This window comes from Amycolatopsis tolypomycina, assembly GCF_900105945.1.
GTDB classification, from domain to species: Bacteria; Actinomycetota; Actinomycetes; order Mycobacteriales; family Pseudonocardiaceae; genus Amycolatopsis; species Amycolatopsis tolypomycina.
Window position 1 is genome coordinate 2,387,689 of the sequence record NZ_FNSO01000004.1, and the last position, 115,343, is coordinate 2,503,031.

Below are 115,343 nucleotides of genomic sequence, written 5' to 3' on the forward strand. Positions count from 1 at the left end.
TACGTACGCGAGCACCTGTTCGACAAGCCGACGGCGGCATTCGACGCGGCTTTCAGCAACCAGAAATGAGGGAGTTCCATGTGCGGTGACCTGCCAGAAGACTACTCCCGACGGAAGTTTCTGAACGTGGCGACGGTGGCTCTGACCGCCGGGGCCGCGGCGGTGGCCCTGCCCGGCGCCGCCGCCGCGTCCCCGGCGCGCCGCCGCGTCCCGCTCGAGAAGATCAGCATCCAGCTCTACTCCCTGCGGTCGCTGCTGCAGAACGACCCGGAAGGCACGCTCTCCGCACTGGCCGACATCGGCTACCGGAAGGTCGAGCTGGCCGGGACGTACGGCCGCAGCGCGACCGAGTTCCGCGCCATCCTCGACCGCTGCCGCCTCAAGGCGTCCTCGACGCACGTCGGCATCGACGGCGACCTGAACCAGACCATCGCCGACGCGAAGATCCTGGGCAACTCGCTCGCCAACGTCCCGTACGCGAACTTCGCCACCATCGCGGAGTGGGAGGCCTTCGCCGGGCGGCTCGACACCGCCGCGGCCGCCTTCAAGAAGGCCGGGATCCCGCTCGGCTACCACAACCACGCCCACGAGTTCGCCCCGATCGGGGGAGTGCGGCCCTACGACGTCCTGACCGCGAAGACCGACAAGCGGACCGTGCACCTGGAGATCGACCTGTTCTGGGCGGTGACCGGCGGCGCGGACCCCGTCCAGCTGTTCCGGCAGCACTTCCCGCGCGTGCAGCAGTACCACGTCAAGGACCGGACCGCGGACGGGCAGATGACCGACCCCGGCACCGGCGTCATCGACTTCCGGCGCATCTTCGCCGCGTCCTGCCACACCATCCGCGAGTTCATCGTCGAGCACGACCAGCCCACCGACCCGCTGAACACGGCGAAGGTCGGCTTCGAATACCTCCGCACCGTCCGGTTCTGAGAGCCCCGGGGGACTCGACATGCGAGTATCACGTCGGTCGATGCTGGCCGGAACCGCCGCGGGCGTGCTCGCGCCCGCGGTCGGGGTGGCCGGAACAGCGTCGGCCGCGGGCCTGACCCGCCAGATCACCATCTACGCCGAAGCCCTGCCCGGCGGCCTCTACGGCTACGGCCTCGAACCGGGCAAAGCCACGATCCCGGGGCCGCTGCTGGAGGTCTACGAGGGCGACACCCTCGAGATCGAACTGGTCAACCGGACCGACAAGCGGCTGTCGATCCACCCGCACGGCGTCACCTACGACACCGCGTCGGACGGCGCCCCGCTCAACGCGTCCTTCAACAAGCCGGGCGAGACACGCACGTACACCTGGCGCACGCGGACCCGGTACGACGCCGGCGGCGGGTTCTGGATGCCCGGCAGCGCCGGCTACTGGCACTACCACGACCACGCCATGGGCACCGACCACGGCACCGCCGGCCTCGCGCGCGGGCTGTACGGCGGGCTGATCGTCCGCAAGCGCGGCGACCTGCTGCCCAGCAAGCAGTACACCGTCGTGTTCAACGAAATGATGATCAACCACGCGATGGCGCCGGACACGCCGATCCTCGAGGCGCGCCTCGGCGAGCGCGTCGAGTGGGTCTGCATCGGGTACGGCAGCCTGCCGCACACGTTCCACCTGCACGGCCACCGCTGGGCCGATACCCGTACCGGGATGCTCAGCAGCGCCGCTGACAACGTTGCCATCGTCGACAACAAGAACCTGGACCCCGGCAGCTCGTTCGGGTTCCAGGTGCTCGCGGGCGAAGGCGCCGGGCCGGGGGTGTGGATGTACCACTGCCACGTCCAGACCCACTCCGACGGCGGCATGGTGGGGCTCTTCCTGGTCCGCAACCCCGACGGCAGCCTGCCCGACGGCGCGCAGGACGCGATCGACCGGTTCAAGGAGCACGGCCACACCGGGCACGACACGAACCCCGATTCCCGTACGCACGCAGGAGGGGAGCTATGAAACGACGATGGTTCGGCAGGCGCGGCGCGGTCGTGCTCGCCATCGGCTCGGTCCTGGCGGCCGGAGCTCCGCTGATGGCGATGCCCGTGGCCGCAGCGGCCCCGGCGGCGAACGTGCCGGTGAACGTCCTCGTCTTCCACGGCGCGGCGGCCGGCCAGAAGGACCCGGTCCTGCGCGCGGCCGACGCGATCGCCCGGCTGGGCGGGGACAACGGCATCACCGTCACGGCGTCGCAGGATCCCGCCGTGTTCAACACCGCCAACCTGGCCCGCTACCGCGGTGTCGTGTTCCTGTCCGCGCAGGGCGTCACGCTGAGCCGGGAGCAGGAAGGCGCGCTGCAGGCGTACATGAAGGCCGGCGGCGGGTTCCTCGGCATCTCCGACGCCGCCCGCGCGCAGGACTCGTCGCAGTGGTTCACCGGCCTGATCGGGGCGCGCCCGGTCGGCGCCCGGCCCACGCCCGAGGCGGTGGCGTCGGTGACCGCGAGCGGGGAGAACCCGCCGAACGAAACCAAGGAGAAACTGGCCGACAACAACGAAAACACGAAGTGGCTGACGTTCGCGACCACCGGCTGGGCCGCCTACAAGATGGCCACCCCGGTCGCGGTCAGCAGCTACGCGCTGGTGTCGGCGAACGACTTCCCGGGCCGCAACCCGAAGAACTGGACCCTGCAGGGGTCCGCGGACGGCAGCACCTGGACCGACCTGGACACGCGCACGAACGAGACGTTCACCGACCCGTTCCAGACCCGGACGTTCACCTTCGCCAACACCACGGTCTACCCGAACTACCGGCTGAACATCACCGCGAACGCGGGTGAGCCGATCATCCAGCTCGCGGACCTCAAGCTGTTCAAGGACACCTCGACGACCCCGCCGCCGCCGGAGCCGGCACCGCAGCAGGCCGTCGTCGACGTCCTCGACGCCAAACACCCGGCCACCGCCGGGCTGCCGCAGAACTGGACGCGCACCGACCGCTGGCTCAACTGGGAAACCAACCCGGTCGGCACGGTCCACACCGTCGCCCAGGTCGAGGAGAAGGGCTACCAGCCGGGCGTCGGCGCGAACGGCCCGTTCCACCCGATCTCGTGGTGCCGCGACTACGACGGCGGCCGCTCCTTCTACACCGGCATGGGCCGCACCGAAGCTTCCTACGGCGAAGGGCAGTTCCGCGACCACCTGCTCGGCGCCCTGCGCTGGACCACCGGCATGGTCCGCGGCGACTGCCAGGCCGGGATCGCCGCGAACTACAAGGTCGAGCGGCTCACCGGCAAGAACGCCGCCGGGCAGCTCGACCAGATCGGCGAGCCGCACGGGCTCACCATCGCACCGGACGGCAAGGTCTTCTACATCGGCAAGGCGGCCTGCCCGACCGGGCCGGTGGTCAGCTGGGACGACCCGAACGTCGGCCTCGGCTGCGGCACGATCCACCAGTGGGACCCGGCCACCAAGAAGGTCAAGCTGCTCACGACGTTGCGCGTGATGGGCAACCGCGGCAGCGGCGACGAGCTGGTCAAGAACGAAGAAGGCCTGCTCGGCATGGTGCTGGACCCGAAGTTCACCGAGAACGGCTGGTTCTACGCCTACTGGATGCCGCACGACTCGATCGACCGCGACAAGCGGATCGGCAAGCGCACGATCTCGCGGTTCACCTACAACGCGACCGCGCAGACGATCGACCAGGCCACCCGCAAGGACCTGATGTCCTGGGACGTGCAGATCCACAGCTGCTGCCACGCCGGCGGCGGGATGGCGTTCGACAAGGACGGCAACCTCTACGTCGGGTCCGGGGACAACAACTCCTCGGGCGGCTCGAACGGCTACTCCGGCAACAACTGGACGCTCGAGTACAAGGGCCTGTCGTTCCAGGACGCGCGCCGCACGGCGGGCAACACGAACGACTACGGCGGCAAGATCCTGCGGATCCACCCGGAGCCGAACGGCACCTACACGATCCCGCCGGGGAACCTGTTCCCGAACGGGCCGTCGGACAAGACGCGCCCGGAGATCTACGTGATGGGCGTCCGCAACATCTCGCGGCTGCAGATCGACCCGGTGCACAACTGGCTGACCGCGGGCTGGGTCGGCCCGGACGCGCCCGCGCCGAGCCCCGAGCTCGGGCCGGCGAAGTACGAGACGGCCACGATTATCACCGAGGCGGGCAACCACGGCTGGCCGTACTGCATGGGCAACCGGCAGCCCTACCGCGACCGCAGCAGCACCAACGCCGCGGAACTCACCGGCTGGTACGACTGCAACAACCCGATCAACACCTCGCCGCGCAACACCGGGCTGGTCAACCTGCCGCCGATCAAGGACAACATGATCTGGTACTCGCCGGACGGCGGCGGCCCGGTCTTCCCGAAGCGGCCGGGCAGCTCCATCCCGACGTACAACGCGGCGGACGCCACCTACACCCAGCCGTACCTGCGGGGCGGCGGCCAGGCGGTCATGTCCGGGCCGACGTACCACCGCTCGCTGGTCAACCCGAACAGCGGTGTCGCGTGGCCGGAGTACTGGGACAACAAGTGGTTCATCGCCGACGAGGCCAACTCGCAGAACCGGGTCGCGGTGACCGTCGACCCGGCCGAGGTGCCCACGCACCAGCCGCCGGTGTTCGCCGAGACGTTCCGGCAGATCATCCCGGGCGGCGCGGGTGACACGCGGGTGCAGAGCTGGATGGACGCCAAGTTCGGGCCGGACGGCGCGTTGTACGTGCTCGACTACGGCAACGGCTTCTTCTCCCTGGACGCCAACCAGAAGCTGCTGAAGATCAGCTACACCGGTGGCGCGCCGACGCCCGCCCCGGCGGCGTCGTCGACCATGGTGCAGAACAAGGCGCTGACGGCGGCGTTCACCGGGTCGAAGTCCGGCGGCGTGTCCTACCGGTGGGAGTTCGGCGACGGCTCGGTGTCCACCCAGGCCGACCCGCGGCACACCTACCCGCGCACCGGGATCTTCACCGCCAAGCTGACCGTGACCTACGCGAACGGTGAAGCGGTGACGACCCGGGCGTCGGTGAACGTCGGCTGTGCGGTGGCCGATCCGGGCCCGGCGGTGACCTTGGGCGACACGCTCACGAAGGTGGTCAACCGCAACGCCGGCGGTGGTTGCACGGTGGACGACTTCCTCGACGACGAAAGCACGTGGAGCACCCACGCCGCCTTCGTCAACCACGTCGAGCAGGCCACCGAAACGCTCTCCGACCTCGGGGTGCTGTCCGACGCCGAGGTGGCGGAACTGAACGCGGCCGCCGCGGCGTCACCGATCGGGAAACCGGGCACGACCGGCTACGACGCGCTGTTCGACGGCACGGCGGAGTCGTTGCGGGCCTGGGCACAGGCGCCGTCGGGGCAGTTCACGCTGCAACCCGACGGGTCCATCCGGGCCGGCGGCGGGCTGGGCATGCTGTGGTACGCGCAACGGCAGTTCGGCGACTTCTCGGTGAAGGTGCAGTTCAAGGACATCGCGCCGGATCCCGGCCGGGCCAACAGCGGCGTGTTCGTCCGGTTCCCGGACCCGCGGACACCCCTCGAACAGCGGCCGCCGGGCAGCTGCGGGACGGTCGGGTCGGCGCGGACGTCGCAGGCCTGGGTGGCCATCTACTGCGGCCACGAGATCCAGATCTACGACGGCGACACCGGCGAGCCGCAGAAGACCGGGTCGGTCTACAACTTCGACCCCCGCCCGCTCGACCAGGCGGGCGCGCGGCCGAAGGGCACGTGGAACGAGTACGAGATCAAGGTCGTCGGGCAGCACTACACGATGATCCGCAACGGCGTGGTGATCAACGAGTTCGACAACACGCCCGGGCAGCAGTCGTCGCGCGCGGGTGACCCGCCGACCGACCTGCGGCAGTTCGTCAGCGGGTTCATCGGGTTGCAGAACCACAGCGACAACGACCTGATCGAGTTCCGCAACATCCGGGTGCGGCAGCTGTAGGCCTGCCGCGGCCGTCGTGGGTGGTAAGGCGGGTTCCAACGCGCCTTACCACTCACGAGCCCCACTCGAGGAAGGGTTCCCCGCGATGTCCCCACGACTGATCGCCCTGCTGCTGACCGCGTTCCTGGCGGTGCTCGGGCTGGCGACGCCCGCGGCGGCGGCCCCGGTCCAGACGCTGACCTGGACCGGGAACAACAGCACCACCGAGTACGCGTCCGCGCCGACCGGCGCCCGGCCCGGCGAGACCACGATCGTCTTCGAGAACAGCGAAGCCACCGGCAACACCACCGGGATGTCGCACACCCTGACGTTCGACACGACGACACCGGGCTACAACCACGACGTCACCCTGAACATCCTGGCCAACCCGTTCGACCCGCAGGACGGCCGGCACGAGGCCGTCGTGATGCTGACACCGGGCAAGTACCGCTACTACTGCACCATTCCCGGCCACACCGCGATGGCGGGCGAGTTCGTCGTCTCCGACGGCACCGGCGACACGATCCCGCCGACCGTGACCGCCGCGGTGACGGGCGATCGCGATCCCGCCGGCAACTACGTCGAATCGGCCACGGTCACGCTTTCGGCCGAGGATGCGGGATCCGGCGTGGCGTCGGTCGAGTACCAGCTCGACGGCGGCACGTGGACCGCGTACGCCGCACCGGTGGTGGTGACCGCGGTGGGCATGCACATGCTGCACTACCGCGCGACCGACGTCGCCGGGAACACGTCCGAAGAAGGCATGGCGCACTTCACGGTCGTCGACGGTCCGGGCGACACCACGCCGCCGACGGTGACCGCCTCGGTCGCGGGAGACCGGGACGCGGCGGGCAACTACCTCGACGTGGCCACGGTTTCCCTGACGGCCACCGATGCGGACTCCGCCGTCCGGTCGGTCGAGTACCAGCTGGACGGCGGCGCCTGGACGCCGTACGCCGCACCCGTCGCGGTGACCGGTGCGGGCGCGCACATGGTCCACTTCCGGGCGACCGATGCCGCCGGGAACACGTCACCGGAGGGCATGGCGAGCTTCACGGTGGTCAAGCGCGACACGACCGCTCCGGCCGTGTCGGCTTCGGTGGCCGGCACGCAGGACGGCGACGGCAACTACGTCGGCAAGGCGACGGTCACGGTGACGGCGTCGGACACCGGTTCCGGCGTCGCCGCGGTGGAGTACAAAGTGGACGGTGGAGTGTGGACCGCTTACAGCGCACCGGTTCCGGTGTCCGCGGTGGGCGCGCACACGGTGGCCTACCGCGCTCGCGACGTCGCCGGCAACGCGTCCGCGGAGGGCTCGGTGGCGTTCACGGTGGTCGCCGGCGGGGACACCACGGCACCGGCCGTGGCGCTGCAGCTGCGCGGCAACCAGGACGGCGGCTGGAACTACGTGGGCTCGGCGACCGTGACGGTGACCGCGACCGACGCGGAGTCCGGAGTGGGCTTCGTCGAGTACAAAGTGGACGCTTCGGCGTGGACCAGGTACACGGCGCCGGTGGTGGTCTCGGCGCTCGGGGCGCACACCGTGCGGGCCCGGGCCACCGACGTCGCCGGCAACGTCTCGGCCGAGCTGACGGGTTCGTTCACGGTGGTCGCGGCCCCACCGCCGCCGGACGCCTGCCCGTCGTCGGACACCCGGGAGACGGTGGTGATCGGCGGGGTCGACAGCCAGGTGGCGAACACCGACACCGGCAACGGCTGCACGATCAACGACGTCATCGACGAGAACGCGGAGTACGCCTCCCACGAGCGGTTCGTCAAGCACGTGAAGGCGGTGACGCAGGAGCTCGTGGCCAACGGCGTGCTGTCCTCCGGCGACCGCAACCGGATCGTGACGGCGGCGATCGAGTCCGGCGTCGGCGGTGGTTTGGCACCGGCGGACGGGGGTAAGCGGAAGGCCTGAGCCCGCGACCGAAGGAAGTGCCGGATGCCCGCGTTGACCCGCGTCCTCGGAGCGGTGACCGCCGCCTACAGCGCCACGATCATCGTCGCGCCGCGCGTGCTGGCCAAACCGTGCGGCCTGACCACGCCGGCGGGCGGGGTCACCGCGGACGTCCGCACCCTGATCGCCGGCATCGGCGCCCGCGACGCGGCCATTGGCCTGGCGATGGTGTTTGCGCCCGAGGGCAGGCCGCTGCGGGTGGCACTGGCGGCCCGGGTGGCCTCCGACGCGGCGGACGCGGTGGTGTTCGGCACCGGCCTGCCCGACCGGTCGGCGCGGGCGAAGGTGGCGGCGTTCGCGGCAGGCTGGGCGGCCCTGTGCGCGGCGTCGGCGCTGGTGAAGTGACGAAACGGCCCGGCCGGGATCTCCCGGCCGGGCCGTCCTGCACCCTAGTGGTCGTTGAGGTAGTAGTGCTGGCTCGAGTGCTGGTAGTTCGGGCCGAGGTAGATCCCGACGCCGATGTTCCAGTGTTCCGGGAGGTCGTGCGTGCCGCCGTCGGAAGCCCTGGCCGTGGCGCACGAGCCCAGTCCACCGGAGGCGGTGAGCGTGTAGCGGGTGTCGTAGGCGCCCGGAACGGAGCTCTCCTCGACGGAGATGTTGGCCCGCGGGGCGAGCCCGTCGGCCGCCGTGTCGCAGAGGGAGACGACGTCGCCGTTCTCCTCGATGTAGATCGTGCCACCCTTGGCGCCGTCCGTGGTGGTCCACGTGTGGTCCCAGCTGCCGCCGGGCGGGTCCACGGCGGCCGACGCCGAGGTGGCGCCCAGCAGTGTCCCGCCGGCGACGAAAGCCGTCGTCGCGGCCAAGGCCGCGATCTTGTTGCGCATCATTTGACTCCGTTCTGACCCCAGTGGCCGAGAGCGCCGAAATCGTCGCTCTCGCCGGGCCGACGGTTCCAGCCGCGCCGGGACAGCGTCAAGCGGCCTCGAAACGTTTTACCTCTGCCCGAAGGGTGTTCGGCTGCGGCAACCTCCGTGGGCGTTGTCGCAACCTGCGGAATCGGTATTCACAGGGTGGACAATGGCGTTGAAAAGGGGAGCATTCGGTCAGGGTGTGTCGGCGCTCGGCAGCACGACCGTCGCGCTGGTGCCGGGCGGAAGCAATGCGCTGCCGGGGGCGGAATCCGCAGCGTCGGAGGCAACCGAACCGGAGGCACCACCATGACCGCAACACCCGTCCACGATCATCCCGCCGACGTCCGCCCCCACGACGAAAACCGCGCCGCCGGGCCCGCCGCCCGGCTCAGACTTCCGAGGCCGACGAATGCTCGGCGGCGAACCGGGCCAGTTCGTTGCGGTCGCGGACCGAGGTCTTCATCAGCAGGGCCGCCACGTGCTTCTCCACCGTGCGTGGGGAGATGTGCAGGCGTGCGGCCAGTGCCTTGTTGCTGAGCCGGAAGGCCAGCAGTTCGAAGACCTCGAACTCGCGCAGTGTCACGCCGATCGCGCGCAGGCTTTCGGGCACCCGTTCGGTTCCGGTGCGGCGTTGCTGCACCGACGCACCGGCTCGGCGCAGCAGGGCGCGGCACGCGCTGGCCACCGGGATCACGTCCGCGTCGTGGAAGTGGCTTTCGGCTTCGCGCAGCCATTCCGCGGGCTCGCCCCAGCCGTCGTCGACGGCGGGCTCCGCGGCCAGGCGCAGGCCCAGCGGGCGGGCGACGCCGAACGGGGTGGCCGCCTGTGCCGCGCGCCGCATCGCCGCGGCGGCGGCCTCGGGCGCGTGGTCGCGGCCGTGCAGCACCGCCTCGGCCAGCAGCACGAACTGGCGGTTCCAGCGCATCCCGCCCGCGGCACCGGCGGCGACCCGCCGGTGGTCGGCCCAGGCCGCGTCGCCGGCGATGACGTCCAGCAGCAGCTTCAGGCCGTGGGTCCCGGCGAGGTGGAACGTGCTCTGCTGCCGCGCCTGGTCGGCGGCGAGGGTCTCCAGCTCGGCGCGGGCGGTGTCGCGGTCCTCCTCCAGCAGCGAACAGAAGACCTGGGCCAGCCCGCGCGCGAGCGGCGCCTCCGGGCCGGAATCGCCGCCCCCGCGCCGGAAGTCGCCGAGTGCGGTCTCCATCGCGCGGCGGTCGCCGCGGTGGCCCGCCAGCACCGCCTGTGCCATTTGGACGTAGCGGCTGACGGCGAACAGCTTGATCCGGGAGGCCTCCGCGTAGCACGCGTCGAGCCGCGGGCCGGCCTCGGCGAACCGGCCGCACAGCACGGAATGCAGGCCCAGCACGGCTTCCGCGTTGTAGGCCAGGCTGATCCCGCCGGTGCGCAGCGCCTCGGCGCGCGCGGTCTCGAGGCCGGACGGGTCCGCCTCCGTGAGCCAGGCGTTGCCGCCGAGCCCGACCAGCGCGTAGTTGCGCCAGTTCGTCAGCCGGTGCTCGGCGGCGGCGTCGAGCATCCGCCGGAAGCACTCGTCGGACTCGGTCATGTCCCGCTCGCGCACGACGAACCCGACCGCGTAGAGCGCCTGGCACGCCGTCGACGGCGAGCCGATCCGCTCGGCACCCTCGACCGCGCGGCGGCCCAGCTCCTCGCTGCGGCGCACCCGGTCGGGGGCAGGCCCGGACATCGAGAGGTAGGCGTCGACGGCGTCCACCGCCACGGACTCCTCGTCGAGCCCCGTCCCCGGCAGCAGCGCCCGCGCCGCGGCGACCTGCTCGAAGCCCTCCGCCCAGCGGCCGGCGACCTGCGCCGCCCACGCCAGGCGGACGTGCACGCGGATCTGGCGCGCGGGATCGCGGCCGTCGGCGGGCCGCAGCGAGCGGGCGACCTTGACCGCGCGGTCGAACTGCCCGGCCTCGGCCAGCGCGAACAGCAGCAGCTCCAGCAGGTCCCGGTAGCGGCCGGACTGCTCGGCACCGCGGTCCGCGTCGTCGCCGAGCAGGTTCACCGCGTGGTCCAGCACCGCGATCGCCGACCCCGGCGCGCCTTCGGCCAGCGCGCGCTGGGCGGCCTCGCGGTACAGGTCGGCGGCGGCCCAGCGGTCACCGGCGCCCAGCCGCAGCGACGCGGCCAGGCTGCACAGCTCGCCCGGCAGATCGGGGTGCAGCTCCACCACGGCGTCAGCCGCCTTCGCCGACAGCGCCACGCGTTCGGCCGGGTTGAGCAGGGTCAGCAGCGCTTCGGCGGTGAGCGGGTGGCGGAAGGCGTACCAGTCTTCGCCGCGCTCGTCGGTGGTGAGCAGCTGGGCGGCGACGGCGGACTGCAGGTGGCCGAACAGGCTGCGGTCGTCCAGCTCGCTCACCCGCTGCACCACCGAAAGCGGGAACCGGCGGCCGAGCACCGCGGCGATGGCGAGCAGCTGCTTGCCGCGTTCGCCGAGGCGGTCGGCGCGGCGGGTGATGATCGTGACGAGCGTCGAGGGCACGGCGCTGCGGCCGTGCCCGGTGAACCGCCAGCCCGCGGCGCCGTTCACCAGCTCGCCCGCCGCCACCATGCTGTGCAGGAGTTCCTCGACGACCAGGGGGTTGCCGGCGCTGTCGGCGAACAGGCGCTCGGCCACGTCCGCGGACACCTGGTCGGGTTCGGCGCCGAGCGAGGACGCCACCACGTCCCGCACCTCGGCCGGGCCGAGACTGTCCAGCGGCATGAGGAAACCCTCGCCGCGCCGGGTGGCGGCGTAGGCCGCGTCCAGCGCGGGCGAGGGTTCGGCGCGCAGGGTGGCCAGCACGACCACCGGTTGCGTGCGGACGTTGGCGGCCAGGTACTCCACCACCGCCAGGGTTTCCACGTCGGCGTCCTGGAGGTCGTCGACGACGAACAGGCAGCCGCGGCCCGCGCCGGCCAGCCCGGTGAGCCGCAGCGTCGCCTCGGCGAGCACGACGAGCGAGGAGTCGCCCGCGGTGTCGGCGCCGGCGGCCCAGTCCGGGATCAGCCTGCCGAGCACCGACCGGTACGGCCCGAGCTGTTCGACCAGCTCGCGGCCGCCGCCGGTGCGGGCGAGGGAGAGCAGTGCCTCGGTGAGCGCCCGGAAGGGCACGGCGGGACCGGTGGTGCTGCCGCGGCCCCGCAGCACCACCAGTCCCGCGTCCAGGGCGTGGCCCACCGCTTCGGCGGCGAGCCGGGTCTTGCCGATACCGGGTTCCCCCGTGACGAACAGGGCCGATCCGGAAGAGCGGCGAGCGTCGTGCAACACCCGCCCGATCTCTTCGATCTCCGTTCCTCGGCCGACGAGAGCGGGGGCACGGGTGCGCATGCGCCAACCTTAGAGACCGGACTCACGAATTCGGTGGTCTTGCGGTGGAGATTCCACTGTTCGGACGGCAGGATTGGCGATGTTGTCACGCTTTGTGCCGTAGTGAGCACGTCACGCGTGCGTGTGGTTGCTCACCACGGTGCTGATGTCCATCGTGACGACGGCGGCGCCGGCCACACCGAGGGTCAGCCCGGCCAGAATCCCCGCCCGGACACCGATCTTCTTTCTGGCACCAGGCGTGGCGTCGCCGAGCGGGCTGTCCGCCGCCGGGGTGGCGGGGGTCGCGTCGAATTCGCCGGCGTTGGTGTCGTTGCGCATCTTCACTCCCGTGATGAGGTGTTTCGCGGTTATTTCCCAGTAAGGCCCGAAGGTTCCAGCAGCAGAACCGACGGAACCCGTTCGGCAAAACCGACCCGCAACAACCCGAAACCGATACCCCCGGTTCCGGTCAGCAGACCGGGACTTGCTACTCCGTGCGGAGTACCGCACTGGAGCCCGTGCCCTTCCACTGCGCCCACGAGGCGCGAGGTCGCCCTCCGCAAGGCGGAGACGGCCGGTTCGTGACCCTGCCCGGCCAGCACCACAAGTGCTTCGAGGGTGCCGAGCTCACCGTGACAGAGAGATTGATCGGACGACGGCGGCCGGGCGGCCACCGCGGTCGAGAAGGCATCCGCCCTGCGCGCGGCGGCGGTGCCGGGTTGCAGGCCGGCGGAACCCGGGGCGGCGGCTGTGGCGAGGACCTGACCGGCCAGGCCCGAGCACCAGCCCAGGTTGGCGTCCAGGGGGATGGCTGCGGTGGCGCCGGCTTGGCCGACCCCCGCGGTGGCGCCGGCTTGGCCCGAGCGCTCGCCCGGGTTGCCGGTCAGCGGGTTCGCCGTGGTCGCGGCGGCCCAGTCGCCCCGCGCGGTGGCGCCGGCCTCGCCCGGGTTGCCGGTCAGCGAGTTCGCTGCGGCCGCGCCGGCTCGACCCGGGTCACCGGCCACCGAGTCGGCCGCGGTGGCGCCGGCCCAGCCGAGCCCCGCGCCGGCTCGGCCCAGGCCGCCGCCCGCCGAGTCCGCCGTCGTGCCGGCTCGGCCGAGGGCCCAGTCCACGCCCGCCGTGCCCCAGAGAAAACCCGGGGCCGTGGGGCGCGGCGCTCCGGCGAGCCGCCGGGAGAGCGTGGCGGCCAGCGCGGCCGCTTCGGGCAGCCCGCTTTCCGCGTACACGGCGTGCATCGCCGCCAGGGCGCCCGCGGTGCCTTCGCCGACCCCGGCGGGCGCGGCCGCGTCGGCGGCGGCCGTCGCGGCGATCGCGGCGGGCAGGCAGGCGGTGAGCGCGCTGTCGCCCAGGAGGGAAGCCAGCCGGGCCAGTGCGTAGCAGATTCCGCCCAGTCCGAAGAACCCGCCGGAGCCGACTTCGCGTGCCAGCTCGGGGTGTTCGGCGAGGACCTCGACCAGCACCGGCAGCGTGCGCACGGCCTTCGCGGCCAGCTCGGAGTACCGGGCCGTGCCGGTCAGGTCGCCGAGCTGGGCGAGGAACAGGGCCGTGCCGCAGTAGCCCTCGGCGAGGCCCGCGCCCATCGGCAGCACCAGCCAGTGCCTGCCTTCCAGCAGCTCGAGGCCGACCCAGTTGGCCCGGCCGTCGTCGTGGGCGGCGCGGGCGACCAGGTCGTCGCCGATCGCGGAGGCCAGCGCGAGCAGGTGCTGGCTGTCGGGCACCACGGCGGCGACCGCGCCGGGCAGTGGCGTGCCGGCGCTGTGGCGGACCTCCGGGCGGCGGGTGGCGAGGGTGGCTTCGACGAACCACTCCTGCTCGCGCAGGTCCTCCGCACTCAGCTGCGCGATCTTCGCGCGGGCCTGGTCGAGGCCGCTCGCGGCCAGCAGGCCGGGCAGCACGGTGCCGGTCCCGGTGGTGACGTCGACCGAGTCCGCGGCGGCGGTGAACACCGGCACGTCGCCGGCGCACAGCTCGGCGATCTCGTGGGGCACCAGCGCGGGCAGGTGGGCCTTCCCCTGGTCCTCGGCGAGGGCGGCGAACGCCTCGGGCCGGGCGGCTCCATCGGCCAGGTGCGCCGGGTGCGTCGCGGCGGTCAGCAGCGTCGCGTAGACCTGCGTCGGCCGCATGACGAGCCGGATCTCCTCGCCCGCGAACCGGGCCAGCGCGCCCTCGAGCAGCTCGGCGCGGCGGTCCACCAGGGACTCGTAGGCCGCGCGGAAGCCGCTCAGCAGGCTCTGCCGGTACATCCCGGCGTCGACTTCGGCCCCGGCGAGCACCGGGCGGTTCGCGCCGCCCGCGTAGGGCCGCGGGCCGTGGGCCAGGCGCATGTCGTCGGTGCCGGCGCCGGTCCAGTGCGGCACTTCCCCGGGGCTCTGCTCGCCGTTGCCGCCGCCGAACGCCGACACGTCGAGGGCGCCGTGTTCGCCGAGCATCAGCGTGGGCAGCAGGGCGGTGCGCGCCACCGAACGGTGCAGCGCGGCGGCGGCCGGGTCCGGCCCGTTGCGGGTGAGCGAGGTGAACGCGGGGTGGAACAGCGTCTCGACGTCCACGAGCATCGGCTGGTCGCCGCACGCGACGAGGTTCTCGCAGTGCATGTCCGTGGCGTCGAGGGCGTAGAGCAGGGCCAGCAGCGCGCCTTGGCGGCGGTAGAAGAGTTCGACACCGGCCTGGTCGGCGCACGGCCGCGCGGGGACGTACTCGGCCCAGCCGTAGCCGTCGCGGGCCAGCACGCCCAAGGGCCGCGGCGCCAGCCCTGGCCGCTCTTCGGCGAACCAGCGCAGCAGCTCGCCCCACCGGGCGAGCAGCCCGAGCGGCCGCGGCTTGTAGACGAGCCGCCGCCCGTCGGCGAAACCGAGCAGGGCGACCGCGCGGCCGCCGGAGTGCACGTCGCCGGCGCCGAGCGTCAGTTCGCTCAGCTCGGCCGCGCTGCCCGCCAGCAGGCCGTCACGCAGGGCGGCCCGATCGGCGGCGAACCGGGTGAGCAGTTCGGCGACGGCCTCGACGGTCCGCAGGCAGGTCTGGGCGAGCAGCCGGGCGAGCAGCGGGTGACGGCCCAGCACCTCGGTGAGGTAGCCGCGGCCGCCGAGCAGGCGCAGGAAGTCGACAAAGCGGTCGCGCCCGGTGGTCCCGCGCAGCAGGCCGGCTTTCCCGGCCGAGTGCAGTTCCACCACGAAGGTCCGGGCCGCGAGCGCGGTGAGCTGCCCGCAGAGCCAGGTCTCGACACCGGCCCACACCCCTTCGGCGGCGGGCACGCGCTCCACCAGCAGCTCTCGGGCGGCGGCGGCGAAGGGCAGCACGGCGTGCCGGAAGACGCGATCCCCGTCGGCCTCGACGGGGGCGGGCCAGTCGCCGTCGACGGGCAGCGAAGCCAGCACCGAGTCGGCGAGCCGCGCCCAGCCGGGCCGGCCGCCACCGGCCGTCTCGGCCGCCCCGGCCTCGCCGGGGAGCCGAGCGGCGGTCCACCAGGCCGGTGCCTCGTGGGGGGCCTGCTCGGGGCGCTCTACTGTCTGGCTCACGCCGAGAAGATTCGCACTCCGGGAGATGCGCGTACATGGGTACTCGCTACCCAGATTGGGGCCCCTGCGCCGGGTGGCGGAAGGGCTACGGCCGCCCCGCGGTCACCGGTGCGTCGAGTAAGGCCAGGTCACGCCGGTGCACGGCCCGCACCGGCACGGTCGTGGCCAGCGCGGCGACGTGACCACCCGGAACGGCGAGCGAGCGCAGGTGCACGGGTTCGCGCGGCCAGCCCGGTACGTCCGAACGGGCGAGCCGCCCCCGCACGTCCACCCGCGCGGGGGCGGCGGCCAGGCCGAGGCCGGCCAGCTTCATCGCCGCCTCCTTGCGGGTCCACGCCGTCAGCAGCCGTCCGGTCCGCTCGGCCGGGTCCGCCGCCGAGAACTCCCGGTGCTCCGCGGCCGACAACACCACGCCCGCCAGCCCGGCCGGGTCGGCCGCCGCGGCCGGGGTTTCGATGTCGGCGCCGATCAGGCCCTCCGTCGCGGTGGCCAACAGCAGCCACTTCTCCGTGTGGGACACCGAAAACTCGGGCGCTCCGGCCAGCCGGGGACGGCCGTGGGCCGGGTCGCCGCAGAACGTGCACGTCCGGTCGATCTCCACCGCCGCGGGCGGGACACCCAGCGTGCAGGCGCCCCACAGGCGTTGCACCGCGCGGGACGTCGTGTACACGTCCGCCGCCGCCAGGCGGGCGGCCCGGGCGCGCTCCGCCTCGGACAGCAGCCCGAGCCACGACGGCCGGGGCCGGACCGGCACCAGCCACACGTCGACGTCGCCGGTCATGGCGCCTGCGGCAGCAGCAGGGCCGCGCGGGGCGCGGGCAGCACGTCCGCCGGCGGGTCCAGCGGCGAACCCAGTTCCGTCAGCAGGTGCGCGACCGCCGCCGCGAGCTGGTCGTCCTCGCCCGGCAGCAGCCGGTCGGGGGCCGGGACCACCGCCAGGTCCGGCTCCACGCCGTGGTTCTCCAGCGAACCACCCGCGTCGCCGAAGCGGTAGCGGAACTCCGGCTGCGTCGTGACCGTGCCGTCCACCAGCCGGTGGCGTGGCCAGGTCGCGATCACGCCGCCCCAGCTGCGCCTGCCGATGAGCGGACCCAGTCCCAGCGCGCGGAACACGTGCGCGAAGATCTCGCCGTCGGACCCGGTGTGCTCGTTGAGCACCGTCGCCATCGGGCCGCGCGGGGACTCCGTGGGGTACGGCGCCGTCCCGCTCCAGCGGCCGTGCTCGGTGCCGGTGCGGCGGCGGGCCAGCCGGTCGAGCAGCAGCGGTGACACGTGCCCGCCCGTGTTGAACCGGACGTCGACGATCAGGCCGTCGCGGTCGAGCTCGGTGAGGAACCCGCGGACGAAGTCGGCGTACCCGGCGCGCGTCATGTCCGGCACGTGCAGGTAGCCCAGCCTGCCGCCCGACACCGTCCGCACGTACGCGCGGTTGCCCTCGGTCCAGTCCAGGTACCGGGCCCGCGCCTCGCCGGCGCAGGCCCGCACCACCACGCGGTGCTCGGCGCCGGCCCGGCGCACGGTCAGCTCCACCTCGCGGTCGGCCTGGCCGACCAGCAGCTCGCCGGGACCCGACGGGCCGACGCGGCGGCCGTTGACCGCGACCACGGCGTCGCCCGCCCGGATGTCGGCGCCGAGCCGGGCGCACGGCGAACCCGCCTTCGGGTTCCACGGGTCGCCCCGCAGGATCCGCGCGATCCGCCACGAAGAGCCGTCGGGCGGGGTGTCCCAGTCGACGCCGAGGAAGCCCTGCGCCTCGTCCGGCCCGGCGCGGTACTCGCCGCCGCGCTCGAACGCGTGGGACGTGCCGAGCTCGCCGTGCAGCTCCCAGATCAGGTCCGACAGCTCCGCGCGGCACGACACCAGTTCCGCGAGCGGTGCGTACCGGTCGTACACCGCGTCCCAGTCGAGACCGGACATCCGCGCGTCCCAGTACCCCTCGCGCTGCAGGCGCCACGCCTCGCGGAACATCTGCCGCCACTCCGCCGACGGGTCGAACGGCACCTTGACGCGCCCGAGGTCGACCCAGCCGGTGGCCGGGCCCGGTTCTTCGCCGTCGGGCGGGTCGCCGGCGACGTCGGCGCGCAGCACGCGCAGGCGGCTGTCGGTGCGGTGCAGCACGACGTCGCCCCGGACCTCCAGCTCGTCGACCGCGCCGAGACAGTCAGTGGTGACCTGGCCGGTGCCGAGGTCCACCAGCGACACCGTGCCCTCGCCGCCGGAGCCCGGGTGCGCCGGGTCGGGTGCGGCCAGCGGCACGGCCAGCAGCAGCACCCGGCCGGGCAGCGCCGCGATGTCGCTGTAGCGGCCTTCGGGCGCCGGGAACGCCGCCACCCGCCGGGAGATCCCGTCGAGGTCGATCTCCACCCGGCCGTCGCCGCGCGGGGCGGGCAGCGGCGGCCCGGGCGCGGTGGCCCGCGTCTCGAACGGCGACGGCTCGTCCGCCCGCAGCGTGATCAGGTACGGCCGGGAGCCGAACGGGAACCCGACGTCGAACTGCACCTGGTCCAGCTCCGGCGTGAGGTCGCGCTGGCCGAGGAAGTACAGGTACCGCCCGGAGGGGTCGAACGCCGGGCGCGCGTCCCGCACCACCGGATCGGTGACCCGGTGGGTGCGCCCGGACGCGGTGTCGGCGAGCTTGATCGACGACGTGCGCGGCGACTCCGGGAACGTGTAGGCCAGCCACCGGCCGTCGGGCGACCAGGCGAGGTCCTCGATGCGCTCGTGCTTGCTCGCGTCGAGCAGCCGCGGCCGGGGGAGCACGTCGGCGGTGTCCACGAGCCACACGCGCTGCCGGCTGGTCGCGAACGCGACGAGCCCCGACGCGGGGGAGGCGGTCAGCTCGGTGATGTGCCCGACGCCGCCGGCCACGAGCACCGGGGCGTCCTCGCCGCCCTCGGCGTCCATCAGCACGATCCGCTCGTCCGGGCTTTCGTCGGCGGCCACCGCGACGAGCTGCCGCCCGCCGGCCAGCCAGCGCAGCAGCCGGTAGCGCACGCCGTCGGCGCTGCCGTGGCCGCGGACCGGCCCGGACCAGTGCGCGAAGGTGAAGGCCTTGCCGCGGGCGGTCACCGCGAGCCGGGTGCCGTCGGGGGACAGGCGCGCGCCGTCGAGGTACTCGCCCGCGGGGGCGAACCGGCGGCCGCGCTGCGGGGCCGCGCCGCCGAGGTCGACCTCCACCGGCCGCGCGCCGCGGTCGTCGAGCAGGTGCAGCCGGGCGCCCGCGGTGTAGACCAGCCGGGTGCCGTCGGTGGTGAGCCCGCGCGCGTAGTGGTCGTGGTGGTCGGTGTGGCGGCGCAGGTCGGTACCGTCGGGCAGGCACGAGTAGACGTTGCCGATGCCTTCGTGGTCGCTGATGAAGTGGACGCGGCCGCCGGCCCAGCACGGGTCGGCGACGTTCCCGGGCAGCGCCACCAGCGGCGTGAACGGACCGGCCTCGTGCCCGGCGTACCACAGTTCGCCGGTGCCGCCGCCGCGGTACCGCTTCCAGCGCGCGGGGTCCGCGGTGTTGCGGCCCACGACCACGCCGCCGTCGCCGAAGGCGATCGTGTCGGCCGGGCCGAGCCGCAGCGGCCGGGCGGGCCCGCCGTCCGGCGCCACCGAGAACAGGCGCGCCCCGAAGCCCGACGGCTGCTCCGCGTCGGTCGCGTAGAGCACTTCGCCGGTGTGCGGGTGCCAGCCGACGGTGACGCAGCGGCCGGCCTGGTACGTCAGCCGCCGCGGCGGCCCGCCCTCGGCCGCCATGACGTACACCTCGGCCGGGCCGTCGTAGGTGCCGACGAACGCGATTTCCGTGCCGTCCGGGGAGATCCGCGGCCGCCGGGCTTCGCCGGGGCCCGCGGTCAGCCGGTGCGCCCGCCCGCCGTCGGCGGGGACGGACCACAGGTCGTCCTCGCACGCGAAGTACAGGGTGTCGCCGGCGACCGCGGCGGTGCGCAGGTACCCGGCCCGCCCGGTCACGACCGGGCCTCGATCCGCTCGCGGATCCGCTCGGCCAGCTCCCGGCGGCGGCGCTCTTCGGACGCCTGGTGCCGCTGGACGTCCTCGTCGGACAGCGTCCAGTAGCACGCCGTCCGCCACTCCCCGACCGTGTAGGAGTCCCGTTCGCACCGGACCTGGTGCTGGGCCTCCAGTGCTTCGGCGGACAGGAACATGGTGTTGTGCGTGAGGACCTGGTTGACGATCACGCGCATGTTGAGCTCGTCACGCAGGTGCTTGTGCACCGCGTAGACGGCGAACGCGCCGAGCCCCCGGTCGCGCGGCAGCACGCCGAAGGACAGCTCGCAGCACTGGGCGCGCCAGTCGATCGAGGTGATCCACGCGAACCCCATGACGCGGCCGTGCGCGCCGCACACGGTGAAGATGCGCTTCGTGCGCTGCTCGTCGGTGATGGTGCGCAGCTGCCGGGCCGAGAGGCCGTCGTCGTCCGAGCCGACGGCGAAGTCGGTGAGGTTGGCCGTGAACCGCGCCTCGCGCAGCAGTTCCGTGCGCAGCGGGACGTCCGCTTCGGTGAAGTGCCGGACGGTCACGATCGGCATGACGCCTCCTTCACCAGGACCAGCACGTCGTGGAACGCGTGGCCGGCGTAGTGGTGGCCGGGCAGCACCCCGGTGCGGGTGAACCCGGCACCGAGGAACGCGGCGGCGCCCTGTTCGGGGACCAGGGCGACGAACGACGTCCGCCGCTGGTAGGCGGTGAGGTGCCCGAGCAGCGCGCGCACCGGCTCCGGGCCGGCGGACGTGCTCGAGACGTACGCCTGGCGCGGCTGCGCCCGGTTCGGCACGCAGCCGACCACCGCGCCGCCCGCGGCGTACACCTGGGCGCCGCGGGCGGTCAGCTCGCGCACGAGCAGCGCGTCGTTCTGGGTCACCGGGTCGGTGCCGAGGAACCCGCGCGCGGCATCGCCGGCGCGCCGCAGCCCCTCGGCGGCCTCGGCTGGCGAAAGCGGCCTCAGCTCAGTCATGGCGGATCGTCCCCCAGATCTCCCGTGCGGCGGGTGCACCGTCGAACCAGGTGGCGGCCGGGACGACCGCCTCGCGCCGGAACCCGGCCGCGGCCAGCGCTGCGGTGCGGGGCGTGGTGACCCAGCCGTACAGGCGCCGCAGGTTCAGCCCGGTGAAGCCGTGCGCGACGGCGGCGGTCACCAGCGAGTCCACATCGGACAGTCCGCTGTGGACGCCGATCTCGACGCGGGCCCGCCGGTGCACCCAGTCGATGGCCGTGTAGCGGACGAAGGCGCCGTCGGTGACGCACAGTTCCTCGTCGTCCCCGGCGGGCGGGGGCACCTCGGTGGGCTCGGCGAGCGCGGGCCAGTCTTCGAGGGGCAGCCCGAGCAGCTCGCCGGCGAGCCACGGCCCGCTCAGCAGCGCGCGGTCGGTGCCGCGGTATCCACGCAGTTTCATGACTCCGCCCAGACCTGCGAGAAGAAGACCGTGCCGCGGCGACGGCCTTCGTGGGTGGTCACGCCGGCGAGCGTGCCCTCTTCGGTGAGACCCGCGGAGCGCGCGAAGGCGAGACCGGCGGGGTCGAACTCGGGGAACCGGACCGACAGCCGCACCAGCTCGTGCCGCCACCGCAGGGCGTGCACGATCTCGCGGTAGGCGTCGTGCCACCAGTGCAGGGGGACGTCGGAGCGCAGGCGCAGGTGCAGGACGTAGTGGCAGCCGTGCTCGCTGCCCTCGTGCTCGAGGGCGTACAGGCCGACGGGCTCGCCGTCGGCGTGGAGCACGCGCGTGTCGTCGCCGAGGAGCTGGTCGATCTCCTGCTCGGACCGCGTGTCGGGCCGGTCGGTGCGGAAGAAGAAGCCGGGGTCGGTGAACAGCGCGAGCACGGCCGCCCGGTCGGCGGCCGTGCCGGCGCGGGCCGACCAGCGCGGCAGCGCGCGCTCCGCCGGATCGGCGGGCGGCGCGACGGGCGCGATCGAGGTCATGGCCCCTCCCGGGCTGGTGGAATACGGGTAAAGCCCGCGGGCACGGCACTTTCACGCGAAAGCGCCGCGCCCGCGGTGGCGACAAGCCGGGCACTTTCACGTGAAAGTGCCCGGGTCGGGCGGCGGCGCCTTCACGGGAAAGTGCCGCCGTCCCGCCGGGGCGTCACGCCTCCTTGGCGGCGACCTTCGAGGCCTCCTTGGACGCCTCCTTGGCGGCCTCCTTGGCGGCGACCTTCGACGCGACCTTGCTGGCGACCTTCGAAGCTTCCTTCGACATGAGTTCTCCTCGGTTTCGTTTGGTGGGATTTCCCCGCGGATCCGGTCCGCGATTCCTGCGGTCCGGCGGGGCCAACCCAGATTCACCGACGAACCGTTGCCGGTCAAGGAAAACTCCGACCCACACGGTGTCATGTTCGTGCCACGGAGAAGGTGCCATCGCCGGGGGCTAACCATTTCCGGCGGAAACGCCCACCATCGGCGTACGACGATTTTGGAGGCCCCCGGATGCCTGTGGTGAAAAGCGCGAACCTCTGCTGGGGACAGCACCACCACCTGCTGCGGTACCTGCGGGTGCCGGCGCCGTCCCGGCACGAGGCGCACATCGGCACCAGCTACCCGCTGCCCGCGGGCTGCACGGTCGCGGCCGTCCGCGCCGCGCTGACGCACCTGGTGCGCCGGCACGAGGTCCTGCGCACGGTCTACGACCTGACGGGCACCGCGGCGGACGGGCGTGCCTGGCCGCGTCAGCTCGTGCAGCCGCCGGCCCCGCAGCCGGTCGTCGAGGCCACCACGGAGGACGCCGTGGCCGTCATCGCGCGCCTCACCCGCACCCCGTTCGACCTGGCCCGCGAGTGGCCGCTGCGCGCCTGCGTGGTCACCTCCGGCGGCCGCCTGGTCCGGCTGCACCTGGTCTTCAACCACCTGGCCTTCGACGACGTCGCCCTCGACCGCCTGGCCGCCGAGCTCGACGAGCTGCTGGCCGCGCGCACCGAGGGCCGTCCCGCGGTGCTGGACCCGGTCGACCACCAGCCGGTGGACCTCGCCCGCTTCGAGGAGAGCCGCACCGACGCCGACGTCGAACCCGCGCTGAGTCACTGGCGCGACATCGTCGAGAAGCTTCCGGCGGACGTCTTCTCGAAGCGCCGCAAGGCATCGGACGCCGCGCACAGCGCCTCCTACACCGTGCCGACGCTGCTGTCGGCCGCCCGGGCGATCGCCGCGCGCGAGCACGTGTGGCCCTCGGCCGTGCACCTGGCCGCCTATGCCGTCACGCTCGCCGCGTACACCGGGGAAACGCTGGTGGCGCACCGGATGTACACCAGCCAGCGGGACGCCAGCGGCTTCGGCGGCGCCGTCACGTGCCTGTCCTACCCGACGCCGGTGCTCGCCGACCTCGACGGCGATCCGCTGTTCTCCACCGTGGTCAAGGAGTCCGCCGTCCGCGTGAGCCAGGCGATGACCCACGCGCACGTGCCCTACGACCGCGTCTACGAGCTCGTCGCCGAGGCAGGCGTGCGCGTGGCCGCCGAGCTGAACTTCCTCGACAACGCGCCACGCTCGTGCCGCACGAAACGCGACCGGTACGCGGTCAACGCCGCTCCCGCCGACTGGGCACACGCCGGCTCCGACAGTTACCTGCGCGTCTACGAATGGGCCGACGGCATCACCCTCGCCCTGCAGGCCTTGGACGCGGTGATGGACGCCGACGCCGTCGAACAGTTCCTGCGCGGCTACGCCCGGCTCGTCGAGGCGCACCGCGACCCCGGCGCCGACCTGCGGGTCAGCGAGGCCGCCGCGCTCATCGGCTTCGCCCCGCCGGAGCCACCGCGGATCGGCGCCCGGGCGCCCGAGCGAACCGGTGCCGCACCCGCCGAGCGGGTGCTCGCCGACGTCGTCGCCGAGGTCAACGGCCTCGAGGACGTCGACCCGGCCCGCAGCTACCTCGGCGCCGGCGGGCGCGTGCTGCGCCTGCCGCGCGTGGTCGAAGCCCTGCACGAACGCGGGTGGAGCGTCGCGCTCGTCCCGTTCACCACCACCCGCCCCTTGTCCGCGCTCGCGCACGACCTCGTGCCGGCCCGCGGCTGAGCCGGACGAAGAGGAGGAAACCATGTCCCTGCTCGAAGCACCCCGGCTGGAACGGGTGGCGTCGTTCGTGCCGGAGACGAGCCTGCCGGTCGCCGAGCTGGCCGGCCCGCTCGGCCTCGACGCGACGCAGCTGCGCTTCTTCACCCGCTTCCTGGGCCTCGACCGCGTCGCCGTCGCGGACGGCCTCGACCTGGCCGACCTGCTGGCCGGCGCGGGGGAGCGCGTGCTGGCCGGGACCGACCGCGGCTCGGTCCGCTTCCTGGTCCACGCGCACACCATGCAGCACGTCGCCGTCGCCACGCCCGGCATCCTCGAGGACGTGCGCACGCGGCTGCGGCTGCACCGCGCCACCGCGTTCAGCCTTTCGCACCTCAACTGCGTGGTCGGGATCCACGCCCTGCACGTGGCCCGGTCGCTGCTGGCCACCGCGGCGCCGGGCGACCGCGTGCTCGTGCTGACCGGCGACAAGGTGCTGATGCACGAGGCCCGGCTCATCCGCGACACGACGATCCAGGGCGACGGCGCCGCCGCGGTGCTGCTCGGCCCGGACCCGCGCGGCGACCGCGTCCTCGGGCGCGCGCTCACCGTGCTCGGCGAGTTCTACCGCGGCATCGACTGCGACGAGGCCCTGCAGCTGCAGTACAAGCACGTCTACCCGGACGCGCTCGCCCAGGTCATGCAGGACGCCCTCGACGACGCCCGGGTCGCTCCCGCGGACATCGCCGCCATCCTGCCGCACAACGTCAACAAGCTGTCGTGGAAACGCATCACCGGCGCGCTCGGCGTGCCGCGGGACCGCGTGTTCCTCGACAACGTCGGGAAGTACGCCCACTGCTACAGCTCCGACCCGTTCATCAACCTGGCGGCGGCGCGCGCGGACGGGCGGGTCGACCCGGGGGACCTCGTGCTGCTGGCTTCGGCCGGCCTCGGGGCGACCTTCGCGGCGGCCGTCGTCGAGATCGGAGAAGGGAACCAGGGATGAATTTCGTGGCACGGCTGAAGAAGGACCTCACCGGCGACGCCGGTGCACGGTTCGTCTTCGTCAACAACTTCGAGGTGGAACGCAGCTGGGCGGTGGGCGAGCCGAAGCTGCCCGGTGCCGGCATCTCGTTCGCGGGGGCCACGGTCAACCGCATGGAGGAGATGGGCGCGCTGCTCGCCGGCGAGGGCGACTTCGTGGTGCTGAAGGCCCCCATGGACGCCGCGTTCGCCGGCTACCTCGCCCGGATCGGCGCGGCCGACGGCACGACGCTGATCGCCGAGCGCAACGACCCGGACGCGATGGTGACCGAGGATGCCCTCAACTCGCCGGAGCTCCTGGCAAGGCTGCGGGAGCTCGCCGACGGCAACACCTACCTGATGCCCTTGGGTATCTCGGCGTCGGAGGAGGTCCTGGCCAAGGAGTCCGGGCTGCCGCTGGCCGGCTCGACCGCGCAGATCTGCAAGGCGGTCAACGGCAAGGTGTTCAGCCGCGGCCTGGTCGACACGCTCGGCCTGCGCCAGGTGCCCGGCCGGGTGGTGCACACCGTCGGCGAGCTGCGGGAGGCCCTCACCGCCCAGCTGGCGCTGGGCGGCCGGGTCGTGGTGAAGGAGTCGCTCGGCGTCTCCGGCCGCGGCATGGTCGTCGTCGAGGACGAGCGCGGTGCGAACCGCCTGCTGCGCCTGATCGAGCGCCGCGGTGCCGACGCGCCCGCGAACCTCGTGATCGAGTCCTGGATCGAGCACGCCCAGGACCTCAACTACCAGTTCGTCGTCTCCCGCACCGGCGGGGTCCGGTTCGAGACGGTCAAGGCCGCCGTGCTCAAGAACGGCGTCCACCAGGGCCACCGCTTCCCGGTGGAGCTGCCGCCGGTCGCGGCGCGGGAACTCGCCGAAGCCGTCGAGAAGATCGGTCGGGCGCTGCACGACGAGGGCTTCTTCGGGATGGTCGGCGTCGACGCGATGCTCGCCGCCGACGGCACGCTCTACCCGTGCCTGGAGATCAACGCCCGGTTCAACATGTCGACCTACCAGAGCCGGATCGCCGAGAAGTTCATCCCCGAGGGCAGGCACGCCATCGCGGCCACCTTCTCGCTGAAGCTGCAGCGCGAACACACCTTCGCCGAGGTCGAGACCGCGCTCGGCGACCTGTTCTTCACCGGCGCCGGCGACACCGGCGTGCTCGTCAACAACTTCGCGACGCTCAACGCCGCGAACACCGGCGAGGGCTCCTTCCACGGCCGGCTCTACGCGATCTGCGTCGGGGACTCGCCCGAGGAGGCCCTCGCCGTCCGGACCGAGGCCGAGCGCCGTCTCGCCGCCATGGCAGGAGAGGACGCATGACCGAGATCGACTACCAGGACCTGGCCGCGCGCTTCGGCACGCCGCTCTACGTCTACGACGGCGACGTCCTGCACGCCACCATCACCGGCCTGCGGGCGGTGCTGCACCCGGCGATCGAGGTGTTTTACTCCCTCAAGGCGAACCCGAACATCAGCGTCTTCGCCGCCCTGCACCACGGCGGCGCGCGGGCCGAGGTTTCGTCCATTGTGGAGCTGCAGACGGTGCTCACGGCCGGGGCGCGGCCCGACGACATCATCTTCCTCGGCCCCGGCAAGAGCGAGCAGGAACTGCGCGCGTGCCTGGAAACCGGCGTGTACGCGATCGTCTGCGAATCCTTCGACGAGCTGGACGACATCGAACGCCTCGGCGCCGAGCTCGGCAAGGTCCAGCGGGTGCTGCTGCGGATCAACCCGACCTGCGCGATCAGCGGCTCCCGGCTGACCATGGGCGGCAAGCCCCGCCAGTTCGGCATCGACGAGGCCCAGGTCCTCGCCGCCGGGCCGCGGCTGGCGGAGTACCGCCACGCCGACGTCGCCGGCATCCAGGTCTACATGGGCACGCGCATCCTCGACGCCGACGTCATCGGCAAGAACACGCGCTACGCCCTCGACCTGGCCGAGCGGGTGGCCGCGGAGACCGGGATCCGGCTGGAAGCCGTCGACATCGGCGGCGGCCTCGGCGTCGCGTACTTCGAGGGCGAGGACGACCTCGACGCCGCCGACGTCGCCGCCGAGATCAACCCGATGCTGGAGGCGTTCCACCGGGCGCACCCGGCGACGCGGCTGATCATGGAGTCCGGCCGGTTCCTGGCCGGGCGCGCCGGGGTCTACGTGCTCGGCGTGCGGTACGTCAAGGAGTCGATGGGGGAGCGGTTCGCGATCGCGGACGGCGGCACCCACCACCACATGGCGGCCGTCGGCATCGGCTCGTTCGTCAAGCGCAACTTCCCGGCCGTGCTGCTCACCCCGCGCGCGGCGGGCGAGGACACCGACGACACCGTCGAGCCGGGGCCGTGGACCGTCACCGGCCCGCTGTGCACGCCCAACGACACCCTGCTCAAGCAGGTGAAGCTGCCCGACCTGCGCGCCGGCGACCTGGTCGGCGTCCTGAACTCCGGCGCCTACGGGCCGTCGGCCTCGCCCGGGCTGTTCCTCAGCCACGGGTTCCCCGCCGAGGTGCTCGTGCGCGGGGGTGCGGCCTTCCTGGTCCGCGACCGCGACGAGCCCGAAGACCTGCTGCGCAAGCAGCACCTGCACCAGCCCCTCACCGACAGCAAGGAAAGCGAGCCGAGATGAACCGCACCGAGATCGTCGCCCACCTGGAGATCGCCCTGTCCGCCGTGCTCAACAAGGAGATCGGCGGCGTCACCCCGGAGCTGCGCCTGTTCGAGGACCTGGCGCTCGACTCCACCAGCGTCATCGAGCTGCTGATGAGCCTCGAGGACACGATCGGCCTCGAGATCGACCCGGACGAGCTGGGCCCGGAGGTCTTCCGCACCGTCGGCAGCCTGACCGACTACATCGAGTCGGCCTTCGCCAGGTCCGCCGCGGCGGTCTGAGCCATGTCCCTGCAGACGCTCGCGCCGCCGGGCCGGGCCGCGGTACCCCCGCGCCCGGCCGGGGTGCACCTGAGCGGCGTGACGCACCGGGTGTTCACCGAACGGGCCAAGCCGGTGTTCGGGATGCGCCCGGAGCTCGCGCGGCTCATGGTCGAGACCTTCGGCGCCGCGGCGGACCAGGAGGACTTCCTGGCCCGCACCGGCAACGGGTTCATCGAGATGACCGAGGCCCTCCTGGCCGACGCGGGCGGCCCGCTGCCGCCGCTGGACGCGGTGGTGCTCGCCTACCACTCGCCCGACCTCTACCACTCGGAAGTCGCCGGCTGCTACCTGGCCGGACGCCTGCCGGGCAACCCGGAACCGTGCTCGGTCGCCGGGCCGGGGCCGGGCCCGGCGTTCACCGCGCTGCGCCTGCTGGACGGCATGTGCCGGCTCGGCGAGGCAACTTCGGCGGCGCTGCTGGTGTACGACCAGAACGCGGTGCTGTGGGACAGCGGCCACCCGGCCACCCACCGCCCGGACGCGGCGGTGCTGCTGCAGGCCGGCGCGACCGGCGACGTCGCCGTGACGGAGCTGGAGGAGGTGCGGCTCGGCGGGAATGGGCCGCACACGGCGACCCTGGCACTGGCGGACGTGCTCTACCGGCACCCGGGCGTCCGCGTCCTGGCGGGCGCGGGCCTGGCCAAGCGGCTCGCGGGCACGCCGTATGCCGGACGCGTCGAAGCGGTGCCGGACCTGTGGTGCACGGGCGTGTGGGCCGGGCTCGCGCGCCTGTGGCCGCTGGCGGAACCGGTGCTGCTGGCCGATTTCGAGCCCGCGGGTGGCACGTTCTGCAGCTGCCTGCTCGTGCCGGGGAGGGAGCACTGATGGGCGCCCGTGCGCGAAGGGTCGACACGCGTGATTGGGGAGCCGACACGCGTGATTGGGGAGCCGACACGGGTGGGCCGGGGAGGGAGCACTGATGGACACGGGGCTGTCCCGGGTCGCCGTGCGGCTGCCCGGCCGCGTCGAGGCCGTCGACGACGTGCTCGTGCGGTCGGGCGCCAAACCGCTGGAGCGGCGCATGTTCGGCCGCATCTACGGCCTGCGCGACAGCCCGGTGCTCGCGCCGGGCGAGCGGATGGCGGACCACCTGGCCGAGGCCGGGCGGACCGCGCTCGGCGGCGGGCCGGCGAGCCTCGTGCTCTACGGCCACACGCTGCTCATCGCCGAACTCGACCTCTGCGGCACCTTCCCGGACCGGCTGCGCGACGCGCTCGGCCTGCCCGGCGTCCCGTTCTTCGGGGTGTCGCACGTCAACTGCACGTCGGTGCTGCGCTCGGTCGAACTGGCCCGCCGCTACCTGGCCCGCCCCGGCGCGGCCCCGGACGACCGCGTGCTCGTGCTCGGCGGCGACCAGGGCAGCGCGAGCGACCGCGGCCGCTACATCCCGGGCACGACCGTCGCGGGCGACACCGCGGCGGCGCTCGTGGTGTCGCGCGGCCCGGCGCGCTACCGCTACCTCGGCGGCGCGAGCGCCCGCGACACGCGGTTCCACCGCAGCCTGCGGATGACCAAGGAGGAGTTCGCGCTCTTCGGCAAGGTCTGCTGCGAGCAGGCCGTGTCGGTCGTCGGTGCCGCGGCCCGGGACGCCGGCCTCACCCTGTCCGATGTGGACTGGGTGCTGCCGGACCTGTCCAACCGCATGTTCTGGCGCACCTTCAGCGGGCTGTCCGGCTTCCCCGTCGACCGGATCCCCCTGGACCTGGTCGCCGAGCGGGGGCACAACTTCGGGATCGACTCCCTGCTCGCCCTGCAGCACGCCGACGCGGCCGGACGGCTGCGTCCCGGGCAGCGCTGCGCCCTGGTCTCCGTGGGCCAGGGCGCCTACTTCCAGTCGGTGATCGTCGAGGTCGTGGAGGAGAAGTGACCACCAGCCTGCTCGAATGCGAGCGAACCGCGCGCAGCGACGGCCTCGCCGCCGGTCTCGCGCGGGCCCTGCCCGCCACCCCGGCCGACCGGCTGGCCCCCGGCCGGTACGCGGCCGTGCCGGCCGCCGCCGTGCCCGAAGGCGCCGAAGTGCGCACGCACAGCCTGGCCGACCGCGAGGACATCGTTTTCCTCGCCACCCCGGGCCGTCCCCGCGAAGAGCGGGACGCCCTCGAACTGGCCGACCTCGGCCGGCACCTGGCCGCGGTGCGGCTCGGGGTGCTGCGCTCGGTGCTCGACCACGTCGTCGAGCACCTGTCGAACCGCACCAGCGGCGACGAACCGCTGATCCGCAAGCAGCTGATCGTCGGCGCGCTCGGCGACGTGATGGCCGCGGTGGAACGGCTGCGCGCCCAGGTGCGCTCGCAGCGGCACCCGGCCGCCGTGGCCGACGTCCACCGCGAGCTGGACGAGCTGGGCTGGCGGGTGGCCCAGCACCTCGGCGCCTCGGGCTTCCTGGCCACCTCGCCCGCACGGTCGCTCTACGTCTCGGCCCTGGTGGCCGGCACCTGGGTCGACCGGGAACCGGAAGGAGAACCGGCATGATCGAGCTGAGCGACCGCGTCCGCGCGGTCCGCGACCTGAGCCGCGAGGCGGCCGCCGACCTGCGGACGCGGGCCCTGGCCATCGACGTCGACCCGGACGCGATGGAGGAGCACTACGACTCGCCGGTGTTCGAGATGGTGCGGCAGGCCGACACGCCGCCGCAGTACCGCGAGTCGCTGCCGTCGACGCCGTTGCTGCGCGCGATGGAACGCGGCTCGTGCCTGGAGAACGTGGCCGGGCTGATCGAGCTGGCCCGCGGCGACGTCGGCGCGATCCTGGCCTGCCCGTCACCCGGCCTGGCCGGGGTGTTCGTCGAGCTGCTCGGCACGCCCGAGCAGCAGGAGTGGTTCTTCACCCGGATGCACGGCGGCCGGCGCTGGTCGTTCTTCGCGATGACCGAAGAGGGCCGCGGCAACGACGCGACGGCGATGGAGACCCGCTTCGAGCGCGACGGCGACGGCTGGCGGCTCCACGGCGGCAAGTGCTACGTCGGCAACGCCGCCCGCGGCAGCGTCGGCGTGGTGTTCGGTCGCACCGGCCGCGGCGCGCTGTCGATCCGCGCGGCACTGGTCGAGGTCCCGGCGCCCGGCTGGCACGGCGAAAAGCTCGACATGATCGGCCTGCGCGGCGCCTACATCAGCCGGCTGTCCTTTTCGGACGTGGCCATCCCCGCCGGCCGGATGCTCGGCGACCACCTGCCGGCGACGCGGCGCGGGATCTTCGCCGCGATCACGACGTTCAACCACATGCGGGTCCGGATCGCCGCGTCCGCCGTGGGCACCGCGCTGGCGATGGTCGAGTACGTGCTGGAGCACCGCAAGAACGCCCCCGGCGGCCAGCTAGCCCTGGCTCGCGCCGAAGCGGGCCGCGAGCTGGTGTACGAAGCGGCGGCGCGGATCGACGGCGACCCCGAGCGCGGCTACCTCTCCAGCGCGGCGAAACTCGGCGCGGTCGGCCTCGCGGTGGGCACGGCGCACTGGGCGTCGGCCGCGCTCGGCCCGGCCGGCCTGATCGAGCACCCGCTGCTGGAGAAGTGGACGCGGGACGTGCACGCGTTCGAGTTCATGGAGGGCACGAGCAACATCCACCGCCTCCACGTGGCGCGCGGGTACCAGGCGGGAGACGCCGATGCCTGACCTGGGGATCGACACGATCGCCTTCGCCGCGGCCCGCCGCGAGGAGTACGTGCCGCTGTCGTCGTTGCCGGGAGCCGCCGACCTGGTGCCGCCGGAACGGCTGGCCGCCGCCGGGATCCCGTTGTCCCGCTTGATGGTCCGGATCCCGGAGGACGACGACGTCGACGTCACCGCGCAGGTGCTGGCCGCCCTCGGGCCGCCGGTCGTGCCGCAGCCGCTGTTCTTCGTGCGGTCGGGGCCGCTGCGTGACCCGAACGTGGCCGCGCTGGCCGGGCTGGTGCACCGCAGCGGCTGGGCGGGCGAGGACGTCGGCCTCTCGCACCTCGACGAGCTCGGCGGCACGGCGGTGTTCGGCCTGCTGGAGTGGGCGGTCGAGAGCGAGGCGACGGCGGTGATCTGCGACGAGCCGCTGTTCGCCGACGCGGCGGCCGGCCACCCGCGCTTCGCGGCGGTCGGCTTGCGGGTGCGTCGCGGCGCCTCGGCGTTGACGGTTTCCGGCTGCGGAGAAGGAAAACCCGCGCTGACGGGCGGCCACCGGTTCACCGGCCGCGGCCCGTGCGACGCGTGGCTGGCGTTCTGCGCGGCACTGGCCGAAGGAGTGGTCGCCGATGGCGACCGGGTGCTGCTGCACACGCGCGGCCCCCTGCGCGAGGGCTGGTTGTCGCTGCGCGCGGTGGACGTCACCGCCCTGCGGCTGGTGCCCGCCGCGACGGCGAGTCTGCTCGGGGGGCGGAGTGGATGAGAATCGGCGTGGACCTGATGTCGATCCCGCGGTTCGCGGAGGTCGCGGCGCACCACCGGTACCGGACGCTGGTCTTCACCCCGGTGGAGCTGGAGCAGGCCGCCCGGATGGGTGCCGAACGGTCGCTGGAACGGCTGGCCGGGCGGTTTTCCGTCAAGGAGGCCACGTGCAAGATGCTGGGCCGTGGCTTCGGCCAGGGCCTGCGCTGGCGTGACATCGAGGTCACCAACGACGACTGGGGAGCGCCGTTGGTGACGCTGGGCGGCGGCGCGGCGGAGATCGCGGAGGAAGCGGGCCTGGCGGAGATCGTGGTGACGCTGAGCCACCAGGCCGACCTCGTGGTCGCGGTCGCGGCGGCCGGCTGTGCCCGCCCCCCGCGCCCGTTCCGCCGCGCGGCGGAGCCGGCGGTGTCCCGTGTCCCGGCCCGGTTCGACGAACTGGCGGCACTGGCCGCCGACCTGTTCTCGGTTCCCCCCACCGAGGTGGCCACGGCGACGTCGTTCGCAGGCGATCTGGGGGTCACGTCGGTGGTGGTGATCGAGCTGCTCGCCCGGATCGAGCACCGGTACGGCATCCGCATCCCGGAGGCCGGCATCTACCGGATGACCGATCTGCAGCGAACCTACGGAGTGGTCGCCGAGGCGGCCGGCTGGTAGGGCGGGCAGAGAGAAGGGGCCTTCCGCGTGCGGAAGGCCCCTTCTCGTGAGCCGGCAGTGTGGCGACCGCGGGCCCGGACCCAAGCACCCCAATGTGGCGTTGGTTGCGTCAGACGCACCGAACGCCACATTGGGTGCGTTGGATGCAACCAACGCCACATTGGGGGCTTGAGCGGAGCGCCGGCGGAGCGAGCGTTCAAGCCAGCGTGAACCGCGCAGCGGCCTGTACCCCGGCCTGGAAGCGCGACACCGCGTCCAGATTCTGCAGCATCGCCGCGATGTGACGGCGGCACGTCCGCACCGACATCCCCAGCCGGCGGGCCACGACCTCGTCCGTCAGGCCCTGGGCCATCAGGCGCGCGATCGTCTGCTGCAGGTCGTGGGCAATCTCGCCGCTGTAGCCCTGGTCCTCGGCCGAAAACGGGGTTGCGCCGTCCCACAGCTGGTCGAACAGGCCCAGCAGGAACCGGACCATGCCCTGGTCGCGGACGCGGCGGGCCGACAGCTCGGTGACGTCCAGTGTCACCGCCAGCGAACGGTCGAAGACCACCGCCGCCTCCGGGACTCGGCTGAGGGTGCGGATCTGCGCGCCGCGGCCGGCGAGTTGCGTCAACCGCGCGCGGGCCGCGTAGCCCGCGCGGCTGCGGTGGGGGCACACCACCCGGACGCCGACGCCGTCGCCCAGTACCGAACAGCACGCGTCCAGCAGCTCGTCGACCAGGTCGTCGGCCGCCTCGCCCGGGTGCAGGACCACCAGCTCGTCGCGGCAGATCTCGGCCGCCAGCTTGACCAGGCCGCGGATCTCGGCGACGCCCTCCAGGCGGTCGAGCGTGCCCGCGGCGCCCGCCGGGGCGCGGGTGATGCCGTCGATGCGCTCGCGCAGGCGGTCGGCCAGCTCGCGCCGCTCGTACATCGCGCGTTCCAGCGGCGTCACGACGAGCTCCGCGGCCGCCGCCGGCTCACGCGGGATGAAGCTTTCCCCTGCCGCGCGCAGCAGCTGCAGCTCGACCAGCCGGGCGGCGGCCGCCCGGACCGTGTCGGCGGGCAGGCCGAGGTGCGCCGCGGCGGTGTCCACGGACGAGATCCGGCCACACCGCGCCGCGTAGCGGTACAGCTCGGCTTCGGGGTCGGGCTCGGGCACGGAGAACGCCCCGAGCGGCGGAAGAGTGGCCGTCGACATCGTGCCTCCCAAGAAGATCCGGCTTGTGCTTTTCCACCGTCGCAGCCGGTCTTCTCGGCCGGCTCTCACGCCGCTCTCGCCCGGCGGTGGCCGGATGAGAGCGCGGTGATGGCCCGGTGATTCCGGCCGGTGGTGTCCTCGGGAGGACCACGGTTGACCGCCGAAAGCGAAACAGGGTGACGCCATGCCTGACACACCTCCCCTCCCGCACGGGTTCCTCGAGATCCTGATCGCGCACCTGCCCTACGCGCTCGGGGACCGGATCGACGGGGACGACGACCTCGCCGCGCTCGGGCTCGACTCGATGGGCGTCGTGCAGCTCGTCACCGACCTGGAGGAGACCTTCGGCTTCGAGCTGCCCGACGAGCTGCTCACCGAGGACACCTTCGCCACCGCGGGCAGCCTGTGGGCCGCCGTCGCGGAGTTCGTCGCCCCGGAGCCCGCCGATGTCTGAGGCCGCCGCCCCGGTGCGGCTCGATGCGCTCCTCACCCGCGGCGCGCCCGGCGATCCGGCCGTCACCCACAAGGACCGGACGCTGACCTACGCCGAGCTCGGCGACCAGGTGACGCGCGTGGCCCGCGGCCTGTACCGCCTCGGCGTGCGTCGCGGCGACCGCGTGGCGGTGTACGCCGAGAAGCGCCTGGAAACCGTCGTCGCGCTGTTCGCCGCCGCGGCCGCCGGCGCGGTCCTGGTGCCGCTGAACCCGCTGTTCAAGGCCCGGCACATCGCCCACGTCACCACCGACTGCACGCCGAAGGTGGTGTTCACGACCGCCGAGCGGCTGGCGACGGTCCGCGAGGCGGTGCCCGGCCCCACCCCGGTCGTGGTGTTCGGCGAACCCGCGTGGGACGCGCTGACCGCGGCCGAGCCGGACGCGGTCCCGAGCGCGGTGATCGACCAGGACCCGGCCGCCATCCTGTACACCTCCGGCAGCACGGGCGGCCCCAAGGGGGTCGTGCTGTCCCACCGCAACCTGCTCGCCGGCGCCGCGAGCGTCGCGGAATACCTCGGCCACACGCGCGAGGACGTCGTGCTCGCCGCCCTGCCGCTGAGCTTCGACGCCGGCTTCAGCCAGCTCACCACCGCGTTCGCCGCCGGCGCGCACGTCGTGCTCGTGAACTACCTGCTGCCCAAGGAAATCGTCCGGCTCTGCACCCGCCACGGCGTCACGGCGCTCACCTGCGTGCCGCCGCTGTGGCTGCAGCTGGCGGCCCAGCAGTGGCCCGCCGAGGCGACCGCGCGGCTGCGGTACTTCGCCAACACCGGCGGCCGCATGCCCCGCGCCACCCTGGCGCGCCTGCGCGAGCTTTTCCCGCAGGCGCAACCGTTCCTGATGTACGGCCTCACCGAGGCGTTCCGCTCCACCTACCTCGACCCGGCGGAGGCGGACCGCCGTCCCGGCTCGATCGGGAAGGCGATCCCCAACGCCGAAGTCCTCGTGCTGCGCCCCGACGGCTCGCCCTGCCGTCCCGGCGAGCACGGCGAGCTGGTGCACCGCGGCGCGCTTGTGGCCCTCGGCTACTGGAACGACCCCGCGCGCACGGCCGAGCGCTTCCGCCCGGTGCCGGGCCCGGACGGCCTGGTGCGGCCGGAAATCGCCGTGTGGTCGGGCGACACCGTCTACCGCGACGAAGAGGGGTTCCTCTACTTCGTCGGCCGCACCGACGAGATGATCAAGACGTCGGGCTACCGCGTCAGCCCCGCCGAGGTCGAAGAAGCCGCCTACGCCACCGGCCTGGTGGGGGAGGCGGCCGCGTTCGGCGTGCCGGACCCCGCGCTGGGCCACCGGATCGTGCTGGCGGTCGCGCCCGAGGGGGACGCCGAGGCGATTTCCCGCGCGCTGGCGAAGGAACTGCCCGCGTACATGCTGCCGCGGCGGATCGAGGTGCTGCCGAAGCTGCCGCGGTCGGTCAACGGCAAGTTCGACCGCGTCGCGCTGAGCAAGGCGCTGACCGCGGAGCACGCCGTCACCGAATGACGGCAGGTTCCTGTCACCGCGCGAATCCGCCACCCCCGCTGTCCTCGTGCGACAGTCCAAGAGCCGTGAACCCCCAGGGAGCGACCCTCATGTTGCAAGCAATCGACCTCCGGAAACGCTACGACGAAGTGCAGGCCCTCGACGGCTTCAGCCTCGAGGTCGCCGCGGGCGAGATCGTCGGGCTCGTCGGCCACAACGGTGCCGGCAAGACCACCTTCGTCGAAATGGTGTCCGGGCTGCTGCGCCCGGACAGCGGCACGGTGCTCGTCGACGGCGAGTCGCCGACGCGTGCCCGCGACCGCATCGGCATCTCCCCGCAGCACATCGCGCTCTACCGCCCGCTGACCGTGCGCGAGCACCTGGAGCTGTACGGCCGCCTGGCCGGCCTGCGCCGCGCCGCGCTGCGCTCGGCCATCGACGACCTCACGGCCGCGCTGCGGCTGGAGACGTTCCTGAACCGCACCTGCGGCCTGCTCTCGGGCGGCCAGCAGCGGCGGGCGCAGGCCGCGACCGCGCTGGTGCACCGGCCGTCGCTGCTGCTGCTCGACGAGCCGACCGCCGGTGCCGACCCCGAGACCCGTCAGGCGCTGCTCGACGTGGTCAAGCAACGAGCAGGCGAGGGAGCCGCAGTGGTCTACACCACCCACTACCTGACCGAACTGACCGACCTGCAGGCCACGATCGCGGTGGCCGCCGACGGCCGGGTGATCGCGCGCGGCGGCGCGGACGAGCTGCTCTCCGGCCTGCCCGGCGAGGTCCGCGTGCGCACGGCCGACGACGAGCTGACCGTCTCGACCACCGATCCCACCGGCACGCTGCTGGAGCTGCTGCCCACCGTGACGCGGCCGGTCGAGGCCGTCGAGCTGCGCAACCCCAGCCTGGACGACCTCTACCACTCCCTGGCGGTGACCGATGTCGACGCGCACTGACTCCCTCCACCGGGCCGGCGCCCTGATCCGCTACAACGCGACCCTCCGCCTGCGCGACCCGTCGCAGCTGATCAGCTACCTGATCACGCCGATGATCTTCATGGTGCTCTTCCAGCCGCTGTACGTGAAGGCGCTGGGCAGCGGCGCGGTCGAGGCCGTCACCGGGCAGCTGGTGATGTTCTCGGTGTTCGCCATGGCGATCGTGGGCAACGCGATCTTCGTCGAACGCGAGTGGCGCACCTGGGACCGGCTGCGCGCCAGCCGCGCCGCCCGCGCGGAACTGCTGGTCGGCAAGGCGGTGCCGGTGTTCGTGGTGCTGCTCGTCCAGCAGGGCGTGCTCGTCATCTACGGCTGGCTCGTCGTCGGGATGCCGTTCCCGGCGTCGCCGGGCCTGGTGTTCGCGGCGATGTGCCTGTGGGGCTTCATGCTGCTGGCCATGGGCGCCGCACTGTCCACTGTGGTCCGCAGCCGCGGCGACCTGATCGTCGCGGTCGACCTCGGCGCGATCACCATCAGCTCGCTCGGCGGCTCGCTGCTGCCGGTGTCGCTGATGCCGCCCTGGGCGCAGGCGATCGCGCCGTTCTCCCCGGGGTACTGGGGGCTGTCGCTGATCCGCTCGGCCATGGCGGGCGACGCCGAGGCGATGCTGCGCCCGGGGCTGATCGTGCTCGGCATCGGCCTCGCCACGGGCGCGTTCGCCACCTACCGGCTGGCCCACGGCTGGGGCCGCAGCCACCTGCTCTGACCGACCGGAGAAAGGACCTGCCGTGACGGAGGCACCCGAATCGGCCGTGGCGCTCGTCGGGATGGCGGGCCGGTTCCCCGGCGCTGCCGACGTCGAGCAGCTGCGGCGCAACCTCGCGGCCGGGGTGCCCGGCCTGCGGGAACTGACCGACGCCGAACTCGCCGCCGCGGGTGCCGACCCGGCGGCCCCTGGCCACGTCCGCGTCGGCGGGCCGGTGGCCGGGGGCGTCGAGACGTTCGACGCCACCGCCTTCGGGCTCGGCGCGCGGGAGGCGGAAACCCTGGAGCCGCACCACCGGCTGCTGCTCGAATGCTCGTGGGAGGCCCTGGAGCGGGCCGGCTACCGGCCGACCGACCCGGGCGTGCCGGTCGGGCTGTTCGCCGGCTGCGCGTTCCCCGACTACCTCACCCGCAACCTCGCCGGCCTCGCCGCCGAACCGGACGGCAAGCCGCTGCTGTCGGCGGGGGTGGAGCGCGACTCGCTGACGTCGCTCGTGTCGTACAAGCTGGGGCTGCGCGGCCCGGCGATCACCGTGCAGACGTACTGCTCGACGTCGCTGGTCGCGGTGCACCTGGCGTGCCAGAGCCTGCTGACGTACGAGTGCGACCTGGCATTGGCCGGCGGCGCGGCGCTGCCGCTGCCGCAGACCGGCGGCCACGTGCACGCCGAAGGGGACATCCTCTCGCCGGACGGCCGGGTCCGCGCCCTCGACGCCGCGGCGAACGGCACGGTGATGGGCTCCGGCGCGGCGGTCGTCGCGCTGAAACGCCTGGAGGACGCCCTCGCCGACGGCGACGTCGTGCACGCGGTGATCCTCGGGTCCGCGGTCAACAACGACGGCCGCGACCGCGCCGGCTACCCCGCGCCTGGGGTGGCCGGGCAGGCGGCGGTGGTGGACACGGCGCTGGCCGTGGCCGGGGTGAAGCCCGAGACGGTGGGGTACGTCGAGTGCCACGCCGTCGGCACGCCCCTGGGCGATTCGATCGAGCTGGCGGCGCTGAACCGGGTGTTCGGGCCCGGGCGGGCGGTGCCGTGCGTGCTCAGCTCGGTCAAGCCGAGCATCGGGCACCTCGACCGGGCGTCCGGGGTCACGTCGCTGATCCGCGCGGCGCTGAACCTGCGCGACGGCGTCCTGCCGGGCACGTGGGGCTTCAGCACGCCGAATCCCGCGCTCGGCGACCGGTTCACCGTGCTGCCCGCCGACGCCCCGTGGCCCGCGGACGGCACGCCACGGCGGGCGGGGGTCAGCTCGTTCGGCGTGGGCGGGACGAACGCGCACGTCGTCCTCGAAGAGCCGCCGGTGCGGGAGCCCCGGTCGTCGAGCGGCCCGCAGTTGCTGACTTTTTCCGCCGCGGACCCCGCCGCGCTCGACGAGGTGACCTCACGCCTGCGAGCCCACCTGGCTTCGCACCCTGCGCTGGATCTCGGGGACGTGGCTTTCACGCTGCAGGTCTCGCGCGGCCACTTCGCGCTGCGGCGGGCGGTGGTGGTCCGGGACCGGGCCGACGCCCTGGCCGCGCTGGCCGACCCCGGCCGGTGGATCGACGGCGAGACCCGCCGCCGTGACCCGCGGATCCGCCTGGCCGCGGGCCCCGGCCCGGACTGGGCCGCGACGGCGGCGGCCGTCCACAGCCTGCTGGCCGGGGCCGAGGTACCCGCGCCGCCGGCCACACGCGAGGGCGCGCTGTCGGCGTTGGCGGCCGGCCTGACCCGGCTGGGCGTCCGGCTGGACGAAAGCGCTTCGGACACGGTCGTCGTCGAGGGCGGGTCTTCGGCCGAGGAGCTGCTCTCGACGCTGGCCCGGCTGTGGCTCGCGGGCTGCACGCTGGACTGGCCGGCCCTGCACCGCGGCGAGGGACGGCGGGTGGAGCTGCCGCCGTACCCGTTCCAGCGCAAGCAGTTCTGGGTCGAGTCCGCGCCTGCGCGTCCGGCCGCGCACGTACCGACGTGGCGGCTCGACCCGCAGCCGGTCACCGGGCTGGCGGGTCGGCTGCGGGCGGCGGGACCGTGGCTGGTGTTCGCCGGCTCACCGGTGGGTGAAGCGCTGGCTTCGCGCATCACCCTGGCCGGGGGCGAAGTGACGACCGTGCGGCCGGGTGCGGCGTTCGCCTTTCTCGATTCCGGCGATTTCGTCGTGGGCCCGGGCGACCTGCCGGAGTTGCGGCGTTCGCTGGTGGTCGTCCCGCGGACGGTGGTGCACGCCTTCGCCCTGGGCGGCTCACCGGGGGAGATCGAGGAGGCGGCCGAGCTGTGGCCGGGGATGGTGACGGTGACCTCCGGCGCGGTCGGGGTGCTCGGGCCCGACTTGACCACACCGTCGCAGGCAGGGCTGACGGGCTTGACCGCACGGCACGTCGACGTGGGGGCCGACGCGTCGATCGACCAGGTGCTGGCGGCGGTGCTGAACACGGAAACCCCGCTCGCGGTGCGCGGCGATCAGTCTTGGCGGCCGCACCACGAGCCGTGGGAGCCGCCGGCCCCTGGCGGCGTGGCGGGACTGGCGGGGTTTGGGGAGGTGGTGGTGCATCGCGGTACCGGCGTGGCGGGACTGGCGGGGTTTGGGGAGGTGGTGGTGCATCGCGGTACCGGCGTGGCGGGACTGGCGGGGTTTGGGGAGGTGGTGGTGCATCGCGGTACCGGTGTGCCGGCCCCGCGGGAGTCCTCGCTGGACCCCGGCCCCGGCCTGCCGGACCTGGACGACCGGCGGGGCCTGCTCCTCGTCCGGCCGGATCCCGCCGGCCGTGTGCTCGCCGCCCAGGCCCGCGTGGCCCGGCTGGCCGGGCGCGGGCGGTGGACCACCGTTGTGTCCACTTCGGACCCCGCTGCGGAAGTCCTTGCCGCCGTCGCCGCTGCCGACCAGCTGACCGAGGTCGTGCTTTCCGGGGTTCCGCTCGTTCGCCCGGCCCGGGTCGGTGAGCCGGTTCAAGCGCAGGCCCAGGCCCGGCCGCGGCCCGCGCTGAGCACCCCGTTCGTCGAGCCGGAGCCGGGTCTCGAACAGGAAGTGGCGCAACGCTGGGCCGCCGCGCTGGGTTACGCGGAGATCGGTGCCGACGACAACTTCTTCGAGCTGGGTGGCCGGTCCGCCGGTGCGGTCCGGATCGCCGCGCACTGGGACCTGCCGGCCACGGCGGTCGTGGAGCTGCCGACGGTCCGGCTGCTCGCCGCCCGCCTCGCCGAGCCCCGGTCCTGATCCGAGCCGCGGTCCCGACCCGGGCTCCGGTCCTGACCTGAGCGAGGGTCCTGCCCCGAGCCGCGGCCCCGACCCGTCAGGGCCGGATCCACAGGTCACGGCGGCTCGCCAGGAGCACCCGGCCGTCCGGGAGGCGTAGTGCGGCGCTGACCGGGTCCTCCGGACAGCCGAGTTCGCCGCGCTGCCAGCCGGTGGCGTCGAGCGTCCAGACGACCGAGCAGGTCCGGCTCGAGCCGAGCCGGTCCCGCTCGGCGTATTCCCCCACCAGCACCGGCTTGCCCGCCTTGTCGAGCGTGCCGCCGCTGATGCGGCCGTCGCCCAGCGTTGCGTGGTCCTGGAGCTGCCAGTTGCCGGGTTCGCCGGTCACGATCAGGGGGCCGGCTGCGGACAGCCCGGCCAGCAGCCACTTTCCGCCGGTCCTCAGCACCGTGGTGACGACGACGTCACTCGCCCGCACCGGGACCTCCGACACCGTCCACGTCTCGCCCGCGTCCTCGGAGGCCCACACCCGCGCGCCCGAGCCTGCGGAGCCGGCCACGAGGACCCGGTCACCCTCGGCCGCGATGGCGCGGGGCTCCCAGTAGGCCGGCCGGTCCCGTGGCAGCTCGATCTCGTGCGCGGTGCGGCCCTCGTCCCCGGACACCCACGCGACCGGTTGGGCCTTACCACCGGGATTGTCGCGGACGCCGACGCCGACCAGGTTCCGGCCCGCGCGGACCAGCGCCCGCGCCCACCAGCCGGAGCCGGGCTGGAAGAGCCGGACGACCGCGCCGGAGCGGTCCCGCCGGGAGAACCACGGGCCGAGCCCGATCAGGGACCCGTCCGGGCCCGGTACGGCCGCGACGACGGCGAAGGCGGCCTGCTCGGGGACCTGGTTCGGCACCTGGTCGAGCACGAGCCGGGTGCAGCCGTCCGTGCCCAGCCAGGTCGGCGGGACGTGGCCGCCGTTGCCGTCCGGATACCGGAGGAAGCCGAGCACGCAGCCGCCGGCCGGGACCAGCGTCAGCCGGCCGCCGTAGGCCGAGCTCGAGGCCTGCGGCGCCGGGTGCTGGACCGCGCCGGGGCGCACGGCGAAACCCAGCGCGCCGACCGGGTCACCGGGTGGCAGGTGTCCGGGGTAGCAAGCCGCGAGCGCGGCCAGCGACAGCGCCAGGATTCCCCCGAGTCTTCTCATGAGCGGGAACCCTGCCAGCGGAAGGTCACGTTCCAGCCGCGCGCGGGTGCGGGTTCGGCATGGGTGATGGGCCCGCCGCCAGGGGTATTGGCAGCGGACCCACCACGTTCGGAGACCCTACGCTTAAGTGCCCCAATGATGTGGCAGTTAGGCGTAGGGTCGCAGAGTGGCCGCCAAGTGGGCCAGGGTGACGTCCTCCTGCTCCAGCACCGCGAAGTGCCCGCCGTCCAGGACGTGCCCGCGGAACGGCCGCACCGTCTGCTCCCGCCACGCCAGCACCGACTCCACGCTCGCGCGCACGTCCGACGTGCTCGCCAGCGCCGTCACCGGCACCTCCAGCGGCGGCCCGGCCACGTACCCGTAGGTGTTCTTCACCGTCAGGTCCGCCCGGATCGGCGGCAGGATGAGCCGCAACACCCGCGGGTCGTTGAGGAACACCTCCGGCGTCCCACCCAACGTGCGCAGCAGGGAGACGATCTCCGCGTCGCCCATGCCGGCCACGATCGGGTCGTCCGGCGTCAGCCACTGCGGGGCCGGGCAGCCCGAGACCACCAGGTGCACCGGCAGCGAAGCACCGCGGCGGGCGATCTCGCGCACCAGCTCGAACCCGACCAGCGCCCCCAGGCTGTGGCCGTACACCGCGTACGGCGCCCCGTCGGACGACAGCACGAAGTCCGCCAGATCGGCGACGTACGAAGACATCGACGTGTGCGGCGTGTCCCGCTGGCGCGTCTCCCGGCCGGGCGGCTGGAGCGGGCACACCGTCACCCCGGGCAGCCGGCCGATCCACGACCGGAACGCCGACGCCGAGCCGCCCGCGTGCGGCAGGCAGTAGAGCCGCACGTTCCCCGCGGTCGCGGGGAACGGCAGCCAGCGGCTCGCGACGGCCGTCGTCACGACTCCACCTCGAGCGTCACGTACCCCGGCGGCTCCTGGATCTCGGCGAGGTCCGCCGCCAGCACCACGTGCGCGCCCTCGCGCGAAACCTCGCGGAACCCGCTGAACGCGTAGGTGATCTGCATCATCCGGTTGCGGCCGGTCTCGACGAAGTCCGCGCGCAGTCCCGCGCCCGCCGCGCGGGCCAGGCCCATGACGTGGCCCAGCAGCACCGTCCCGACCCCGCGTGACATCACCCGGCACGACATCAGCATCATGTTCAGGCGCCAGTCCGGCGAGCCCTTTTCCAGCAGCGCCAGGCCGATCTTGCCGTAGGAACCGAACTTGTCGGTCAGCGACGCCACCAGCAGCACGTGGTCGGAAGACGAGCGCAACGCGTCCAGCTCGTCGTAGGAGTACGTCCGCCCGGTCGAGTTGAGCTGGTTGGTGCGGACCGTCAGCTCCTCCGCCCGCTGCAGGTCCTCCCGCCGGGCCGGCGCGATGGTGAACCGCAGGTCCAGGCTCGCCAGGAAGTCCTCGCCGGTGCCGGCGAAGTCCGCCTCGACGTCGTCGCGGGCGAGCTGGCTGAAGTACATCCCGCGCCGCTGCGCCGACTCGTCGGTGACGAACCGCGGCGCGAACTCCGGGCGCCGCAGCACCTCGTCGGCTTCGAGAATGTCCACAGTGGTCACCTGTGGCAGCGCGAAGGACACCTCGGCACGCTCGAACTCCTGGTCGTCGACGAACGCGAACGCGTCCGGCCCCAGGTTGAGCTTCTGGGCGATCTGCCCGATCGACACCGACTTCGCGTTCCACGAGATGCGCGGGAACAGGAAGTACTCGTCGAGCCCGAACTCGCGCAGCTTCGCCATCGCGGCTTCGTGATCGTTCTTGCTGGCGACCGAGTGCAGCACGCCCATCGCGTCGAGGCGCTTGACGTGCTCGACCACCCACGGCCGCAGCCGGACGTCGCCGTCCTCCAGGAGAACCCCGTCCCAGACGGTGTTGTCGAGGTCCCACACCACGCACTTGATCTTGCCCTGGACCGGCTTGACGGGTGCCGGGGAAAGGAGACTGGTCACGGTACCTGCTTCCGGTAGGCCTCGGCGGCGATGGTCATCCGCTGGATCTCGGTGCTGCCCTCGATGATCTCCATGACCTTCGAGTCCCGGTAGAACCGGGCCACGGGGTAGTCCGTGCTGCAGCCGTTGGCGCCGTGCACCTGCACGGCCTCCGACGCGTGGCGAGCGGCCGCGACCGACGCGAAGTACTTCGCCACCCAGGTGGCCATGATCGTGGCCGAGTCGCCGCGGTCCTTGAGCCGGCCGGCCTCGGCCAGCAGCAGCCGGGCCGCGCGGACGTCGGTGACCATGTCCGACAGCTTCGCCTGGATCAGCGGCAGGTCCTTGAGCGGCGTGCCGCCGACCGTGCGCCGGCTCGTGTAGTCCGCGCACGCGTCGGCGCAGGCCTGGATGATGCCCACCGACCCGGCCGCGACGCTGTAGCGGCCGAGGTCGAGCGTGCCGGTGAGGACCATGCCGGAGGCGAACCCGCTCGGCCCGAGCAGGGCGTCCGGACCCAGCCGGACGCCGTCGAAGGAGATCGACGCCAGCATCGACGACCGCGTCCCGAGGATGTCGTCGATCGGGGTGACCGTGACGCCGGGTGCGTCGCGCGGCACGAGCAGCGCGATCGTGCTGGCCGGGCCCTTCGCGAAGACCAGGAAGAGATCCGCGCGCTGCCCGTTGGTGGTCCACTTCTTGAGGCCGTCGAGCCGCCAGCCGTCGCCTTCGGGGGTGGCCGTGGTGGTGATCGCGGCCGTGTCGCTGCCCGCCCCGGGCTCGGACAGGCAGAACGCGCCGAGGACGCGTCCGCTCGCCAGCTCCGGCCCCCACCGGTGTTGCTGCGCCTCGGTGCCGAAGCGCAGCAACGCCCAGGAGAGCATGGTGTGCACGGTCAGCAGGCTGCGCACCGACGAGCAGCCGCGGCCGACCTCCTCGTGGATCTCCCCGAGGGTGACCATGTCGAGGCCGAACCCGCCGAGCGCGGGCGGCAGGAACGGCGCCCACAACCCAGCGCGCGCCAACCCATCTAAGAGGTCTTCGGGGATCTGCCCGGCTTTGTCCCACGCGTCGGCGAAGGGGACGATGTGCTCGTCCACGAAGGCCCGCGCGGCCTCGCGGCCGGGCGCGCGGACCGCGGTGAGTACCTCCGGCACGGCTCAGCCCACCGTCGCGGCCGGGCGCAGGCGGCCGACCAGCTCGGTCATCGCCGCCGCGGTGCGGAAGTTGTCGATCCGCAGCTCCTCGTTGGGGATGGTGACGGCGAACGTCTTCTCCAGGTGCATCACCAGCTCCATGGCGAACAGGGAGTTGATGTAGCCGAGGGAGAAGATGTCCTCGGTCGCGGTGATCTCGGCCTGCGGGAAGCGGCCGGTGATGAAGGCGAGGATGTCGCCGGTGGTCTCGGACATGGTGGTTCTCCTTCTGTGTCTGGAAAAATCAGCTGTAGGTGTAGAAGCCGCGGCCGGACTTGCGGCCGTGCAGGCCGGCGTCGGTCATCTGCTTGAGCAGGGGGCAGGGGCGGTACTTGGAGTCGGCGTAGTGCTCGTAGAGCACCTCGACGCTGTAGAGGATCGTGTCGACGCCGATCAGGTCGGCGGTCTCCAGCGGGCCCATCGGGTGGCCGAAGCAGCCGCGGAACACCTCGTCGACGGACTCGGCGGTGGCGACGCCCTCGTGCACCAGGTAGGCGGCCTCGTTGACGGTCAGCATGAGCACGCGGTTGGACACGAAGCCCGAGGCGTCCTTCACGTCGACCCAGCGCTTGCCGATGCTGGTCAGCAGCTCGCGGGTGCGCAGGATCGTCTCCGGCGTCGTGTGGAAGCCCGGGATCAGCTCGACGACAGGCTTCTGGGGCACCGGGTTCATGAAGTGCACGCCGATGACGCGTCCGGGATTGCGACCGACCGACGCGATCCGGGTGATCGGCACGGCCGAGGTGTTGGCGATGATCACCGTGTCCGGGCCGCAGACCTCGTCGAGCTCGGCGTGCACGGCGGCCTTGATGTCCCAGTCCTCGGTCACGTTCTCGACGAGGATCTCGGTCTTGTCCAGCGCGGCCAGGCCGACCGCGGTGGTGATCCGGGCGAGGATCTCGTCCGCGTCGAGCGCGGGGCCGCCCATGAGCCGGCTGAGCCGGCAGTTGCGCGTGATCGCGGCCCGCGCCTCCTCGAGGATGCGCTCGTCCTTGTCGACGAGCACGACCTCGTGGCCGGCGGCGGCGAAGTCCTGGGCGACGCCGATGCCCATGACGCCGGCGCCCACCACTCCCGTGACTGCCATGACTGTTCCCTTTCTGCTGTGCGGAGGTTGTCGTTCAGGCCCGGCGCCGTCGGGCGGCCGCGGCCTTGATGCCGGAGCGGCGCAGCTGTCCCTGCGCCTGGCTGTCCGGTGCGGGTTCGGGGGTCTCCGGGCCGCCGGCGGCGATCTTCGCGAGCGCGGCGACGGTCGGGGCCTCGTGGATGATGTGCGGCGGCAGTTCCGCGTCCGGGAACGCCGTGCGCAGCGTGGCCAGCAGCGAGATGCCGAGCAGGGACGTGCCGCCGAGCTCGAAGAAGTTGTCGGCCGCGCCGACGCGGTCCAGGCGCAGCGCGTCGCACCACGCCTCGGCCACGGCGCGTTCGGCGTCGCCCTCGGGCTCCTGGAACGGTGTGACGAGGTCCGGCCGCGGGTGCCGGTCGGCGGTCGAGCCGCCGTGCGCGGCCGACGTCACGGCGTCGACGCTGAACCGGGCCGCCACGTTGGTCACGGCCGGGAGGTCCTGGGTGGAGACGACGACGTGCGGTTCGCCCGAGGCCAGTGCCCGCAGCAGCGTGCGCCAGCCCTGCTCGAAGTCGATGCCGAACTTGGCGCGGTGCTCCCGGAAGTAGGTCTGGATGTCCTCCTCGTACCCGGAAAGCCCTTCGTCCCAGGCGTTCCAGGTCCACTCGCCCCAGGAGATCGACACCGTGCGGCCGCCGTGGTGCGCGGCGTAGGCGTCGAGCCACGCGTTGCCGGCGCAGTAGTCGACCTGGCCGGGACCACCGCCGGTGACCGACGTGATCGAGGAGAACAGCGCGAGGAAGTCGAGGTCCAGCCCTTCGGTGGCCGCGCTGAGCGCCCGCGACCCGGGCAGCTTGGGCGCGAGGACCTGGTCGGCGTCGCCGGGCTCCTTGAACTGCATGAGCCCGGTGCCCGGCACGCCCGCGGTGTGCAGGATGCCGTGCAGGCCCCCGAACCGCTCGACGGCCACGGCGACCGCGCGCCGGACGTCTGCCTCCTCGGCGACGTCGCCTTCGACGACCACCACTTCACCGCCGAGGGCCTCGATCTCCTGCACGCGGGCGACGCGGTCGCGGATCGTGCCGGGCACCTCGTCGGTGCCGTCGGCGATCCCGGCCCAGCGCTCGCGCGGCGGGAGACCGCGGCGGCCGAACAGCACCAGCTTCGCGTGGCTGTCGCGGGCCAGCCGCCCGGCCATCGCCAGCCCGATCCCGCCGAGGCCGCCGGTGATCAGGTAGACGCCCTGGTCGCGCAGGACGCCCGCCGCCTGCTCGATCGGGTGCGGCGCCAGGACCTCGTAGCCGGGCAGCCAGCGCCGCGACCCGCGGAGCGCGACCGTGCGGCCGGGCGCGGGGCGGTGCAGTTCGGCGACCACCGCGGCGGCGCCGGCGGCCGCGTCGACGTCGATCAGTCGCGTTTGGACACCGGGGTACTCCATCGGGATCACGAGGTTCGGCCCGGTGAGCGTGGCCGCGTCGGGCCGCAGCTCACCGTCGTGCAGGACGCGCTGGGTGCCCGTGGCGGCCAGGTCCAGGGTCCAGCCGCCGAGGCCCAGCTCGCCGGCGGCGCGGGCCAGCGCGACGAGCGTGTGCAGGCCGAGCAGCAGGGAGTCGTCGTCGAGGTTCCACAGGTGGACGACGCGGTCGAGGCGGGTGCCGCCGCGTTTGAGGTCGCGCAGCAACGCCAGCAGGTCGTCGACGTCGCCGGGGCGGACGGTGGCGTCCGGGCCCGGCCGGTACCCCGCGCCCGGCCGGACCACGGTCACCGGGTCGCCGGTGCGGCGGATCCCGTCGAGGACGTCTTCGGCGCGGCCGGGCCGGGCGAAGACGAGCCAGGACGCGGGCCGCGGCGTGGCGGGCGCGGCCGAGGTCTGGCGCCAGGTGGGCAGGCTGATCCACTGCTCCTCCGGCAGCAGCGGGATCCGGTCGAACTCCTCCAGCGGGCCGTCCGCGGGCGTCTCGACCCGGGCCGTCCCGGTGGCCGGCTTCGCCTCGATCCAGTAGCGCTGCCGCTGGAAGGGGTAGGTCGGCAGCGGCACCCGGCCGGGGGCGGTGCCGCGGTAGACCGGGGTTGCCGTGCCGCGGCCGTGGTAGGCGGACCAGTCGAGGCCGGCGCCGAGCAGCCAGAGCCGGGCCAGGCCGTCGGTGAGCACCTCGTCGGCCGGCCGCGGGTCGTCCGCGGCCGGGAGCGTGGCGGTGATCAGCGGCCAGCGGCTCGCCGGGCTCAGCCCGCGCAGCAGCGCGCCCAGTGACGGCCCGGGGCCGATCTCCACGACGGCCAGGTGCTCGTCGGCGAGGAGTTCGGTGGCCGCGTCGGCGAACCGGACCGTCTCGCACATGTGCCGCGCCCAGTACGCCGGGTCGGTGACCAGCTCGGCGGTCGCCTGGCCGCCGGTGACGTTGGACAGGTAGGGCAGCTCGGGCGCGCTGAGCGTGATGTTCGCGGTGATCCACGCGGTCAGCTCCGCCGCGGCCGGCGCCAGCATCCGCGAGTGGAACGCGTGGCTGGTGCGCAGCGGGCGGCACGGGACATCTTCGTTCCGCAGGTCCTGGGCAAGCCGCTCGACGGCCGTTGTTTCCCCGGCCACCACGACCAGGTCCGGGCCGTTCACCGCGGCGATGTCGAGGCCCGCGAGGTCGAAGCGCGTCTCCAGCTCGGTGACCGGCAGCGGCACCGCGGCCATCGCCCCGCCCGGCAGCGCGGCGATCAGCTCCGCGCGCTTGGCGACCAGCGCGAGGGCGTCGTCGAGGGAGAGGACCCCGGCCAGGCACGCGGCGACGTACTCGCCGAGGCTGTAGCCGAGCATCGCGGCGGGCCGCAGCCCCCAGTCCATGAGGGTCCGGGCCAGGGCGTAGTCCACGGCGAACATCAGCGGCTGCGCGAGTTCGGTGCGCTGCAGCTGCTCGGCGCGCGGGTCGGCGTCCCCGCCACGGCCGAGCAGCGCGGCCAGGCTCGGCCCGCCGCCGCGTTCGCCGGTGACGAGGTCGCCGTCGACGTGCCCGAGGCAGTCGTCGAGGTGGGCGCGGAACACCGGCTCGCGCCGGTACAGCTCGCCGACCAGGCCGGGGTACTGCTCGCCGACGCCGGCGAACAGGAACGCCACCGGCCGGTCCTGCACCGGTTCCACCCGGGTCGCGGGGGCCGCCAGTGCGGCGACCGCACTGTCCACATCGGACGCCACGACGGCGCGCCGGTGTTCGAACGTCTTGCGCCCCTCTTGGAGGGTGAAGGCGACGTCGGCCAGCCGCGCGTCCGGCGTACCGGCGAGGTGCTCGCCGAGCCGGCGGGCGGCCGCGTCCGCGGCGTCGGCGGTGCGGGCCGAGACCGGCAGGACCTGGTAACGGCGTTCGGTGTCCGGGTCGCCCGGGATCGTGGCGGGCCGGTCGGGCGGCTGTTCGACGACGACGTGCACGTTGGTGCCTCCCATGCCCAGCGAGTTCAGCCCGGCGATCCGGGGACGGCCGACGTCGGTGTGCCACGGCGCGAGTTCGGCGGCCACCCGGAACGGGCTGTGCGCGAAGTCGATCTCCGGGTTCGGCGCGGTGTAGTGCAGCGTCGGCGGGATCAGGCCCTCGCGGACCACCAGCGACGCCTTGATCAGCCCGGCCGTGCCCGCGGCGCGGTCGAGGTGCCCGACGTTGGGCTTCACCGAGCCCAGGGCGCAGTACTGTTTTTCGGCGGTGTCCCCGAACGCCCGGGTCAGCGCGGCGACCTCGATCGGGTCGCCGAGCTCGGTCGCGGTGCCGTGGGCCTCGACGTACCCGACGTCCTCGGCGGCGACCCGCGCGTCGGCCATGGCGTCGGCGATCACCCGCGACTGCCCGCCCACGCTCGGCGCGGTGTAGCCGACCTTGAGCGCGCCGTCGTTGTTCATCGCCGAACCGCGGATCACCGACCAGATGTGGTCGCCGTCGCGCAGGGCAGCGCCGAGCTTCTTGAGGACGACGACGGTGGCGCCGTCGCCGAACATGCTGCCGTGGGCCTGGGCGTCGAAGGTGCGCACGTGCCCGTCCGGCGACTCCTGGCCGCCGGGGGAGTGCAGGTGCCCGATCCGGTCGGGCACGCGGACCGAGACCCCGCCGGCCAGCGCCATCTCGCAGTCGCCCGCCCGCAGGCTGCGCATCGCCGTGTGCACCGCGACCAGCGACGTCGAGCAGAACGTCTGCACCGCCATGCTCGGGCCGCGCAGGTCGAACAGGTAGGACACGGTGGTGGTGAGGGCGTCCTTGTCGTTGCCCATGACCAGCTCGTAGATGCTGGCGTCGGCGTCGGAGGTGAACTGCCCGGCGATGCCCAGCAGGTACGTCGAGAGGTTGCAGCCGCCGAAGACGCCGACCCGGCCGCGCTCACCGGGCTTCGCGTACCCGGCCTGTTCGAGGGCTTCCCAGCAGACCTCCAGGAACAGCCGCTGCTGCGGGTCGGTCAGCGCGGCCATGCGCGGGCTGAGGCCGAAGAACCCGGCGTCGAAGCCGGTGACGTCGTCGAGCACGGGCCGCGCCGGCACGTACGCCGGGTCCCGGACCTGCGCCGGGTCGACGCCCGCGGCGATGAGCTCGTCCGGGGTGAAGAAGGTGATCGACTCGACGCCGTCGCAGAGGTTGCGCCAGAACTCGTCGATCGTCCCGGCGCCGGGGAACCGGCCGGCCATGCCGACGATGGCGATGTGCCGGTCGAGTTCGTCGTCGTCGGCGATGGTGGCGACGGGCGCGGTGACCTGGGCCGGTGCCTGGTCGTCGAGGGTGGTGGCGAGGGCTTGGACGGTCGGCAGTTCGAACAGGGTGACGGTGGGGATGGCGACGCCGAAGCGCTCCTTGACCAGGGCGAGCATCTGGAGGGCGAGCAGCGAGTTGCCGTTGAGGTCGAAGAAGTTGTCCCGGGTGCCGACGGGTTCGACGCCCAGCACGGACGACCACACCTCGGCCAGCCCGCGTTCGGTGGCGGTCATCGGCGGGGTGTAGGGCTGGGGCAGGTCGGGGCGCGGGAACCGGTCGGCGGTGGTGGTCGGGGTGGGCTTCGCCGCGCCGGGCAGCCGTTCGCCGAGCCCGCCGGCGGCGACGATCACGGCCGGGCCGGTGAGGCGGTCGAACGCTCCCAGCGCCTGGGCTCGGGTCATCGCGTGCTTGGCCATGGACGCGCCGAGCCGGGCATCGAGCCGTTCGAGGGTGCCGGGCCAGGTGTCCCAGGCGGCGGCGATCCAGCCGGGGCGGCCGTGGGCCTCGGCGAGCAGCGCGGCGTTGGCGGCGGCGTAGCTGCCGAAGGTGACACCGCCGAGCAGCGCCGAGGTGGAGGAGAAGAGCACTGTCCACTCGGGACGCTCGGGCAGCTCGTCCAGGACCGCGGCCAGCACGCGGGCCCCACCGACCTTGGCGCCGAAGTGCCGGGCGACGGCCGCTTCGTCCACTTCGGACAGCGGCCGGAACCCGGCGGGGCCGGAGTCGGCGGCGGCGTGCACGATGCCGTCGAACCGGTGTTCGGCGAACAGCGCGCGGACGGCGGCGGGGTCGGTGACGTCCACGCGCGGGGTGTGGACCTCGGCGCCCAGGGCGCGGAGCCGGGCCACGGCCGCGTCGGTGCCTCCGCCGCGGCTGGCCAGGACGAGCTTGCCCGCCCCGCGGGTGGCGAGGTGTTCGGCGACGGTGAGGCCGACACCGCCGAGGCCACCGGTGACGAGGTAGCTGCCGCCGGCGCGGATTCCGGGCGCGGCGGCGGGTTCGGCGGGCCGATAGCCGGGAACGAGCCGCTGATCCCCCCGGTAGGCGACGAGCGGAGTGCCGGGAACCCGCAGTTCGGCGGCGAGCACGGCGGCGGCTTCGGCGGGACTGTGGGCGGCGTCGAGGTCGACGGTGCCGGCGTCCAGGTTCAGGTACTCCTGGTTCGCGACAACGGGAAGCACGCCAACGGCGGCCTGCGCGGGGCGCACCGGGCCGGGAGAGGAGAAGCCCGCCGGAGCCGTACGCCCCAAGCGCCCCAATGTGGCGTTCGGTGCGTTGGACGCACCCAATGTGGCGTTCGGTGCGTTGGACGCACCCAATGTGGCGTTCGGTGCGTCTGACGCAACCAACGCCACATTGGGGCGCATTGCCGGGCCGCGGTCGACGGACTCCGGACGCGCGACACCCGCCGCCTGTCCTGCCCGGGTCGCCACCAGCACCCGCACCGCGCGTGAGCCGTCGCCCGCCGCCGCGGCCAGGGTGCGGGAGACCGCGTGCACCGCCGCCACGTCGTCGTCCACGTCCAGGACCGACAGGTCCACCACCGTGTCCGCCTCGGCCACGTCCACCACGTCGTCGAGCAGCGCCGTCAGTGCCGCGGCCACCCCGCCCGAGTCCGGCAGGATCGCCACGCGGCCCGTCGTCCCGGTCGCCGCCGCGGGGGCGGGCCGCCACGCCGGCGTCAGGAGCTGGACGTGCTCGTCCGGCTCCGCAGCGAGCTGCGGAACCGAAGGCGTCACCGTGCCCGGCGCGTCGATCCAGTACCGCGACCGCTGGAACGGGTACCCCGGCAACCCGACCCGCCGCGCGGCACGCCCGCCGCGGACGCCCGGCCAGTCGAGCTCCACCCCCGCCAGCCACAGCCGGCCGGCCGCTTCGGTCAGGGCCACCGACGCCGAAGCCGGGTCGTCGGCGCCCGGCAGCGTCGGGATCACCGACGCCCAGCGCGACGGCGCGCACGCCCGGTGTCCCCGCACCATCGCACCCAGCGACCGGCCAGGGCCCAGCTCCAGCAGCACCGTGTCTTCGTCGGCCAGCACCGTGGCCAGGACGTCGTCGAACCGGACCGGCGCGCACAGGTGCTCGGCCCAGTACCCGGGTTCGGGCGCCTCGGTGACCAGCTCGCCGGTCACGTTCGACACGTACGGGATCGCGGGCGCGGACAGCGTGACGTTCTCGGACACCCACGCCGTCAGCTCGTCGCGCAGCGAGGCGAGCTGCCGCGAGTGGAAGGCGTGCGTGGTGGCCAGCGGCCGGCACGGGATGTCACCCAGCGACGCCCGCAGCGCCTCGACGGCGGACGCCGTGCCGGACACGACGGTCAGCTGCGGCCCGTTCAGCGCGGCGACGTCGAGGTCCAGGCCCTCGATCCGGGCCCGCACGTCCTCGACGGGCAGCGGCACGGCCGCCATCGCCCCACCCGGCAGCCCCGCGATCAGCTCGGCCCGGTACGTCACCAGCGCGAGCGCGTCCTCGAGCGAGAGCACCCCGGCCAGGCACGCGGCGACGTACTCGCCGAGGCTGTAGCCGGCCAGCACCGCCGGCTCGACGCCCCACGAGCGCACCAGCTGCGCCAGCGCGTACTCGACGGCGAACAACGCCGGGTGCAGCACCTCGGTGCGGTCGCCCGCGCGGTCACCGCGCCCGCCGCGGCCCAGCAACGCGGCCAGCCCGCCCGAGCCTTCCCGCGCGCCGAGCATCTCGTCCAGGACGGACGTCCCCAGCAGCGCGCGGCAGCGGTCCAGCTCGGCCCGGAACACCGGCGCGGTCTCGTAGAGCTCCGCGGCCAGGCCCGGGTACTGCTCGCCCGTGCCCGCGATGAGGAACCCGACGCGACGGCCGGTGCCCGCGTCGCTCGAAGCCGACGCCGCCCCCGAAGCCAGCAGCCGGGCCGCTTCGCCTGCCGAATCCGCGACCAGCATCCGCCGGTGGCCGAACGTCGTGCGTCCACTTTGGAGCGTGTGGGCGACGTCGGCGAGCGCGTCGCCCGAGTCCGAGAGGTGGGCGGCGAGGTTCGCGGTCGCCGCGTCGGCGGCGGCGGCCGAGCGCGCCGACCACACGAGCAGCTCGGGGCCGGTCGCCGTCGTGGGGGAGAGCAGCGGCGCCTCCTCCAGCACGACGTGGGCGTTGGTGCCGCCGATGCCGAACGCGCTGACGCCGGCGCGGCGCGGGGTGTCCGTGCGCGGCCACGGCGTGCGCTCGGTGACCACGGTCAGCTCGGCGCCGCCCGCGGTGAGCTGCGGGTTGGGCGTGCCGAGGTTGCGCGTCGGCGGGATCTCCTCGTGGTGCAGGGACAGGGCCGCCTTGATCAGGTTCGTGACCCCGGCGGCGCGGTCGAGGTGCCCCACGTTCGTCTTCACCGAGCCGATCCGCAGCGACTGGCCCGCGAACACCTGCTGCAAGGCGGCGATCTCGGCCGCGTCGCCCAGGGCGGTGCCGGTGCCGTGCGCCTCGACGTACCCGATGTCCGCCGGCTCCAGCCCGGCCGCCGCGAGCGCCTCGGCGATCACGGTGGCCTGGCCTTCGACGCCGGGCGCGGTGAAGCCGACCTTGCGGCCGGCGTCGTTGTTGACCGCCCAGCCGCGCAGCACCGCGAACACCCGGTCGCCGTCGGCGAGCGCGTCCTCCAGGCGGCGCAGCGCCACCACGCCGACGCCGCCGCCGAGCGGGGCACCGAGGCCCGCGGCGTCGAACGCGCGGCACTCGCCGTCCGGCGGCGCGATGCCGCCCTGCTGGTAGAGGTAGCCGACGCGGTGCGGCACGCCGATCGACACGCCGCCGGCCAACGCGACGTCGCATTCGAAGTTCGCCAGGCTGCTCGCCGCGACGCACACCGCGACCAGCGACGTCGAGCACGCGCTCTGGACGGCGAACGCGGGGCCGGACAGGCCGAGCGTGTGCGAAACGCGGGTGGCGAGGGTGTCCTTGTCGTTGCCGAGGGCGATGGCGATCTCGCCCATCTCGCGGGCGGCGTTCGCCGGGGTGAGGTTGTGGGTCAGGTAGGTGCTCCACGCGCAGCCGGCGAACACGCCGATCGCGCCGTCGAACCGCGCCGGGTCGCACGCCGCGTCTTCCAGCGCGTGCTGGCTGTGCTCGAGGAACAGCCGGTGCTGCGGGTCGAGGATCTGGGCCTCCTTCGGGTTGATCCCGAAGAAGCCCGCGTCGAACTCCTCGACGCCGGTGACGACGGCGCCCGCCTTGACGTAGGCCGGGTCGCCGAGCCGGTCGGCGGGGACGCCCGCCTTCAGGAGCTCGTCGTCGGTGAAGCGGGTGATGCCGGAGCGGCCGGCGCGGACGGTCTCCCAGAGCGCGCCGACGTCGTCGGCGCCCGGGAAGCGGCCGGCCATGCCGACCACGGCGATGTCCGCGGGCGAGATGCTGCTGTCGGTCACGGTGTCCCTCATTTCCGGGTGCCGGCCAGGCGGCGGCGCTGGCCCCGCGCGGATCCGGTGGTGGCCGCCCGCGGGGCGGGGGCGTCGGTGTCGGTCAGTGCGGCGGCGAAGGCGGCCACGGTGGGGTGGCCGAAGAGGACGGCGGGCGCGATCGGGCGGCCGAGGCGCTTCTCCAGCGCCGCCACCATGGCCATGCCGACCAGCGAGTTGCCGCCGAGGTCGAAGAACGGGTCGTGCACGCCGACGGCGTCGATGCCCAGGAACTCGCCCCAGACACCGGCGATGTCGGTTTCCAGCTCGCCGCGCGGGGCGGCGTACTCGGTGCGCAACGGCGGCCTCGGGTACCGCGCCTGCGGCGCCGGTGCCGCTTCGAGGAGCCCGCCGAGGTCGTTGAGCGCGGCCAGCTCGCGGCGCGCCGCCGGCAGGTCCTGGCGCAGCGCGACGACCGTGCCGCGGACGCCGTTCCCGGCCAGCTTGTCGAGGATCGCGCAGCCGGCTTCGGCGGTGAAGCCGTAGCGGCGGCGGTAGGCGAGCCGGGCTTCGCCGGTGGCCGCGTCGGCCCAGGCGTCGTGCTGCCAGTGTCCCCACGCGACGGTGACGACCTGGGTGTCCGCAGTGGACAGTGCGGCGCCGTGGGCGTCGAGGACGCTGTTGGCGGCGCAGTAGTCGGCTTCGCCGATGCCGCCGACGACCGTGACGATCGAGGAGAACAGGACCAGCCGCCGCGGCCGGGCGGCGAGGAGCGGGCCGACCGCCTCGACCTTCGGGGCGAGGGTCCGGTGCATGTCCTCGGCGGTGCGGCGCTGGGCGAGCCCGCCACCGGGCAGGCCCGCGGCGTGCACGATCGAGTCGAACGGTCCTCCGGCTTCGTTCAGTGCCTTTCGCAGCTGATCGGGGTCGCCCACGTCGGCTTTGAGCACCAGCACCTCGGTGTTCAGTTCCGCGAGATCGCTCTTGTCCGCCTCGCCGCTGCGGCTGATCAGGATGAGCCGGCGGGCGCCGTGGCGGGCGAGGTGCTTCGCGACGATCATGCCGAGCCCGCGGGTGCCGCCGGTGATCACGTGCGTGCCGCCCCAGTCCGGGGTGACGTCGTCGAGCGTGATCTCGGTGTACTCCTGGAGCCGGCGGCGGCCGCCGCGCCAGCCGGTGAGCACCGGTTCTCCCGCGGCGTCGTCGGTCCACGGGCGGGCCAGCTCCTCCAGGAGGCACCCGGCCGGGGTGCCGGGTTCGACGTCGACGCCGCGCCACCGCAGGCCCGGGTACTCGGCGCGGACACCGCGGCCGAGGCCGTGCACTCCGGCCGCGTCCGGATCGGTCAGGTCGCCGCCGGTGATCTCGGCCGCGCCGGTGGTGACGGTCAGCAGGCGGACGTCGTGGCCGTCGAGGGCCTGGACGGTCCGGAGGAGGTCGTCGAAGCCGCCGTCGTGGACGACGTGGACCGGCTGCGGGAGCCGGGCCGGGTCGGTGCCGACGGTCAGGCCCGCCCGCGTGGCCAGCGCGGCGAGCTCGGGGTTCGTGGTGATCAGCGAGCCGTGCGGGGCGGCCGTGGGCCGGGTCGGGTCGAGCCGCCAGACGGGGGCGTAGAGCCGGCCCGACTCGGCGGCCGGCTCGGTCCGGGTGCGGGTCGCCGGGGGCCAGAACTTCGTGCGCTGGAAGGGATAGCCGGGCAGGCTCACGGTGCGGCCGCCGTTTCGCGGGATCTCGACGTCGACGCCGAGTTCCCACAGCCGCGCGAGGGTCTCCAGGAGCGCGATTCCCTCGGCGGGGCGGTCCTCGGCGGGCCAGGGTGCGGGGAGGGTGCCGAGCACGGCCGGGCGAGCGGCGGGGAGGTTCTGGCGGACGAGGCCGCCGAGCGTCTGGCCGGGGCCGAGCTCGACGTAGGCGTCGACGTCCTGGGCGGCGCAGTACCGGACGCCGTCGGCGAACCGGACGGGCCGGCACAGGTGCGCGGCCCAGTACTGCGGGTCGACGGCTTCGGCGTCGGTGAGCAGGGTGCCGGTCGCGTTCGAGACGATCGGGATCTCGGGTGCCTGCCGCGGCACGGAGGCGACCAGGCGCGCGAGCTCCTCGCGGGCGGGTTCCAGCAGGCTGGAGTGGAACGGGTGCGCCGAGCGCAGGACCCGGGCGGCGAGCCCGGCGTCCCTGAGGTGCCGGGCCGCGGCTTCGACGTCGTGCGGCGCTCCACTGAGGACGGTCATCTGCGGGCCGTTCAAGGCGGCGATGTCCGTCGCGGACGTCGTCGAGGCGGCAACCTGGTCGGCCCCGGCGGCGACGGCGAGCATCCGCCCGGCGGGTGCCTGCCCGATCAGCCGGGCCCGTCCGGTGACGACGTACAAGGCATCGGCGAGGGTGAAGACCCCGGCGAGGCAGGCGGCGACGTACTCGCCGAGGCTGTACCCGACGAGCAGGCCGGGCCGGACACCGCGGGCGGCGAGCAGCTGCGCGAGCGCGAACTCGACGGTGAAGAGCAGCGGGTGGGCGACCTCGGCGCGGTCGAGGAGTTCGTCTTCCGGGCTGTCGCCGAAGAACGACGAGCCGGTGGCCCGGGGCGCGGCGAAGAAGGCGCCCCGCAGGTCGACCCCACACCGTTCGGCGGCGATGGCACAGCACTCGTCGACGGCGGCGGCGAACACGGGTTCGTCACGGTAGAGCTGGGTGGCCAGGCCGCGGTACTGGTCGCCGACGCCGGGCAGGAGGAAGGCGACCTTCGGGGTGCCGGGCGCGCGGTGGACGCCGGGGGCCTGCGCCGCGGAGGTGAGCTGCCGGGCGGCATCGTCGAGGCTGGTGGCGACGACGGCCCGGCGGTGGTCGAGGTGGGCCCGCCCTTCGCGGAGAGTGTGCGCGAGGTCGGCGAGGGTCACCTCGGTGCGCTCGCTGAGCCGCGTGAGCTGCGCGCTCAGCGCGGCCGCCGACGCGGCCGAGACCGGGAGCAGCTCGGCAACCGGTCGTGAGTGGGAAGGCGGGTTGGAACGCGCGTTTTCACTCACGACCGGCTGCGGCAGGTCGGAAGCCGGCGCCGCCGCCAACACCAGGTGGGCGTTCGTGCCCGACCAGCCGAACGAACTCACCCCCGCCACCGCCGGGCGTCCCCGGTCCGGCAGCGGCGCCGGTGCCGCCGCCGGGCGCACCGCCGGGTTCGCCAGCACCTGCTCCGCCGGGTCGGTCATGTGCAGGTTCGCCGGCACTTCACCGTTCTCCAGCACCAGCACCGTCTTGATCAGCCCGGCGATCCCGGCCGCCGTGTGGGTGTGGCCGATGTTCGTCTTCACCGCCCCGACCGCGAGCGGCCGGGAAGCCGGCCGCTCGCCGAACACGTCGCCCAGCGCACCCAGCTCGATCTCGTCGCCCAGCGGTGTTCCCGAGCCGTGCGCCTCCAGGAAGTCGACGTCGCCCGGTTCGGCCGAGGCGTCGGCCAGCGCGCGGCGGATCACGTCGACCTGCGCGCCGCGGTTGGGTGCCGTCAGGCCGTTGCTGCGCCCGTCCTGGTTGACCGCCGAGCCGCGGATCACCGCGCGGATGCGGTGGCCGTCGCGCAGGGCGTCGGACAGGCGGGCCAGCAGCACCATCCCGCCGCCCTCGCCCATCATGTAGCCGTCGGCGCTCGTGTCGAACGTGTGGCAGCGGTCGGTCGGCGACAGCAGCGCGTTGCGGCTGCTGTAGACGTACAGGAACGGGTGCAACGCCAGGAACCCGCCACCGGCGAGTGCGTAGTCGCACTCGCCCGCCCGCAGCGCGCGGGCCGCCAGGTGCGCCGCGACCAGCGTCGACGAACAGGCCGTGTCCAGGGAGAACGCCGGTCCGCGCAGGTCGAAGTGGTAGGCCAGCCGCCCGGCGACGACGCTGGCGAGGCTGCCCTGCCCCATGTACGGGTCCGCGTACACGCCGGTGCCTTCGCGCTCCGCCTCGACCTGGCCGTACTGGAACGCGTCGGAGAACCCGAGCAGCACGCCGGTGCGGCTGCCCCGCAGCCGCGGCGCCGGCGTGCCCGCGTCGTCCATCGCCTCCCACGCCAGCTCCATCAGCAGCCGCTGCTGGGGGTCCATCCGCAGCGCCTCCTGCGGGGCGTAGCCGAAGAACCCGGCGTCCCAGCCGTCCACTTCGGACAGGAAGGCGCCGCGGCGGCCGGTGCCGGGCGCGTGGTCGAACCGGCCGTCGGGCACGTCGCCGACTTCGGCGGCGCGGCCCTCGCGCAGCAGCCGCCAGTACGCGTCGACGTCGGGCGCGCCGGGGAACCGGCACGCCATGCCGAGCACGGCGATGGGCTCGCTCTCGCGGGCCTCGTACTCGGCCAGCCGGCGGCGCGCGCCCGCGAGCTCGACCGTCGCCCGCTTCAGGTAGTCGCGAAGCTTGTCTTCGCCGGTCATAACCGAACTCCTGTCCGTTCGCAAAAGGTCAGCGCTTGTCGATGAAGGCGAAGAGCTCGTCGTCGGTGGCGAGGTCGAGCGCCGGCTCGCCGCCGAGTTCGGCCAGTGCCGCCCGCAGCACCTCCGCCAGCCGCGCGCGCTCGTCGCCGTCCGCGCCGGGCAGGACCTCGCCGAGGGCGTCACGCAGCCGCTGCGCCGGGTCCGGCGGCGGCGGGAGCAGCTCGCCGAGCAGGTGCGCGGCCAGCAGCTCGACGGTCGGGTGGTTGAACAGCAGCGACGCGGGCAGCCGCAGCCCGGTCCCGGCCGCGATGCGGTTGCGCAGCTCCACCGACGTCAGCGAGTCGATCCCCAGTTCGCTGAACGGCTTCGCCACCTCGACCGACGCCGGCGACCGGTGCCCCAGCGCGGTGGCGACCTCCGTCCGGACGAAGCCGGTCACCGTCGCGGCCGCGGTTTCCCGGTCCAGCCCGGCGAGCTGCCCGGCCAACCCGGCCGCCACCGGCGCGGCCGCGACCGCGCGGCGCGCCGGCACGAGACCCCGCAGCACGGCGGGGACGTCGTCGGCCGCCCGCAGCGCCGTGGTGTCCCAAGTGGACACCACGACCGTGCCGGACAGCCCGAGCGCGGCGTCGAACCCGGCCAGCCCCTGTGCCTCGGTGATCGGCCGGACGCCGGTGAGCCGCGCGCGGTCGGCGCCGGTCATCGCGGCGGTCATGCCGGTGGCCGTGTCCCACAGGCCCCACGCGATCGACACGCCGGGCAGGCCGCGCGCCGCCCGGTGCTCGGCCAGCGCGTCGAGGGACGCGTTCGCGGCGGCGTAGTTCGCCTGGCCGCGGTTGCCCAGGACCCCGGCGATCGAAGAGAACAGCACGAACGCGGCGAGGGGCTGGTCCGCGGTGAGCTCGTGCAGCAGCCAGGCGGCGTCGCGCTTGGGGCGCAGCACGGTCGCCAGCTGCGCCTTCGTGAGCCCGGTGACGGTCGAGTCGGCCAGGACGCCGGCGGCGTGCACCACGCCGGTGAGCTTTTCGCCGGCCAGGACCGCGCTCAGCGCGGCGCGGTCGGCGACGTCGGCCGCCACCACCCGGACGCGGGCGTCGAGGCCGGCCAGCCGGGCCGGGACGTCGCCGCCGCGGCGCGAGACCAGCAGCAGGTCGCGGACGCCGTGCGTGGTCACCAGCCGCTCGGCGACCAGGGCGCCGAGCCCGCCCGTGCCGCCGGTCACCAGCACGGTGCCGTCGCCGAAGTCCACTGTGGAGGGTTCGGCGCCGTACCGCGCCAGGCGGGGCACGAGCACCGCGCCGTCGCGGACGGCGAACTGCGGCTCGCCGGCGTCCAGCGCGGCGGCGAGCGGGGCACCGGGGCGGGCACCGGCGAGGGCGAAGCGGCCGGGGTGCTCGGCGATCGCCGACCGCACCAGGCCCCACACCGGCGCACCGTCCGGCGAGCCCGGGTCCTGCAGGAACACCAGTTTCGCGTCGTCGCAGCGCTCGTCGAGCAGCCAGCGCTGCACGAGGTCCAGCACGGCGGGCAGCTCGTGCGCGGTGGTGAGCACGACCGGCGGGACGACCTCCGGCAGCTCCGTGCCGATCACCGTCCACTCGCGGTCGGCGCCGTTGCCCACCGAGGCGGGCGTCCACTCGACGCGGTGGAGCTCGGCGGCGGCTTTCGTTTCGGTGGCGGGCCGCAGCAGCAGCGACTCGATGCCGCCGAGCGGGGTGCCGGCGGTGTCGTACAGGGTGATCTCGACGCCGGTCGTCGGCGAGCCGGACAGCCGGGCCCGCACCGCACCGGGCAGCGGCGAGGTGATCCGCAAGCCGCCGAAGGAGAACGGGAGCAGCAGGTCGGTGCCGTCGAGGACGAGCGCGTGCAGCACCGCGTCGAGCACCGCGGGGTGGGCGGTGAACTCGCCTTCGGCGGGCAGCGCCACCTCGACGTACCGGTCGTCGCCGTCGCGCCACAGCGCGGTCAGGCCCTGGAACGACGGCCCGTACTCGTAGCCGCGTCCGGCGAGCCGCGCGTAGGCGTCGTCGAGGTCGACCGGCTCCGCGCCGATCGGCGGCCAGACCGGCAGGGGAGTGGCGGCCGGGTGCGCCGGCCCGGCCGTGCCGGTCGCGTGGCGCGTCCACGGCCCGTCGCCGAGTCGCGAATGGACGGTCAGGGGACGGCGGCCGCGGTCGTCCAGGCCGCCGAGGCCGACCTGGACTTCGACGACGCCCGAAGCGGGCAGCACCAGCGGCGCCTCCAGCGTCAGGTCCTCGACGCTCCCGCCGTCGGCGGCTTCGAGGGCCAGCTCGGCGAAGCCCGTGCCGGGGAACAGGACCGTGCCGCGGACCGCGTGCCCGGCCAGCCAGGACTGTGAGGTGAGCGAGAGCCGGCCTGTGGCGACCAGGCCGTCGCCGTCGGCGACCGGGGTGGGCGCGCCGAGCAGGCCGCGTCCGCCGTCGGTGAGCCAGTAGCGCTGCCGGTCGAACGCCGAGGTCGGGACGTCCGGGTGGCGGGTGACCGGGCCGAGCAGCCGCGGCCAGTCGACGGTCGCGCCGCGCACGTGGGCTGCGGCGAGGGCGAGCAGGAACCGCCGCCGGCCGCCTTCCCCGCGGCGCAGCGTGCCCACGGCGGTGCCGTCGATGCCGGCGTCGGCCAGGATCTCCTGCACCGCGCCCGCGAGGATGGGGTGCGGGCTGACCTCGACGAACAGCGGACGCCGGTAGCCGGCGAAGGCGCGGACGGCGGCGTCGAACTCGACCGGCTCGGCCAGGTTGCGGTACCAGTAGGCCGCGGTCAGCTCCGAGCCCGGCAGGAAACCGCCGGTGCAGGAGGAGCAGATCGTGGTCGCGGTGTCGGCGGGAGCCGGCTCGCCGATCTCCCGGAGCAGGGCGTCGCGGACCGCTTCGACGTGCGGCGTGTGCGCGGCGTACGCGACCGGGGTGCGACGGATCTGCACGTCGGCGCAGGCGGCGGCGAACTCCTCGATGGCGGCCAGTTCGCCGCCGACGACGGTGCCGGCCGGGCCGTTGTCGACGGCCACCCACAGCCGCCCGGCCCACGGCGCCAGGCGCTCCCGCACCTGCGCGACGGGCAGGCCGACCGCGAGGATGCCGCCGGTACCGTCGAGTTCGGCGGTGAGCAGCCGGCTCCGCACGGCGATGATCCGCGCGGCATCGGCCAGCGGCAGCGCCCCGGCCACGACGGCCGCGGCGAGTTCCCCTTGGGAGTGGCCGACCACCGCGGCCGGAGCGACCCCGGCGGCCTGCCACAGTCCGGCGAGGGCGACCATGACGGCGAACAGCACGGGCTGCACGACATCGGTCCCCTCCAGTCCCGGCGCCCCCTCGGCGCCGGTGAGCACATCGAGCACGGACCAGCCGGTGTACGGCCGCAGCGCCTCGGCGGCTTCGGTGAGCAGCCGCGCGAAGTCAGCGTCGCCGGCGAGCAGGTCGGCGGCCATCCCGGGCCATTGGGCACCCTGGCCGGGAAAGACGAAGACGGGCCGCGTGTCGCCGGCCGCGGTCCCGGTGACGAGCGCGGGGTGCGGCGCATCGTCGCCGAGCGCGGCCAGTGCGGCGACCAGTTCGGTTCGGTCCTCGGCGACGACGACGGCGCGGAAGGTGCCGGGACGGCGCCGGGCGAGGAGGGGTGCGGTGGCGGCGAGGTCGCGGGGGGTGGCGGTTTCGGCGTAGGCCCGGAGGCGCGCGGCCTGGGTGCGGAGGGCGGTTTCGGTGTGGGCGTGGAGGGTCCAGACCAGCGGCGCGGCGGGTGCGGGCGCGGCGGTGGTGGGGGTTGCGGCGTGCGGTGGTCCGGCGGGTGCGGGCGCGGGGGTTGCGGCGTGCGGCGGCCCGGCGGGCGCGATGGCGGCTGCGGCATCCTCGACCGGCGCCGCTTCCAGCACTACGTGTGCGTTGGTTCCGCTGATCCCGAAGCTCGACACCGCAGCCCGTCGTGGCCGCCCGTGCTCCGGCCATGCCTGGGGCGCCGACAGCACCTCCACCCGGCCGCTCGCCCAGTCCACCTTCGGGCTCGGCACCTCGGCGTGCAGCGTGCGCGGGATCGTCTCGTGCCGCAGGGCCTCGACCATCTTGATCACGCCCGCCACGCCCGCCGCGGCCTGGGTGTGGCCGATGTTGGACTTCAGGGAGCCCAGCCACAACGGTGTCTCGCGGTCCTGCCCGTACGTCGCCAGCAGGGCGTGGGCCTCGATCGGGTCGCCCAGTGCCGTTCCGGTTCCGTGGGCCTCGACCACATCGACGTCCTTTGTGGACAAGGCACAAGACCGCAGCGCGCGGCGGATCACCTGCTGCTGTGCCTGGCCGTTCGGCGCCGTGAGGCCGTTGCTGGCGCCGTCGGAGCCGGTGGCGCCGCCGCGCAGCAACGCCAGGACCGGGTGGCCGTGGCGGCGGGCGTCCGACAGGCGCTCCAGCACCAGCATGCCCGCGCCCTCGGCGAAGGCCGTGCCGTCGGCGTCCGCCGAGAACGCCTTCGCGCGGCCGTCGGCGGAAAGGCCGTTCTGGCGCGTGAAGTCCACCAGGTTGCCCGGCTCGGCCATCACCGTGACGCCGCCCGCTAGAGCCAGCGAGCAGTCGCCGCGGTGCAGGGCGTCGGCGGCCAGCTGGATCGCGACCAGCGACGACGAACACGCCGTGTCGATCGTCAGCGCGGGACCGCGTAGCCCGTACGTGTAGGCGATCCGGCCCGATGCCACGCTCGGTGACGTCCCGGTGAGGCGGTGGCCGTCGACGAGGCCGGTCGGCTCGTGCAGGCGCGGTCCGTAGTCCATCGCCATCGCGCCGACGAACACGCCCGTGTCGGTTCCCTCGAGGGAACCGAGGCCGGCGCGCTCGATCGCCTCGTGGCTGATCTCCAGCAGCACCCGCTGCTGCGGGTCCATGGCCAGCGCCTCGCGGGGGCTGAGGCCGAAGAACGCCGGGTCGAACCGGTCGGCGTCGTGCAGGAAACCGCCGAAGCGGGTGGCGCACGAGCCGGGGCCCGCCTCGCCGAGGAGCGTGTCGAGGTCCCAGCCGCGGTTCGACGGCAGCTCGGTGACGGCCTCGCCGCCGGCGGCCACCAGGTCCCACAGCTCGGCCGGGGAGGTGATGCCGCCGGGGAAGCGGCAGCCCATCGCGACGATCGCGATCGGGTCGTCCTGCCGCGGCGCGATCTCCGCCGCCGGAGGAGCGGCGTCGCCCGTGGCGCGCAGGTGCGTGATGAGGTGGGCAGGCGTCGGGAAGTCGAACAGCAGCGTGGTCGGCAGCTTCAGCCCGGTGGCCGCCTGCAGCCGGGTGCGCAGCTCCACCACGCTCACCGAGTCGAACCCGAGGTCCTTGAACGTGCTCGCCGGGTCGACGGCGGCCGCGTCGGCGTGGCCCAGAACGGCCGCGGCCGTGGCCAGCACCAGGTCCGCCACCCGCGTGGGGTCGACGGCGACCGGGGCGGCGGCCGCCTCTTCTCCGAGCCAGTACCGGGTCCGCTGGAACGCATACGTCGGCAGGTCCACCAGCCGCTCGCCCGGGACCGCCCACCGGACGCCCGCTCCGGCGACGAACGCCTCGGCGAAGCTGCGCCGCAGCCGGTCGCCGCCCCCGTCGTCGCGGCGGAGCGTGCCGACGACGGCCACCGTGCGGCCGGCCGCTTCGGCCGTCTCCTCGATGCTGCCCAGCAGCACCGGGTGCGGGCTGCACTCGACGAACCGCGCGCCGCCGGCGGCCAGCGCGCCCGCGGTCGCGTCGGCGAACCGGACCGGGCGGCGCAGGCTCTCGAACCAGTACCCGGCGTCGAGCCCGGCGGTGTCGAACGGCTCGCCGGTGAGCGCCGAGACGAACGTCACCGAAGTGGACACCGGACGCACCGGCGCCAGCAGCCGCAGGATCTCCGCCCGCAGCGGGTCCACCGCCGCCGAGTGGGACGCGTAGTCGACCGGCAGGATCTTCGCGCGGTACCCGGCGCCGGTGAGCGTGGCGTGCAGGGCCGCCAGCGCGTCGGCGGGCCCGGACAGCACCACCGAACGGGTGCCGTTCACCGCGGCCACCGACACCCCGGCGGGCAGCAGCGGCCGGACGACGTCCTCGGCCGCGCCGACCGACAGCATCCCGCCGCCGCGCGGCATCCCGGCGATCGCCCGGCTGCGCAGCGCGACCACGCGGGCGCCGTCGGCCAGCGACAGCGCGCCGATCGCGGTGGCCGCGGCGATCTCGCCCTGGGAGTGCCCGACGACGACCGACGGCGTGAGCCCGGCGTCGCGCCAGACTTCCGCCAGCGACACCATCACCGCCCACAGCGCGGGCTGGACGACGTCGACGCGGCCAAGGTCGGCGGTGCCGTCCCGCAGGCCGTCGAGGAGTTCGCCGCCGAGGAAGGGAACCAGCGCGGCCGAGCACTCCGCCAGCCGGCGGGCGAACACGGGCGAGTCGCGCAGCAGCGCCCGCGCCATCTCCGGCCACTGCGAACCCTGGCCGGGGAACACGAGCACGTCGGTGCCGTCGACGGTCCGCCCGGTCACGACACCCTCCGAGGGCGTGCCCTCGGCCAGGGACGTGAGGTCGTCGAACACGACCGCGCGGTGCTCGAACAGCTCCCGGGTGCGCAGCAGCGACCGGGCGACGTCGCCGTGGGCATGGTCGGCGAGGTGGTCCGCCAGCGCTCGGGCCTGGGCGGGCAGGGCAGTGGCCGACCGCGCCGAGAGCACCAGCGGGACGTCGTCGGCCGCGACGTCCTCGGGCGGGACGACCGGCGGCGCTTCGGCGACGACGAGGTGGCAGTTGGTCCCGCCGACGCCGAACGAGCTGACCCCGGCGACGAGCCGCTCCTGCGGCCGCGGCCAGTCCCGGGCCTCGCGCACGACTTCGAGGTTCAGCGTCTCGAACGGGATGGCCGGGTTCGGCGTGACGAAGTTGAGGCTCGGGCCGAGCCGGCGCTCGGCCAGGCACACCAGCACCTTGAGCAGCCCGGCGATGCCGGCGGCGCCTTCGAGGTGGCCGACCACGGTCTTCACCGACCCGACCTGCAGTGGCTCCGGGCGGTCGCCGGCGAACGCGGCCCCGAGGGCCTCGGCCTCGATCGGGTCCCCGACCGGTGTGCCGGTGCCGTGCAGCTCGACGTACTGGACGTCGGCCGGCGCGACCCCGGCGTCGGCGCACGCCAGCCGGATCACCTCGGTCTGCGCCTCGGCCCGCGGCACGGTGAGACCCGCGCCGCCGCCGTCGTTGTTCACCGCGCCGCCCAGCAGGACGGCGTGGACGCGGTCGCCGTCCTGCTGGGCGGCGCTCAGCGGCTTGAGCACGACCAGGCCGCCGCCCTCGCCGCGGACGTACCCGTCGGCGCGGCTGTCGAAGGTGTGGCACCGGCCCTGCGGCGAGAGCGCGCCGAAGCGGTCCACGGTCTCGGTGCTCGCGGCCAGGAGGTTGAGGTTGACCCCGCCGGCGAGCGCGACGGCCGCGGTGCCGCGGCGCAGCTGCTCGGCCGCCAGGTGCACCGCGACCAGCGACGACGACTGGCCGGAGTCGACGGTCAGGCTCGGGCCGCGCAGCCCGAGCACGTAGGAGACGCGGTTGGCGATCAGGCTGCGGTGGGTGCCGGTGAGCGTGTGCGGCCCGGCGCCGAGGCGGTCGTGCAGCAGCGCGTAGTCGCCGTTGATCGCGCCGACCACGACGGCGGTGCCGCTGCCGCGCAGCGTGCCGGGCGCGATCCGGGCGTCCTCGCAGGCTTCCCAGGCCAGCTCCAGCACCAGCCGCTGCTGCGGGTCCATCGCCGCGGCCTCGCGCGGGGAGACGCCGAAGAAGGGCGCGTCGAAACCGTCCACATCGGACACGAAGCCGCCGCGCCCGGTGCGGTCGCCGTCGGGCAGGCGGCCCGGCGGGACTTCGCCGACGGCCTCGCGGCCCTCGGCCAGCAGCCGGCGCAGCCGCGCCGGACCGGCGGCGCCGGGCAGCCGGCAGGACATGCCGACCACCGCGATCGGCTCACCGGGAGCAGGCAGGGAAGACATAGTTCACCCATCGTCGGAAGGGATCGCGGAAATCGGGGAATGCGTGCCGCTGACCGAATTGCACCGGTTCCGGAGAATTCCCGGTGGCGCCGGTGGATTCCGATCGTGCGGGCTGCGCACCCCGTTCGTCAAGGGGTGTTTCCCGGCCCGGCGGTGGCAGGCAGGCGACGGCAGGAAGCTGCCACCGCGACGGGCCACCCGGCTGGAGCAGCGAGGGTGGGTGACTGCGCCGAACGGTGTGGTCAATTGCTCTGACCTGCGAAAACGACTGTCCGATCGGGACCGGGTGATGTCACTGGCGTGACCGGGCGGACACAGCAGGTACACCTGGGTACCGCGTCCCCCGCCTGGGTGCCGAATCTGGGTGAGGACTACCCATGTCCGGGTGGGTGGGTAGTTGCTTCAGTGGTGCCCGTACCGCCGGGGAACTGCCGGTGGTGTTTTTCCGGTTGCTATTTCCCCGTGCTCGAAGAACCGTGCTCGAAGAAAAGGAAAGCGATGGCGAACACGACGGAAGCCGCGGCGGCGCCGTATCGCCGCGCCGGCGGTGTGCTCACCGTGGGCGGCGTGCCCGTGGACCGGCTCGCGGCGCGGGTCGGCACCACCCCCTTCTTCGCCTACGACCGCTCGCTGGTCACCACCCGCGTCGAGCGGGTGCGGGCCGCGCTGCCCGACGGCGTCGAGCTGAGCTACGCGGTCAAGGCCAACCCGATGCCCGCGCTGCTGCACCACCTCAGCGGCCTCGTCGACGGCCTCGACGTCGCCTCCGCCGGCGAACTGCGGCAGGCACTCGACACGACCGTCCCGCCCGAGCGGATCAGCTTCGCCGGGCCCGGCAAGACCGCCGCCGAGCTGGCCCGCGCGGTCGCCGCCGGCGTCACCGTCGAGCTGGAGTCCACCACCGAGCTGGCCCGCGTGCGGGACGCCGGTGACCGCCTCGGCCTCACCCCGCGGGTGGCGCTGCGGGTCAACCCGGACTTCGCCGTGCGCGGGTCCGGCATGCGGTTGGGCGGCGGCCCGCAGCAGTTCGGCATCGACGCCGAGCGCGTCCCCGCCGTGCTGGCCGACGTCGGCGCCGCGGGACTCGACTTCCAGGGCTTCCACGTCTTCGCCGGCTCCCAGAACCTGCGCGCGGAAAGCCTGTGCGAGGCCCAGCGCGCCACGGTCGACCTCGTGCTGCAGCTCGCGGAAGCCGCGCCCGGCCCGGTGCGGTCGGTGAACCTCGGCGGCGGCTTCGGCATCCCCTACACCGCCCGCGACACCGCGCTGGACCTCGACGAGGTCGGCGAGAACCTGGCGAAGCTGCTCGACGTCTCGCTGCGGCCCGCGCTGCCCGAGGCCCGCGTGGTGATCGAGCTCGGCCGCTACCTCGTCGGCGAGGCCGGGGTCTACCTCACCCGCGTGGTCGACCGGAAGGTCTCGCGCGGCACGACGTTCCTCGTCGTCGACGGCGGCCTGCACCACCAGCTGGCCGCGTCCGGCAACTTCGGCCAGGCCATCCGCCGCAACTACCCGCTGGCCCTGGCGTCCGCGCCCGGCGGTCCCGAAGAGACGGTGACGGTGGTCGGCTGCCTGTGCACCCCGCTCGACCTCCTCGGCGACCGCGTTTCCCTGCCCGGCGCGGGAATCGGCGACCTGATCGCGATCTTCCAGGCCGGCGCCTACGGCCTGACCGCCAGCCCGACCGCCTTCCTCGGGCACCCGGCGCCGCCCGAAGTCCTCGTCTGACCCCGGAGGGAACACCGTGCAGACCACCGTGCCGACACCCCGAGCCACCACCCCCGGTTTCCGCGTGCTGGGCCTGCTGCAGGTCCGCGGCCGCGAGCCCGTCGTCGTCACCGCCCGCCGTCAGCAGGTGGTGCTCGCCCTGCTGCTGCTCAACGGCAACCGCGTGGTGCCACTGGCGGCGCTGCTCGACGCGCTGTGGGGCGCCGAGCCGCCCGCCACGGCACGGGCACAGGTCCAGACCTGCGTGTCGGCCCTGCGCCGCGCGCTGGCGAAAGCCGGCCTGGGCGAGCGGATTTCCGCGCGCGGCAGCGGCTACTGCCTCGACCTCGCGCCCGGCGAGCTGGACCTGCACGAGTTCGAGGCACTGGTGGCCCGCGGCCGGGCCGCGCGGCGGCCGGAGGAGGCGCGGGCCGCGTTCCGCGAGGCTTTGGCGCTGTGGCGCGGGGAACCGCTCACCGGGATCGACAGTGCCGTCGTGCGCGCCCACCAGGTCCGGATCGCGCAGCGGCGCGTGGAGGTGCTCGAGGACTGCCTCGACGCCGAGCTCGAGCTGGGGTTGCACCGCGAGGTCGTCGGCGAGATCTCGGTGCTGACCGAGGAACACCCGCTGCGCGAACGGTTCGTGCTGCAGCTGATGACGGCGTTGCACCGGTGCGGCCGCCGGGTCGAGGCGCTCGCCGCCTACCGGGCCGTGCGCCGCCGCTTCGTCGAAGAGCTGGGCCTGGAGCCCGGCGCGGCGCTGCGCGAGCTGCACCAGGACATCCTCGCCGGCTCGAGCGAGGCGCCGCCGCACGGCCGCGCGGTCCCGCGGATGCTGCCCGCGCGCCTGCCGTACTTCACCGGGCACGAGCGGCTGCTGGCCGCGCTGCGCCGGGGCCTGACCGACGACGGTCCCGGCGCGGCCGTGGTCACGGTCCTCACCGGACGCGGCGGGGTCGGCAAGTCCGCCGTCGCGGCGGAGGCCGCGCACCGGGCCGCGCCGGCGTTCCCGGACGGGGTGCTCTACGCGCGGCTCGCCGAGGAGGACGCGGCCGAGGTGCTGGCCCGGTTCCTGCACGCCCTCGGCGTGCCCGCGGCGGAGATCCCCGACGACCTGGACGGCCGCGCGGCGCTGTACCGCAGCGTGCTGGCCGGGCGCCGGGTGCTGACCGTGCTGGAGGACGCGGCCGGCCTGGCGCGCGTCACGCCGTTCGTCGCGGACGCCCGGGGCTGCCGGCTGCTGGTGACCACCCACGCCCGCGTGGCGTCCCGGCCCGGGCTGGCGGTGGCCGAGCTGGACGTGCTGGACGGCGCGGAGGGCGTCGAGCTGCTGTCGGCGCTGGTCGGCGAAGATCGCGTGACGGCCGAGCTGTCCGATGCGGTGGAGCTGGTGGAGCTGTGCGGCGGGTTGCCGCTGGCGGTGACGGCGGCGGCCACGCACGTCGCGGCCCGCCCGGGCCGCACGCTGGCCCAGGAGGTGGCGCGGCTGCGGGCCGAGGACGACCGCCTCGGCCGGCTCGGCGCGGGCGTCCGGGCGGCGGTCGGCCGGGGGCTGGACGAGCTGCCGGCACCGGCGCGGGAGCTGTTCGCGCGGCTGGCCCTGTTGCCGCCGGGCAGCTGGGCGGGCTGGGCCGCCGCGGCGCTCGGCTCGGCGGACGCACTGGAGTCGCTGGTCGACGCGCGCCTGGTCGACGTCGCCGGAGCCCGCTACCGGCTGCCGTCGCTGACCCGGCTGCTGGCGGCGGAAATGCTGGCCGGACAACCACTTCGGGCGCCGTCCCGGCGGCTGTTCGGGGCGTGGCTGCAGGTGACGGACGAGGTCAGGGGCGTCGCGGCGGGCAGCGCGCCGCGGACGCCGGTTTCGGCCGAGCTCGGTGACGTGAGCACGTGGTACGATCGGGAGTCGGCCGGGCTGCTGGCCGCGGTGCGCCAAGCCGCGGCGGCGGGGGAGCCGGAGTACTGCGCGGAACTGGCACTGGCGGTGGCCGACCTGGCGGGGGCGCGCGGCCGGTACGCGGACTGGCGCGAGAGCGGCGAGACGGCGTTGCGCGCGGTGGTCTCGGCAGGCGACCGGCGCGTGGAGGCGGCGCTCGAACGGTCACTGGGCGAGCTGGCGGTCCGCGAGAGCCGGTTCGCCGACGCGGCGGGCCGCATCACGCGGGCGCTCACGGCGGGCGAGCAGGCGGGCGGGATGAGCTGGGACGAGCTGGTCCGCCAGGTGCTGGCGGGAGTCGACCGCGCCCGCGCGGCGGTGGTGGCGGGGTCGGGGGTGCCGGGGTTTTCGCCGCGGGAGCCGGGACCGGGCAACCACGCGGCGGCGCCGAGGATCGCGGTGGGACGCAACCAGTACGAGCTGGCGGCGGACCGCGCACCGGGGGACGCTGCGCGGTCGACGGGCCGCGCCGGGCACCGCCGGCTGCCGCGCCCGCGCCCGATTTCGTGGCGGCGGGAGTCGGAGTACCCGGAGGAAGCCTGAGCCGCTCGCCTCCCGCCGACCCGCGGCCGCTCCGTTCCGCAGCAAGCCTGATCCGTCCCCACCCGGAGGAATCCCATGACCATCGGTGCCGCCCTCCCCGCCGGCGACCTGGCCGGCGCAACCAACAGCGTCGACGCCCTCCTCGCCCAAACCCGCGAAGCGGCCGACGCCGGCCTCGGATCCGTCTGGTTCTCCCAGCTCTTCGACCACGACGCCCTCACCCTCGCCGCGCTGGCCGGGCGGGAGGTTCCCGGCGTCGCCGTCGGGACCGCCGTTGTTCCGCTCTACCCGCGGCACCCGCTCCACCTCGCCTCCCAGGCACAGACCGCGCAGGCCGCGACCGGGGGGCGGTTCACGCTCGGGCTGGGGCTCGGTGTGCCGAGCCTGCTCGAACCCGCCTTCGGCTTCGAATACCCGCCGCCCATCAGCTCCCTGCGCGAGTCGCTCACCGTGCTGCGCGAGATCTTCGACGGCGGGCGCCCCGCCTTCGACGGCGAAACCCTCACGGCCTGCCCGCCGCTGCCCACCGCCGTCCCCGGTGGTGGGGACGTCCCCATCGTGGTCGCCGCCATGGGGCCGCAGGCGCTGCGGGTCGCCGGGGAACTCGCCGATGGCACCCTGCCCTTCCTCGCCGGGCCGCGGGCGCTCGCCGAGCACGTCGTGCCCGTCCTCACCAAGGCCGCCGCCGAGGCCGGGCGGCCCGATCCGCGGGTGATCGCCGCCGTGCCCGCCGTCGTCACCGGTGACGCCGACACCGTGCGGCAGGTCGCCGCCGTGCACCTCGGCTACTACGGCGACATCCCGTCCTACCGCCGCATCCTCGACGTCGAAGGCGTCACGCACCCGGCCGACCTCGCCCTGATCGGCGACGAGCGCACCGTCGAGGCCGGCCTGCGCCGGTACTTCGACGCCGGGGCGACCGAGGTCGTCCTCATCCAGTCCGGCATGCGGTCGGCCCAGGAACGGCTGCGCACCTGGCGGCTGGCGGGATCACTGGCGTAACTGCCCACGAACCGGACACTGCCGGGAAGTATCGGTCCACATCGTGAGACGGTGGATCGATCACGGCCCGGACTGCCTAAGGTCCCTGATCGTCACTCGATCGGCTGAACCTTGAAGGTGTTGTGTCCGCCCCTGCCCTGCCGTCGCCGCTTGCGGCGCGCTCCCTGCCCGCCGCGGTCTGGCGTGCCGTCCGGTCCGGGCGGTGGACGTCCACCTGCGCCGTCCTGATCGTCGTCATCGTGCTGCTCGCTGCCGGGGCCGACCTGTGGGTCCTGGCCGAAGGGCAGAGCCTCGTCCCTGACATCTCGACGCTCGGCCCGACCGGCCTCCCCGCCGGGACGCTCGGCGGCGTGAGCGGCGCGCACTGGTTCGGGGTCGAGCCGCTGACCGGCGTCGACCTCTTCGCGCTCGTCGCCCACGGCGCGCGGACGTCGCTGCTCGTCGGGCTCGGCGCCACCGTCCTGGGCACCGCGCTCGGCGTCGTGATCGGCGTCAGCGCCGGCTACCTCGGCGGCTGGTGGGACCGCCTGGTGACCTGGACCGCCGACGTCATCCTCGGCTTCCCGTACCTGATCTTCATGATCGCCCTCGGCGCCGTCCTGCCGGTCGACTTCCCGCGGCAGGTCACGCTGATCGTCGTCCTCGGGCTCTTCGGCTGGCCGCGCGTGGCCCGCATCGTCCGGGCCCAGACCCTGACGCTGGCCAAGCGCGACTTCGTCGCCGCGGCCAAGGTCATCGGCGGCGGCCCGTGGCACGTCTTCACCAAGGAACTGCTGCCCAACCTCTGGGCGCCGGTCATCGTCGTCGCCAGCCTGTCCATCCCGTCGATGATCGGCAGCGAGGCCGCGCTGTCGTTCCTCGGCGTCGGCGTCCTGCCCCCGACCCCCAGTTGGGGCCGCACCATCAGCACCGCCATCGACTTCTTCGAGACCGACCCGATGTACCTGGTCTTCCCCGGGCTCCTGCTGTTCCTGATCACGCTGGCGTTCAACGTCGTCGGCGACGCGATCCGCGACGCGCTCGACCCGCGTTCGGGAGGCGCGGCCTGATGCGCACCGCCCGTTTCGTCGCCACCCGGTTCGCCGGGATGCTCCTGGTCCTGCTCGTCGTCGCGTTCGTGACGTTCGTCGTGTTCTACATCCTGCCCGCCGACCCGGCCCGGATGGCCTGCGGCCGTCCGTGCACCCCCGAAGGCCTCCAGGTGGCGCGGGAGTTCATGGGCTACGACATCCCCTGGTACGGGCAGTTCTTCGAGTTCCTCGGCGGGATCGTCGGCGGCCGCACGTTCGGCACCGGCGCCGCGGCGATCCACTGCACGGCACCGTGCTTCGGCTGGGACTTCCAGAACAACGTCGACGTGCTCAGCGAGATCGGCGACCGGATCGAGGTCAGCTTCTCGGTCGCGCTGGGCGCCGCGGCGATCTGGATCGTCCTCGGCGTCGGCCTCGGCGTGCTTTCCGCGCTGCGCCGCGGGACCGCCGTCGACCGGATCACCATGGCCACCGCGATGGCCGGGGTGTCCATGCCCGCCTACCTGGCCGGGATGGTCGGCATCACGATCTTCGCCTTCGGTCTCGACGTCGTCCCGAAGTCCGGGTACGTGCCGCTGAGCGAAAATCCCGCCCAGTGGGCGTGGCACCTCGTGCTGCCGTGGTGCGTCCTGGCCTTCCTGCACGCGGCCATCTACGCGCGGCTCACCCGCGGCCAGATGCTGGAGACCCTCGGTGAGGACTACATCCGCACCGCGCGGGCCAAGGGCCTGACCGAACGCAAGGTCGTGGGACGGCACGCGCTGCGCAACGTCCTGCTGCCGGTGATCACCGTGTTCGGCGTCGACCTCGGTGCGCTGCTGGCCGGGACCGTGATCACCGAGCGGATCTTCGGCATGGCCGGGGTCGGGCGGCTGCTCGTCGACGCGATCGCGTCGCTGAACCTGCCGGTGCTGCTCGGCGTGACGCTGTTCTCGGCCCTGCTCGTCACGGTCCTGAACTTCCTGGTCGATCTCTGCTACGGCGCGCTCGATCCGCGAGCCCGCCTTGTCTGAAGGGGACACGATGAAAAAGCTGCGGTTCGCCGCGGGGGTGCTGGCCGCCGTCACGCTGCTGACGGCGTGCGGCGCCAACGACACACCGGCGGGGCAGGGCGGCACCGTCAAGCCGGGCGGCAACCTCGTCCTGCTCAACGACGCGCCCTCGATCACGTGGGACCCGGCGAAGAGCTCGAACCTGGTCGTCACCACGCTCGGGCTGATCCACCGGCGGCTGACGTCGTGGGACGTCGCGCCCGGCAAGGACACCACGATCGTGCCCGACCTGGCCACCGACACCGGACGGCCGAGCGACGGCGGCAAGACGTGGACGTTCACCCTCAAGGACGGCCTCAAGTACGCCGACGGCACGCCGATCAAGAGCGAAGACGTCAAGTGGGGCCTCGAGCGCTCGTTCGCGCCCGCGTTCTCCGGCGGTCTGGCCTACCACAAGGACCTGCTCTCGCCGGGCCTGGCGTACAAGGGCCCGTTCGAGGGCAAGGAGCTCGACTCCATCCAGACGCCGGACCCGAAGACGATCGTCTTCCACCTGGCCCGCCCCTACGGCGACTTCAACTGGGTGGCCAGCACCCCGGCCTTCTCGCCGGTGCCGAAGGGCAAGGGTGCCGAGGCGAACTACGGTGACCACCCGGTCGCGTCCGGCCCGTACCAGCTGGCGAGCTACGAGCGCGGCAAGTCGGCGAAGCTGACGCGCAACCCGAACTGGAGCCGCGACGAGGACAAGACGCGGCTGGCCAACCCGGACACCATCGAGTTCGAGCTCGGCCAGGACACCAGCGTCATCTCCAAGCGCCTGATCGACGACACGGGCACCGACCGCAACGCCTTCGGCATGTCGTTCGCCTCGCCCGCGCAGCTGGCCCAGATCCAGGGCAGCGCCTCGGCCAAGTCGCGGCTGGTGACGTCGGAATCCGGGGCGCTGGCCTACCTTTCGCTGAACACCCAGCGCGGCAACCTGACGAACCCGAAGGTGCGCCAGGCCTTCCAGTACGCCGTCGACAAGGCCGCCTACCAGGTCGCCAGCGCGGGCAGCGCCCAGCTGGCCGGCGACGTCGCCACGACGCTGATCACGCCGGGCCTGCAGGGCCGCGAGCAGTACGACCTGTACCCGGCGCCGCCGTCCGGTGACGTGGCCAAAGCCAAGCAGCTGCTGGCCGAAGCGGGCTTCCCGAACGGCATCGACGGCCTGGTCCTGGCCACCCACAACGAAAACGGCTACCCGGAGAAGGCAGCGTCGATCCAGGCGTCGCTGGCCCGGGCGGGCATCAAGATCACCATCAAGCCGCTCGACGAGGACACCTACACGTCCGAAGTGGACACCAAGGGCCTCTCGGACTACGACCTGACGCTGACCTCGTGGCAGCCGGACATCCCGTCGGCCAACGCGAACATCCAGCCCCTGTTCCAGTCCACCGAGATCGGCAACGGCGGGTACAACGAATCCCGCTACAACAACCCCGAGGTCGACAAGCTGATCGCCGAAGCACAGGCCACCGTGGACCCGGCCGAGGCCGGGAAGAAGTGGGCGGCGCTGGACAAGAAGATCCTCGCCGACTCGCCCGTGGTGCCGCTGATCTACACCCGCAACTCGTTCCTGCACGGTTCGCAGGTCGGTGACGTCCAGATCGGGCGCTTCCCGGCCTACGTCGACTACCGCAAGTTCGGGATCATCCAATGAGCGGAGCCGGGCTCCTGCGGCTGCACGACGTCGCGGTCTCGTTCGGGGACGTCGAAGCCGTCCGCGGGGTCGGCTACGAGGTCCACGCGGGCGAAGTCGTCGCCGTGGTCGGGGAGTCCGGCTCCGGCAAGACGGTCACCGCGATGTCCCTGCTCGGCCTGCTCCCGCCCACGGCCCGCGTCACGGGCCGGGCGGAGCTGGCCGGGCGGGACCTCTACGCGCTGACCCCGGCCGAGCTGCGGGAGGTCCGCGGCGGCGACGTCGGGATGGTGTTCCAGGAGCCGATGAGCGCGCTGAACCCGGTGTTCACCATCGGGGACCAGCTCGTCGAGGCCATCCGGACGCACCAGCCGCTCGCGGCACCGGCCGCCCGGGAGCGGGCGATCGAGCTGCTCACCCTGGTCGGGCTGTCGGACCCGCGGCAGCGGTTCCGGTCCTACCCGCACGAGCTGTCCGGCGGGCAGCTGCAGCGCGTCGTCATCGCGATGGCGGTGGCGAACGAGCCGAAGCTGCTCATCGCCGACGAGCCGACCACGGCGCTGGACGTCACCGTGCAGGCGGAGATCCTCGAGCTGCTGCGCGACCTGCGCGAGCGGCTGGGCACGGCGATCCTGCTGATCACGCACGACATGGGCGTGGTCGCCGACCTGGCCGACCGGGTGGTCGTGATGCACGACGGCCGCGTGGTCGAGCAGGGCCCGGTCGAGACGATCTTCGCCGCGCCGGCCGAGGAGTACACGCGGGAGCTGCTCGGCTCGGTCGTCTCGCTCGGCAGCGCGGTCACCACGCACCCGGTGGCGTCGATCCCGGACGTCCCCGCCGTGGCACCGCTGCTGCGCGTGGAGAACCTGTCGGTCACCTACCGCGGCCGGTTCCGCACCCTGTCCGTGCACGCCGCCGCGGGCGTGAACCTGCACGTCGAGCCGGGTGAGGTGCTCGGCCTGGTCGGCGAGTCCGGCTCGGGCAAGAGCACGGTGGCCCGCGCGGTCGCGGGCCTCCTCGCGCCGTCTGCCGGTTCGGTCCGCATCGGCGACGCGGACATCACCCGGGTCCGCGGCCGGGCGGCGAAGGCGCTGCGCCGCCGCGTCGGCGTGGTGTTCCAGGACCCGCTGTCGTCGTTGAACCCGCGTACGACGGTGGGGGAGAGCGTCGCGACGCCGCTGCGGCTGCACGGCGCAGTCCGGTCGTCCGAAGTGGACAAACGAGTCGCGGAACTGCTGTCCGCGGTCCAGCTGTCGCCGTCACTGGCGGGCCGGTACCCGCACGAGCTCTCGGGCGGCCAGCGGCAGCGGGCGTGCATCGCGCGGGCCCTGGCGTTGCGCCCGGACCTCCTGGTGGCCGACGAGCCGACGAGCGCACTCGACGTGACGATCCAGGCCCGGATCCTGGATCTGCTGCGGGAACTGCGGCAGGAGTTCGGGTTCGCGTGCCTGTTCATCAGCCACGACCTGGCGGTGATCGAGCAGCTCGCGGACCGGGTCGCGGTGATGCACCAGGGCCGGGTGGTGGAGCAGGGGCCGGCGAAGGAGGTGCTGACGGCACCGGCGCACCCGTACACGCAGCGGTTGCTGTCGGCGGCGCCGGTCGCGGACCCGCAGGCCCAGCGCCGGCGCCGCGAAGCCTGGCGGCAGCTGCGCTAAGCCACCACGCTTTCCGGACGCGGGAGACCGAGCGACGCCCGCAGCGTGGCTCCCGGCGCGGGTGGTGTGAGCAGGCCTTCGGCGCGCAGCGCCGGCAGCACCTCGCCGGCCGGCGCCGGCAGCTCGGCGGCCGGGTCCGCGAAGTGCAGGCGGACGCCGTCGACGCTCGTGGCGAGCCAGCCCAGCAGCTCGGTCAGGCCGGGCGCGGACCCGGTGTAGCGCAACCGGTCCCCGGATGGCCGGCGGCCTGCCTCGCCGAGCCGGACCTCGACCTCGGCGAAGACCAGCGGGGCCCCGGTGTCGCGGGCGCGCCGGGCGCGGGTGCGGACGTCGTCGAGTCCGGTGCCGCCCACCAGCACGATGTCCGGGCGCACGGCCCCGGCCAGTGCGTCGGACGCGCACACCACCAGCCGGCCTTGCGGTGGCCGCCGGGTGATCGGCGGGTCCTGGTTCTCGATCACGGCGTCGTCGTCCCAGGAGTCCCACAGCCGGCGCACGACTTCGACGACCTCGGCCGCTTCGTGGTGCAGTGCGCCGGGGCCGACCACCCAGGCCGCGCGCCCGTGCGAGGCGTGGTCCAGGCTCGCCAGCCGCGCGGCCAGGTGCAGCGGCTCGGCCGTGGTGACGTTCACCGCGAGTCCGAGCCGGTCGGTCCGCGTGGCGACGTAGGCGGCGCGGGTGACCGCGTCGAGCCGCGGGGAGTCGTCGAAGGTGGCGAAGGTGAACCCGGCCCGTTCGGCGGTCATGGCGGTGCCTGCCGGCGCGCCGGGGGACAGCTCCACGGCGACGTGCAGGCTGCGAGAAGTCATGGCTCCACAGCTATCCGGTGCGCCGCCGCGGCGCACGCACGTTCAGGATGTGGACCGGCGGACGGTGGACACAGCACAAAATCCTTGCGTGTCAAGGGTGTCTCGCCGCGGTGCCAGAAGCTGGGACGCCGGTTCGCGGAGTGGGACGGCCGCCAGCGCATGGCTAGCGTCGCGTTCCGAAAGCGCAACCGCTCCCCGCTGGAGGCCGTCCGGTGTCCCCTCTTTCCCGCGCCCGCAACGCCGCGGCCCTGCTCGCCCTGCCCGTGCTGCTGACCGCCTGCTCCGCGGCGGGCACTGAATCCGCCACCGACGCCGGGCCGCCTAAGCCGGGCGGCATCCTGCGGCTCGGCATCTCCTCGGCGCCCGACTGCATCGACCCGCAGCAGACCGCCACGAACGCGTCGATCAACGTCGCCCGCCAGCTGGTCGACTCGCTCACCGACCAGGACCCGAAGACCGGCGAGATCAAGCCGTGGCTGGCCGAGAAGTGGGACGTCAACGCCGGCTCCACGGCGTTCACCTTCCACCTGCGGCCCGGCGCGACCTTCTCCGACGGCAGCCCGGTCGACGCCGCCGCCGTCAAGACGAGCTTCGACGGCATCAAGGCCCTCGGCACGAAGGCCCAGCTCGGCTTCGGCTACCTGGCCGCCTACAAGGGGTCGGCCGTCGTCGACCCGCAGACCGTCCGCCTCGACTTCTCGGCACCCAGCGCCCAGTTCCTCCAGGCCAGTTCGACCGTCTCGCTCGGCGTCCTCGCGCCCGCGGCGTTCAAGAACACCCCGGAACAGCGCTGCCAGGGCACCGGGCTGATCGGCTCCGGGCCGTTCGTGTTCGAAAGCCTGAAGCAGAACCAGGAAATCGTGCTCGCCAAGCGGAAGGGCTACGCCTGGGGCTCGTCGCTGTTCAAGCACCGGGGCGAGGCCTACCTGGACAAGATCGACTACAAGATCGTGCCCGAGCCCGGCGTCCGCACCGGCAGCCTCGCCTCCGGCCAGCTCGACGCGGCCACCGACATCCAGCCGGTCGACGAGCCGCAGTTCACCGGCAACGGCTTCAGCGAGAACATCCGGCCCAACCCCGGTGTCGTGTTCAACCTGCACGCCAACACCACCCGCGGGGTGCTCACCGACGAGAAGGTGCGCCAGGCCGTGCTCAAGGGCGTCGACCGCGCCGAGGTCGTGAACACCGTGCTGACGCCGAGCTACCAGGCCGCCACCAGCATCCTCGGCTTGGCAACGCCGCTGGCCAGCGACCTGTCGCAGCAGCTGGCGTACGACCAGAAGGGCGCGGCCGCGCTGCTGGACGGCGACGGCTGGGTGCCCGGCCCCGACGGGATCCGCGTCAAGAACGGGCAGAAGCTGAGCGCGTCCGTGGTGTTCTCGCCGGTGTTCAACCAGAACCGCAGCGTGCTGGAGCTGGTGCAGCAGCAGCTCCGCAAGATCGGCTTCGACCTGCGGATCGAGCAGCACACCACGGCCGAGACCACGCAGATCCAGCTGAGCGGCAACTACGACTTCCTCTGGTACAACGTGACCCGCGCCGATCCGGACATCCTGCGCAGCCAGTTCTCCACCAAGGCGGGCAACCGCAGCAAGCTCACCCCGGGCAACCCGCTGGACGCCGCCCTGGACGCCCAGTCGTCCACTGTGGACGTCGCGAAGCGCAAGCCGTCGGCCGACGAAGCGCAGAAGCTCATCGTCGAGCACGCCTACGCCGTCCCGGTGTTCGAGCTGACCCAGGTCGTCGCGCTGAGCTCGAAGGCGCACGCCGTCGACTTCGAGGCGTCGTCGCGGCTGCAGCTGTTCGACGCGTGGCTGTCGTGAGGCGCTACCTCCTCCGCCGCGCCGGGCAGGCGGTGTTCGTGCTGTGGGCGGCGTTCACGCTGTCGTTCCTGATCCTCTACCTGCTGCCGGGCGACGCCGTCTCGGCGAAGCTCGCCAGCGGCGAGGCGGGCTCGTCGGCGACGCCCGAGCAGCTCGCCGCCGCCCGCGCGGAGTACGGCCTCGACTCGCCGTTGCCCGTGCAGTACCTGAAACGGCTGGTCGCGGCCCTGCACGGCGACTTCGGCCGCAGCGTCGCGACCGGCGACGACGCCACGCACATGGTCGTCACGGCCCTGCCGCCGACGCTCACCGTGACCGGGCCGGCGCTGGTGTTCGCGGTGCTGTTCGGCGGCGGCTCGGCGTTCCTCGGCACGTTCACCCGGTTCCGCTGGCTGCGGCAGGCCCTGCTGTCCCTGCCGTCGCTGGCGATCTCGCTGCCGCCGTTCTGGGTCGGGCTGCTGCTGATCCAGTTCTTCTCGTTCCGGTTGCGGCTGCTGCCGGCGCTGGGCACGCAGGGCTTCTCGGCTTTGATCCTGCCCGCGGTCACGCTGGCCCTGCCGACCGGCGCGATCATCGGGCAGGTGCTGGCGAAGAGCCTGGCCACGCAGCAGGAGCAACCGTACGCGGAGATCGCGGCGGCCAAGGGCGCGAGCCCGCTGCGCGTCCACTTCGGACACCTCCTGCGCAACGCGGCCGTGCCGGCGCTGACCGTCGCCGGGGTGGTGGCGGGCAACCTCGTCGCGGGGTCGGTGATCACCGAGACGGTGTTCTCGCGCGACGGCGTCGGCCGGATCACCGCGGCCGCCGTCACCGCGCAGGACGTCCCGGTGGTGCAGGCGGTGATCGTGCTGGCGGCGCTCGTGTTCGTGGTGCTGAACCTGGTCGTCGACCTGCTGTACCCGCTGCTCGACCCGCGCATCGCGCGGACCCCGGAGGCGGTTCCCCATGGCTGAGCTGACCCTCCCGAAAGGGCACTTTCACGTGAAAGTGCCCCCGGGGCTCGTGCTGGCGCTGGCGGTGCTGGTGTTCGTGCTGCTCGCGGCGTTCGTGCCGGGCCTGCTGACCGGGTACGACCCGATCGCCGGCGTCCCGAAGGAACGGCTCCAGGGCCCGTCGCTGCAGCACCTGTTCGGCACCGACGAGACCGGCCGTGACGTCTACGCGCGGGTGATCCACGGTGCGGCGCTCTCGCTGCGGGCCACCGCCATCGCCGTGCTCGTCGCGCTGGTGGCCGGGTCGGCGCTCGGCCTGCTCGCCGGGTTCCGCGGCGGCTGGGCGGACACCGTGATCATGCGGATCGTCGACGTCTTCCTCGCCATCCCGCCGATCCTGCTGTCGCTGGCCCTGGTCACGGCGCTGGGCTTCGGCACGACGAACGTCGCGATCGCCGTCGGCATCGCGAACCTCGCGGCCTTCGCGCGGGTCATGCGCGCGGAGGTGCTGCGCGTGCGGACCGGCGTGTTCGTCGAAGCCGCGCGCGCCGGGGGAGTGCGCTGGTCCGGGGTGCTGCTGCGGCACGTCCTGCCCAACGCGGCGGGCCCGGTGCTCGCCCTGGCGACGCTCACCCTCGGCACGGCCGTGCTCGAGGTGTCCGCGCTGAGCTTCCTCGGCTTCGGCGCGACCCCGCCCACCCCGGAGTGGGGCGCGCTCGTCGCGGGCGGGCGCAGTTTCCTGGCCACGGCCTGGTGGATGACGACGTTCCCGGGACTGACGGTCGCGGCGGTGGTCCTCGCCGCCAACCGGCTGTCCCGCGCGCTGGACGGAGGCGACCGATGACCCTGCTGCGCATCGCGGACCTGGCCGTGTCGTACCGGGGAGTCCCGGCCGTCCACGACGTCGGCCTCGACGTCGGCGCCGGTGAAGTGGTCGCCGTCGTCGGCGAGTCGGGCTCGGGCAAGTCGACCACGGCCCACGCGGCGATCGGGCTGCTGCCGCGCGGCGGCCGCGTCGACGGCGGCTCGATCACCTTCGACGGCCGGGACCTGCTGACGCTGTCGTCCCGGCAGTGGCGTTCGGTGCGCGGACGCGAGATCGCGCTGGTGCCGCAGGACCCGGCGGTGTCGCTGAACCCGGTGCACCGGATCGGCGACCAGGTCGCGGAGGTGCTGAAGATCCACGGCCTCGCCGACCGGCGGACCGCTTCCCGGGAGGCGATCTCCTTGCTGGAGCGCGCGGGCGTGCCCCAGCCGGAGCTGCGGGCGCGGCAGTACCCGCACCAGCTTTCGGGCGGCCTGCGCCAGCGCGTGCTGATCGCGTCGGCGCTGGCCGGGCGGCCGAAGCTGATCATCGCGGACGAGCCGACCAGCGCCCTCGACGTCACCGTGCAGCGGCGGATCCTCGACCACCTGACGTCGCTGGCGGCCGAATCGGGCACGGCGATCCTGCTCATCACGCACGATCTCGGGGTGGCGGCCGACCGGGCGTCGCGGATCGTGGTGCTGTCGCAGGGTTGCGTGGTCGAGGAGGGTGCGTCGGTCGTCAGCGCGCCCACGCACCCGTACACGCAGCAGCTGATCGCGGCGGCGCCGAGCCTGTCGAGCGCGGTGCGGCCGCCCGCGCCTGCGGCCGAGCCCCTGGTGTCGGTGCGGGACCTGGCGAAGACGTTCGACGGCGGCATCCGCGCGGTCGACGGCGTCTCGTTCGACATCCCGCGCGGGCAGACCCTGGCCCTGGTCGGCGAATCCGGCTCGGGCAAGTCGACGACCGCGCGGATGGTGCTGCGCTTGGAAACGCCGTCGGCGGGCTCGATCGCGTTCGACGGCCAGGACATCACGTCCCTCGGTGGCGACGAACTGCGGCGGCTGCGGCGGCGGATGCAGATCGTCTACCAGAACCCGTACGCGTCGCTGAACCCGAAGTTCTCCATCGAGGACGTCGTCGCGGAGCCGTTGCGGGCGTTCCGGCTGCCCCGCACGCGCGTCCCGGAGCTGCTCGACCAGGTGGCCCTGCCGGCGTCGGTGGCCCGCCGGAAACCGGCGGAGCTGTCGGGCGGGCAGCGGCAGCGGGTGGCGATCGCGCGGGCCCTGGCGCTGAACCCGGACCTGGTGGTGTGCGACGAACCGGTGTCGGCGCTGGACGTCTCGGTGCAGGCCCAGATCCTGCGGCTGCTGGCGGAGCTGCAGTCCTCGCTGGGGTTGTCGTACTTGTTCATCTCGCACGACCTCGCGGTGGTCCGGCAGCTCGCGGACCACGTCGGGGTCATGCGCGCGGGCGCGCTGGTGGAACTGGGCCCGGCGGCGCAGGTGCTGGAACGGCCGGAAGCGGAGTACACGAAGGAACTGCTGGCCGCGATTCCCGGTCGCCGGTCATTTTCCCACCACGTGGATGCTTTTGCCGAGCCGTGCGGCCATGCCCCATTCTCCGGTCATGACCCAGTTCCACGAACCTCTGAAATTCGCTTATTGGGTGCCGAACGTCAGCGGCGGGCTCGTCACGAGTGACATCGAGCAGCGCACTGATTGGGGGTACGAATACAACCGGGATCTCGCGGTCATCGCCGAGAACAACGGGTTCGAATACGCGCTCACGCAGGTGCGCTACACCGCCAGCTACGGTGCCGCCTACCAACACGAATCGACCGGGTTCAGCCTCGCGCTGCTCCTGGCGACGCAGCGGCTGAAGGTGATCGCGGCCGTGCACCCCGGGCTGTGGCAGCCCGGGGTGCTGGCGAAGTTCATCGCCAGCGCGGACGTCCTCTCCGGCGGCCGGGCCGCGGTGAACGTGGTCAGCGGCTGGTTCAAGGACGAGTTCACCGGCCTCGGCGAGCCGTGGCTGGAGCATGACGAGCGCTACCGCCGGTCCGAAGAGTTCATCCGGGTGCTCAAGGAACTGTGGACCAACGACCACGCCGAGTTCGCCGGCGACTTTTACCGGATCCACGACTTCGACATCAAGCCAAAGCCCCTTTCGGGTGACGGGCGTCCGCATCCCGAGATTTTCCAGGGCGGGAACTCGACGGCCGCCCGCAAGCTGGCCGGCCGCGTTTCGGACTGGTACTTCAGCAACGGCAAGGATTACGACGGGTTCAGCGAACAGGTCGCCGAAGTGCGGGGTTACGCGGCCGAAAACAACCACGCCGTGCGCTTCGGCTTGAACGGTTTCGTGATCGCCCGCGAGACCGAAGCCGAAGCGCGGGACGTGCTGCGCGAGATCGTCGCCAAGGCCAACGTCGAAGCGGTCGAGGGCTTCCGCTCGGCGGTGCAGCAGGCCGGCAACTCGACGGCGGACAAGAAGGGCATGTGGGCGGACTCGGAGTTCGCCGACCTCGTCCAGTACAACGACGGCTTCCGCACCCGGCTCATCGGCACCCCGGAGCAGATCGCCGAACGCGCCATCGAATACAAGCGCCGCGGCGCGAGCCTGCTGCTGCTCGGCTTCCTGCACTTCCAGGAGGACGTCGAGTACTTCGGCCAGCACGTGCTGCCGATCATCCGGGAACTGGAGAAGGACCTCGACCGCGGCGCCGCGACGCCCGAACCCGTGGGGAGCCGAGCATGACCGACTGGATCGAACGCGCCCGCGAGGTCGCCGCCAAGCTCGCCGTCGACGCCGTCGAGCGCGACCGCCGCGGCGAGACCCCGTATGAGGAAGTCCGGCTGCTGAAGGACGCCGGCCTGGTCACCCTGCTCGGTCCGGCCGAGCACGGCGGTGGCGGGCAGACCTGGGAGACCGCGTACCGGGTGATCCGCGAGATCGCTCGTGCGGACGGCTCGATCGGGCAGCTGCTGGGCTACCACTACCTGTGGGCGTGGGCGGCCCGCCTGGTGGCCACGGACGCCCAGGTGGCGGCCGTCGAAGAGCTGTACACGACGGGCAACCTGTTCTTCGGCGGCGCGGTCAACCCGCGCGACTCCGACCTGACGATCACCGACGACGGCGACTCGATCGTCTACAACGGACACAAGTCGTTCTCGACCGGCAGCAAGGTTTCGGACCTGACGGTGCTGGAAGGTGTCCTGGCGGGGACCGAGGACCACATCTTCGCGATCGTCCCGTCCCAGCAGGAGGGCATCACCTTCCACGACGACTGGGACAACATCGGCCAGCGGCTCACCGAATCCGGCAGCGTGACGATCACCGACGTCCGGGTGCCCTGGGAGTCGGCGGCCGGTTACGTCGACCGCAAGTTCCGGCCACTGGTGTACAACACCCTCAACGTCCCGGCGATCCAGCTCGTCTTCACCAACTTCTACCTCGGCATCGCCCAGGGAGCATTGGCGACGGCACTGGCGTACACGCGGGACCACACCCGAGCCTGGCCGTACGGCGGCGACGACAAGCAGGCGGCGTCGGAGGAGTGGTACATCCTCGACGGCTACGGAGACCTGCAGGCCAAGCTGTGGGCGGCAGAGGCCCTGGTGGACAAGGCGGGCGCGGCGATCTCGCGCGTGCTCCACGCCCCGCGCGAAGAGCTGACGCCCGAAGCGCGGGGCGAGGTGGCGGTGCTGATCGCCGCGGCCAAGCAGCGCACGGTGGACACCGGCCTGGAGATCGGGACGAAGATCTTCGAGCTGACCGGCGCCAGGGCGAGCGCGTCGAAGTACGGGCTGGACCGCTTCTGGCGCAACCTGCGGACGCACTCGCTGCACGACCCGCTGCCGTACAAGCGCCGCGAGGTGGGTGAGTACGCACTGCTCGGCGAGTACCCGACGCCGACCTGGTACACGTGAGGTCACTCGGGGACGAGCGCGATCCGGCCGAACACGGCGCCGGTGTCGAGCTGCCGGTGGGCGTCGGCGGCCTGCCACAACGGCAGCACGTCGTGGACAACGGCGTCCACCTCACCGCGGCCCGCGGCGGCCAGCAGCTCGGCCGCCACCGTCCAGCGATCCTCTGTGGACACCGAATCGGCGCTGAAGACCGCGAACGACAGCGACTTCCGGAACGCCGTGAACATCTCCGCGACCAGCCGGGCCGGCGGCGGGCCCGCGACCACGCCCACCGTCACCACCCGCCCGTTGGGGTTGAGCCCGGCGAAGAACGAGGGCAGCTCGTCCCCGGCCGCGACGTCGAAGAGAACGTCGTGGCCGGTGGCGCCCTCGCCGGTGCGGTCCAGCACCCGGGTGGCGCCGAGCGCGCGCAGGCGGGCGCCGCGCCCGGCCGACGATGTCGTCACCGCGACCGTGCCGGTGCGGGCCGCGAGCTGGACCGCCATCACGCCGATGCCGCCGGCCGCGCCGCGGACCAGTACCGATTCGCCGGGGGCGAAGCGGGCGTGGCGGAGGCCGAAGTGGGCGACCACGCCGGAGCCCGCGACGGTCACCGCGTCGACCGGTGACACCTCCGGCGGCAGCCGCACCAGCGTTGCTGCCGGGGCGAGCACCTGCTCGGCGTAGCCGCCGCCCTCGCCGGTGGGGGCCCAGACGCGTGCGCCGGCCCATGACTCGTCGACGTCCGCGCCCAGTGCCGTGACGACTCCGGCGACCTCGCCGCCGAGGACGTGGCCGGGTTCGAAGCCGAACGCGGCGAGGGCGCCGCGGCGGATCAGCACGTCGACGCCGCCGACGCCGATCGCCTCGGGGGTGATCACCACCTGCCCGGCGGCCGGCCGCGGGTCGGGGAGGTCCACGACCGCCATGCCGCCGGGATCGCCGAACCGCTGTACCGCAACTGCTTTCACTGTCTTCTCCCTGAGTTCGAGGCGGCCGCGAACGTACCGGACGCCCCCGTCCGGTTCGGCTAAAGTGAGACGGTGACCGGCTCTTTGCCTCGGATCCGGCGTTCGGACGCCCGTGACAACCGCGAACGCCTCCTGGACGCGGCCCGTGCCGTGTTCGCCGCCGAAGGCCTGGCCGCGCCGATGCGGGAGATCGCCCGGCACGCCGGCGTCGGCCCGGCGACGCTGTACCGCCACTTCCCGACCAAGGAGCAGCTGTTCGCCGAGGCGTTCGGCGACCGGCTGCGGGCCTGCTACGCCGTCGTCGACGACGGTCTCGCCGACGCGGATCCGTGGCGTGGCCTGCGGACGGTGATCGAGCGGCTCGGCGAGCTCTACGCCCGCGACCGGGCGATGACCGCGGCGCTCATGGCGGCGTTCCCCGGCGCGCTGGACTTCACCGCCGACCGCGAGCGCGCCCTGAAATCGCTCGCCGAGCTGGTGCGCCGGGCCAGGGACGCGGGCCGGGTGCGGCCCGACACGACCCTGGACGACATCGTCCTCGTCCTGATGGCCGCCGGCGGCATCCAGGCGAGCTCGCCGGCGGCCCGGGTGGCCGCGGTGCGGCGGTTCACCACGATCGCGATCAACGGGCTCCGATCGACCCCGCGCGACTAAGTGGGACACTGTCCCGTATTGTAACCGGGACAACGTCCCATTTAAGGAGCTCCGCATGGCGATCACCTACGTGCTGGTCCACGGCGCCTGGCACACCGGACAGGCCTGGGCGCGGGTCGTGCCGCGGCTGGCCGCGAGCGGGCGGCCCGTGTTCACCCCCACGCTCACCGGCTACGGCGAAACCCGGCACCTGCTGACCCCGGACGTCGGCCTCCGCACGCACACCGCCGACATCGTGCGGCTGCTCGTCGACGCCGACCTGCACGACGTCGTCCTCGTCGGGCACAGCTACGCCGGCCTGGTGATCTCCGCGGTCGCCAACGAGGTGCCCGAGCGGATCGCGCGGCTGGTGTACCTCGACGCGATGGTGCCCGCGGACGGGGAAACCGGGCTCGACGTCATGCCCATCACCCGCAGCATGCTCGGCACCGGCTGGCGGGTGCCGCCGCTGCCCGAATGGCCCGCGCCCTTCGGCCTCTTCGGGGTGACCGACCCCGGGGACGTCGCCTGGCTGCGGACCCTGCTGTCCGACCAGCCGCTGCGCTGCCTCGAAGAGCCGGTCGCCCTGGACAACCCGGCCGCCGCCGGGATCCCGCGGACGCACATCCACTGCACGGTGAAACCGGCGGGGTTCGACCGGCGCCCGGTACCGCCGCGGCAGCCGAACGGCGAACCCGCGGACGTGCGCGAGCTGGCCGCCGGGCACGACTGCATGATCACCGCGCCGGCCGAGCTGGCCGCACTGCTGCTGGACGTCGGCGTGCCGGTGGGGGCCGGTAGCATGCGGTCGTGAGCGATTCCCGGACGGCGGCAGGGAAACCGCCGCGGCGTGCCGACGCGCGGCGCAACGCCGGGAACGTCCTCGAGGCCGCGGCCGCGGTGTTCGTGACCTCCGGCGTCGACGCGCCGATCCGGGAGATCGCCGCCCGGGCCGGGGTGGGGACGGCGACCATCTACCGCCACTACCCGACCCGGGCCGACCTCATCCTCGCCGTGTACCGGCTGCAGGTCGAAGCCCTGGCCGAGGCCGGGCCCGCGCTGCTCGCCGGCGAACCGGGGCCGCACCGGGCGCTGGTGCGGTGGATCGACCGGTTCGTCGACTTCGTCGTCACCAAGCAGGGGCTGGCGTCGGTGCTGCAGTCCGACGAACCCTGCTACGACCCGCTGCACACGTACTTCCTCGAGCGGCTCGTGCCCGTGTGCACGCAGCTGCTCGACGCCGCGGCGGCGGCCGGCGAGATCGTCCCCGGCCAGGACGCCCACGAGCTGATGCGCGGCGTCGGCAGCCTCTGCGCCGGCGCCGGGACCGCGGCGCCCTACGACGCGCGGCACCTGGTGCGGCTGCTGATCAACGGCCTGCGCCGGTCCTGAACCACTCAGGCGCGCTGGAGCAGGAACCGCTGGTTGGCGCCGCCGCCCACGGCGTACTGGGAGATCCGCGCGCCGTCGGCGGTCGAGGCGCCCCAGACGTCCATCGCGAGCCCGCTGGCCCGGTTGACCAGGCTCACCACGCCGCCGCCCTGGTCGGTCACCTGCCACTGCTGGGTGGTGGCGCCGGTGTCCGGCTGCTGGGTGATGTCCGCGCCCGAGGCCGTGCTCGCGACCTGCAGGACGAGCCCGCTGTGCCGGGCCCGGATCCGGTGGTAGCCGCCGTCGGAGGCGAGGAAGTCGAACTGCTGGTTCAGCCCGCTGCCGGACTGCCACTGGATCAGTGCCGCGCCGGCCGCGGTCGAGCCGCCGTTGATGTCGGCCGACTTGCCGCTGTGCTGGGCGACGAGCCGGTAGTTCACCCCGGGTTCCACCACCGGCGGCGGGCCGCCGAGGGAAGTGGCGCGGTAGGTGTGCCCGGCCAGGCCCGGGAAGCGGACCAGATCCGCCTCGACACTCGCGGGCTGGACCTTGGCGCCGCTCGTGGTGTCGAGCACCTCGTAGGTCGTGGTGAACAGCCGGCTGCGGACCAGGACGTCGCCGTCACGGTCCGGGGTGATGGTCAGCTGCGTGGCGTAGCCGCCGCTCCAGGCCGCGCCGACCGTGTAGCCGCCGCGGCCGCGCAGTCCGGCGAAGCTGCCGGACGGCCACGCGGGCGGCAATGCGGGCAGGACGTGCAGCTCGCCGTTGTGGCTGTGCAGCAGCAGCTCGGCGATGCCCGAGGTGGCGCCGAAGTTGCCGTCGATCTGGAACGGCGGGTGCAGGTCGAACATGTTGGGCGCCAGCCGGTCGGTCCGCACCAGGAGCCGGATCAGGTCGTGCGCCTTGGCGCCCTCTTCCATCCGCGCCCAGTAGTTGATCTTCCAGGCCAGTGACCAGCCGGTGCCGTCGTCCCCGCGCAGTTCGAGAGTCTTGCGGGCCGCGGTGAACAGCTGGGGCGTGCCGCGCTTGGTGATCTGGTTGCTGGGGTACAGGCCGTACAGGTGCGAGATGTGCCGGTGCGTCCGTTCGGTCTCCACCCAGTCGTAGAGCCATTCCTGGACGTTCCCGCGCGAGCCGACCTTCATCGGCGCCAGCCGCTGCCGGGCCGCCTTGACCTGGTCGGCGAAGGCGGCGTCCACGCCGAGCACCTGGCACGCGCCCGCGCAGCCGTCGAACAGGTCACGCAGGATCTGCATGTCCATCGTCGGTCCGGCGCACACGGACGCGTTCGTGTGGTGGTTCAGCTCCGGCGAGTTCGACGGGTTGGTGACCAGGTAGCCCAGCGACGGCTCGGTGACCAGTGTGTCGAGGAAGAACTGGGCGGCGCCCTTCAGCAGCGGGTAGCGGGCGCGCAGGAAGGTGACGTCGCCGGTGAACCGGTAGTGGTCCCAGATCATCGTGGCGAGCCAGGCACCGCCGGTCTGCCACATCCCGGCCTGCGCGAAGTCCACAATGGAGGATCCGCGCCAGCCGTCGGTGTTGTGGTGGGTGACCCAGCCGCGGGCGCCGTACTCGACCTGCGCGGTGCGCGCGCCGGTGACCGCCAGGTCGGAGATCATCGCGAACACCGGTTCGTAGCACTCGGCGAGGTTGGTGACGTCGGCCGGCCAGTAGTTCATCGGCAGGTTGGCGTTGAGCGTGTACTTCGACTCCCACGACGGGTTCAGGCTGTCGTTCCAGATGCCCTGCAGGTTGGCCGGCTGGGTGCCCGGCCGCGACGAGGAGATCAGCAGGTAGCGGCCGAACTGGAAGAGCAGGGCGGCGAACTGCGGGTCGCTGACGCTGTTGTGCCGGGCGATCCGCACGTCGGTGGGCTGGTCGGCTGCCGCGGTCCGGCCGAGGTCGAGGGTCGTGCGCCCGAACAGCTTCTGGTAGTCGGCCACGTGCCGGCTGCGCAGGGCGTCGTACGACAGGCTCTGCGCGGCCGCCAGCCTCGACCGCGCGATGCCCTGGTAGTCGCCGTTCACCGTGCGGTAGTCGACGTAGCTGGTGCCGACCGAGACCAGCAGCGTCACGGCGGTGGCCCCGGACACCCGCAGCGTGCCGCCGGAGCTGCTGGTGGTCCCGCCCTCGGCGGCGGCACTGACCAGCGCGAGGAACCGGACCGAGCCGGCGATGCCCCGGCTGTCGCTCGAAACGCCGTCCAGCGCGATCGTGGTGCCGTTCGGGCTGGACGTCGACGCCCGCTGCGGCGTGCCCAGCGACGCCGAGAACGAGATCGAGCCCGGCGTCTCGGCCGTCAGCCGCACGACGATCACCTGGTCGACGGCACTGGCGAACACCTCACGCCGGTAGCGCACGTTGTTCGCGACGTAGGTGACGACCGTCGTGGCGGTGGTCAGGTCGAGCCACCGCTGGTACGACGACGCCCCGCTCCCGCCGGACAGCGCGAGGCTGAGCGTGCCGACGGGCTGGTACGGCTGCTGGGCGGCCGGGGTGCCGAGCATCTTCTGGTCGATCAGGGACTGCGCCTGCGTCCACTGGTTCGAGAAGACCAGCTGCCGGATCTGGGCGAGGGCCGCAGCGCCCTGGGTGTTGCTGTAGTCGTGGGGGCCGCCCGCCCAGACCGTGTCCTCGTTGAGCTGCAGGCGTTCGGTGTCGGTGTTGCCGAACACCATGGCTCCCAGCCTGCCGTTGCCGATCGGCAGCGCACGCAGCCACTCGGTGCCGGCCGGCTTGTCGTACCACAGGGCAAGGTCGTTCACCGCGCGGACGTCGGCGGGCGCGGCCGAGGCGGGCCGGGCCGTCGCCGTCCACGCGAGGGGCACCAGCGCGGCACCCAGCCGCATCGCCTGCCGTCGGGTCACGTCGGGCATCGTCGTCCTCCGCTTTCAGGCGCGCTGGAGCTGGAACCGCTGGTTGGCGCCACCGGAGGCGGCGTACTGCGAAATCCGGGCCCCGTCGGCGGTCGAGGCGCCCCAGACGTCCATCGCGAGACCGCTGGCCCGGTTGACCAGGGTGATCGCGCCGCCGCCGGCGTCGGTCACCTTCCACTGCTGGGTCGTCGCGTCGGTGTCGGGCTGCTGGGTGATGTCCGCGCCGGAGGCCGTGCTCGCGACCTGCAGGACGAGTCCGCTGTGCCGGGCGCGGACGCGGTAGTAGCCGTCGGCCGAGGCGAGGAAGTCGAACTGCTGGTTGGCCGCGGTGTGGGCGGTCCACTGGATCAGGGCGGCACCGGCCGCGGTGGACGCCCCGGTGATGTCCGCGGACTTGCCGCTGTGCGCGGCGACCAGGGAGTAGTTCACGCCGACCTGCACCGGCGAGGTGGGCGGGTTCGGGTCACCGCCGCCGAACTGGCTGAAGAACTTCCAGATCTCGGTCTTCGTCCAGCTCCGCGCGCCGCTCTCGCAGCCGGTGCAGCCGTCGACCGGGCCCTGCTGGTGGCCGCCGTCGAACGGCGCCCAGACCACCGGGTAGCCGGTCCGGCAGCCCGAGTAGACGGTCAGGTAGTGGGTTTTGCTGCCCGCGGCGGGCTCGGGGGCGTTCTGCGGGGTGCAGCCGTTGTTGCGGACGAAGGTGTCCCGCAACCCGCGGCCGGCGCCGATGTTGTCCGACACCCCGTGGATGCCGAGGTACGCGACGGGCTGCGTGCCGCCGCTGCACCCGCTGATCGCGCCGGGGGCGGCGATCGCCGCGACCGCGCGGAAGACGGTCGGCCGGGCGCACGCGAGCGCGTAGCTCATCGCGCCGCCGTAGCTGAAGCCCACCGAGAACACCTGCGTCGTGTCGACGCAGAGGTCGTTCGTGATCAGCCGGACCATGTCGTCGGTGAAGGTCACGTCCTCGCCGCCGGAATTGCCCCAGCCGTTGTTGAGACCCTGCGGCGCCACGAAGATCGTCGAGTTGCCCGACTGCGACTGCATGCCGTAATAGGCCCAGGCGTAGCCGTCGCTGCCGCCGCCGGCGACCTGCTCGGCGGTGCCGCCCAGCCAGTGGAAGCCGAAGGCGAGCCGGTGCGGCAGGCTGTTGTCGTAGGTGTCGGGGATCTTCAGGATGAAGCTGCGGCTCTTGCCGTTGCTCTGGATCGTGCGTTTTCCGCTGGTGAGCGTGGGATTCTTGCCGCAGCCCGCACTCGGCGCGGCCGCCTGCGCGGCGTGGGCGGCCGGGGGAGCGGCGCCCACGGCCAGTACGAGCAGCGCGGCGGTCACGAAGATCCGGAACAGCGATCGTAGCCTGGGCATGCAAACCCCTTCGGCGGGCGGGGAAATCCTCGAGACGGCTGCTCGAGGGTGTTTGCGTTGTAGCACGGATTTCGAATGACCGTCCAGCCGGAAATGAAAGTTTCAGTTTTGTCGTCGACAATAAAAACGTTTCCGTGAAATTTCACGGGAGATTTGTTCGTCCGGAGCGGGCGCGGGGTCGTGACACGGTGGCTTGTTAGCGCTAACATGCTCCCGCCGCCCTTCCGTTCACCGACGATCGGAGCACCTGGTGACCTCACCCTTCAGCCGGCGGCGGCTGCTGCAAGCCGCCGGAGCCACCGCCATCGCCTCCGCGGCCGGGTCCGCTGTCGGCTGGGCACCCGCCGCGTCGGCCGCCGTGGCGGCCGGGCCGGTCCGCCCGGACGCCGGGGTGTCCGCGTACGCGTTCGAGCTCGGCCAGGTGCGGCTGACCGCGAGCCGGTGGCTGGACAACCAGAACCGGACGCAGAATTACCTGCGGTTCGTCGACGTCAACCGGCTGCTGTACAACTTCCGCGCCAACCACCGGCTCTCCACCGGCGGCGCGGCCACCAACGGCGGCTGGGACGCGCCGAACTTCCCGTTCCGCAGCCACGTGCAGGGCCACTTCCTGACCGCGTGGGCCCAGCTGTGGGCCGTCGCCGGCGACACCACCTGCCGCGACAAGGCCACCACCATGGTGGCCGAGCTCGCCAAGTGCCAGGCGAACAACAGCGCCGCCGGGTTCGCCGCCGGCTACCTGTCCGGCTTCCCCGAGTCGGACTTCGACAACCTCGAAGCCGGGCGCCTGAGCAACGGCAACGTGCCGTACTACTGCATCCACAAGACCATGGCCGGCCTGCTCGACGTGTGGCAGTACATCGGCAGCACGCAGGCCCGGGACGTGCTGCTGAACCTGGCGGGCTGGGTCGACCGGCGGACCGCGCGGCTCAGTGCCGCGCAGATGCAGTCGGTGCTCAACACCGAGTTCGGCGGCATGAACGCGGTGCTGACCGACCTCTACCAGTTCACCGGCGACGCGCGGTGGCTGACCGCCGCGCAGCGGTTCGACCACGCCGCCGTCTTCGACCCCTTGGCCGCCAACCGCGACCAGCTCAACGGGCTGCACGCCAACACCCAGATCCCCAAGTGGATCGGCGCCGCCCGGGAGTACAAGGCCACCGGCACCACCCGCTACCGCGACATCGCCACGAACGCCTGGAACATCACTGTCGGCGCGCACACCTACGCCATCGGCGGCAACAGCCAGGCCGAGCACTTCCGCGCCCCCAACGCCATCGCCGGCTACCTCAACGCCGACACGTGCGAGAGCTGCAACACCTACAACATGCTCAAGCTGACCCGGGAGCTGTTCGCGCTCTACCCGGATCGCGCCGACCTGGCCGACTACTACGAGCGGGCGCTGCTCAACCAGATGATCGGCCAGCAGAACCCGGCCGACAGCCACGGGCACGTCACGTACTTCAGCTCGCTCAACCCGGGCGGCCGCCGCGGCGTCGGCCCGGCGTGGGGCGGCGGCACCTGGAGCACGGACTACAACTCGTTCTGGTGCTGCCAGGGCAGTGGTGTCGAGACCCAGACGAAGCTGGCGGACTCGATCTACTTCTACTCCGGGACGACGCTGATCGTGAACCTGTTCCTGCCTTCGGTGCTCAACTGGACGCAGCGGGGGATCACGGTCACCCAGACCACGTCGTTCCCGGCGAGTGACACGACGACGTTGACCGTGACCGGGAGCGGGACCTGGGCGATGCGGATCCGGATCCCCGGGTGGACCTCCGGGGCGACGATCAGCGTCAACGGGGTGGCGCAGAACGTCGCGACGACCCCTGGTACCTACGCCACCTTGTCCCGGACCTGGACGTCCGGGGACACCGTCACCGTCCGGCTGCCGATGAAGGTGGCGCTCAAGGCCGCCAACGACAACGCGAACGTCGCCGCTGTCACCTACGGCCCGGTTGTCCTGGCCGGGAACTACAGCTCGAGCACGCTGCCGTCGCTCAACCCGGCTTCCGTCACCCGGACCAGCAGTACCGCGCTGACCTTCAGCGCCACCGCGAACGGTTCTTCGGTCAACCTGGTCCCGTTCTACGACGCGCAGGGTTTTCCCTACACCGTGTACTGGAACACCGGTGGGGCCGGGGCGACCACCTACCGGCTCGTCAACGTGGGGAGCGGGCTGGTGCTCGGCGTCGAGAACATGTCCACCGCCGACGGCGGCCGGGCGCTGCAGTGGTCGGACAGCGGTACCGCCGACCACAACTGGGAAATGATTCCCGACGGCAGTGCCGTGCGGTTCCGCAACGCCCACAGCGGGAAGGTGCTCGGCGTCCAGGACATGTCGACCGCCGACGGGGCCCGGGTGCTCCAGTGGGGGGACAACGGGACCGCCGACCACCGGTGGACACTGGTCGACCAGGGCGACGGGACCACCAAGATCCGGAACGTCAACAGCGGGAAGCTGCTGACCATCGAGAACGGGTCCACGGCCGCCGGGGCGTATGCCCTGCAGGGGCCGGACAACGGGGCCGCGGCCAACCGGTGGCGGGTGGTGCGGAACGGGTGATCCGGTCGCCGCCGGCGCACTGCCGCGGGAACTACGGAGCCGGGGAGCTTTCGCGGGCCGGCTCCGGTTCCCTTGTTCGCCGGCGGCCGATCCGGTGGCCCACCGCGGCCATTGTTCCTGCCGCCACGGCCAGGAAGACCGCCGTCACCAGGATCGCTGCCGCGCTGTTGCCGAGGCCCGGCCCGTTTCCCTTGATCAACGCCACCATGTACGGGGAGACGAAGCCCGCGATGTTGCCTATTGCCGTGATGAACGCGATGCCCGTCGCTGCTGCCGCGCCGGCGAGGAGGTAGGGCGCCTGGGCCCAGAACACCGGGAGCGTCGAGATGCAGCCGATCGCGGCCAGGGTGAACCCGGCCAGGGCCAGTACCGGTGACCCGGTGAGGTTCAGCGCGCTCACCACCAGCCCTGCCACGCCCGCCGTGGCCGGCCAGACGTAGTGGCGGGTGCGTTCTCCGGTGCGGTCCGAGTGGCGGGCCAGGAGCCACATCCCCAGTGCCGCGAAGACGTACGGGATCGCCGTCAGCCAGCCGATCTGGGTGGTCGTGAAGGTGCCCAGTTGCTTGACGATCGTGGGGAGGAAGAACGCCATCGCGTACAGGGGGATGATCATCGAGAAGAACGCGAACGACATGCCCAGCACGCGCTTGTCCTTGACCACCGCGCGGAAGCTCGCTGCCCGGTGGCCCGCCGACCCGTTGGCCGCGTCCTCGCGTGCGAGCTCCGTGGTCAGCCAGGTCCGCTGCTGTTCCGTCAGCCAGGTCGCCTGCGACGGCTTGTCGGTCAGGTAGCGGAGCACCACGAACGCCATCAGGAGGCAGGGGAAGCCCTCGACCAGGAACATGAACTGCCAGCCCGTCAGGCCCCACGGGGTGAAGCCCATCAGCCACGTCGACAGCGGGGCTCCGATGACCGTCGAGATCGGCACCGCCACGTAGAAGACGCCGATCAGGCGGGCTCGGTGGGCGGCCGGGACCCACTGGCTCAGGTACAGCAGCACGCCGGGGACCAGTCCGGCTTCGGCCACGCCCAGCAGGAACCTCAGGCCGTAGAAGCTCCATTCGTCCCGCACCAGGAACATCGCCATCGAGACCAGGCCCCAGGTGAACATGATCCTCGCAATCCAGTAGCGGGCACCCACCCGGTACAGGATCATGTTGCTGGGGACCTCGAAGAGGACGTAGCCGATGAAGAACAGGCCCGCTCCGAGGCCGAATGCCGCTTCGGACAGGGCGATGTCCGGTTGCATCTCGATCTTGGCTATCGAGATGTTCGTGCGGTCGAGGTAGTTGAGGACGTACACGAAGAAGAGGAGAGCTCCCAGGCGCCAGGAGATCTTTCTCAACGTGGCGCGTTCCAGGTTGTCCGGCATGGGTTCTCCTTCTGGTCAGGTCGGCGGGGTGTAGCGGCCGTCCACCGCTGTCCAGCCACCGTCGACCATCAGCGTTGTGCCCGTGACGTACGTTGCTGCGTCCGAGGCCAGGTACACCACCGCTCCCGCCAGCTCCGCCGGCTTGGCCCACCTGCCCAGTGCGCCCTTCGTCGCGTAGGCGTCGTACCACTCCGGGTTGGCCTTGATCTGGTTCGTCAGCGGGGTTTCCACCACCCCCGGGGCGATGGCGTTCACCCTGACGCCTTGTTCGCCGAACTCGGCCGCCGCCGTTTTCACCAGCTGGATCGCTCCCGCCTTCGTGGCCGCGTACACCGCCTGGCCCGGCTCCACCACGTACCCGCGGACCGAGGAGAAGACCACGATGCTGCCCTGTCCTCTTCGGACCATCCGGCGGCCGAAGGCCTGCAGGACCGTGAACGTGGCCTTGAGGTTGAGGTTCACCACCCGGTCGAACTCGGCCGGGGTGTAGTCGAGGATCCGCTTGCGGACGTTCGTCGCCGCCGTCAGGACCAGGATGTCCACCTCGCCCAGGCCGGCCGCCGCCTGCTCGACCGCCGCCGCGTCCGTGACGTCGAGGTCCTGCGCCTCGCCGCCCGCCTCGGCCGCCGTGGCCCGGGCTGTGGCGGGGTCCTTGTCCAGGCACGTCACCTTGGCGCCGTGGGCCGCCAGTGCCAACGCCGCTTCGCGGCCGATGCCGCCCGCCCCGATCAGCGCCGCGCGCTTTCCGTCCAGGCGGAACAAACCTGCGTAGTCGTTCATCGTCTCGCTCATTCCGGCCGGATCACGGCCATGCGGGTCACCGTCAGCTCCTCGATCGCGAACCGGGGGCCTTCCCGGCCGATTCCGGAGTCCTTCACCCCGCCGTACGGCATGATGTCCGACCGGAAGCCCGGGGCCTCGTTCACGATCACGCCGCCCACCTCCAGCTCCTCGATCGCCGTGAACGCCGTCGAGAGGGAGCGTGTGAACACGCTCGCGTGGAGTCCGTAGCGGGAGCGGTTGACCAGGTCGAACGCGGCCGGCAGGTCCGGTACCGAACGGATCGCCACCACCGGTGCGAAGATCTCCTCGCACCACGCCTCCGCGTCTTCCGGGACGTCCGACAGCACGGTCGGCTCGATGGCCCGTCCCACCCGGCGGCCGCCGGCCAGGAGCTTCGCTCCCGCTTCCTCCGCCTTCTCGATCCAGCTCAGCGCCCGGTTCGTCGAGGCTTCGTCGATCAGGGGCGCCACCCGGGTCGCCGGGTCGCGGGGGTCTCCCGTGGTCAGCTCGCCGACGCGGGCCGTCAGCCTGGCGACGAACTCGTCGCGGACCTCGTCGCACACGATCACGCGCTGCACCGCGATGCACGCCTGGCCGTTGAAGTAGAAGCCGCCGCGGAGGACCGCGTCCGCCGCTTTTTCCACGTCCGCGTCCGGCGCCACCACCAGTGCCGCGTTCGAGCCCAGCTCCAGGAGGACCTTGCGGGGTGCCGCGTCCTTCGCGATCCGGTGGCCGACCGCCGCCGATCCCGTGAACGACACCGCCGCCACCCGGGGGTCCGTGACCAGCAGGCGGCCGACCTCGGCGTCGCCGGTGATCACCTGGACGATCTCCGGCGGGGCGCCGTGGCTGGTCGCCGCCTCGCGGACCAGCTCCGCCAGCCAGAGGGCCGACAGCGGGGTGGCCGGGGCCGGTTTGCAGATCACCGGGCAGCCCGCCGCGATCGCCGGGGCGATCTTGTGGCCGGCCAACAGCAACGGCGCGTTGAAGCCCGCGATGCCCACGACCAGGCCGATCGGCTTCCGCGTCCAGTAGCCGATCAGGCCGGCGCCGGACTCCTGGATGTCCAGGGGCACCGTCTCGCCGTGGATGTGGGCCACCTCCTCCGCCGTGGCCGACCAGGTGAACAACGTCCTCGACAGCTCCAGTGCGCAGTCGGCGCGGGTCTTGCCCGTTTCGGCCACCAGGAGCTCGGTGAACTCCGCCGACCGCGCCCGGATCGCCGCCTCGACGTCCAGGAGGATGGACCGGCGGGCCGCCGAGGTCAGCGCGCCCACCCGCTTGACCGCCGCCGCGCCCGCCGCGAGGGCGGTCTCCGCGTCCGCCGGGGAGCCGACCGGTGCCTGGCCCACCACCGATCCGTCGTAGGGGAACACCACCGGTGCCGAGGCCGTGCCGGTGATCCAGCCCGGTCCGATCGGCAGCCCGGCTCGCACCGGCGGGACGGCGAAGCCCGTCATCAGCACCCCTCCTCGGGTGACGCGCACAGGCGCTGTGCACAGGTAGTACCAGGCAGCTGTGGGCCGCCGGATCGATCAGCTGGTCGGACCAGCTGGTGATGTATCGAGGATGAACACGCCGGGCTGGCACGTCAAGCATCTCGGCGAAAATCGGCCCTTACCTGGATGTATGGGACTCCGTTCCGGGTTGGCAAGGTGTCCGACTTGACGTGCGCCACATCCGGCGCCCATGATGCGGAGGCTGTATCCAGCGGTGGACCCGTTCGGCCACAAAGGAGTGACTAGCCGGCATGTCCCGTTACCACGTGGCCTCCGACATCGGAGGCACCTTCACCGACACCGTCGTGATCGACTCGGCCGGCGCCGTGGGCCGCTACAAGTCCTCGACCGTCCCCGACAACCCCGCGCAGGGCGTGCTCGACACCCTGGTGCTCGCCGCCGCCGACCGGGGCGTTCCGCTCGAACAGCTGCTCGCCGACGTCGAGGTGTTCGCGCACGGCACCACCGTCGCCACCAACGCCATGCTGGAGGGACGCCACCGCCGGGTCGGGCTGATCCAGACCCGCGGCTTCGGGGACACCCTGACCGTCATGCGCGGCTTCAAGGGCATCGGCCTCGAAGAAGACGAGATCAAGCGCTTCCGGACGCTCGTCAAGCAGCCCCCGGCCGTGCCGCGGCGGCTGATCGCCGAGGTCACCGAGCGCGTCGACTACGCGGGCCGGGTCGTCTGCCCGCTCGACGAAGCCGACGTCCGGCGGGCCGTGCGCGAGCTGACCGACGCCGGTGCCGAAGTGTTCGCCGTGTCGCTGCTGTGGTCCTTCGCCAACGACACCCACGAGAAACGCGTCGGGCAGATCATCGCCGAAGAAGTCCCGGGCGCCTCGGTCACGCTGTCCTCGGAGTTCCTGCCGCGGATCGGCGAGTACGAACGCACCCTCACCACCGCGGTCAACGCCAGCCTGCGCCCGGTGCTCAAGACGTCCCTCGACTCGTTCGAGCACACGCTCGCCGAGGCCGGACTGAAGTCCGGGCCGCTGCTCATGCAGTCCAACGGCGGCCTGGCCACCTTCGCCGAGGTCGAGAAGCGGGCGGCCGCCACGGTGATGTCCGGCCCGGTCGGCGGGGTCGTCGCCTCGCAGTTCCTGGGCGCCCGCAACGGCTACCGCAACATCGTCACCACCGACATGGGCGGCACCAGCTTCGACGTCGGCCTCGTCCTCGACGGACGGCCCGTCATGTCGAACAAGACCCTCATCGGGCGCGACGAGCTGGCGCTGCCCTCGGTCGCCGTGCGCGCCATCGGCGCGGGCGCCGGGTCGATCGCCTCGGTGCGGGGCGGCGTCCTGCAGGTCGGCCCCGAGTCCGCCGGGGCCCGGCCCGGGCCCGCCTGTTACGGGCGGGGTGGCACGCGGCCCACCGTCGCCGACGCCGACCTCGTGCTCGGCTACCTCAACCCGGGCAACTTCCTCGGCGGCCGGCTGACCCTCGACGTCGAGAAGGCCCGGGCAGCCATCGAGGAGCACGTCGCCGCGCCGAGCGGGCTGAGCGTCGAGGAGGCGGCCGAAGGCATCAAGACGATCGTCGACGCGCGGATGGCGGACCTCGTCCGGCAGGTCACCGTCGAGCAGGGGTACGACCCCACCGACTTCGCCGTGTTCGCCTACGGCGGCGCCGGGCCGCTGCACGCGTTCTCCTACGGCGCCGAGCTGGGCTGCCCGCAGATCGTCGTCCCGATCACCGCGTCGGTGCACTCGGCGTTCGGCATCGGCTGCTCGGACCTCACCATGGTCGAAGAGCTGTCCAAGCCGATGCAGACCCCGCCGGGCACCACCGACCACGCCGCGGCCCTGGCGCCGGACGAGCTCAACGCGACCTTCGACGAGCTGGCCGCTCGCGCCCGCCGCGACCTCGTCGCCGCCGGAGCCGCCGAGAGCAGCATCTCCTACGGCAAGTTCGTGGAGATCCGGTTCCGGGCCCAGATCCACGTCCTCACCGTGCCGATCGACGCCGGCGAGATCACCGCGGCCGACGTCGACGCGATGGTCGAGCGGTTCGTCGAGCTCTACGAAGGCCGGTTCGGCAAGGGGGCCGCGTTCCTCGAGGGCGGCGTCGAAATCACCACCTTCCGGGTCGTCGCCACCAGCCCGGTGCCGCGCGCGGAGTTCGACACCGGCGCCCTCGCCACGCAGGATGCGCCCGAGCCGGGCACGCGCCCGGTGTTCTCCGGCGGGCAGTGGCGCGACGCCACCGTGTACCGCACCGAGCACCTGCGCGACGGCCTGCGCATCGAAGGCCTCGCCATCGTCGAGCTGCGGGACACCACCGTGGTGATCGGCCCCGGCCAGGACGCCGAGGTCGACCGTTTCGGCGACATCGTCATCCAGCACCGCTGACCGGAAGGACACAGCATGACCACCGTCGATCCGGTCACCTACGAGGTCATCCGGCACAAGCTCTGGTCCATCAACTCCGAAGGCGGCACGACCGTCGAGCACGTCTCGGGCTCCCCGGTCGTGCACGCGACCGACTACAACTTCGGCATCTACACCGCTTCCGGCGAGATGGCGATCATCGGCACCTACCTGCTCACGCCGATCTACACCGGCGCGATGGCGATCGAGGTCTTCCTCGACCGCTACACCGACATCGAGCCCGGGGACGTCTTCATCGTCAACGACCCCTACCTGGCCGCGATGCACCAGAACGACGTCCAGTTCTGCAAGCCGGTGTTCCGCGACGGCGAGATCGTCGCCTGGCTCGGCTGCATGGCCCACCAGGTCGACCTCGGCGGCATGGACCCGGGCAGCTGGTGCACCACCGCCACCGACGTCTTCCAGGAGGGCATCCGGATCCCGCCCGGCCGGATCGTCCGCAAGGACGTGCTCAACCAGGAGCTGTGGGACACCATCGTGCTCAACTCGCGGATGCACGACACCGTCGCCAACGACTTCCGCGCGTTCCTGGCCGGCCTGCGGGTGGCCGAGCAGCGGTTCCACGAGCTGTGCGACCGCTACGGCGCCGCAGCCGTCCAGGCGACGATGGCGAAGACGCTGGACAACTCCGAAGCCGACCTGCGGGCGATGCTGCGGGAGCTGCCCGACGGCGTCTACGAGCACACGTCCTATTTGGACCGGCCCGACGGCGGCGACGGCATCGAGCTGCTGCAGGTGCCGTGCCGGCTGGAGAAGACCGGCGACCGGATCGTCTTCGACTTCTCCGGCGCCAGCCCGCAGTCCCCGGCCTACGGCATGACCACCCGCGGCGGCCTCCTCGGCGCGGTGGCGACGCTCATGCTCTGCACGTTCGGCTCGGACATCCCGTGGAACCACGGCCTCATGCGCCCGGTCGAGGTGACGGCGCCGGACGGGCTGTGCGTGACGGCGGTCGAGCCGATGCCGGTCTCCGGCGGCGCGGCCGGCGCGAACTGGACGGCGACCTGCTCGGCGGGCGGGGCGATCGCGAAGATGCTGTCGTTCTCCGAGAAGTACGAAAGCCACGCCTTCGGGCCCTCCGACGGGTCCTGGCAGCTCAACCAGTTCGGCGGCGTCGACCAGCACGGCGAGCCGTTCGCGTCGATGTACATGGACTCGCTGCTGTGGGGCGGTCCGGCGTTCTCCTTCCGCGACGGCGTCGACGCCGGGGGAGCGATGGTCATCCTCTCCGGCGGCGCCACCGACGTCGAACAACAGGAGATGCGCCACCCGCTCCTGTACTTGTGGCGCCGCACGGTCGCCGACTCCGGCGGGGCAGGCACCTACCGCGGCGGCAACGGCATCCAGTTCGCGCTGACCCCGATCGACACGGCCGAGGTCACCGGCGTCCTCGGCACGCACGGCGTGACGCTGCCCAACCGCACCGGCATCTTCGGCGGCCTCCCCGGCTCGTGCGCCCGCTTCGAGCGCGTCACCGGTGCCGGCCCGCTGGCCCACCTCGGCGCCGGCCACCCCGTCAGCGCGTTGTCCGAACTGGACGGTGACCACCAGGTGCTGCCGGGCGTCGCCCCGGCCGCGCGCATCGCCCACGGCGACGTCTTCGAGTGCACGGTCCAGAACGGCGGCGGCTACGGCGACCCGCTGCTGCGCGACCCGGCGAAGGTCGCCGCCGACGTCGAGTCGGGCGCGGTCAGCCACGACGCGGCCGGCCGGCTCTACGGCGTCGTGGTCGGTGACGAGGAGGGCACGAAGCACCTGAGGGAGCGGATCCGTTCGCGGCGGCGGAGCCGGATGGTCGCGCCGGCCTCGCAGGCCACGACCACGGCCGGCGCACCGACGGGGATCTGGGGCGCCTCGCTCACGATCCACGGTGGAGTCGCGTCCTGCCGCCACTGCGGGCACGTCCTCGGCGACCTGGCCGGCGGCTGGGAGGCCATCGCCGGGCGCGTCCCGCTCGGTGCGGACGACCTGGGGTCGCGGGTGGACGTCCACGGCGACCTGGCGGCGGTCGCGTACGTCTGCCCGGAGTGCGTCACGGCGCTGTGGGTCGACGTCGAGCCGGCGGCCGGCAAGACGTGGCGGGACTTCGCGCTGCGGGCGTGACCCCGGCGCCGCCTTCCGGTCAGTCCGGGAGGCGGCCGCCGCACTCCAGGACGAGGTCGGCCATGATCGCCCGGTCGGCCTCGTCCACGTGGTCGGCGTAGTAGGCGTACAACGTCTCCCGCGCCAGCCGGGACGCCAGCAGCCCGTCGCGGTCGGAGATCGCCGTGAAGACCGCGCGGTGGTGGCGGACCGACTGCAGCATCAAGGCCGTCTGGTCGTCGGCGTCGTGGATCTTCTGCTGGATCAGCTTGACGATCGCTTCGCGCGTGACGTCGCCGTAGATCTGGACCAGCTGGTTGCCCGCCGCTTCGGCGATGATCTCGTGGAACTCCATGTCCGCCCGGCCGAACTCGGCGTACCCGCGGGACATCGACTGCCGCATCCGGGCCATGTTGCGCTCGAGCCGGACCAGCTGGGCGTCCGTGCGGCGGCGGGCGGCCAGCAGGTTGGCGGCCGCGTCGGTGATCATCCGGAACTGCACCAGCTCGGCGAGGCCGAACGCCTTCGCCGAGGTCAGCATCGCGACCGACCGCCGGACCGGGCCGACGGACACCGGCAGCACCAGCGGCCCGCGCGGGTCACGCGGCTGCGAGCGGACCAGGCCCATGCTTTCCAGCACCCGCAGGGCTTCCCGGACCGACGCCCGGCCGATCGAGAACTTCTCGACGAGCTCGCGTTCGCTCGGCAGCCGGTCGCCGGGCTTGAGCTGCCCGGCGGCGATCGAGTTCTGGACGTGGTCGACCACCCGCTGGAAGACCCGGCCGTCCGTGGCCGGCCCGGCCGTCGCCCGGTTGTCCTCAGGAGGCATCCGCGGCCCCCGCCCGGAGCTGGGTCATCGTGGCCTCGATGTGGGCACGCGCCAGCCGTTCGGCGGCCGGACCGTCGCCGGCTTCGATGGCGTCGGCGATGGCGATGTGCTCCTCGATCGCTCGCGAGGCGTGCTCGGGGCGGACCAGGGCGACCGGCGCGAACACCTGCGCCGTCATCCGCAGGATCGGCGCCTGGCCGAGCACGTAGGCGTTGCCCGACAGGTGCATGACCTGCTCGTGGAAGTCCACATTGGACTGCGTGTAGTCCTGGGGTCGCCACGGTTCGACGGCCGCCTGCTGCAGCCGGATCGCCTGTCGCAGGTGCCGGCCCTGCTGGGGGTCGCCGCGTTCGGCGGCCAGCCGGGCGGCCAGCCCGTCGACCACCGCCCGCAGCTCGTAGGCGGCCAGCAGGGTGGCCAGATCGCCGGTGACGACCTGGGCCCCCTGGCTGGCCTTGACCTGGACGAGCCCCTCCTGCTCCAGCAGGCGGAACGCCTCGCGCAGCGGGGTCCGGCTGACCCCGAGCTCGGCCGACAGCTGCTCCTGCCGCAGCCACGAGCCGGTGGGGTAGCGGTGGGTGTAGATGCGCTCGCGGATCACCGAGGCGATCTCGTCGACGAGCGGAACCCGCGCGGACGAGCCTCTCCGGCCGGTGGTGCTGGGCATGCCGACAAGTCCTCCCCGCTGCGCGTCACTCCTTTGGATACTGTAGCGCGCAACGCTCACCACCGGCAGCAATGACTCGTTCAGGCCTTCCTGGTCGGGCCAGCTGTCAGCCCGTGAACGACTCCTCCGCGGCCAGGACCAGCGCCGTGACCGTGGCGTTGACCGGGGCCGGTGCCCCCACCTTGGCGGCCTCCCGGGGGATCGACCCGTTGATCACCTCGATCTCCGAACGCCGTCCGGCGAGGTGGTCCAGCAGCAGCGACGGCCGGGCGCCCGCGATGGCGCTGCCGATCCGGCGGACGTGCTCGACCGGGTCCCCGACCCGCAGGTCGATCCCGCGGGCGGCGGCGACGGCAGCGGCCTCGGCCGCGCAGCCGCTCGCGACCGGCCACAGGTGCGCGTCGGTGAGCACCTCGCCGATCGTGCGCCCGCTGAGCGCGCACGTCGCCGAGAACGCCACGTTGACCAGCAGCTTCTCCCACACCATCCGGTCGAGGTCGGTGAACAGCGCAACGGTGAACCCCGCCGACCGCCACACCTCCGCCGAAGCGTCCAGCCGCTCGGCGGGCAGCCCCGCGTATGCGCCGAACCGCACCATCTCCATGCCCTGGTGGTGGACGTGCCCGGGCGCGGCGAGTGCCGCACCGAAGCCACCGACCACGCCCACCGCGAGCCGGTCGGCGCCGACGACCGGCGCCACTCGCTCGGCCGAGCCGAGGCCGTTCTGGATGGTCTGCACCACCGTCTCCGGGCCCAGCAGCGGCAGCGTGGCCTTCGCCGCCGCTTCGACGTCGTAGGCCTTGGTGGCGATGACGACGAGGTCGCAGACGCCGATCCCGTCGGTGCCCGTCGAGGCGTGCACCGCGACCGTCCGGTCGCCGCTGAAGCCGCTCACCCGCAGGCCCGCCCGCCGCATGGCCTCGACGTGGTCGGACCACAGCGTCACGGCGTGGACCTCGTGACCGGCGTCGGCCATCAGCCCGGCGTAGACCGACCCCAGCGCGCCGGCGCCGACGATCGCCACTTTCTTCATGCCAGCTCCAGCAGTGCGGCGGTGGCGGTGACGGTGGCCGCGTGCCGGAGGTGGGCGGCGTCGACGAGCATCCCGTCCACCGAAGTGGCGCCCCGTCCGGCGGCTTCGGCCTCGCGGTAGGCGGCGACGACCTTCCGCGCGTGTTCGATTTCCGCGCCGGTCGGCGCGAAGGCCTCGTTCGCGATCTCGACCTGCGACGGGTGGATGGCCCACTTGCCGACGTAGCCCATCGCGCCGGCCCGCTCGGCCGCCGTCCGGTAGGCCGCCGGGTCGCGGAAGTTCGGGAAGGGCGCGTCGATCGCGGCGATCCCCGCCGAGCGCGCCGCGACGACGACGCGCGAGCGGGCATAGTGCCAGATGTCGCCCGGGTAGTCGACGACCGGGTCGAAGTTGGTGTCGACGCGCGCGCCCTGCGACGCCGAGAAGTCGCCGGCACCGAAGATGACGGCCTCCAGGCGGTCGCTGGCGCGCACGATCTCGCCGACGTTCTCGAGCCCTTCGGTTTCCTCGATCAGGACTTCGAGGGCGATGCGCCCGGTCAGGCCGAGGGTTTCTTCGAGCTGGGTCAGCAGCACGTCCACCCACCAGACGTCCCGGGCGCGCCGGACCTTCGGCACGATGATGACGTCGAGGCACTCGCGCGCCCCGGTGACCACCTCGATCACGTCGCCGTGGGCCCACCGCGTGTCGACCGCGTTCATCCGGATCGCCCGCAGCGTGCGGCCCCAGTCCAGTTCGCGCAGCGCGGCCGCAGCTTTCCCGCGGGCCGCCTCGCGCTCGGCGGGGGCACAGGCGTCTTCCAGGTCGAGGAAGACGAGGTCGGCGCCGGACGCCGCCGCCTTCTCGAACATCCACTCGTTGCTGGCCGGGGTGGCCAGTTCGCTCCGGCGCGGCCGGCTCGGTGCGGGCACGGTCAGATCACTCCCTGCGCGGAAAGGTCGGTCATGGTGGTGTCGTCGAGCCCGAGCAGCTCCCGGTAGACGACGTCGTTGTGCGCGCCGACCGCCGGGCCGAGGTGCTCGACGCGGCCCGGGGTGGCCGACAGGCGGGGGACCGGTCCCTGGACCCGCATGGCGCCGAGGTCGTCGTCGGGGACGCTGACGTAGGTCTGCCGGGCCTGCAGCTGGGGATCGGCGAGCAGCTGCGCGGAGTCGTACACGGGCGCGGCGGCGACTTCGGCTGCCTCGAACACGGCCATGGCTTCGTCGAGGGTGTGCTCGGCGATCCAGTCGGCCATCACCTTGTCGACGAGGCCGGCGTTGCGCAGCCGCTCCTGCGGTTCGGCGAACCGCGGGTCGCTGGTGAGATCGGCGCGGCCGACGGCCCGCAGCGCCCGCATCGCGATCGACGGCGCACTGCCGGACATGGCCAGCCACCGGCCGTCCGAGGTCCGGTAGGTGTTGCGCGGCGCGGAGATGTCCCACCGGTTGCCGGTGCGCACCGGGATGGTGCCGAGCTGGTCGTAGGTGATGACGGACTGTTCGAGCAGCCGCGCGAGCGGTTCGATGAGGTTGCAGTCGATGAGCTGGCCGCCCGCCCCGTGCACGTCCCGGTGGTACAGCGCCATCATGACGGCGTAGGTGCAGTTGAGGGCGGCGACGCCGTCGGCGAGCATGAACGACGGCAGCGTCGGCGGGCCGTCCGGGCTGCCGGTCAGGTGCGCGAACCCGCTCATCGCCTCGCCGAGCGTACCGAAACCAGGCCGGTCACTCTTCGGCCCGTCGGCCCCGAACCCGGTGACGTGCACCATGACCAGCCCGGGATTCGCGGCCGCGAGGGACGCGTAGTCCAGGCCCCACTTCCGCATGGTCGACGGCCGCAGGTTCATGATCAGCACGTCGGCGGTCCCGGCGAGCTGCCGCAGCAGGTCCCGGCCCGCTTCCAGGCGAAGGTTCAGCGTCGCGGACTTCTTGTTGCGGCTCAGGCTCTTCCACATCAGGCCGACGCCGTCGCGCTGCGCGCCCCACTGCCGCATCGGGTCGCCGCCGCCCGGCTGTTCGATCTTGACGACCTCGGCCCCGAACTCGCCGAGCCAGGTCGCGACCAGCGGGCCCGCCGCGAGTGTCGCCGCGTCGACGACCCGGACTCCCTTGAGTGCCGCGCCGTCCGCGCCACTGAGTGACATCGCTGCCTCGCTCCCTTGCTCCACAGATTGGATACAATGGGATAGTGCAGGTCGGACCGGTTCAAGTCAAGAGAAAGTGGGCGCACGGCGATCGCCGAGCGTGGGACGGGGGCAACTGGTCTGACCAGAAGTGGATCAGCCGGGATTGCTGTCGGCGTACTTGACGGTGATGTTCTTGAAGCCGAGCGACTGAAGCAGGCCGGTCAGCATCGTCCGGGTGTTCCGTTCCGCGTCGGCCACCAGGGAGCTCTTCGCGGCCGCGGCCTGGATCTGCTTCTGGGCGAGCTCGTAGAGCGCCTGCTGTGAGTTCGGGTTGCCGGTGAGGAACTCGTTGATCCGGGTGAACAGGCCCTGCTGCTGGGCGTACACATGGGACTCGTGGACGTCCAGCGTCGCCGGTGCCAGCTGGGCGTGGCCCAGCGTGATCGTGGCGGACTGGCGATCGTCGGAGACCTGGACCGCATTGCCTTTCAGGTGCGAGAAGTCCACGTAGGCGTTGTCGGTGCCGACGCCGATGAACAGCGTGTCACTGCCCACCAGGAAACTCGGGAGGATGGAACTGGTGGTGATGTCCACGACCACCTGGAACGAACCGCTGGCCGCCTCGTAGCGCGAAAGCTCGACGATCGACTGCAGCAGCACCGGACCGGAGTGCTCCTCGGTCTGCTGGGCGAACGGGTTGCGCATCTGGGGTAACAGGTGCACGGCCGATGCGACGAGCACCGCCGCGATCAGCACCACCACAGCCACAGCCAACGCGACGAGCCGCTTGCCCCAAGCACCCATGCCGGGAGGAATACCCACGCGGCGGCCCGGCCAACCGAGCGGTACGGTCGGGCCCGGGCGAAGGGAGACGTCGTGCGCAAGTCGTGGTGGCTGTGGATCCTGCTGGTCGTCCTCGTCATCCTGGTGCTGGGCCTGATGTTCGGCACCGGCTACCGCCGGGGCACCCAGCTCGGCGTCTCCGAAAACCCGGTGGTGGTCCGGGCCGCCTGAGTCACTTCCGCCGCCGGGCGCCGGCCGCGACGGGCGCGTCCCGATAGCTCAGAATCCCTTCCACGCCGCGGAGGAACGTGGCGCAGATCGGGGCCGGGTCGGTGAGGCAGCCCGCGGCCATGGCGCCGTCGCGCAGCATCACGAAGTGCTGGGCCGCCGGCTCCGGGGCGGTCTCGCCCGTTTCGGCGAGCAGTTCCGTGACGGTCTCCAGGAACCACTGCCGGTGCGCCAGCACGGCTTGGTGGACCGGGTGGGTGGGGTCGGGGTACTCCGCGGCGGCGTTGAGGAAAGCGCAGCCGCGGAAGCCGGGCGCCCGGATGCCGTCGGCGATCGTCGCCGCGACCGCCCGGACGGCGTCGGCGGGTGAGCGGTTCGCCGAGGACGTCCGCGCGGCGGCCACCTCGGCCCGGATCATGCGGTCGGCTTCGGTCAGGTACGCCACCAGCAGGTCGTCCTTGCTGGGGAAGTGGCGGTAGAGGGTGGCCCGGGTGACGCCCGCGTCGGCGATGACCCGGTCGATGCCCACCGAATGCAGGCCTTCGGTGTAGAACAGCCGGCTCGCCGAGGCCAGCAGCCGTGCGCGTGCTTCGGACACTGGACGTCCCACCTCCCGGTTCCGCTGCGCCGAGCCTAGCAGATAGAACGGTCGGTCTTGACGGCGGCGCCTCGTCGCTGTCATAGTCGGCAACAAGACAGATCGTTCTATCTACCGGGAGCGTGCATGACCACGAACACCGCTTCGGCCGTCGGCCCCGCGGAATCCCTGCGCCGGCTCTACTTCGTCCGGTTCGGCTTCGCCCTCGTCTGGGCGGGCCTGCTTTTCACGACCGCGTCGAGCCTCGGCCCGGTCGCCATCGCCTTGCTGGTGTTGTATCCGCTGTTCGACGTGGTCGCCGCGGTGCTGGATGCACGTTCGGCGAAGGCGGACTGTTCGGGGGTCCGGGTGGCGAAGCCCCCGGCCCGGGGCGAAGCCCCGGTTGTCGCAGCGGGCAAGCCGATCACGGCGCTCTACGTGAACGTCGCGATCAGCCTGCTCGCCGCCGCCGGTCTGGGCGTCGCCGCCGCGTCCGGGATCCCGGGCGTCCTGCGGGTGTGGGGCAGCTGGGCGATCGTGGCCGGCCTCGTCCAGCTCTTCGTCGGTGCTGCCCGGCGTGGCCTCGGCGGCCAGTGGCCGATGATCCTCAGCGGCGCGATCTCCGTCGTGGCCGGTACTTCCTTCATTCTGCAGGCCACAATGGACGGTGCGTCGCTGACCGCACTGGCCGGTTACGCCACGCTGGGCGGCATCTTCTTCCTCGTTTCCGCGCTGCGGCTCAGGAGCACGCCGTCCCGTTGAGCGTCGCCTGCTGGAACGGCGGCGTGCCACCGGTGTAGTTCGCGTTGTAGCCGAGCGTGGTCGTCGCGTTCGTGCCGAGGCTGCCGTTCCACGCCGCGTTGCCGACCGTGACGACGTCGCCGCCGTCGTTCCAGGTCCCGTTCCAGCCGTTGGTGACGGTCACGCCGGGCGCGGAGAACTTCAGCGTCCAGCTGCTGAGGGCCGCACCGCGGTTTTCGATGACGATCTCGCCGGTGTACCCGGTCGGCCAGCTGCTGACCACCCGGTGGGTGACCTTGCAGCCGCCGGTCGGCTGCGGGGTCGTGGTGGTCGGTGTCGTGGGTGTCGTGGGTGTCGTGGGTGTTGTCGGGGTTGTCGGGGTGGTGGTCTGGATCGGCCCGGCCGCGATGGCGAGGTCGTAGGCCCGCTGGGGCACGAACTGGCCGGCCGTGGCGATGCAGCCGTCCGCCTCGCCCGGCGGCTTGACCCACAGGAACGCGTCGATCTGGCTGTCACCGGTCTGGTTGGTGCTCGGGGTGCCGATCGCGCGCCCGGCCGGGTCGCACCACTCGCTGCCCAGCGGCCCGTTGCCGTTGCGGCTCGTGTCGACCACGGCCTTCAGGCGCGAGTCGCCGAGCTGGCCGAGGATCGCCTTGGCGTAGGCGACTTCGTCGGCGGTCGAGCGGTAGTTGGACACGTTGGTGGAGATGCCGTCGGCGCTGTTGGAGATGTCCGTGGCCCGCAGCCGGTTCGCGGCTTCGCCGGGGGAAAGCCAGGCGGAGTGCCCGATGTCGAAGTACACCTTCGCCTGCGAGGAACCGGCCTTGAGCTTCTTGCCCGCGTACGCCATCGACGCCGTGGTCTGGCGCTGCTGGTCGCTGTTCTGGCAGTTCGTCATCTGGGGCAGCACGTCGGGTTCGAGCACGATGGCCGCGGGGCGGCCCGCCAGGCCGGCCGCCACCTGGTCGATCCAGGCCCGGTACGCGTCGTGCGACGGCGCACCGCCGCTGCTCGCGCCACCGCAGTCGCGGTTGGGGATGTCGTAGACCACCATGATCGGGATCTTGCCCGCGGCCGCCGCCGCGCTGGTGTAGGCGTCCACCTCGCCGCGCACCGTGGACGTGTTCGTGGTGGTGAACCAGCGGGCCTGCGGAACCGAGGCGATGCGGTCGCGGATCACGGCCGCGCGGGAGTCGCCCGGGTTCGCCGCGACCCACTTCGCCGCGTTGGTGGTCGGATCGGTGTAGTACGCCGAGGCGGCGGCCTGCGCGCCGGCCCACGTCGTCGTGGCGACGACCCCGGTCACGGCCACGGCGGCGAGACCGCCGGCGGCCACTGTCCTGCTTCGCATGCACGTTCTCCTTCGAACGACGGGGAGCGCCGGAAACGATTGCTGGGAGCGCTCCCAGCAATCGGAGACTGTAGCCGGGGAACGCGGCCCGGGAAAGGGTCCGGCGGTGGTGTGCTCGGCCGAAGGCGCGAAAATTACATTTGCGCGATGCCGTGTTGCACGGTGGGTATACCTCGCTGAGCTGCGGCAATGCCGTGCCGGAGAAGGCGGCGATGCGTTGTTTCGTAAAGTGCGCCGGGTGCCGGCGTTCAGCAGTTGTTCAGTGCGGGGAGTGGCTGTTAGCGTTAACGGCCAGCGTGTCCGCCGCCGGTCGATTGTTTCGCCGGCAGGCCCGAGAGTTTCGCTGCCCCTTCGTCGGAAGCGAGGACAAACCATGTTCCGGAGCGCGCGAGCCGTGGCCGCGGCGGTGCTCTTGGCCGCCGGCGTCGTCGCCGCGGCGCCGGCCGCCCAGGCCGCCACCTCGATCACGATCAACGGCGGTTCGGCCGGGCGCACCTTCGACGGCGTCGGCGCGGTCAGCGGCGGCGGCGGCAACAGCCGCCTGCTGATCGACTACCCGGAGCCGCAGCGCGGCCAGATCCTCGACTACCTGTTCAAGCCCGGCTACGGGGCCGCGCTGCAGATCCTCAAGGTGGAGATGGGCGGGGACACCAACTCCACCAGCGGCGCCGAGCCGAGCCATGCCCACTTCCGCGGTGACCTCGACTGCAACCGCGGCTACGAGTGGTGGATCATGGAACAGGCCAAGGCGCGCAACCCCGGCATCAAGCTCGTCGGCCTGCCCTGGGGCGCGCCGGGCTGGATCGGCAACGGCACGTTCTTCTCGAACGACCTCACCGGCTACTACCTGTCGTGGCTGGGGTGCGCCAAGCAGCACGGGCTGACCATCGACTACATCACGACCGTGCAGAACGAGAAGCAGTGGAGCGCGGACTGGACCGTCACGATGCGGAACGCGCTCAACGCCAACGGCTACAGCGCCGTCAAGGTCATCTCCGGCGACTCGTGGCCGGGTGACTGGGGGCCGGCGAGCGCGATCTCGACGAACACGGCCTACCGCAACGCGACCGACGTCCTCAGCGCCCACTACACCTGCGGTTACCTCAGCGCGCAGACGTCCTGCACCGTCCCGGCGAACGTAGTCAACACCGGGAAGACGCTGTGGTCCAGCGAAAACGGGTCCCAGGACTACAACGACGGCGCCAAGCCGCTGGCCCGCGGCATCAACCGCGTCTACCTCGACGGCAAGATGACCGCGTACCTCAACTGGGACCTGATCGCCGCGACCACGCCGAACATCCCGTGGCCGACGGTCGGGCTGATCCTCGCCAACCAGCCGTGGTCGGGCTTCTACTCGGTCGGCAAGGACGCGTGGGCGCTGGCGCACACGACGCAGTTCACCGCGCCCGGCTGGAAGTACCTCGACGCCTCGAGCGGCTACCTCGGCGGCAACCGCGCGAACGGCAGCTACGTTTCGCTGAAGTCGCCGAACAACACCGACTACAGCACGGTCATCGAGACGATGGACGCCACGTCGGCCCAGACGCTGAACCTCAACGTCACCGGCGGGCTGTCGGCCGGGCCGGTGCACGTGTGGGCGACCAACCTCAACTCGAACAACCCGGCGGACCACTTCGTGCGCGGCGCCGACATCACGCCGTCCGGCGGCGCCTACTCCCTGACCGTCCAGCCCGGTCACCTCTACACGATCACGACCACCACGGGGCAGGGCAAGGGCACGGCGGTCTCCCCGCCGCAGGGCTCGCTGAACCTGCCCTACGGCGACGACTTCGACGGGTACGCGACGGGCAAGGAAGCCAAGTACCTGATGGACATGGAGGGCGCGTTCGAGACCGCCGCCTGCGGCGGCGGCCGCGCGGGCACGTGCGTGCGCCAGGCCGCGACGCAGAAGACGATCCCGTGGAAGAAGTTCGTCGATCCGTACGCGCTGCTGGGCAACGTCGCCTGGAGCAACTACACGCTCAACGTGGACGCGCTGCTGGAGAAGTCCGGCGGCTACGTCGAGCTGATCGGCCACGCCGGTGCGCAGGACACCGGCAACCAGGGCGCCATGAACGCCTACTACCTGCGGGTGAGCGACACCGGCGCCTGGTCGATCCGCCGCAACAACACGAGCCAGCAGATCACGACGCTGCGCAGCGGGACGACGTCCGCACTCGGCACGGGGACGTGGCACAAGCTGTCACTGGGCTTCTCCGGCAGCACGATCACCGCGTCGGTCGACGGCACGGTGCTCGGCACGGTCACCGACGGCACGTTCCCGGCCGGCCAGGTCGGGATCGGCACGAGCGTCGGCGAGACCGCGCAGTTCGACAACCTCGCCGTCGCCGGTTCGGGCGGCGGGACGACGTCGGTGCTGCGCAACACCGCTGCCGGGCGCTGCCTCGACGTCCCGAACGTGTCGCAGGCCAACGGCACGCAGGTGACGCTGTGGGACTGCAACGGCGGCCTCAACCAGCAGTGGACCCTGACCACCGGCAAGCAGCTGCTGGTGTACGGCAACAAGTGCCTGGACGCCGAAGGCGGGGGCACGGCCGCAGGCACCCGGGCGATCATCTGGGACTGCTCGACCGGCGCCAACCAGCAGTGGAACGCGGCCGCCGACGGCACGATCACCGGAGTCCAGTCGGGACTGTGCCTCACCCCGGGCGGGACCGGCAACAGCGCCCCGGTGACCCTGCAGGCCTGCTCGGGTGCCAATGGCCAGAAGTGGACCCGGGGCTAGCGGGAGTTCGCGATGAAGAAGCGCTGGACGAAGGCGCGGCCGGCCGTGGTGCTCGCCGCGGGCGCGGTGGCGGGCACGGGCCCGATCGCGGGCACGAAGGTGGTGACCTGGCCGGGCAACGGGCAGAGCAACCAGCAGTGGACGTTCGGCCGACGCCGTCCTGACCGAATCGAGGAACCTCCGATGATCACCGGTGCACACCCGCGGCGTCTCCGGACAGCCGCCACCCTCCTCGCGGTGGCCGGCCTGACGACGACCGCGCTGGTGCTTT

80 protein-coding genes (2 of these 80 only partly in view) are annotated in these 115,343 nt (G+C 73.0%); 45 read left to right on the plus strand and 35 right to left on the minus strand.

The features are described from left to right. The 6 genes from BLW76_RS21080 to BLW76_RS21105 form a co-directional block, all read left to right on the plus strand. On the plus strand, window positions 1-69 hold the 3' end of the coding sequence (locus BLW76_RS21080) for a sugar phosphate isomerase/epimerase family protein (RefSeq protein ID WP_091310012.1). 936 nt of this gene lie to the left of the window's left edge; 69 of the gene's 1,005 nt are visible here — the last part of the coding sequence; the start codon falls outside the window, past its left edge; the stop codon is at window positions 67-69. Window positions 70-78: 9 nt separating this feature from the next. Continuing rightward, window positions 79-933, plus strand: a complete 855-nt coding sequence (locus BLW76_RS21085; protein WP_091310013.1) for a sugar phosphate isomerase/epimerase family protein — start codon at window positions 79-81, stop codon at window positions 931-933. A gap of 19 nt (window positions 934-952) precedes the next feature. After that, window positions 953-1,942: a multicopper oxidase domain-containing protein gene (locus BLW76_RS21090; protein ID WP_091310015.1), complete on the plus strand. Its 990-nt coding sequence runs from the start codon at window positions 953-955 to the stop codon at window positions 1,940-1,942. Then, the gene (locus BLW76_RS21095; RefSeq protein WP_091310017.1) at window positions 1,939-5,883 is read left to right on the plus strand and encodes a ThuA domain-containing protein; all 3,945 of its coding nucleotides are present in this window, start codon (window positions 1,939-1,941) and stop codon (window positions 5,881-5,883) included. Before BLW76_RS21090 ends, BLW76_RS21095 begins: the two co-directional genes overlap by 4 nt. Window positions 5,884-5,968: 85 nt before the next feature. After that, the gene (locus BLW76_RS21100; protein ID WP_091310019.1) at window positions 5,969-7,783 is read left to right on the plus strand and encodes an OmpL47-type beta-barrel domain-containing protein; all 1,815 of its coding nucleotides are present in this window, start codon (window positions 5,969-5,971) and stop codon (window positions 7,781-7,783) included. Between the two features lie 24 nt (window positions 7,784-7,807). After that, a complete protein-coding gene (locus BLW76_RS21105) occupies window positions 7,808-8,167 on the plus strand; it encodes a hypothetical protein (protein ID WP_091310020.1) in 360 nt (119 codons plus the stop codon). Between the two features lie 44 nt (window positions 8,168-8,211). Here BLW76_RS21105 and BLW76_RS21110 read toward each other — a convergent pair whose 3' ends face one another. From BLW76_RS21110 to BLW76_RS21155, 10 genes are all read right to left on the minus strand, one after another. Continuing rightward, window positions 8,212-8,646, minus strand: a complete 435-nt coding sequence (locus BLW76_RS21110) for a hypothetical protein (protein WP_244170246.1) — start codon at window positions 8,644-8,646, stop codon at window positions 8,212-8,214. A gap of 415 nt (window positions 8,647-9,061) precedes the next feature. Then, window positions 9,062-12,001, minus strand: coding sequence for an ATP-binding protein (locus BLW76_RS21115; protein ID WP_091310022.1), 2,940 nt, complete (start codon window positions 11,999-12,001; stop codon window positions 9,062-9,064). Between the two features lie 111 nt (window positions 12,002-12,112). Continuing rightward, entirely contained in the window at window positions 12,113-12,319 is a 207-nt protein-coding gene (locus BLW76_RS21120; protein WP_091310024.1) for a hypothetical protein, read from the minus strand. Window positions 12,320-12,348: 29 nt separating this feature from the next. Then, window positions 12,349-15,492, minus strand: a complete 3,144-nt coding sequence (locus BLW76_RS21125) for a type 2 lanthipeptide synthetase LanM family protein (RefSeq protein ID WP_091310025.1) — start codon at window positions 15,490-15,492, stop codon at window positions 12,349-12,351. 85 nt (window positions 15,493-15,577) lie between these two features. Further along, entirely contained in the window at window positions 15,578-16,273 is a 696-nt protein-coding gene (locus BLW76_RS21130) for a 4'-phosphopantetheinyl transferase family protein (RefSeq protein WP_091310027.1), read from the minus strand. Beyond that, complete coding sequence (locus BLW76_RS21135; protein ID WP_091310028.1) at window positions 16,270-19,449, minus strand: S41 family peptidase; 3,180 nt, start codon at window positions 19,447-19,449, stop codon at window positions 16,270-16,272. The genes BLW76_RS21130 and BLW76_RS21135 overlap by 4 nt, the downstream gene beginning before the upstream one ends. Beyond that, entirely contained in the window at window positions 19,446-20,027 is a 582-nt protein-coding gene (locus BLW76_RS21140; RefSeq protein WP_091310030.1) for a GNAT family N-acetyltransferase, read from the minus strand. Before BLW76_RS21140 ends, BLW76_RS21135 begins: the two co-directional genes overlap by 4 nt. Continuing rightward, window positions 20,015-20,452: a hypothetical protein gene (locus BLW76_RS21145; protein ID WP_091310032.1), complete on the minus strand. Its 438-nt coding sequence runs from the start codon at window positions 20,450-20,452 to the stop codon at window positions 20,015-20,017. The genes BLW76_RS21140 and BLW76_RS21145 overlap by 13 nt, the downstream gene beginning before the upstream one ends. Further along, the gene (locus BLW76_RS21150; protein WP_091310034.1) at window positions 20,445-20,891 is read right to left on the minus strand and encodes a GNAT family N-acetyltransferase; all 447 of its coding nucleotides are present in this window, start codon (window positions 20,889-20,891) and stop codon (window positions 20,445-20,447) included. The genes BLW76_RS21145 and BLW76_RS21150 overlap by 8 nt, the downstream gene beginning before the upstream one ends. Then, a complete protein-coding gene (locus tag BLW76_RS21155; RefSeq protein WP_091310037.1) occupies window positions 20,888-21,418 on the minus strand; it encodes a hypothetical protein in 531 nt (176 codons plus the stop codon). The genes BLW76_RS21150 and BLW76_RS21155 overlap by 4 nt, the downstream gene beginning before the upstream one ends. Before the next feature lie 504 nt (window positions 21,419-21,922). Between BLW76_RS21155 and BLW76_RS21160 the strand changes: the two genes are divergently transcribed. From BLW76_RS21160 to acpS, 11 genes are all read left to right on the plus strand, one after another. Next, entirely contained in the window at window positions 21,923-23,503 is a 1,581-nt protein-coding gene (locus BLW76_RS21160; protein ID WP_091310038.1) for a condensation domain-containing protein, read from the plus strand. Between the two features lie 22 nt (window positions 23,504-23,525). Further along, on the plus strand, window positions 23,526-24,485 hold the full coding sequence (locus BLW76_RS21165) for a 3-oxoacyl-[acyl-carrier-protein] synthase III C-terminal domain-containing protein (RefSeq protein WP_091310041.1): 960 nt from the start codon (window positions 23,526-23,528) through the stop codon (window positions 24,483-24,485). After that, entirely contained in the window at window positions 24,482-25,825 is a 1,344-nt protein-coding gene (locus tag BLW76_RS21170; protein WP_091310042.1) for a preATP grasp domain-containing protein, read from the plus strand. The genes BLW76_RS21165 and BLW76_RS21170 overlap by 4 nt, the downstream gene beginning before the upstream one ends. Further along, window positions 25,822-27,120 (plus strand): type III PLP-dependent enzyme, encoded by a 1,299-nt coding sequence (locus BLW76_RS21175; protein ID WP_091310045.1) that lies wholly within the window; start codon window positions 25,822-25,824, stop codon window positions 27,118-27,120. Before BLW76_RS21170 ends, BLW76_RS21175 begins: the two co-directional genes overlap by 4 nt. Further along, window positions 27,117-27,383, plus strand: a complete 267-nt coding sequence (locus BLW76_RS21180) for an acyl carrier protein (RefSeq protein ID WP_086848245.1) — start codon at window positions 27,117-27,119, stop codon at window positions 27,381-27,383. The genes BLW76_RS21175 and BLW76_RS21180 overlap by 4 nt, the downstream gene beginning before the upstream one ends. A 3-nt stretch (window positions 27,384-27,386) precedes the next feature. After that, the gene (locus BLW76_RS21185) at window positions 27,387-28,250 is read left to right on the plus strand and encodes a hypothetical protein (protein ID WP_091310047.1); all 864 of its coding nucleotides are present in this window, start codon (window positions 27,387-27,389) and stop codon (window positions 28,248-28,250) included. A gap of 94 nt (window positions 28,251-28,344) precedes the next feature. Then, entirely contained in the window at window positions 28,345-29,292 is a 948-nt protein-coding gene (locus BLW76_RS21190; protein ID WP_091310049.1) for a 3-oxoacyl-[acyl-carrier-protein] synthase III C-terminal domain-containing protein, read from the plus strand. Then, a complete protein-coding gene (locus BLW76_RS21195; protein ID WP_208613347.1) occupies window positions 29,289-29,897 on the plus strand; it encodes an acyl-CoA dehydrogenase family protein in 609 nt (202 codons plus the stop codon). The genes BLW76_RS21190 and BLW76_RS21195 overlap by 4 nt, the downstream gene beginning before the upstream one ends. Further along, window positions 29,894-31,033, plus strand: a complete 1,140-nt coding sequence (locus BLW76_RS21200) for an acyl-CoA dehydrogenase family protein (RefSeq protein WP_091310051.1) — start codon at window positions 29,894-29,896, stop codon at window positions 31,031-31,033. Before BLW76_RS21195 ends, BLW76_RS21200 begins: the two co-directional genes overlap by 4 nt. Next, window positions 31,026-31,775: a hypothetical protein gene (locus BLW76_RS21205; protein ID WP_091310053.1), complete on the plus strand. Its 750-nt coding sequence runs from the start codon at window positions 31,026-31,028 to the stop codon at window positions 31,773-31,775. The genes BLW76_RS21200 and BLW76_RS21205 overlap by 8 nt, the downstream gene beginning before the upstream one ends. Then, window positions 31,772-32,431, plus strand: coding sequence for a holo-ACP synthase (acpS, locus tag BLW76_RS48640; RefSeq protein ID WP_167384668.1), 660 nt, complete (start codon window positions 31,772-31,774; stop codon window positions 32,429-32,431). The genes BLW76_RS21205 and acpS overlap by 4 nt, the downstream gene beginning before the upstream one ends. Before the next feature lie 196 nt (window positions 32,432-32,627). Here acpS and BLW76_RS21215 read toward each other — a convergent pair whose 3' ends face one another. Continuing rightward, window positions 32,628-33,611, minus strand: a complete 984-nt coding sequence (locus tag BLW76_RS21215) for a LuxR C-terminal-related transcriptional regulator (RefSeq protein WP_091310055.1) — start codon at window positions 33,609-33,611, stop codon at window positions 32,628-32,630. A gap of 184 nt (window positions 33,612-33,795) precedes the next feature. Here BLW76_RS21215 and BLW76_RS21220 point away from each other — a divergent pair, with 184 nt between their 5' ends. The 5 genes from BLW76_RS21220 (at window position 33,796) to BLW76_RS21240 (ending at window position 40,454) form a co-directional block, all read left to right on the plus strand. Next, window positions 33,796-34,065 (plus strand): phosphopantetheine-binding protein, encoded by a 270-nt coding sequence (locus BLW76_RS21220; protein ID WP_091310057.1) that lies wholly within the window; start codon window positions 33,796-33,798, stop codon window positions 34,063-34,065. Further along, window positions 34,058-35,590 (plus strand): acyl-CoA ligase (AMP-forming), exosortase A system-associated, encoded by a 1,533-nt coding sequence (locus tag BLW76_RS21225; RefSeq protein WP_167384669.1) that lies wholly within the window; start codon window positions 34,058-34,060, stop codon window positions 35,588-35,590. The genes BLW76_RS21220 and BLW76_RS21225 overlap by 8 nt, the downstream gene beginning before the upstream one ends. 89 nt (window positions 35,591-35,679) lie before the next feature. Next, window positions 35,680-36,519 (plus strand): ABC transporter ATP-binding protein, encoded by an 840-nt coding sequence (locus BLW76_RS21230; RefSeq protein WP_091310059.1) that lies wholly within the window; start codon window positions 35,680-35,682, stop codon window positions 36,517-36,519. Beyond that, window positions 36,503-37,264, plus strand: coding sequence for an ABC transporter permease (locus BLW76_RS21235; RefSeq protein ID WP_091310062.1), 762 nt, complete (start codon window positions 36,503-36,505; stop codon window positions 37,262-37,264). Before BLW76_RS21230 ends, BLW76_RS21235 begins: the two co-directional genes overlap by 17 nt. Window positions 37,265-37,286: 22 nt before the next feature. After that, on the plus strand, window positions 37,287-40,454 hold the full coding sequence (locus BLW76_RS21240) for a beta-ketoacyl synthase N-terminal-like domain-containing protein (protein ID WP_091310064.1): 3,168 nt from the start codon (window positions 37,287-37,289) through the stop codon (window positions 40,452-40,454). A 76-nt stretch (window positions 40,455-40,530) separates the two neighbouring features. On the opposite strand, the gene BLW76_RS21245 is transcribed toward BLW76_RS21240, so the two are convergent. From BLW76_RS21245 to BLW76_RS21285, 9 genes are all read right to left on the minus strand, one after another. Beyond that, a complete protein-coding gene (locus BLW76_RS21245) occupies window positions 40,531-41,628 on the minus strand; it encodes a hypothetical protein (RefSeq protein WP_091310066.1) in 1,098 nt (365 codons plus the stop codon). Window positions 41,629-41,775: 147 nt separating this feature from the next. Beyond that, on the minus strand, window positions 41,776-42,525 hold the full coding sequence (locus BLW76_RS21250; protein WP_091310069.1) for a thioesterase II family protein: 750 nt from the start codon (window positions 42,523-42,525) through the stop codon (window positions 41,776-41,778). Beyond that, window positions 42,522-43,586 carry an HAD-IIIC family phosphatase gene (locus tag BLW76_RS21255; protein WP_091310071.1) on the minus strand — a complete coding sequence of 355 codons (1,065 nt, stop codon included), beginning with the start codon at window positions 43,584-43,586 and terminating at the stop codon, window positions 42,522-42,524. The genes BLW76_RS21250 and BLW76_RS21255 overlap by 4 nt, the downstream gene beginning before the upstream one ends. Further along, window positions 43,583-44,722 carry an acyl-CoA dehydrogenase family protein gene (locus BLW76_RS21260; protein ID WP_091310073.1) on the minus strand — a complete coding sequence of 380 codons (1,140 nt, stop codon included), beginning with the start codon at window positions 44,720-44,722 and terminating at the stop codon, window positions 43,583-43,585. Before BLW76_RS21260 ends, BLW76_RS21255 begins: the two co-directional genes overlap by 4 nt. Window positions 44,723-44,725: 3 nt before the next feature. Next, window positions 44,726-44,977, minus strand: a complete 252-nt coding sequence (locus BLW76_RS21265; RefSeq protein WP_003066161.1) for an acyl carrier protein — start codon at window positions 44,975-44,977, stop codon at window positions 44,726-44,728. A gap of 28 nt (window positions 44,978-45,005) precedes the next feature. Next, window positions 45,006-45,848, minus strand: a complete 843-nt coding sequence (locus BLW76_RS21270; RefSeq protein ID WP_091310075.1) for a 3-hydroxyacyl-CoA dehydrogenase family protein — start codon at window positions 45,846-45,848, stop codon at window positions 45,006-45,008. Between the two features lie 34 nt (window positions 45,849-45,882). Then, window positions 45,883-54,930, minus strand: a complete 9,048-nt coding sequence (locus BLW76_RS21275) for a type I polyketide synthase (protein WP_208613348.1) — start codon at window positions 54,928-54,930, stop codon at window positions 45,883-45,885. A gap of 8 nt (window positions 54,931-54,938) precedes the next feature. Continuing rightward, a complete protein-coding gene (locus tag BLW76_RS21280; RefSeq protein WP_091310080.1) occupies window positions 54,939-59,294 on the minus strand; it encodes a type I polyketide synthase in 4,356 nt (1,451 codons plus the stop codon). A gap of 28 nt (window positions 59,295-59,322) precedes the next feature. Beyond that, window positions 59,323-67,269: a type I polyketide synthase gene (locus BLW76_RS21285; RefSeq protein WP_091310081.1), complete on the minus strand. Its 7,947-nt coding sequence runs from the start codon at window positions 67,267-67,269 to the stop codon at window positions 59,323-59,325. 498 nt (window positions 67,270-67,767) lie between these two features. On the opposite strand from BLW76_RS21285, the gene BLW76_RS21290 reads away from it, so the two are divergent. The 7 genes from BLW76_RS21290 to BLW76_RS21320 all read left to right on the plus strand — a co-directional run bounded on the left by BLW76_RS21290 (window position 67,768) and on the right by BLW76_RS21320 (window position 77,819). Further along, a complete protein-coding gene (locus tag BLW76_RS21290) occupies window positions 67,768-68,997 on the plus strand; it encodes a pyridoxal-dependent decarboxylase, exosortase A system-associated (RefSeq protein WP_091310084.1) in 1,230 nt (409 codons plus the stop codon). Window positions 68,998-69,013: 16 nt separating this feature from the next. After that, a complete protein-coding gene (locus BLW76_RS21295) occupies window positions 69,014-71,452 on the plus strand; it encodes an AfsR/SARP family transcriptional regulator (protein WP_091310085.1) in 2,439 nt (812 codons plus the stop codon). 75 nt (window positions 71,453-71,527) lie between these two features. Next, the gene (locus tag BLW76_RS21300) at window positions 71,528-72,454 is read left to right on the plus strand and encodes a TIGR03564 family F420-dependent LLM class oxidoreductase (protein ID WP_091310088.1); all 927 of its coding nucleotides are present in this window, start codon (window positions 71,528-71,530) and stop codon (window positions 72,452-72,454) included. A 122-nt stretch (window positions 72,455-72,576) separates the two neighbouring features. Beyond that, entirely contained in the window at window positions 72,577-73,503 is a 927-nt protein-coding gene (locus tag BLW76_RS21305) for an ABC transporter permease (RefSeq protein WP_091310089.1), read from the plus strand. Continuing rightward, complete coding sequence (locus BLW76_RS21310) at window positions 73,503-74,498, plus strand: ABC transporter permease (RefSeq protein ID WP_091310092.1); 996 nt, start codon at window positions 73,503-73,505, stop codon at window positions 74,496-74,498. The genes BLW76_RS21305 and BLW76_RS21310 overlap by 1 nt, the downstream gene beginning before the upstream one ends. A gap of 10 nt (window positions 74,499-74,508) precedes the next feature. Beyond that, window positions 74,509-76,179: an ABC transporter substrate-binding protein gene (locus BLW76_RS21315; RefSeq protein WP_091310093.1), complete on the plus strand. Its 1,671-nt coding sequence runs from the start codon at window positions 74,509-74,511 to the stop codon at window positions 76,177-76,179. Beyond that, window positions 76,176-77,819 carry an ABC transporter ATP-binding protein gene (locus tag BLW76_RS21320; protein WP_091310096.1) on the plus strand — a complete coding sequence of 548 codons (1,644 nt, stop codon included), beginning with the start codon at window positions 76,176-76,178 and terminating at the stop codon, window positions 77,817-77,819. Before BLW76_RS21315 ends, BLW76_RS21320 begins: the two co-directional genes overlap by 4 nt. Here the strand turns inward: BLW76_RS21320 and BLW76_RS21325 are convergent. Then, on the minus strand, window positions 77,816-78,628 hold the full coding sequence (locus BLW76_RS21325) for an LLM class flavin-dependent oxidoreductase (RefSeq protein WP_091310098.1): 813 nt from the start codon (window positions 78,626-78,628) through the stop codon (window positions 77,816-77,818). The genes BLW76_RS21320 and BLW76_RS21325 overlap by 4 nt on opposite strands. A gap of 212 nt (window positions 78,629-78,840) precedes the next feature. Here BLW76_RS21325 and BLW76_RS21330 point away from each other — a divergent pair, with 212 nt between their 5' ends. From BLW76_RS21330 to BLW76_RS21355, 6 genes are read left to right on the plus strand one after another with little or no spacing between them, the layout of a single operon-like run. Then, window positions 78,841-80,451 (plus strand): ABC transporter substrate-binding protein, encoded by a 1,611-nt coding sequence (locus tag BLW76_RS21330; protein ID WP_091310100.1) that lies wholly within the window; start codon window positions 78,841-78,843, stop codon window positions 80,449-80,451. Beyond that, window positions 80,448-81,404, plus strand: a complete 957-nt coding sequence (locus BLW76_RS21335; protein ID WP_091310103.1) for an ABC transporter permease — start codon at window positions 80,448-80,450, stop codon at window positions 81,402-81,404. The genes BLW76_RS21330 and BLW76_RS21335 overlap by 4 nt, the downstream gene beginning before the upstream one ends. Beyond that, on the plus strand, window positions 81,397-82,227 hold the full coding sequence (locus BLW76_RS21340; protein WP_091310104.1) for an ABC transporter permease: 831 nt from the start codon (window positions 81,397-81,399) through the stop codon (window positions 82,225-82,227). The genes BLW76_RS21335 and BLW76_RS21340 overlap by 8 nt, the downstream gene beginning before the upstream one ends. Further along, complete coding sequence (locus tag BLW76_RS21345) at window positions 82,224-83,891, plus strand: dipeptide ABC transporter ATP-binding protein (RefSeq protein WP_244170247.1); 1,668 nt, start codon at window positions 82,224-82,226, stop codon at window positions 83,889-83,891. The genes BLW76_RS21340 and BLW76_RS21345 overlap by 4 nt, the downstream gene beginning before the upstream one ends. Next, window positions 83,818-84,948 (plus strand): dimethylsulfone monooxygenase SfnG, encoded by a 1,131-nt coding sequence (gene sfnG / locus BLW76_RS21350; protein ID WP_091310108.1) that lies wholly within the window; start codon window positions 83,818-83,820, stop codon window positions 84,946-84,948. Before BLW76_RS21345 ends, sfnG begins: the two co-directional genes overlap by 74 nt. Beyond that, window positions 84,945-86,120 (plus strand): acyl-CoA dehydrogenase family protein, encoded by a 1,176-nt coding sequence (locus BLW76_RS21355; protein WP_091310110.1) that lies wholly within the window; start codon window positions 84,945-84,947, stop codon window positions 86,118-86,120. Before sfnG ends, BLW76_RS21355 begins: the two co-directional genes overlap by 4 nt. Before the next feature lie 2 nt (window positions 86,121-86,122). On the opposite strand, the gene BLW76_RS21360 is transcribed toward BLW76_RS21355, so the two are convergent. After that, window positions 86,123-87,070, minus strand: a complete 948-nt coding sequence (locus tag BLW76_RS21360) for an alcohol dehydrogenase catalytic domain-containing protein (RefSeq protein ID WP_167384670.1) — start codon at window positions 87,068-87,070, stop codon at window positions 86,123-86,125. A gap of 84 nt (window positions 87,071-87,154) precedes the next feature. Between BLW76_RS21360 and BLW76_RS21365 the strand changes: the two genes are divergently transcribed. Genes BLW76_RS21365 through BLW76_RS21375 form a run of 3 tightly spaced genes read left to right on the plus strand, consistent with a single transcriptional unit; the run spans window position 87,155 to window position 89,095 of the window. Continuing rightward, on the plus strand, window positions 87,155-87,724 hold the full coding sequence (locus BLW76_RS21365; protein ID WP_091310114.1) for a TetR/AcrR family transcriptional regulator: 570 nt from the start codon (window positions 87,155-87,157) through the stop codon (window positions 87,722-87,724). Between the two features lie 55 nt (window positions 87,725-87,779). Next, window positions 87,780-88,517: an alpha/beta fold hydrolase gene (locus BLW76_RS21370; RefSeq protein ID WP_091310117.1), complete on the plus strand. Its 738-nt coding sequence runs from the start codon at window positions 87,780-87,782 to the stop codon at window positions 88,515-88,517. Next, window positions 88,514-89,095: a TetR/AcrR family transcriptional regulator gene (locus BLW76_RS21375; RefSeq protein ID WP_091310119.1), complete on the plus strand. Its 582-nt coding sequence runs from the start codon at window positions 88,514-88,516 to the stop codon at window positions 89,093-89,095. The genes BLW76_RS21370 and BLW76_RS21375 overlap by 4 nt, the downstream gene beginning before the upstream one ends. 5 nt (window positions 89,096-89,100) lie before the next feature. On the opposite strand, the gene BLW76_RS21380 is transcribed toward BLW76_RS21375, so the two are convergent. Both BLW76_RS21380 and BLW76_RS21385 read right to left on the minus strand, forming a co-directional pair. Beyond that, the gene (locus BLW76_RS21380) at window positions 89,101-91,950 is read right to left on the minus strand and encodes a glycosyl hydrolase family 95 catalytic domain-containing protein (RefSeq protein ID WP_091310121.1); all 2,850 of its coding nucleotides are present in this window, start codon (window positions 91,948-91,950) and stop codon (window positions 89,101-89,103) included. A 15-nt stretch (window positions 91,951-91,965) separates the two neighbouring features. Then, on the minus strand, window positions 91,966-93,315 hold the full coding sequence (locus tag BLW76_RS21385) for an RICIN domain-containing protein (RefSeq protein WP_091310123.1): 1,350 nt from the start codon (window positions 93,313-93,315) through the stop codon (window positions 91,966-91,968). 250 nt (window positions 93,316-93,565) lie between these two features. Between BLW76_RS21385 and BLW76_RS21390 the strand changes: the two genes are divergently transcribed. After that, complete coding sequence (locus BLW76_RS21390; RefSeq protein ID WP_091310124.1) at window positions 93,566-95,881, plus strand: beta-L-arabinofuranosidase domain-containing protein; 2,316 nt, start codon at window positions 93,566-93,568, stop codon at window positions 95,879-95,881. 31 nt (window positions 95,882-95,912) lie between these two features. Here the strand turns inward: BLW76_RS21390 and BLW76_RS21395 are convergent, their stop codons facing one another. The 3 genes from BLW76_RS21395 to BLW76_RS21405 are packed head-to-tail and all read right to left on the minus strand — an operon-like array spanning window position 95,913 to window position 99,496. Then, the gene (locus tag BLW76_RS21395; protein WP_091310127.1) at window positions 95,913-97,253 is read right to left on the minus strand and encodes an MFS transporter; all 1,341 of its coding nucleotides are present in this window, start codon (window positions 97,251-97,253) and stop codon (window positions 95,913-95,915) included. A 15-nt stretch (window positions 97,254-97,268) separates the two neighbouring features. Continuing rightward, the gene (locus tag BLW76_RS21400; protein WP_091310129.1) at window positions 97,269-98,045 is read right to left on the minus strand and encodes an SDR family NAD(P)-dependent oxidoreductase; all 777 of its coding nucleotides are present in this window, start codon (window positions 98,043-98,045) and stop codon (window positions 97,269-97,271) included. Then, window positions 98,042-99,496: an aldehyde dehydrogenase family protein gene (locus tag BLW76_RS21405; RefSeq protein ID WP_091319653.1), complete on the minus strand. Its 1,455-nt coding sequence runs from the start codon at window positions 99,494-99,496 to the stop codon at window positions 98,042-98,044. The genes BLW76_RS21400 and BLW76_RS21405 overlap by 4 nt, the downstream gene beginning before the upstream one ends. Window positions 99,497-99,786: 290 nt before the next feature. Between BLW76_RS21405 and BLW76_RS21410 the strand changes: the two genes are divergently transcribed. Together BLW76_RS21410 and BLW76_RS21415 are read left to right on the plus strand one after the other, a co-directional pair. Continuing rightward, window positions 99,787-101,889: a hydantoinase/oxoprolinase family protein gene (locus tag BLW76_RS21410; RefSeq protein WP_091310131.1), complete on the plus strand. Its 2,103-nt coding sequence runs from the start codon at window positions 99,787-99,789 to the stop codon at window positions 101,887-101,889. Between the two features lie 15 nt (window positions 101,890-101,904). After that, window positions 101,905-104,031 (plus strand): hydantoinase B/oxoprolinase family protein, encoded by a 2,127-nt coding sequence (locus tag BLW76_RS21415; protein WP_091310133.1) that lies wholly within the window; start codon window positions 101,905-101,907, stop codon window positions 104,029-104,031. Window positions 104,032-104,050: 19 nt separating this feature from the next. Here BLW76_RS21415 and BLW76_RS21420 read toward each other — a convergent pair whose 3' ends face one another. The 6 genes from BLW76_RS21420 to BLW76_RS21445 all read right to left on the minus strand — a co-directional run bounded on the left by BLW76_RS21420 (window position 104,051) and on the right by BLW76_RS21445 (window position 109,450). Next, window positions 104,051-104,839, minus strand: coding sequence for a FadR/GntR family transcriptional regulator (locus tag BLW76_RS21420; protein WP_091310135.1), 789 nt, complete (start codon window positions 104,837-104,839; stop codon window positions 104,051-104,053). Continuing rightward, window positions 104,829-105,506 (minus strand): GntR family transcriptional regulator, encoded by a 678-nt coding sequence (locus BLW76_RS21425; RefSeq protein ID WP_091310137.1) that lies wholly within the window; start codon window positions 105,504-105,506, stop codon window positions 104,829-104,831. Before BLW76_RS21425 ends, BLW76_RS21420 begins: the two co-directional genes overlap by 11 nt. Window positions 105,507-105,612: 106 nt before the next feature. Continuing rightward, window positions 105,613-106,539, minus strand: coding sequence for a ketopantoate reductase family protein (locus BLW76_RS21430; protein WP_091310139.1), 927 nt, complete (start codon window positions 106,537-106,539; stop codon window positions 105,613-105,615). Continuing rightward, window positions 106,536-107,450, minus strand: a complete 915-nt coding sequence (locus BLW76_RS21435) for an HpcH/HpaI aldolase/citrate lyase family protein (protein ID WP_091310142.1) — start codon at window positions 107,448-107,450, stop codon at window positions 106,536-106,538. Before BLW76_RS21435 ends, BLW76_RS21430 begins: the two co-directional genes overlap by 4 nt. A 2-nt stretch (window positions 107,451-107,452) precedes the next feature. After that, window positions 107,453-108,664 carry a CaiB/BaiF CoA transferase family protein gene (locus tag BLW76_RS21440; RefSeq protein ID WP_091310145.1) on the minus strand — a complete coding sequence of 404 codons (1,212 nt, stop codon included), beginning with the start codon at window positions 108,662-108,664 and terminating at the stop codon, window positions 107,453-107,455. Between the two features lie 135 nt (window positions 108,665-108,799). Continuing rightward, window positions 108,800-109,450 (minus strand): DUF4230 domain-containing protein, encoded by a 651-nt coding sequence (locus BLW76_RS21445; RefSeq protein ID WP_244170249.1) that lies wholly within the window; start codon window positions 109,448-109,450, stop codon window positions 108,800-108,802. A 72-nt stretch (window positions 109,451-109,522) separates the two neighbouring features. On the opposite strand from BLW76_RS21445, the gene BLW76_RS48645 reads away from it, so the two are divergent. Next, window positions 109,523-109,660 (plus strand): hypothetical protein, encoded by a 138-nt coding sequence (locus BLW76_RS48645; RefSeq protein ID WP_167384672.1) that lies wholly within the window; start codon window positions 109,523-109,525, stop codon window positions 109,658-109,660. 1 nt (window position 109,661) lies between these two features. Here BLW76_RS48645 and BLW76_RS21450 read toward each other — a convergent pair whose 3' ends face one another. After that, complete coding sequence (locus BLW76_RS21450) at window positions 109,662-110,255, minus strand: TetR/AcrR family transcriptional regulator (RefSeq protein ID WP_091310146.1); 594 nt, start codon at window positions 110,253-110,255, stop codon at window positions 109,662-109,664. A gap of 126 nt (window positions 110,256-110,381) precedes the next feature. On the opposite strand from BLW76_RS21450, the gene BLW76_RS21455 reads away from it, so the two are divergent. Next, window positions 110,382-110,996 (plus strand): hypothetical protein, encoded by a 615-nt coding sequence (locus tag BLW76_RS21455; protein WP_091310149.1) that lies wholly within the window; start codon window positions 110,382-110,384, stop codon window positions 110,994-110,996. Here the strand turns inward: BLW76_RS21455 and BLW76_RS21460 are convergent. Further along, the gene (locus tag BLW76_RS21460; RefSeq protein ID WP_091310152.1) at window positions 110,974-112,311 is read right to left on the minus strand and encodes a glycoside hydrolase family 6 protein; all 1,338 of its coding nucleotides are present in this window, start codon (window positions 112,309-112,311) and stop codon (window positions 110,974-110,976) included. The two genes, BLW76_RS21455 and BLW76_RS21460, sit on opposite strands and share 23 nt — an antisense overlap. 388 nt (window positions 112,312-112,699) lie before the next feature. On the opposite strand from BLW76_RS21460, the gene BLW76_RS21465 reads away from it, so the two are divergent. Both BLW76_RS21465 and BLW76_RS21470 read left to right on the plus strand, forming a co-directional pair. Continuing rightward, window positions 112,700-115,072, plus strand: a complete 2,373-nt coding sequence (locus tag BLW76_RS21465) for a ricin-type beta-trefoil lectin domain protein (protein WP_091310154.1) — start codon at window positions 112,700-112,702, stop codon at window positions 115,070-115,072. A gap of 12 nt (window positions 115,073-115,084) precedes the next feature. Then, a protein-coding gene (locus tag BLW76_RS21470) for an endo-1,4-beta-xylanase (protein WP_244170251.1) crosses the window boundary here: on the plus strand, window positions 115,085-115,343 show its beginning. 1,340 nt of this gene lie beyond the right edge of the window; only the first 259 of its 1,599 coding nucleotides appear in the window; its start codon is at window positions 115,085-115,087; its stop codon lies beyond the right edge, outside the window.

Bases quoted from the DNA above. Each gene is read 5' to 3' on its own strand.
- BLW76_RS21085 (WP_091310013.1), top strand. From the start codon at position 79: ATGTGCGGTGACCTGCCAGAAGACTACTCCCGACGGAAGTTTCTGAAC.
- BLW76_RS21090 (WP_091310015.1), top strand. From the start codon at position 953: ATGCGAGTATCACGTCGGTCGATGCTGGCCGGAACCGCCGCGGGCGTG.
- BLW76_RS21095 (WP_091310017.1), top strand. From the start codon at position 1,939: ATGAAACGACGATGGTTCGGCAGGCGCGGCGCGGTCGTGCTCGCCATC.
- BLW76_RS21100 (WP_091310019.1), top strand. From the start codon at position 5,969: ATGTCCCCACGACTGATCGCCCTGCTGCTGACCGCGTTCCTGGCGGTG.
- BLW76_RS21105 (WP_091310020.1), top strand. From the start codon at position 7,808: ATGCCCGCGTTGACCCGCGTCCTCGGAGCGGTGACCGCCGCCTACAGC.
- BLW76_RS21110 (WP_244170246.1), bottom strand. From the start codon at position 8,646: ATGCGCAACAAGATCGCGGCCTTGGCCGCGACGACGGCTTTCGTCGCC.
- BLW76_RS21115 (WP_091310022.1), bottom strand. From the start codon at position 12,001: ATGCGCACCCGTGCCCCCGCTCTCGTCGGCCGAGGAACGGAGATCGAA.
- BLW76_RS21120 (WP_091310024.1), bottom strand. From the start codon at position 12,319: ATGCGCAACGACACCAACGCCGGCGAATTCGACGCGACCCCCGCCACC.
- BLW76_RS21130 (WP_091310027.1), bottom strand. From the start codon at position 16,273: ATGACCGGCGACGTCGACGTGTGGCTGGTGCCGGTCCGGCCCCGGCCG.
- BLW76_RS21140 (WP_091310030.1), bottom strand. From the start codon at position 20,027: ATGCCGATCGTGACCGTCCGGCACTTCACCGAAGCGGACGTCCCGCTG.
- BLW76_RS21145 (WP_091310032.1), bottom strand. From the start codon at position 20,452: ATGACTGAGCTGAGGCCGCTTTCGCCAGCCGAGGCCGCCGAGGGGCTG.
- BLW76_RS21150 (WP_091310034.1), bottom strand. From the start codon at position 20,891: ATGAAACTGCGTGGATACCGCGGCACCGACCGCGCGCTGCTGAGCGGG.
- BLW76_RS21155 (WP_091310037.1), bottom strand. From the start codon at position 21,418: ATGACCTCGATCGCGCCCGTCGCGCCGCCCGCCGATCCGGCGGAGCGC.
- BLW76_RS21160 (WP_091310038.1), top strand. From the start codon at position 21,923: ATGCCTGTGGTGAAAAGCGCGAACCTCTGCTGGGGACAGCACCACCAC.
- BLW76_RS21165 (WP_091310041.1), top strand. From the start codon at position 23,526: ATGTCCCTGCTCGAAGCACCCCGGCTGGAACGGGTGGCGTCGTTCGTG.
- BLW76_RS21170 (WP_091310042.1), top strand. From the start codon at position 24,482: ATGAATTTCGTGGCACGGCTGAAGAAGGACCTCACCGGCGACGCCGGT.
- BLW76_RS21175 (WP_091310045.1), top strand. From the start codon at position 25,822: ATGACCGAGATCGACTACCAGGACCTGGCCGCGCGCTTCGGCACGCCG.
- BLW76_RS21180 (WP_086848245.1), top strand. From the start codon at position 27,117: ATGAACCGCACCGAGATCGTCGCCCACCTGGAGATCGCCCTGTCCGCC.
- BLW76_RS21185 (WP_091310047.1), top strand. From the start codon at position 27,387: ATGTCCCTGCAGACGCTCGCGCCGCCGGGCCGGGCCGCGGTACCCCCG.
- BLW76_RS21190 (WP_091310049.1), top strand. From the start codon at position 28,345: ATGGACACGGGGCTGTCCCGGGTCGCCGTGCGGCTGCCCGGCCGCGTC.
- BLW76_RS21200 (WP_091310051.1), top strand. From the start codon at position 29,894: ATGATCGAGCTGAGCGACCGCGTCCGCGCGGTCCGCGACCTGAGCCGC.
- BLW76_RS21205 (WP_091310053.1), top strand. From the start codon at position 31,026: ATGCCTGACCTGGGGATCGACACGATCGCCTTCGCCGCGGCCCGCCGC.
- acpS (WP_167384668.1), top strand. From the start codon at position 31,772: ATGAGAATCGGCGTGGACCTGATGTCGATCCCGCGGTTCGCGGAGGTC.
- BLW76_RS21215 (WP_091310055.1), bottom strand. From the start codon at position 33,611: ATGTCGACGGCCACTCTTCCGCCGCTCGGGGCGTTCTCCGTGCCCGAG.
- BLW76_RS21220 (WP_091310057.1), top strand. From the start codon at position 33,796: ATGCCTGACACACCTCCCCTCCCGCACGGGTTCCTCGAGATCCTGATC.
- BLW76_RS21225 (WP_167384669.1), top strand. From the start codon at position 34,058: ATGTCTGAGGCCGCCGCCCCGGTGCGGCTCGATGCGCTCCTCACCCGC.
- BLW76_RS21230 (WP_091310059.1), top strand. From the start codon at position 35,680: ATGTTGCAAGCAATCGACCTCCGGAAACGCTACGACGAAGTGCAGGCC.
- BLW76_RS21235 (WP_091310062.1), top strand. From the start codon at position 36,503: ATGTCGACGCGCACTGACTCCCTCCACCGGGCCGGCGCCCTGATCCGC.
- BLW76_RS21245 (WP_091310066.1), bottom strand. From the start codon at position 41,628: ATGAGAAGACTCGGGGGAATCCTGGCGCTGTCGCTGGCCGCGCTCGCG.
- BLW76_RS21265 (WP_003066161.1), bottom strand. From the start codon at position 44,977: ATGTCCGAGACCACCGGCGACATCCTCGCCTTCATCACCGGCCGCTTC.
- BLW76_RS21270 (WP_091310075.1), bottom strand. From the start codon at position 45,848: ATGGCAGTCACGGGAGTGGTGGGCGCCGGCGTCATGGGCATCGGCGTC.
- BLW76_RS21280 (WP_091310080.1), bottom strand. From the start codon at position 59,294: ATGACCGGCGAAGACAAGCTTCGCGACTACCTGAAGCGGGCGACGGTC.
- BLW76_RS21285 (WP_091310081.1), bottom strand. From the start codon at position 67,269: ATGTCTTCCCTGCCTGCTCCCGGTGAGCCGATCGCGGTGGTCGGCATG.
- BLW76_RS21290 (WP_091310084.1), top strand. From the start codon at position 67,768: ATGGCGAACACGACGGAAGCCGCGGCGGCGCCGTATCGCCGCGCCGGC.
- BLW76_RS21300 (WP_091310088.1), top strand. From the start codon at position 71,528: ATGACCATCGGTGCCGCCCTCCCCGCCGGCGACCTGGCCGGCGCAACC.
- BLW76_RS21310 (WP_091310092.1), top strand. From the start codon at position 73,503: ATGCGCACCGCCCGTTTCGTCGCCACCCGGTTCGCCGGGATGCTCCTG.
- BLW76_RS21315 (WP_091310093.1), top strand. From the start codon at position 74,509: ATGAAAAAGCTGCGGTTCGCCGCGGGGGTGCTGGCCGCCGTCACGCTG.
- BLW76_RS21320 (WP_091310096.1), top strand. From the start codon at position 76,176: ATGAGCGGAGCCGGGCTCCTGCGGCTGCACGACGTCGCGGTCTCGTTC.
- BLW76_RS21325 (WP_091310098.1), bottom strand. From the start codon at position 78,628: ATGACTTCTCGCAGCCTGCACGTCGCCGTGGAGCTGTCCCCCGGCGCG.
- BLW76_RS21340 (WP_091310104.1), top strand. From the start codon at position 81,397: ATGGCTGAGCTGACCCTCCCGAAAGGGCACTTTCACGTGAAAGTGCCC.
- BLW76_RS21345 (WP_244170247.1), top strand. From the start codon at position 82,224: ATGACCCTGCTGCGCATCGCGGACCTGGCCGTGTCGTACCGGGGAGTC.
- sfnG (WP_091310108.1), top strand. From the start codon at position 83,818: ATGACCCAGTTCCACGAACCTCTGAAATTCGCTTATTGGGTGCCGAAC.
- BLW76_RS21355 (WP_091310110.1), top strand. From the start codon at position 84,945: ATGACCGACTGGATCGAACGCGCCCGCGAGGTCGCCGCCAAGCTCGCC.
- BLW76_RS21370 (WP_091310117.1), top strand. From the start codon at position 87,780: ATGGCGATCACCTACGTGCTGGTCCACGGCGCCTGGCACACCGGACAG.
- BLW76_RS21380 (WP_091310121.1), bottom strand. From the start codon at position 91,950: ATGCCCGACGTGACCCGACGGCAGGCGATGCGGCTGGGTGCCGCGCTG.
- BLW76_RS21385 (WP_091310123.1), bottom strand. From the start codon at position 93,315: ATGCCCAGGCTACGATCGCTGTTCCGGATCTTCGTGACCGCCGCGCTG.
- BLW76_RS21395 (WP_091310127.1), bottom strand. From the start codon at position 97,253: ATGCCGGACAACCTGGAACGCGCCACGTTGAGAAAGATCTCCTGGCGC.
- BLW76_RS21400 (WP_091310129.1), bottom strand. From the start codon at position 98,045: ATGAGCGAGACGATGAACGACTACGCAGGTTTGTTCCGCCTGGACGGA.
- BLW76_RS21405 (WP_091319653.1), bottom strand. From the start codon at position 99,496: ATGACGGGCTTCGCCGTCCCGCCGGTGCGAGCCGGGCTGCCGATCGGA.
- BLW76_RS21410 (WP_091310131.1), top strand. From the start codon at position 99,787: ATGTCCCGTTACCACGTGGCCTCCGACATCGGAGGCACCTTCACCGAC.
- BLW76_RS21415 (WP_091310133.1), top strand. From the start codon at position 101,905: ATGACCACCGTCGATCCGGTCACCTACGAGGTCATCCGGCACAAGCTC.
- BLW76_RS21420 (WP_091310135.1), bottom strand. From the start codon at position 104,839: ATGCCTCCTGAGGACAACCGGGCGACGGCCGGGCCGGCCACGGACGGC.
- BLW76_RS21425 (WP_091310137.1), bottom strand. From the start codon at position 105,506: ATGCCCAGCACCACCGGCCGGAGAGGCTCGTCCGCGCGGGTTCCGCTC.
- BLW76_RS21430 (WP_091310139.1), bottom strand. From the start codon at position 106,539: ATGAAGAAAGTGGCGATCGTCGGCGCCGGCGCGCTGGGGTCGGTCTAC.
- BLW76_RS21440 (WP_091310145.1), bottom strand. From the start codon at position 108,664: ATGTCACTCAGTGGCGCGGACGGCGCGGCACTCAAGGGAGTCCGGGTC.
- BLW76_RS21445 (WP_244170249.1), bottom strand. From the start codon at position 109,450: ATGGGTGCTTGGGGCAAGCGGCTCGTCGCGTTGGCTGTGGCTGTGGTG.
- BLW76_RS21455 (WP_091310149.1), top strand. From the start codon at position 110,382: ATGACCACGAACACCGCTTCGGCCGTCGGCCCCGCGGAATCCCTGCGC.
- BLW76_RS21465 (WP_091310154.1), top strand. From the start codon at position 112,700: ATGTTCCGGAGCGCGCGAGCCGTGGCCGCGGCGGTGCTCTTGGCCGCC.